This is a genomic window from Aliidiomarina sanyensis, from assembly GCF_003987175.1.
Taxonomy (GTDB): Bacteria; Pseudomonadota; Gammaproteobacteria; order Enterobacterales; family Alteromonadaceae; genus Aliidiomarina; species Aliidiomarina sanyensis.
Map to the genome: position 1 here is coordinate 1 of NZ_PIPM01000002.1, position 115343 is coordinate 115343.

The following is a 115343-nucleotide window of genomic DNA, read 5'->3' on the forward strand; positions in this document are numbered from 1 at the left end:
CAACGTGCGCATAGTGACGCGTCGGCGTGTCATATTCTACGTGTGACGTAGAAATGGTGATACCACGCGCTTTCTCTTCTGGCGCATTGTCAATTTGTGCGAAGTCGCGAGCAGAACCACCGTAGTGTTTCGCAAGGACAGTGGTGATCGCGGCCGTAAGCGTAGTTTTACCGTGGTCAACGTGACCGATAGTACCTACGTTTACGTGCGGCTTAGAACGTTCAAACTTTGCTTTAGCCATGACAGCCTCTCTCTCGAAACGCGCGGTGGGCGATGCCAACCAGTGCTTCATGAATGATTAAATTATTAAGTCTAGGTGAGGTGCTTCGAGAGGGTATATCACTGGTGCTGATAGGCGGATTTGAACCGCCGACCTCACCCTTACCAAGGGTGCGCTCTACCAACTGAGCTATATCAGCACAAATGCGATTTTGAATTGGAGCGGGTGGCGGGAATCGAACCCGCGTCATCAGCTTGGAAGGCTGAGGTAATAGCCATTATACGACACCCGCATTCAGATTCTCGGCTACCTCGGACCTAAATAGAAAAATGGTGGAGGGGGCAGGATTCGAACCTGCGAAGGCTGAGCCGTCAGATTTACAGTCTGATCCCTTTGACCGCTCGGGAACCCCTCCACGAATTTTTCTAAAAAATGGTGCCGGCAGAGAGAGTCGAACTCCCGACCTACTGATTACAAGTCAGTTGCTCTACCAGCTGAGCTATGCCGGCGCCACCGTTTAGGTGGAGCGCATTCTAGGAGATTGACCGGGGTCTTGCAACCACCTAGATGCATTTTTTTTGATTTTTTTGTCTGACTGGTTACTTTTTGTATCTATCGTTCGTTTCTCAAACACCTTCGAGCGCCCCGCTCGCTCGAGTCGTCCTCTTACGCACCAAATGGGTGACGTAATACAATCGTCTCCGCACGGTCTGGACCCGTTGAGATAATGTCGACTGGCACGCCCAAGAGCGCTTCGATTCGAGCAATATAGGCAAGCGCCGCTTGTGGTAGGTCTGCATGGTCCGTCACGCCCACCGTATTCTCAGACCAACCGGCCATGGTTTCATAGATAGGCTCTACTTGCGCATAATCTTCTGCGGCCATAGGCGGAAGATCAACCACCTCGCCCGATGGGAGTTTATATGCCGTGCAGATTTTAAGTTCGTCGAGCCCATCGAGTACGTCGAGCTTGGTCAAACACAGACCGCTAATTGAGTTGATTTGCACCGCACGGCGCATAGCAACTGCATCAAACCATCCAGTCCGACGTTTGCGACCGGTCGTTGCACCAAATTCGTGGCCTTTCACCCCGAGGTGCTCACCCACTTCACAATCGAGCTCCGTCGGGAATGGACCTGAGCCGACCCGCGTGGTGTAAGCTTTTACAATACCCAAAACATAGTCGAGATAGCGTGGGCCAAAGCCGGTGCCTGTTGCGACCCCGCCAGCGGTCGTATTCGACGACGTTACATACGGATAGGTGCCATGATCGATATCCAGCAACGTGCCTTGCGCGCCTTCAAACATGATGGCATCACCGTGTACACGTGCTTTCTCAAGTAAGCCTGGGACATCCGCAACCAACGGCTTGAGAATCTCCGCAACTTCCAAGCAGAATGCCAACACCGACTCAACAGAAACAGCTTCCTGTTTGAAGTACTCAGTCAGCACGAAGTTGTGCAAGGCCATTGTTTCTTCGAGCTTTTCGCGCAAACGCTCTGGGTAAAACAAATCACCGAGACGTATCGCTCGGCGAGCAACCTTATCTTCATAGGCAGGACCAATACCTCGCCCGGTCGTCCCAATTTTCTTCTCACCACGTGCTGCTTCGCGCGCTTGGTCGAGGGCAATATGATAAGGCAAAATAAGTGGACAGGCTTCACTGAGCAGCAAACGCTCACGCACTGGAATTCCACGGGCTTCCAACATGCTGACTTCTTTTAGCAAGGCCTCGGGCGAGAGCACGACACCATTACCAATCACACAGGTCACGTTGTCCCGCAGAATACCGGATGGGATTAAATGCAGCACAGTCTTCTGACCGTCAATCACCAGCGTATGCCCTGCGTTGTGTCCACCTTGATAGCGGACCACGTAGGTAGCTTTATCTGTAAGAAGATCGACGATCTTTCCTTTGCCTTCGTCACCCCACTGGGTGCCGAGAATAACGACGTTTTTGCTCATGATAATATTGGCTTGAATCGTAGGTTGTGGCCCATCAAGAAGACAGCAAACGAAACGAATGCTGCAAATTTTTGGTCCGGCAGTGGATTAAGCGGGGATTCTACCAGAAACCCCGCCGGGAGCAGAATGATTTTTATGCAAATCGGATCTGCATGTAGTCTTTTGGATCATGGTAGAGCGCAAAACCAAAGCGAAGCCGATCATGTCGATAGTCTGTGGCCACCCCTCGCTCCCGTAATTCTGCAGCCAATTCACTGACTCGTTCAGGAGACGACAAACGAAACGTAAAGAAGTGTCCGTGGCCGAGCGTATCGCAGGTGAGTAAGTTTGTCCGATTGACGTCCGGATGACTTAGGCTATCAATATGCTGCAAAAACGCGCTCTGCAGTGCACGAATATAAGCATCACGAGTCTCCGTGGTCAGCCCTTCTTTCTCCCACATCTCGAAGACCGCGAGTTGACGATAGATCGCGCTAAAGTCCATGGTCGCGCCAGCAAAACGCATACCATCCGTTGCATACTGAACGGGGCCATGCTGCGCTTTCGCGAGCCCAGCAAAGTCCGCAAACCAACCGGTATATTCTGGGCGTAACGGCGTGCTCTTGGGGACCGCCATAAAGCATACCCCCTCTCCCGCCTGCGCATATTTGTAGCCACCACCCAGATAGAAGATCCGGTCTGCCACGGCAGACAGATCGGTCGGGAGTGCACCATACCCATGATACCCGTCGATCATCACGACCGTTTCATCCGGTACCGAACCAAGCCAGCGTTGAACCGGTGGCGCGCATACACCGCTGTTGTAAAAAACTTGGCTGACAAAGATGACATCATAAGTCCGTTGTTTAATTGCATGTTCCCAGCGGGCATTGAGGGTCGCAAAGGGCTCGCACGGGATGCGCGTGATGGTGACATTACCGCGCTCTTCAAGACGTCGACTTTGCCGATTAAAACTATGAAATTCCCCATCGGTGGTTAAAATCCGCAGCGGTTTGTGCGCGGGGAATGCGGTCAAAACCCGATACAGCAGCTCATGTGTATTTTGCGCAAACACCAGCTGTTGCGGATAGGGTAAATGAAGTTCTTGTGCAATGTATTGCTGCAAGCGAGGGAGTTTCTCACCTAATATAACGCCCCACTTCTCATCCGCATGGGCAGCGGCGTCGTCCCAATACGCGAGGTGTGCGTCTCGGGTTACATCTGGCCAGTAATGATGGCTATGTGGAGCACAATGAAGAAGACCGGGGCGCGCATTTAAAAAGTGAGCATAGAGATGTTTGTACATACCGTTCAACCGAGTGGACCCAAAAAATAAACGGGAGCCGAAGCTCCCGTTTGTTCATCTTACACTTAGTTTGCAGGGCGGTTCATCTGACCAAAATACTGGAAGAATTCGCTGTCTGGGCTTAATACCAGAACGCTATCGCCATCTCCAAACGCCTTGCGATACGCTTCCATGCTGCGAATAAATGCATAGAACTCGCTATCTTGTCCGTACGAGGTCGCATAGATCCGAGCTGCTTCTGCATCTCCTTCACCGCGAATTTGACGGGCTTCACGTTCTGCATCGGCCAGCATAACCGTCACACGTGCATCAACGTCCGCACGGATGATTTCTGCTTGCTCGCGACCTTCAGAGCGGTGCTCACGAGCAACTGCGTCACGCTCTGCACGCATCCGATCGAAGATGGCGCTACTCACTTCTGATGGCAGGTTAATTTGCTTCACCCGCACGTCCAGAACCTGAATACCAAGGTCAGCAGAACCTTCAGATGCTTGAATCAACGCTTGCTCCATCAAGTCATCCCGCTCGCCAGAAACGATGTCACGAATGGTCCGGGCACCAAACTCTGCACGCAATCCGTTGTTGATCCGACGCGTCAAAAGCTCTTCTGCTTCACTTTGTTGACCACCACCCGTTGACAGGTAGTACTTCGCAAAGTCTTCGATACGCCATTTCACGAACGCATCCACGATCAAGTCTTTTTTCTCGCTCGTGATAAAGCGATCGGCCTGACCATCCAAAGTCTTGATCCGAGAGTCGAGCTTTTCGATCCGTTCAATCAACGGGATTTTAAAATGCAGACCCGGTTGATACACAATCGGCATCCCATTTTCATCTTGTGCCACTTTACCAAAGCGAATCACAATTCCGCGCTCGTGTTCAGCAACCGTGAAAATAGAGGAGTACCCAAGAATCGCCACGATGAGTGCAATCACTATATAAAATGGTTTCATCGCTTATCCTCCCCGAGAACTAGTACGAACTGGCTGACGTGTTGTGTCTTGCTGTGAAGAACGTGGTCCAGCCGTCGACGGCTGACCGATCTGCTCGCTGCTCGGAAGCAATGGCAGATTCGTACTCACAGGACGGTTACGCCCGTGCTGTTCAAGGATTTTATCGAGTGGCAAATACATCATGTTGTTGCCGCCTTCGACATCGACAAAAATCTTCGCGTTACGCTGATAGATTTCTTCAAGGGTCTCAAGGAAGATCCGTTGACGGGTGACTTCTGGGGCCGCTTGATACTGAGGAAGTAATTCATTGAAGCGTGCAATTTCACCCTGTGCGCGCAAAATCACTTGCTCTTTATATGCTTGTGCTTCTTGTTGCAGACGACGGACGCGACCACGCGCTTGCGGTTCAATTTCCCGCGCATACGCCTCGGCTTCACGCACGAAACGCTCTTGGTCTTCCTGTGCACGAATTGCATCGTCAAACGCATCACGGACTTCTTCCGGCGGACGTGCACTCAAGAAGTTAACATCAATGACGCGTAGACCCACATCGTAACGCTCGACAAGGCGGTCAATAATTTCCCACGTCTGCTGACGAATCTCTTCCCGACCCACGGTCAGGATGTTGTCCATCGTATTGTGACCGATGACATAACGCAGCGCACTATCCGTGATCTGCGAGAGACTCGCATCTGGATTTTCAACATTAAACAGGTACGCCCGTGGGTTTGCAATCCGATACTGGACCGCAAGTTCCACGCGCACAACGTTTTCATCCTCGGTCAGCATAAAGCCACCGGTTTCTTGACGGAATACGTTGTTTACGTCCACATTGGTGACGTTGTCGATAAAGTACGGCCGCCAATGCAGGCCTGACGTCACTTCCGCATGATAGGCTCCGAAGCGCTGAATCACACCGCGCTCTGCTTCTCGTACGGTATAAAAACCTGCGATAAACCAGACCACAATTGCAAGAACTACCACAAGGCCTACGACCTTGCTAGGAATTCCGCCTGCAGCTGAGCCACCACTGCCACCTTGACCGCCTTTGCCGCCGCCAAGCCCTAGCTTACCCATGAGATTGCGCAAAGCCTCGTCGAGATCAGGAGGCCCCTGATCGCGACCACCCCGGTTATTGTTGCCCCAGGGATCTTTGTCTTTGCCGCTGTTTCCCGGTTGATTCCAGGCCATCGATTACTCCAGCAAATACTCAAACAATGAAACACTTGAAAGCGGTCAACAAATGGAATTCGTTAACCGTTCGCCAAACTGTTTTAACAACCGCTGCCATTCAATAGCAGGCACACGGACCGATAGTACCACATCTCCATCGTCCTGTGGTCGTTCTTCTAACACACACTGAAGTGCGTAGAGTTGACTACGTAATTTCCCCTCTTTTGGAGGTAAACGCAATTCATGTTCAATCAGCTGAGGGGCCAACAAGTCGTGCAGTGCTTCCCGTAGAAGCTCAATACCCTCGCCAGTCCGAGCCGAGAGCCAAACTTCTTGTGGCTTGCCATCTTCATCACGAACAATTCTTGGTGAAACGTCCGTCACTAGATCGACCTTATTCATGACCAAAAGTTGCGGGACATCGCTCGCTGCAATTTCGGTTAAAACCTTGTCGACTTCTTTGCGGTTATCATTCATCCGTTCGTCATGGCAATCCATGACGTGCAAGAGCAGGTCCGCATCGCGGGTCTCTTGTAATGTTGCCTTGAAAGCAGCGACCAAATCGTGCGGTAAATGCCGGATAAAACCAACCGTATCGGCAAAAATAATATCACCGACGTCTGGTAACTCGTATTTCCGTAAGGTCGGATCCAACGTCGCAAACAACTGATCAGCAGCATACACGTTGGCATCGGTTAACCGATTAAATAAGGTCGATTTCCCCGCGTTGGTATAGCCCACAAATGCTATGGTGGGGACCTCCGCCCGATTTCGCGCACGTCGCCCCTGCTCACGCTGTTTTTCGACCTTTTCAAGACGCCCAAGAATATTCTTGATCCGTCCTCGGATTAAGCGTCGATCAGTTTCCAGCTGGGTTTCCCCAGGCCCCCGCAAGCCGATCCCACCCTTCTGGCGCTCCAAGTGAGTCCAACCGCGGATCAATCGCGTCGAAATATGGCGCAATTGAGCAAGCTCAACTTGTAACTTACCCTCATGGGTACGCGCACGTTGCGCAAAAATATCCAAGATCAGACCGGTTCGGTCAAGCACCCGACACTTTACTTGTCGCTCGATATTTCGTTCTTGAGATGGCGATAACGTGTGATTGAATATCACGACATCGGCGCCGGTTGACTGGACTAACGCAGCCACTTCCTCCGTCTTTCCTGAACCGATGAACAATCGCGCATCGGGGGACTTTCGGGAGGTCATGACAACCGCTTGTGCCTCAACACCCGCTGAAGCCACAAGTAATTTTAATTCTTCGAGATCTTCGCGTGCTGACTCATGTGGAAAATCGACATGAACCAACACGGCCTGCTCGCCACCTTCATACCGCTCAAACAAGCAAGCCGCTCCTTCACTGCCTCAATTTAGGCAGGTTATTCGTCTCCATCATGACCGTTTTGCGGAGGATACTGACTTGGGCTCCGCGACGGCACCACAGTGGAAATAGCATGTTTATAGACCATTTGGCTGACCGTGTTTTTCAACAAGACGACAAATTGATCAAATGATTCGATCTGTCCCTGCAACTTAATGCCGTTCACCAGATAAATTGAAACAGGGATCCTCTCACGACGCAGTGCGTTCAAAAAAGGGTCTTGTAACGTTTGCCCTTTTGCCATAATTCGGCTCCTTTATGATTATTAGTATTGTTGCGGTCGCCTGGTGGCTCCGATCCCACTTCCTTGGCAACGTGAAACCGTTCAAACTCAATTCTTCCACCGAACCAAGTTACCTTCGGTCAATGTAAGATCGAATTCGATCCTAGTGTAGCAACAAATAATTAAACTCGTACAATTTGATATATAGGCAATTTACGAAAAAACAAATATTTTCCGGAAATTAGCTCGAAAGATTCGGGTTTTTCTCAAGAGCTTCCCACCAACCAAGCGTCTGGCGGCGTTGGTTCTTGATCCAAAATATGCACCACCTGATCAAAGGCATGATCATCCATGGGGTCCACCCATTGAGCACCCACCCACGAGCGTAACCACGTGATTTGTCGTTTTGCTAATTGCCGCGTCGCGATCACACCACGCTCAATCATTTGCTCGTAAGACAACGCCCCAGAAAAATACTGCCACATTTGTCGATACCCGACGGCACGGATGGACGGTAAATCAGGGTGCAAATCTCCGCGGTCATATAGGCGCCGGACTTCCGCCTCAAACCCTTGGGCTAACATGAGGTGAAAGCGTTGTTCAATACGCGCATGGAGCACTTTACGATCAGGGGGGGAAACTACGACTTGCCATGTTGGTAATGACAATCCCGGTTGCTGGGTTTCTGTCAACTGAGTCAAGCTTTTACCTGTCAGTTCAAAGACTTCTAAGGCACGCATCAAGCGCTGTGGATCATTCGGATGAATGCGTTCTGCCGAAACCGGATCAACAGAGGCCAAATGCTCATGCAGCGCCTGCCAACCTTCTTGGTCGGCTCGTTGCTGGATGGATGAACGGATCGTTGCATCTGCTTGGGGTAATGCAGAGAGCCCAGCCAACAATGCGCGGTAATACAACATGGTCCCCCCAACCAAAACCGGAATCCGCCCACGACTTCGAATCTCATCAATTAACTGCAAACAATCCTGACGAAAATCCGCTGCGGAATACACCTCCGCTGGGTCACGAATATCAATTAAATGGTGGGGGTAGGCTTTGAGCTCGGCTGCGCTTGGTTTGGCGGTTCCGATATCCATACCTCTGTAGATCAGCGCAGAGTCGACACTCACCAACTCGACAGGCAAGCGATCGTATAGTTGCATCGCGAGCGCAGTCTTGCCTGCAGCGGTTGGGCCACTGATGCAAATCACACCTTGTTGAAGATGCTCAACGCGATTCATTGGCATCTCCAAGGCCGTTTCCTTGTCGGTTACCGCCGTTGTTTGGCGCCGCAGTTAGATATTGCTCCCAAGGCAAGGGCACCAGTTGCCTGCGCCAATCAATATGAAGCTGTTCAGCATCTTGAAGAAGTCGCGGTAGATCCTTATCAGCGAGACCCGTAAATTTCCGATGACTCTGCAACCATGCAAGGAGTTCTCGCTCTTGCTCCGCTTGCAATGAACCGTCACTCGGCACACCCCAGGCCTCCAACATTTCACACAACTCGGCGATAGCGCGGCTGACATCCGCTTGACGCAGAAGGTGGGGCACCTGCTCGATAACCTGCTTATTCCGTCCTTCGATACGGGTCACAATCCCCAACCGGTTGAGGACTATGGCCTGCCTTTGCATGGTATCGACCCATGTTTTCCCTTGAATCAACACGGGAACCAACAGCGGCTGTCCAGACAAACCTTGTTGAAATTGTTGCTGCAAGCGGTTGGTGGTAATGATTTCACTTAATTGAGCACAGTCCAGCAACGCGAGCGTATCGGCGGTCCGCATGATTGCGTAGCGCTGGGCTAACATCCCCATCGGCTGCCAAGTTTTTGAAATCACCGGTGCCGTCTGCTGGTACATCTGTTGATAGACTGCTTGTCCTTCCTGTGCATTGGCACGCACAGGTTGAGATATGTGTTTCCGAGTTGGGAAAAATGGTGACCCACTGATGGCTCCGCTGGGCGACACGTGTTGAGCGGACGAATCCGCGGGGGAATGCCATTCAACGTTCCCTTCTTCCGATGAGGGCGTGAAATTTGTTCGGTAGCGCTCGGGATCAGGGGCTTGATAGCCATGTTGGAATGCTTCAGGCTCAGCTGGCATCGATGCCAATAATACCCGCTTGAGGGCCGCCAGCACAAAGTCATGAATTTGCCGTGCGAAATGGAAGCGGACTTCATGCTTGGCAGGATGAACATTCACATCCACATCTTTGGCAGGCAAATTGAGATATAGAATAAATGTGGGCTGTCTATCCGCTGGTAAAGCATCCCCATAAGCCTGCCGGATGGCATGATTTAGGAGCTTGTCCCGCATCATTCGTCCATTCACGTACATGTACTGTATATCACTCTGATGTCGGCATGCGTCTGGCGGTGCAACCCAGCCTCTGAGCGATAGCGGTGCTTCCTCGTGTTCGAGAAAAATAGCATCGTCCGCAAAGCGACGGCCTGCGACCTGGTGCAAACGCTTATCTTGGTGTGATGCGGCTTCCGCTGGATAATGACGAACCACTTGTTGATTGTGTGTCAGAATCACTGCTACATCGGGACGCGCCAACGCAATGCGCCGCACGACTTCATCAATGTGGCCAAATTCTGTTTTCTCAGTACGCAGAAACTTGCGGCGTGCCGGTGTATTGAAGAATAGATCTTCGACATCAACTGTTGTGCCTTGTGGATGTGCTGCAGGCTCAAGCATCACCTGCATATCTCGGCCCTCACAAAACGCCTGCCAGGCTTCTTCCTGCTCGGCAGTTCGCGATGTTAACCGCAACCGGGATACTGAACTAATACTGGCAAGTGCTTCACCCCGAAAGCCCAGACTTAAAATAGCCTCAAGATCGTCCAGTGAGCTAATTTTGCTCGTTGCATGCCGACTCAGTGCCAGTGTTAACTCTTCCTTCGGGATCCCACTGCCGTTGTCGCGAATACGAATACGGCGTGCGCCGCCTTTTTCGATATCCACACGGATTTCGGTCGCTCCAGCGTCCAAACTATTCTCAACCAACTCTTTTACAACGGATGCAGGGCGCTCCACCACTTCGCCAGCAGCAATTTGGTTGGCTAGTTGTGGGGGGAGAAGTCGGATCGGCATAGGCGTCAGCGCGCCACCGGAATTTCGAGACGCTGACCCACTCGAATCGTATTGCTACGCAGGTTATTTTGCGTGCGAATCGCTTCAACACTGGAGCCATACCGCCGTGCAATCACCGACAAGGATTCCCCAGAAGCAACCACATGGGTGCGAATATCCGTTTGGGCTAGGATGGTATTTTCCACAGGATTGCGCAGGAAGTATTCACGAATTCCCTCATACAGGGCATCCGCAAGCCGATCTTGATGGCGCGCGTTAATCAGAAGACGTTCTTTTTGTGGATTTGAAATGAACCCGAGCTCGACCAGTACTGAAGGCGTTCTAAGTGAATTCAAGACCGCGAAGCTGGCTGCCTCGGGACGACGACGATGCAAATTCGTTACCCGCCCCAAGTGATCAAGTAAAATTTCTGCAGCCTCGTAGCCGCCTGCCATCGAGCTATCCCGGAACATGTCAAGTAAGGTTCGGTTTAAAAATGGATCCGCATCGTTATCTTGCAGGACGTGCTCCACATCAATGAGTTCCTCACTCAACCGCTCTTTGTTCTCTAACGCTCGCCCGAGCTCGGTTTCAGACCGACGCGCAGAAAGCACCCAGACAGAGGCGCCGCGTGGTTGTGCGTTGGTAAATGCATCTGCGTGTAACGATACAAAGAAGTCCGCGCGTTCTCTGCGCGCTAAGCTTGTTCGTTGTGCCAAAGGTACTGTTTGATCCCCAGAGCGGGTGAGTACGGCCCGCATTCCGGGATCTGCATTAATACGTTGCGCCAATTTCTGAGCGACCGCCAGTGTCACGCTTTTCTCTTGGGTCCCAGCTGGACCAATGGAACCAGGATCACGTCCACCATGTCCGGCATCAATTGCGATGACCAGCTGGCGGGGCGGAAGAATTTCAGCCGTTCTGGGCGTACGAGGCTCTTCTGCTGTAGAGGTAGGAGAGCTCGCCGCCGGACGAGCTGTTGCCCCAGGAATATCTACCACGAGACGATGCCCTGAGCCGTTCGCAGGCGGCAGTGGAAACACTTCTGGCGCTGTCGCGCTCGCGATTTCCAGCACAACGCGATGGGTGCCTGAGCGGGGGGGACTGCTCGTTCGAACCACACGCAAAACATCTGAGCGGAACTCAAGCGCACGCAGGTCTTTCTGACTCTGGGTTTGATGAAAATCCACCACAACACGATATGGCGTGTTGTCAAAGATCGTGAAATAGGTGTAATTCGGTTCGTGAGCAAGGTCAAAGACAATCCGCGTCCGCTCAGCCGAAGGCCAAACACGCACGTTCTCGAGTGTATTCGAAGCGAATACTTGTGTCGATGTGACCAGGCTCCCCACCATCAGTGTCACACCGAGGACGAACCGCATCCATTTCATTGCAGCTGTTTTACGACCTCTTCCCCAATTTCGCTGTGTCCAGCGAGTGTTACGAGCCGCCCGTTTTCTTCGGGCTGTAATGTAATGACGATATCCGCTTGCGGTAAAATACCAAAACCTCGTTCGGGCCATTCGATTAAGCGGATACTGTCGTTATTAAAATAGTCGCGAATTCCCATATATTCGAGTTCTTCTGGGTCCGCCAAACGATATAAGTCAAAATGATATACCCTCCATTGCGCCAGCTCATAGGGCTCTATCAATGTATACGTTGGGCTTTTCACTGCACCAGTATGCCCTAAAGCATGCATAAATCCACGACTGAAGGTCGTCTTTCCCATGCCGAGATCACCACGCAGGTAAATGGTCATTCCCGTCTTTACAGCACTCGCCAGTGCCGCTCCGAGTTTTATGGTATCTTCTTCAGTCGCGAGTGATTTTGTGACTTCAACGGTCATTTGGGTTCATCCAATACGGAATCCAATCAAATATATCCGAGGCCATCAGGCCCCGCGTTCCTTCTGGGCATTTTTCCTGCATCGCCGACTCACCCGCGAGTGCATGTGCCAATACAGCAAGCCGAACACCAGCTTCGGTCGCCAATGCCATCCCGTGGCGCTGTGCGAGCAAGCCGCCTATCATACCTGCTAATACGTCTCCCATACCAGCTGTTGCCATCGCTGGCGTACCGCGATCGCAAACTGCAATGCCCTCTTGCCCACAAATCAAACTGCCTCGCCCTTTAAGAACCACAATTCCGCCGAATTGTTCCTGTAAAGTTTGTGCTGCAAGCCAACGATTTTTTTCTACATCTTGGGTTTCACATTCCAGCAGACGCGCAGCTTCGCCCGGATGGGGTGTCAGTATCCAGCGTGCACGCCCTGAGATATCAGGGCGCGCTTGCGCCAAAGCGTTCAGGGCATCCGCATCAAGCACTGTGGTTAACTCGGGATCAATATCGGACGATTGCAGTCGCGCACAATACCAATCCCACCAATCACGCCCCCACGCACGCTGCCCAAGACCCGGACCAAAAATCAAAACGGATGCGTGTTCTAGATAGCTAAGGGCCTCATCACGCCCTGCTTCCAAGCCTCGGACCATAAGCTCCGGTTGCTGGCCAACAATGACTTCTTGGCCGGGCTCACACAAGATGGTCACTTTCCCAGCACCCGCCCGCAACGCAGCAGTTCCCGCCAATCGCACCGCGCCAGCCATGCCCGCAGCCCCTCCAAGAATCACAACATGGCCCGCATCCCCCTTGTGGGCAGTCGCCGCCCGCGGGACAAGACTGTGCTGTAATAATGTCGGTTGCAAATACCACGCTGAGGGCTCCGTCAGTAATCGAAATTCCCGTTGGATGCCCAAGTCGGCAAAGTGAACGTGCCCACAATACGCGGCCGCTTGGCCCGTCGTGAGGCCGCGCTTGACGCCCACGAAGGTGACGGTAGCGCGGGCCCGAACGGCATCCCCGAGGGGTTGCCCGGTGTCTGCGTGTAAGCCAGTGGGAATATCCAGCGCAAGAACCGGTACCTTTGCCTCATTGAGGCTTTCCACGCAGTCGCAAATTTCGCCACGCAACGTTTGCTGGAGTCCCGTCCCAAGCAACGCATCGACCACCCAATCGGGCTCTGCATCTGCCCAATCAGCAAGCGGTTCGACATCTCCCCCTCGTTCAAGCCACTCGGACCATGCACGGCGCGCATCGGTGGTTTTCGGCTCGGCAAGGGCAAAGACTCGGACGATATGACCGGCCTCTCGCGCAAGCGCTGCCACAATATAGCCATCACCGCCGTTGTTTCCAGTCCCACATAACACGGCAATACGTGCTCCGGGCGCAAGTTTATCGGAAAGAACAGACCATGCCGCAGCGCCCGCTCTTTGCATCAAGGTCCACATATCAATGCCTGCACGAGCCGCAGCCTCGGCCTCATGCTCGCGGACCTGTTCAGGTCGATACAACTGCTGTGGTATGCTCATTGTTTGTGCGTGCTGACCATCATGCGTCATGAATATATCCTCATCGCGCCCAGTTTGCTCACCGCGAGAAACATTCGTCGACCGTGCAAAAACGGTTGCCCCAGTGATTAAGGTGAACCCTAGATTATGCAGAATAGCGAAAGCAAGAGCGCAACAACAGTCAAGCTAAGCGAACTTGTCGAAAAAATTAAGCAATGGGGCAGCGAACTTGGCTTTCAGAAAGTCGGGATTGCCGATCTTGACCTATCTAAGCACGAATCCGCTCTGCAAGAGTGGCTCGATAATCAATACCACGGGACCATGGACTACATGGAGCGGCACGGAATGTTGCGCGCTCGCCCCGCTGACTTGCATCCCGGAAGTGTCCGTGCCATCTCGGTTCGAATGAATTACTTACCACCCAATGCTCGTTTTGCTGAAGTGCTTGGGGATGACAAGAAAGCGTTTGTCAGCCGTTATGCGTTAGGCCGCGATTATCACAAAGTCATGCGCAAACGACTGCAAAAACTCGGAGCGAAGATCACGGACTACTGTCTAACCCATTTACACGACGTGATGCCTAACTTTCGCCCTTTTGTCGATTCCGCACCGATCCTTGAACGTCCATTGGCAGAAAAAGCTGGGCTGGGGTGGACAGGAAAGCACACGCTCTTGTTGGATACTGACGATGGTTCTTGGTTTTTTCTCGGTGAACTTCTCATTAATCTGCCGCTACCGATCGATCAGCCTCAACCGGAACAATGTGGCAAATGCACAGCCTGCATCACCATTTGCCCAACGCAAGCGATCGTCGCACCCTACAAGCTCGATGCGCGGCGCTGTATTTCATATCTCACGATAGAGCACGCAGGACCCATTCCGGAAGCGTTTCGACGTCCGATGGGTAATCGAATTTATGGATGCGACGACTGCCAGTTAGTTTGCCCGTGGAATCGCTACGCTACGCCCACGCCTGAAGAGGATTTTCTCCCGCGCCACCCATTGCATGCGCCAGAGCTTCTTGAACTTTGGGCTTGGGATGAGGCGACTTTCTTAGAACGAACCGAAGGGTCGCCAATTCGGCGAATTGGGTTTGAGCGGTGGCAACGAAATCTTGCAGTCGCGTTTGGTAATGCGCGTCCGAGTGCAGACCTTATCGAAGCCCTCGAGCAACGCCTACCCGACGCGAGTCCGCTAGTCGGCGAGCATATTGAATGGGCGCTTGCTGAGTTACGAAAAAAAGCCTTGGAAGGAACACCCAAGAATTTACAGCTTGATCGGCTTATCCGAATTGTCGAAAAGGGCTTGCCGCGCGATGCCTGAAAAAAACATCAACCTTAAGCAAGACGATTAGTGTGGCTTGAAAATTCCAATGACTTGGTCTGCACTCACTTGCGCTTTCGATTTCTCTTGCGCCTGATCTTTTTCACTCATTTGGTAATCGCATTCCACGCACGTGACATGTTCTTGGTCATCTTCCATGTAGACCATTAAGGTGTCCTGCGCTTTACATGATGGGCACGTTGCCCCGGCGATAAAACGTTTGCGGCTGCGCGCCATAAATTTTCATCCTTTTGACCGTGGGGATAAGTGCTGACCCTTCGCGTGGGATCGAGTATGATCAGCGCCGATTTTGTAATTCACCCGAGCAATGAGTCCGAACTATGATCCAAGCCGATGGCCTCAGCCTTATCCGAGGCGGACATCATTTACTACGTGATGCCCAGTTTACCATTTTTCCCGGTCATCGTGTGGGATTAGTGGGCGCAAATGGTGCCGGGAAATCTTCGTTGTTTGCGCTCCTGCGCGGCGAACTAAAAGAGGACGCAGGAAACCTCAAGATTCCCCCACGCTGGCGAATGGCCAGTGTGGCCCAAGAAACTCCTGCCCTGGATACCCCAGCACTCGCCTATGTCATGCAAGGGGATGTGGAATATACGCAAGTGCAACGGGACTTGGATGCAGCGGAACGGGCAAATGATGGAGAAGCCATTGCCCGTTGCCACGGTCAGCTTGATGCAATTGGGGGGTATCACATCCACGCACGCGCTGCTCAACTTCTGATCGGTTTGGGGTTCACGCAAGCCCAGTTAGAACAACCGGTACGGAGCTTCTCGGGCGGGTGGCGCATGCGTCTCAACCTCGCTCAAGCGCTGATCTCCCGTGCCGATTTATTGCTGCTTGATGAGCCTACCAACCATTTGGATCTCGACGCCATTGTGTGGCTCGAGCAGTGGCTCAAACGTTTCGAAGGCACTTCGATCGTCATCTCCCATGACCGAGAATTCTTAGATGGGGTGGTCAATCAGATCATTCACATTGAGCATTTCCAAACCCAGCAATATTCCGGTGACTACACCTCATTTCAGCGCCAACGCAGTGAACGGCGCTCACAGCAGCAGCAACAGTTTGATAAAGAGCAGGCACAACGCGCGCACCTGCAAAAATTTGTCGATCGCTTTCGTGCCAAAGCCTCGAAAGCCAAGCAAGCACAATCGCGATTGAAAGCGCTCGAAAAATTAACCAGTACGGCGCCACTCGGCGATGATGAGCCGTACGATCTCGCATTTCCTGAACCTGGTAAACTACCGAACCCATTGCTGCAACTTGATAAAATTCAGGCAGGATATGGCGACACAACCATCCTCGAGCGAGTTCAGCTCAATCTGGTTCCGGGCAGTCGAATAGGATTGCTCGGCCGCAACGGGGCGGGTAAATCGACGCTAATGAAGCTCCTCGCCGGCGAGCTCTCGCCACAAACTGGTGAGCGGGCTGCCAATGCGGGCTTAGTGATTGGCTATTTTGCACAACATCAATTGGAGACGCTGGTACTGTCCGACCATGCGATTGCTCATCTGCAACGAATCGACCCTCGCGCGTCCGAGCAATCATTACGCAATTTCTTGGGACGGTTTGGCTTCAGTGGCGACCGAGCCTATGAAGCAGTAGCGCCTTTCTCCGGGGGTGAAAAAGCACGCCTGGTTTTGGCACTCTTAATCTATCAACGTCCAAATCTGTTACTGCTCGATGAGCCAACGAACCATTTAGATCTCGATATGCGGGAAGCGCTCGTGATGGCACTTCAGGAGTTCTCCGGTGCAATGGTCATCGTCTCCCACGACCGCCACTTCTTGCGGGCCACAGTTGATGACTATTATTTGGTAGCCAACAGAGCGGTAGAGCCCTTCCCGGGTGATCTTGATGCCTACTCAATCTGGTTAAATGACCAGCTCAAGCAATTGACTGAGAATTCAGAAGCAAGTGCCAACAGCACCGAGACTCCAAACCATGAAGGGTCAGCACACAACCGCAAGGCACAGCGGCAAGCGGCTGCGCAACAACGTCAGGCGCTCAAGCCCTTGCGCGATAAGTTCAAGAAGACCGAGCAAGCGCTCGAACAGCTCACCACTGCCCTGCAAAGCGTTGAAGCGGCGTTAGCCGACCCTGCGATCTATCAGAAAGAGCAGAAAGACGCGCTAACGGATTTGTTAAAGCAACAAGGCGAGCTAAAAGCTCGCCTTGAGGATATTGAGGCCACATGGCTTGAGCTGTCTGAACAGCTCGAAGATATGCAGTAGCGGCGTTATTCGCCGCCCAATTGCTCACGACTCCAGACATCGAGACTTTCGATCACCTCGAGCCCTTCAATCGTTGCAAAGTCAATCTCACGGAAATTGCGACCCCGCAATTGAACCAAGATTCGAGCGCTATTTTCGGTCGCGAAAACTCGGTCAAAATACGCTTGTACACTACTAAGCGTAGTATTTTCCAGTTCCTGTTGATAGCGCGTGCGCGTATCGAAACGATAGCGTTGATTTTGCCAATCGCCAATGAACCGACCCGCTTCTTCCGCCAATGTTTGCGGTGGCTGAGTCAAGTTCGTCAATACACCTTGTTGGAATTGACGGAATTCCTGCTCGCTCATATTTGCTAAGCGCTCACGATACCCAGCACGGAACGCATCAAAACGCTCAAGCAACGGCGCAGGCCCACGCACTGGACTCTGAATCAAGAAACCAATTCCAGTGAAATCTTCAAGACCCACTTGAGTCACACCGACCGAATATCCAAGCTGGTCTTCAGTTCGCAACTCGGTGAAAAAACGCGTCCGCATCATCTCACTGAGCAACGCAGCGTGCGCGCGATTGTTCAAATCTTCTGCGGGTAGGATCCAGACATCCAAAAATCCAGTGTCGTCCAAATCAACGTCTTCTTGCCAGCTGATGTGTAAATCCGATCGTGGGGTGACAATGGGCGCGTGTTCAACAGCGCGCGTGCGATCAACCCCACCGAGCGCAGCAACCTTGCTCGCCAGTTCAGAAACCCCCGTGGCGCTGTAATTTCCGTGCACATACATGCGCAACGTATTTTCACGAAGCAGTCGATCACGGACAGCCTTTACGTCAGCGGTCGTTATATTTTGCAGCGCAGCCAGTTGCGCATCCGTATCAGCGGAAGGCAAGCGCATCAAGCGATTAAAGCTCGGCATGAGTTGTTGTACTGGGAAACGCAAACGAGCATTTTGAATATTCCGACGCATCCGATCGACTGACTGCTCGACCCCAGCTGTGGTCGGTTCAAACTGCGCAAAATCTGTGAGCACCCGCTCGGCGAGAAGGGCTTGTTTGTCATTGAATCCAGACAGGTTCAAACTGAGACCATCACCGGCCGAAAGATTGAATGAAACCCCAGCAATGGATGCTTCACGTGCTAACGCCTGTTGCGACAACGCGAACATATCCATCAGAACGGAACGAGCCATCCGTTCTTCCAGAGAGCGATGATGGAACGGTTGGTACAATTGAATACGAACTTCAGCACGGGGTTCTTGGAAACGCTCACTGCGCATCAACCAAGCAGATACAGAGCCCTGATCAACCACATGCTGAGGACGCTGATGAAAATCTCCAGCAACCAAGCTCAGATCGTCCGGTAATAATGAGTTTACCGCAGGCATTTGCACTACAAATTGCTGGGCCTCGCTCCGCCAAGCTGTGATAGTTTCCATGTCTAACGCGGCACGTGAATAGAATCCGTCGGTAAATGGAATGGGCGTATCCACTTCTTGTTCCGGAGAAACGAAGGTTACGCGCACGCGCTCAGGCGTCAGTTGGTCCAAGACCCGTTGGATCCGCTCAGGGGCATACTCTACGAGGGTGTAGCTGTGACTGATCACATGATTAAAGGGATAGTACAATAAGTTGGCTGCCAAACTCGTGGTGTATTGAAAACCACCACTGCGGCGCAAGAAGGCAAAGTCATTCTGCAGCACCGTATTGAGCTCATCATAGTAATGCTCACCGATTCCCTCATATCGCACTTGCTCGACGTAATTTAGTAGGACGCCAACAATGGTTTCCCGGTTTTGGTAACCCGTTTCGGTCAAATCCACGCCAATCCGAAACAGCCCTGCATTCCCAAAAATATCTGGCTGTGCGTAGGCTCCAAGACTATCAATCCAGCCCAACTCGCGGAATAACGCAGCCGGAGTTCCCGGCATTTCAGAATTGATGACATAAGCAATCAGTTCGTTGGGTTTATATGCGTACTCATCACGATTGTTCTCGATAATAAAATCGATAAATAGGCTCCGCATTTCCATTTGTGGACGGTAGCTCAATAGGATACCAACATCCTCGTCGCGCACCGGTGGCACATCCACTTGAGGGGCGGCAATTTCTCGGTTCGGGATGTCGGCAAAAACGTCGCGAGCCAACATCTCGAGCTCATCCAGCGAGCGGTTGCTCAGAACCGATGCAGTCATTTGGTTGGCAGAATAATAACGCTCGTAAAACGCAATCAATTCCTCATGCAGATTACTGCCCGGCTTATCTGACAAGGTCTCGAGGTTTCCGATATTGAATTGTGAAAAGGGGTGTTCAGGATTAATGGTTTCGCTCAACAATGAGAACAGAATAAAGCCATCTGACGCGCTGCGCATCGACCATTCGGAATGAACCGCATTCACTTCTTTATCCGCATACTCGGGATAAAGCATGGGCGCTTTAAAAAAGTCCGCGAAGCGATCCAGTGACTCAGGAAGTGCGTCGTTGTTCACTTCAAACATATAGTTGGTATGATCGTTTGCTGCATACGCATTCAGCATGCCGCCATTCTGCGACATAAACTCGTCAAATTCGCTCGGCTCAGGATACTTTTCAGTACCCAGAAACAGCATATGCTCAAGGTAATGCGCCATGCCTTGTTGCTCAGCAGGATCTTGCAGACTTCCAACCCGCACCGCGAGTGCCGCTGCCGATTTCTCGGCTTCGGGGTCACTTACTAAAACGAGGCGAAGACCATTCTCTAGAACCAACGCCCGATACGCTCGGGTATCATTCGGGCTAATTTCAATCGCCATCGGGTCGGCCGCCTGCTCCGTCCCTGCACGTTGAGCTGGGGTACAAGCAGACAAGGTAAATAGCAGCGCAAAAATTAGGGTCAACGCGCGCGTCGTGACTGAAATGAACATATTGCATCCTCTTCTGTTCAGACGATATACAACAAAGCGTTGCATGATCGGGCTTTCATTATTCAGAGGGAGAGTCTGTTATGCAACGAGTTATTCGAGTCAGAGCGAAAATCCAGTTTCTAATTTGTAACTGAATGTTACACTCTCAGCGTGTGCTCATTCTGATCATGCCCTGACTGAAATTAGTTTTTTAAGCGAGACCTATGCAGATTCCGTGGCAAACGCTTGACCCTGACACCCTTGAAAACCTCATCGAATACTATGTACTGCGCGAGGGGACGGACTATGGTGAGGAAGAAAAATCGTTGGAGGAGAAGGTCGAAGATGTCCGCAAGCAGCTTAAAGCGGGACAAGCCATTATTGTGTATTCGGAATTACACGAAACCGTAAATATCGTCCCCGCAGACGAGTAGTCGATTACTCCGAGCGATCCGGCTTCGGAAAAATATCGCGCCATGCGACCGCCGGATCCCCAAGCACAATAAAATTTGGGTTGCCGACATGTTCTGTCAGATTATACGTGAGCGGTTCAAAATGCTCATCGAGTAGCACTCCGCCTGCTTCTTGCACGAGCACCTGAGCTGCACCCGTATCCCATTCACCCGTTGGACCAATCCGCAAAAACACATCTGCTTTTCCTTCCGCCACGAGCGCCGCTTTTAACGCACAGCTCCCAGTGTAAACGAGCGTCACCGGACGATTCGTACCCAGTCGTGAGAGTACTCGGGATTCCGGCTGACGACGGGATAACGCCACCGTGATGGGATCATGTTTTGGGTCGTCAAAAGAGCGAACATGGATGGGGGTTTTCTCATCTCTATCGGCACTAACCTTGAAGGCCCCTTCCCCTTGTACGGCAAAATAGACGCTGTCCATGGTGGGCCACCCAATCATGCCCAACACTGGGATGCCATTCTCGATCAGCGCAATGCTCACCGCAAAGTCACCACTACCTGAGATAAACTCCTGGGTTCCGTCTAGCGGATCAATCAGCCAGTAACGACGCCAGTGACGCCGCTTGCGCCAAGGTTGAATGGCTTCCTCTGACAACACGGGAGTGCCTGGGATAAGGTGCGTTAGCCGATGAATCAACAAATCACTTGCCGCCAGATCGACACTGGTCACGGGAGTATTGTCATCCTTACCGTACTCGGTGTAATCACCGGTCCGATAATGCTCCATAATCAACGCACCCGTCTCACGGGTAATGGTGAGTAGTGGTTCTATCAAGCTCGCATAATGCATAGGCCCCCCATATTCACGACCAACCCCGAAGCCGCTGTAGCAATAACAAGGCCGCGACGCTCCTCGCTTCGGTGAAATCGGGCTGCGCCAACAACCCGTCAATATCAGTTATCGGCCACGGTACGATTTCTAAAGGCTCAGGTTCGTCTCCTTCCAATTGTTCGGGATAAAGGCCCTCCCCGACAAACAAGGTCATGGTCGCAGAGAAAAAGGCCGGAGCCATCGTCACCGATTTCATGGGAGTTAAGGTCTTGGCTCCGTAGCCGATTTCTTCCTTCAGTTCACGGTTTGCCGCTTGCTCAGGCGTTTCTCCCGGATCAACGAGGCCTTTTGGAAAACCAAGCTGATAATTATGAAGCCCCGCAGCGTATTCTCGGACCAAAAGCATGGTAGATTTGTCCAGCAGAGGGACGACCATGACGGCGCCGCGACCTGAGCCTTGCATGCGTTCATATTGACGTAATTCGCCGTTGCTAAATTTTAAATCGATTGCTTCGATGCGAAGCAGGCGACTTTTCGCTACAATCTGGCGCGAGAGAATGGTGGGAACTTGTTTTTCAGGCGTTTTCGAAGACATACAGACACCAACGCTGATCACGGTAACTCGCTAACCATACTACGAACCGAATGACGGGAAAACCCCATGCTAGATTGGTCAAACATCGATACTGTGCTGTTGGATATGGATGGCACCCTCTTGGACTTACGCTACGATAACCATTTTTGGAATGAGCGGCTCCACGCACACTACTCTGAAATCCATGGGGTGACCCTCGAGGCAGCGCAGCAACATCTCCAAACTGAGTTTATGAATGTGGCCGGCACACTTGATTGGTACTGTCTCGATTATTGGCAACATCGGTTAGGCCTACCCATTCGCGATTTGAAACGTCAAACGGTCGAACTGATTCAGTTACGGCCCGATACCCAAGCATTTCTTGAGCAATTGAAATCAGCAAAAAAGCAGGTTGCATTGATTACGAATGCGCATCCTGATGCCCTTGCCCTGAAGAACGAGTTTACGCCGTTGAAATCTCTGTGCCCTACTCAGTTTTCAACCCACGAATTTGGCTACTGCAAAGAGTTCCAGCAACTGTGGACTGCGCTGCGCCAGCGTTATGACTTTGATCCCGCACGAACCCTGTTTATCGATGACGGCGAGCATATTCTTGATAGCGCGCGTACCTTCGGAATTCGCTACACCGTGGGGATCACAAACCCAGACAGTGGACTCGCACCCAAAACGTTTACGCGACATCCCGCAATTTCAAGTTTCTCGGAATTGCCCACACTATGAAGTGAACAAAGCGCCTCTCGGACATTCACCTCTGGACGCACAGAAGAACACCGCCTAACCTACACACAAGAATGCAAGCAAGGAAATCGGTATGGTCACCGTAGAAAATAAATCCCATCAATTCGATAGCATCGTCATTGGCTCCGGACCAGGTGGTGAAGGCGCGGCGATGATGCTCGCAAAACGGGGACAACGCGTTGCAATTATCGAAGCGGAAAAACAACTTGGGGGCGGCTGTACCCATTGGGGAACCATTCCCTCAAAGGCGCTACGACACTCAGTAAGCCGATTGATTGAATTCAACTCAAGTCCGTTGTACTCACAAAATCGTTTACCCCAGCGGCTAACCTTTAAAGAGATTTTAAAACACACGAGCTCGGTCATTCGAAAGCAGGTCCGTTTGCGGAGCTCGTTTTATGAGCGGAATGATGTGACAGTTATTCATGGTGTTGCTCGCTTTGTCGATGAACATCATCTGGAGGTCACCCATCCTGACGGTTCCGTCGACACACTCCGTGCCGAAAACTTTGTTATCGCAACAGGCTCCCGCCCCTATCATCCGCCGGACGTGGATTTTACTCACCCGCGCATCTACGACTCAGACTCAGTCTTAGGCCTTGCGCACGATCCGAAGACCATCATTATTTTTGGTGCGGGTGTGATCGGCTGTGAATACGCGAGTATCTTTCGGGGCCTTGGCTGTAAAGTTGATTTAATTAACGTGCGCCAGCGGCTTTTGTCATTCCTAGATACCGAGTTCTCCGATGCGCTCAGTTATCATTTGCGCAACAGTGGGGTCGTGATTCGGCACAACGAAGAGTACGCCAGAATTGAAGGACGTGACGATGGCGTATTGCTTGAAACCAAATCTGGGAAACGTATTTTTGCCGACTGTTTGCTGTATGCCAACGGACGCTCTGGCAACATTGAAAAGTTGAATGTTGAGGCCGTTGGCTTGACGCCAAATCATCGCGGCCAACTTGAAGTCGATGACAATTATCGCACCACGGTGCCACATGTTTACGCGGTGGGTGACATCATTGGTTACCCGAGCCTTGCGAGTGCGGCCTACGATCAAGGTCGGTTTGCGGCCACAGCGGTGCTTGAGGGAGAATGCGAAACCAAGCTCGTTTCTGATATCCCAACGGGGATTTACACAATCCCGGAAATCAGCTCAGTCGGTGCAACGGAAGAGGAATTAACCGCGGCGAATGTCCCTTATGAAGTGGGGCGGGCGCAATTCAAACACCTTGCACGAGCTCAGATTGCGGACAGTTTGGTGGGAAGCTTAAAAATACTCTTCCATCGGGAAAGTAAAGAAATTCTCGGAATCCACTGTTTTGGCGAGCGTGCCTCTGAGATTATCCATATCGGTCAGGCGATTATGGAACAAGAGAACGGCGGCAATACCATTGAGTATTTTGTGAACACGACGTTCAACTACCCAACCATGGCTGAAGCGTACCGAGTCGCCGCGTTAAACGGGCTCAATCGTTTAGCGCCATAGCATTCATATATCGTGGCAGGCGGACGGTAATCTCTAATCCGCCGCCCACTGCATTCGAAGCAATCAACTCACCACGATGCATTTCAGTAAACCGTTTCACAATGGCTAAGCCAAGTCCGGAGCCCTCATCGCTTCGGACTTTATTTCCTCGGGTGAATGGTTGGAACATCTCTTCTAATTGCTCATCCGGGATTCCGTTTCCATGGTCTCGCACGGTGAACCAAACAAATTCAAAGTCCTCGGATACCCCATTGCTGATCACGATCGGCTCGCTACCGTAACGCCTTGCATTGGTAATCAAGTTGGAGATAATCCGTTTGATTGCAACAGGCTGAAGTTCAGCGTCAGGAACCTCCGTGAGTTCAAGTTGAATCCAATCCGGATTTAAATACTGACTGGATGACACAACCTCTTCAATCAAATCAGCGAGGTTCACAAAACTGAAGCCCGCCCGCTCCCGCGCACGGGCGAAATCGGCAAACTGCGCCAAAATGCCGTTCATGTCCTCAATATCACTGATGATGCCATCCACCAAAGGATCCGACGGGTCCATCATCTCCACGGCCAACCGGATCCGAGTTAATGGCGTTCGCAGGTCATGAGAAATACCGGCCAGCAGAAGTGAGCGGTCACTCTCCATCTGGCCCATACTACGTGCCATCCGATTAAATGCTCGCGTCACGGCAACTAACTCAGAGGCACCTCGCTCAGGAAGCGAGCCGGGAAAAATCCCGTGGCCCATGCGATCAGCCGCTTCTTTCAATTCATGAAGGGGTTGGTTTAATGAGCGGGCAAACCACGCCGCACTGATGACGCTGAACAGTCCAATCAAAAATAGAAATAACAGCAATGGCGAAAACCGGCCGTCATCGAGTTGCGCCAGAGGAATACGAAACCAGTTTGGATGCGAAGCGGTCCTTACCCAAACGTAAAGCCGGTCCTGACTTCCGAGGCGCAACTCTACCGGCTCTCCAAGTACCTCAAAAAGCATATTGGATAAAAACTGATAATGCGTTGCTTCATTCACACCAAGTGCTTCTGCTTCCAGGACAGGAAGGCTCTCCACGCCACTGATCTCACGATACAGCACTTTGCCGCCCTCGGTGCCTTCGACATCAATAAACTGGGCGACTGTGACGTGGCGTGCGACCAAGGTACTTAGCTGATCAACACCCGGTTTCACAACATACAACACCAGCAATAAGTAGGTCAGCGCCAAGTTTAAAACCAACACCGCAGCAATCAGTGCCATGGTGCGGGCAAATGCGGTTTGCGGAAACAGCCATTTCATTCGTTGATCGTCGCGGCGGGTTCGTCTGGGACGAAGACATACCCAAGGCCCCAAACGGTTTGCAAGTAGCGAGGGCTCGAGGGCTCCGCTTCAATCAGTCGTCTTAACCGGGAAACTTGAACATCAATGCTCCGTTCCAAAGCACTGTAATCGCGGCCGCGCGCAAGGTGCATTAACTTGTCTCGTGAAAGGGGTTCGCGCGGATGGGTGACTAGCGCTTTCAGAACAGCGAACTCACCGCTGGTCAATGGAATCACACGGTCGCCCTGTGCGAGCTCCCGGGTACCCAAGTTAAACCGAAAACCGCCAAATTCGATCTGCTCTGCATCTTGGCTGGGCGCCCCTGGGGTGACGCGTTGCTGACGTTTCAAAACTGCGCGAATGCGGGCAAGGAGCTCTCGGGGATTGAAGGGTTTGGCTAGATAGTCATCGGCGCCATTCTCAAGGCCATTAATCCGATCCATCTCGCTGCCTTTCGCGGTCAGCATGATAATCGGCAGGTTATTCCCTGATGCGCGAAGACGTCGGCAAATCGAGATACCGTCTTCACCGGGCAACATGAGGTCAAGCACCATCAAATGGAACGTTTCCCGAAGCAATAAGCGATCCATCTGCGCACCGTCGGCGACCGCGCGAACCACAAAGTTTTGCTCTTGTAGATATCGTTCGAGAAGCGCACGTAAACGCACATCATCATCGACAACAATGACACGGAATTCTGAATCAGACATGAGACTCGCTTGTTACTTGTTATTATCAACCACAAAAGTAGTGTATGGGCACGCCGCGAGGTTGGCAAACCCTTCTGGATGGTTTTACCCATAAATTTGACTCAGTGCGCAGGGAATCTAGTTTTCTGGCTGCGCACTTGCGTCTGTATCATCGAGTGGGTCAAGTCCACTGGTGGTGGATACGCGTTTCATTGGGTACTGCACCCAAACCACATCCACACCCGAGGCGCGTGCCGCGCGCTCAATGCGGGCGACCTCTTCCCAATCCACGACAAGCCGAGAGTTGCTTGAATAGCCTCCTGCCGACGTACATCCTGCGAGCAACATCGCGGCCAATGCTATCATCAGCATTCGCATAGCGACCTCCACGTACGTATAAACAGCGATATCACAGTGATCATCACGTAAAAATCACTGCATTTATAAGTATAGCGCTTGTAAATCAGGTCGGAATGAAGAAATATCGCGACAAATCAATCTGATGTCCCAGCGACCCACAGAACGAGCACGAGGCTAACTTTGAGAACAAACCTAATCACCCCCGAAGGCCTAGAGAAATTGAAAAAGGAACTCGACTACTTATGGCGAGAATACCGACCGGATATCACAAAAAAAGTGGCGTGGGCGGCAAGCCTTGGGGACCGCAGCGAGAATGCGGACTACAAAGAGAATAAGCGTTTGCTGCGTCAAATCGACAGTCGCGTCCGTTTCCTGCGTAAACGGATCGATGCGGTAAAGGTGGTTCATTATGCGCCCGCTCAAGATGGCCGCGTATTTTTTGGTGCATGGGTGGTGATCGAGGATGAACAGGGAGCCACTCGGCAGTTCCGGATTGTTGGACCCGATGAAATTTATGGTCGCACGGACTACATTTCAATTGATGCACCAATGGCACGCGCCCTCCTCAAAAAAGAGGAAGGCGACGAATTCAGTGTAAGTACACCGGCCGGTACAAAGACCTGGTTTGTGGTATCCATCCATTACGGTGAAACACCGCCGGAAAACCGTTAAAAAACCGCTGGACTACCGGAGCTAATCACGCAAGAAGGTTTGTAAAAACCAACGGTTAATCATACGCGCTTCCGGCGCAATCATGTCGCGATCGGTTCGGTTCAAACGTGGAAAACGTCCCTGACCTTCAGGTCGCGTAAGCGAACCCTCGATGCGCACATCCTCGCCATATTTGAAAGTATTTCCTTCCCCATCCTCTAGGCGAAAACTTAACGTCATTTTTGGCACGTCATTCGGCATGACGACGCGCTCGTACTCACTCTCAGGACCAGTGGCTGGCTCGACTCGTCCAGCTCGGTCGATATCACTGACTTCAATATAGAGTGTATGGTCGTCATCCAAGTGCATCGATGCAAGACGCTGAAAATGACGTTCTAAACGATCCAAATAAACCTGGCGAAACTGACCGTTATATCCCACGTACGTTGATTCGATGTCGGTGAACTCTTCTGGCTTATCCCACTTCACTTCCACGGTTGCAGCCTGCACCGTGCTCGCAAACGCGAGCAATAAAAGTGACATACAAGCCAATCCCATTTGTTTGATCGTGTGTTTGAATTGTTTCATCACGCAATCCTCCTCACTCATGTAAAAACATCTGTACAAGTATAGACCTTGAATACCCGCAGAAGTGCAATTCAAACGTTCTCTTGAAGAATCAATATTTTGCCTATTCTGTAAGACCATGTTATAACAACAGTTATACTAACAAGAGATGATAATTAGTCATCCTGATAGTGCTAAAAAATAAAAACAACAATGACGATTGCTTTGAGGCCCCCATACCATGCTTATTCTGACCCGAAGAATTAGTGAAACGATGATGATCAACGACGATATCCGGATTACCGTTTTGGCAGTCAATGGCAGCCAAGTGAAACTCGGAATCGATGCGCCCAAAGATGTGAGCGTGCACCGCGAGGAAATCTACCTGCGCATCCAATCACAACAAGAAAATGAGTCATCCACTCCATCTTAACTTACCGATTCTTTCCTTTCTCCCTGCCCACGATTGAAAACTTCGTGCTAACATCGGCGTCTTTGAAGAACAGTGTAACGAGAGAGTAGAGAGCGGTATGTCTGCAATGAACAATCTAGGGCAACAAATAGCCGAGGAGCTTGGGGTTCGAGTTGCCCAAGTGGAAGCGACTGTAAAACTTCTCGATGAAGGTGCTACAGTGCCCTTTATCGCTCGCTACCGCAAAGAGGTAACGGGCGGTCTGGATGACACACAACTGCGTAATCTTGCTCAACGCCTGACCTACTTGCGGGAACTGAGTGATCGAAAGAACGTCATCTTGAAGAGTATTCAAGATCAGGAAAAATTAACGCCTGAACTCACCCAAAAAATCAGCGCCTGTCTCTCAAAAACAGAGCTCGAAGACATCTACCTCCCCTTTAAACCAAAGCGTCGGACCAAAGGACAAATTGCGATTGAGGCAGGGATAGCGCCGCTCGCTGAAACCCTCCTGATGACCTCAGACAACCCAGAGTCACTCGCAGAGCACTATATCAACGCTGATGCAGGCTTTGGCGATGTCAAAGCAGTCCTCGATGGGGCTCGTTTCATTCTGATGGAGCAATTTGCAGAGGATGCGGATTTACTAAAACAAGTGCGCGCGTCTCTGTGGAAAACAGCCCACCTCACCGCGTCCGTTGCACCCGGTAAAGAGCATGAAGGTGCGAAATTCCGCGATTATTTTGATTACCGTGAAGCGATACAAAAGATCCCATCGCATCGTGCCCTCGCACTCTTGCGGGGTAGAAATGAAAATATTCTTCATCTGAAGCTTGATGCAGACCCTCACGCCGAAGACAGTAGTGCAGCGCGTGAAAGCCAGTACGAAACCCTGTTAGCACGTCACTTTCAACTGGACACAGGGCCTTCCGCCGCCGGTCTGTGGCGTAAACAAACCATTCAATGGACCTGGCGTATCAAATTCTTACCGCGCATGGAGACCGATTTAATCGGTCAGCTGCGCGAGCTTGCAGAAACAGCCGCAATTGATGTATTCGCCACGAATCTAAAAGACTTATTGATGGCCGCACCTGCTGGACAACACACCACCATGGGACTCGACCCAGGAATGCGCACCGGTGTGAAAGTCACCGTGGTCGACGCGACCGGGAAGCTTTTAGGCTTTACCACCATTTTCCCCCACGCACCGCAGAATCAGTGGGATAAGTCCCTGCGTTCATTGGCCGCCTTGGCCAAGCAGCACAACGTAGAACTGGTCGCTATTGGGAATGGGACGGGATCGCGGGAAACCGATAAGCTCGTGGGTGAGTTGATGAAACTTCATCCAGAGCTGAATCTCACCAAAATCATGGTCAATGAGGCCGGAGCATCCGTGTACTCAGCTTCTGAGCTCGCAGCTCTCGAGTTTCCTGACCTCGATGTTTCATACCGAGGCGCAGTCTCGATTGCACGGCGACTCCAAGATCCCCTCGCAGAACTCGTAAAAATCGAACCGAAATCTATTGGTGTTGGCCAATATCAACATGATGTGAGCCAATCTCAGCTCGCTGCAAGTCTGGATGGCGTGGTTGAGGACTGTGTGAATGCTGTTGGGGTGGATGTTAATACCGCATCCGTTCCTTTGTTGGCTCGTATCGCCGGCCTGAATCGAAATTTGGCGCAAAACATTGTCAGCTTCCGAGAGCAAAACGGGGCATTTACTGAGAGAAAGTCCCTACTCGACGTCCCTCGCATGGGGCCCAAAAGCTACGAACAGGCCGCTGGATTTTTACGTATTATGGGCGGCAAGAATCCACTCGATGGCTCCGCTGTTCATCCGGAAGCTTACCCCTTGGTTGAGGCAATCGCGCAGAAAAGCGGCAAGCCGCTACCGAGCTTGATTGGCGACACGGAGTTTTTGCGGAATGTGAAAGCAACCGATTTCACCGAAACAGGTTTTGGTCTCCCAACCATTAGCGACGTTTTGAAAGAACTTGAGAAACCCGGTCGTGATCCGCGCCCTGAGTTCAAGACCGCTCGTTTCAAAGAAGGCGTCGAAACGATCGCGGACCTCACCATCGGCATGACCCTTGAAGGCGTGATTACCAATGTGACCAACTTCGGTGCCTTTGTTGATATTGGTGTGCATCAGGACGGTTTAGTTCACATCTCTGCACTAGCGGACAAATTTGTCGATAATCCCCATGATGTCGTCAAAACTGGTGACGTCGTGAAAGTCAAAGTGCTCGAAGTCGATGCCGAGCGGAAGCGGATTGGTCTCAGTATGCGACTCACTGATCCAGTAAGCTCAGAACCAACGAAGGGGCAGACTTCACCGCGGTCTGCGCAAAGCAAACCGGACCGCAAGCGGCCAGAGCGCAGTGCACAACCCGCACCGATCAACAATGCCTTCGCAGAAGCTTTTGCGAACGCGAAGAAGCGCTAGTCTCTGCTGATGAGTGCGATGATCCTGATCTTGGCCTATCTCGTGATAGGCCTCTTTTTGAAGCGCGCCAATCTGCTCCCCGTGAATACAGGGCAGGTCCTTAATCAGTACGTAATTAACGTCGCTGTGCCCGCCATGATCTTACTCCATCTGCCCTTCCTTGAAGTCGGCATGGATGTCCTCACACCCGCCATTATGCCTTGGGTTCTTTATCCCATAGCGATTGGTTTGGTTCTGCTGTGTGCGCGCATCTTTGGATGGAATCGTGAACTGACCGGCGCCATGTTGATCATCGTTCCGCTTGGGAACACATCGTTCCTAGGATTCCCCATGGTCGAAGCGTTTTTCGGGAGCCAAGGACTTCCTTACGCTGTGATATATGACCAAGTCGGATCCTTTATCGCACTCGCTTTTTTCGCAACCTTCTTTGCCGCAATCTACGGTCGCAGTGGCATTTCAGGCTCTGACGGAGAAGCCCCACATGGCCGCCCGCCCATACGTGAGCTGGTGAAGAAACTGCTTTTGTTTCCTCCCGTGATCGCACTCGTGATCGCACTCACCGTGGGTCAACAAGAGTATCCGGGTATGCTGCAGGAGCTCATTGAGACCCTCGCTGCAACCCTCGTGCCCGTTGTAATGATTGCGGTTGGGTTTCAATTGCAGTTCCGAATTCCGCGCAACGACCTACTTCCCTTCACACTCGCGATGATCATCAAGCTCATCATGCTTCCTTTGATTGCCCTTGGAATCCTGATGAGCATCGGTCAGGCTGGACTCGCCGCCCAAATTACCGTTTTTGAGGCCGCCATGCCATTTATGATTACCGCTGGAGCCGTCGCAATTGGTGCAGGCCTCAAGCCACGACTGGTGGCTTCATTGATTGGATATGGCGTCATTGTCGGTCTCGCCACCCTTCCCATCTGGGCCCTCATCATCCAAAGCGTTCTGACATAACCAACTCTAATCCCCCGCCGGGTGATGACCGTAGCCAACGCATTGCGTTGGGCGCGCGGGTTGAAAACGCTGCCGGCGCCGGGTGATGACCGTAGCCAACGCATTGCGTTGGGCGCGAGGGTTGAAAGCGCTGCCGGCGCCGGGTGATAACCGTAGCCAACGCATTGCGTTGGGCGCGCGGGTTGAAAGCGCTGCCGGCGCCGGGTGATAACCGTAGCCAACGCATTGCGTTGGGCGCGAGGGTTGAAAGCGCTGCCGGCGCCGGGTGTTGACCGTAGCCAACGCATTGCGTTGGGCGCGCGGGTTGAAAGTGCTGCCGGCGCCGAGTGATGACCGTAGCCAACGCATTGCGTTGGGCGCGCGGGTTGAAAACGCTGCCGGCGCCGGGGTTGTCGGTTTATTTCAGGGAGCGCACCATGCGACGACGCTCGTACCAACGCTTGCGACTTTGGTAATAGGCACGCATGTCGGCAAGGATGTCATCATATTCCTGTTGCAGACGCTCAGCGACCGATTGCTTGCGTGCCGAGAGCCGCTGCATCAGCATTTCCAAACGCGCCTTTTCGATCTGGTACGGATTCGTTCGTTTCAAGTTCCACGCCAATTTACACCACGACAAAACACCAATAAGCCACTTTGTCGGATCAAAGTGATACCAACGGACACCATTACGGTAATCCCCACTGAAGATATGGTGAAAATTATGATAGCCCTCACCAAACGTCAGAAATGCTAGGAACCCGTTATCACGTGCCGAATTACGATCGGTATACGGTTGCTTACCCCAAATGTGTGCTAACGAGTTAATAAAGAAGGTACTGTGATGCCCCAAAACCAAGCGCAGGAAACCCGCAAATAACAATGCGCCCCAAACTTGACCAATCAACAACCCTATCAACAGCGGGACACCAATGTTCATAAACAGCGTGAGGGCCAAATAATGCTTGTGTTGCCACATCACGATCGGATCCTTCTGCAAGTCCCGAGCGTTCTCATAGTTTGAGTAACGTTGTTCTTGATATTCGCGCAGCATCCAACCAATGTGAGCGAACCAAAATCCACGACTAATCGAATAAGGATCTTTCTCCGGATGGTCGACATGCTTATGGTGCTCCCGATGATCAGAAGACCAATGCAATGCACTGTTTTGCAGCGCCAGCGCGCCACCAAGCGCAAAAAAGATTCGCACCGTCCAATGGGCATCATAGGCCCGATGCGACCATAAACGATGATAGCCGGCCGTAATCGATAAACCAGACCACAAGGCAAGTACCACCCATGCCACGAAAAGTGACAAAGATAATCCTTGCGCCCAGAGGTACCAAGGGACACCAATCAAAGCGACCAGAAAAGTGATGGAGAAGACACTGACATTAAGCCAGATTAGAGGTGGTTTTTTCATACAAACTACTTTTTAGCGAACAACTGTACGCTGAATTTAAAGGTTATCACAAGATTGATCAAGTTAATTCGTGTAAATTGCACCTACAGATGTACACTGTGTTGGTGTAAAACGAATTATCTTACGGATGGACAAACGGAATGGTGGGAATACGAGCCAAACAAAAAGAGAAGACACGGCGCGCCCTAATTGATGCTGCATTGAATCAGTTGAGCCCACAGGTTCCCTTCTCGAGCCTGAGCTTGCGAGAAGTTGCTCGAGAAGCGAATATTGCGCCCACCTCTTTCTATCGCCACTTCCAGAACATGGATGAGCTCGGCTTAACCCTTGTAGATGAGGCAGGCCTCACATTACGTCAATTGCTTCGCCAAGCCCGACAACGACTGGCCAAAGGCGGATCCGTTATCCGTATCTCGGTCGAAATCTTTATGGATTTTATTAGCCAGAACAGCAGCGTATTTCGCCTGTTGCTGCAAGAACGCTCCGGCACATCCAAAGAGTTTCGGATGGCAATTGCGCGTGAAATTGAGCATTTTAAAGCCGAATTAGCGGATTACCTCCGTACCGATCGCCAGTTACCGGAATGGGTTGCCGAAATCCAAGCCGATGCGATGGTGCGTGTGGTTTTCAGTGCTGGAGCCGACGCACTGGACCTGTCGGCCGCTGAGCGACAAATCATGGCAGAACAAACGATTGTTCAGCTGCGTATGATTGCTCGAGGCTCAGATTCCATTAAGAATGAAGCACCACAACCGTTCGTGAAAACCCGATAACAATAAAGACAGGTAAACACCGATGATATGGAATACGATTCCACATCCTCGCTTTTCGTACCCTGACAACTCGTAACAAAATGCGTTCGATAAAAGGAGAACCCGATGACACGATGGTTTTTAGTAACGCTTATTGCATTCCTCGCTTGGCTTCCAAGCCAGGCTGCTGAACGCGATATCACACTCGAAGAAACAATTACCGTTCAACGCGTATCGCAAGCGGTCACAAGTTCTGATGGCGAACTGACCGCTTTCACCCGGATCCGCCCCCGTACACCGTATCAAGATGATGACGGTCCAGCATATGTTGAGCTCTTTGTCGTCAATGCAGCAGGTGAGAAAACTCCATTTATTACGGGCGATCTGCGCATTGGACAAATCGCATTCTCCCACGATGACAAACATCTCTATTACCTTGCGCAACGTGGTTCCGATCGCCATACCTCACTGTATCGAATTCCGGTAACCGGCGGCGAGTCGACTCGCGTCTATCAACATGACGTTGCTATGGGGAGCTTTAGCCTTAGTTCGGACGGTAACTACGTCGCATTTCTTGCCCGCGAGAAAGGCCCAGAAAAAGCCGAGGAATTGGCGCGCAAAGGGTTCCGGGCACAGATCTATGAGGAAACCATTCGTAAGACTCAAGTGTGGCTTTTGTCATTGACAGATACGGACGCAAAAGCACAAGTGATTGAGCGTGACGACCATGTTCATTCCGTTCAGTTTCGTCCAGAACACGCGCAGCTTCTGCTGCGGGTTGCCCCTACACCACTGGTCGACGATGACCTCATGCTCAGTCAATACGTCATCATCGATACTGAGGGCTCGAACGTCGTCTCCATCCAAAGTGAGGGCAAACTTGGGCGCGCTGCATTTGCTCCGAATGGACAACAACTTGCATTCATTGGTGCTGAAGATAAGCACGATCCGAAGGAAGGACGTCTCTATCTGGCTGATCTGAGCAATGGCGCCATCCGTGATATCGCACCGGGCTTTCCAGGTCATGTGAATGATGTAATCTGGATGTCGAACGAGGACGTACTTTGGCTTGCTGACATCAATGTTGAAACCGATCTGCGGAAAACCAACATTCGCACACAGCAAACCTCAACGGTCGTTCCTGCGGAGCAAAAGATTTTCACACGCGTCGTGTTTGCCCATGAGTCAGGTCTACTCACCACCATTGCGCACCATGCATCGCACCCGACCGAAGTCGTGCAGTGGCGTGGCGAGGAGCTGGTTCGACTGACCGACTCAAACCCATGGTTAAATGACGTCCGCCAGCCGCGTCAGACTGTTGTTCAACATGAAGCTCGCGATGGACTTCTTTTGGAAGGTATTCTGGTCTACCCCCATGACTACACGCCAGGTGAGCGGGTTCCTGTCATTATGTCGATTCATGGCGGACCTGAAGCGCACGTGCGAAATGGCTGGAACAACAGTTATTCGAACCCAATCTGGTACGCGGCGCAACAAGGCTTCGCCACATTCTTTCCGAACTATCGAGGAAGCACTGGACGCGGAGTCACCTTCAGTAAACTCGGTCAGAATGATTACGCCGGGAAAGAGTTTGACGATATTGTCGATGCGAAAGAGCATCTTGTTGCGATCGGACTCGCAGATCCTGACCGCGTCGGTATTACCGGCGGCTCCTATGGCGGATACGCCTCCGCGTGGGGAGCCACCAAACAAACCGAACACTTTGCGGCGAGCGTGATGTTTGTTGGCATTAGCAACAATCTGTCTAAGTTCGGTACCACCGATATTCCCAACGAAATGTACCTTGTGCACGCGCGAAGCTACCCGTGGGACAAATGGCAATGGTACCTGGAACGGAGCCCTATTTATTGGGCTGAGCAAGCGCGTACACCCATTCTGATTATGCACGGTGCCGAAGATACTCGGGTCCACCCAAGCCAGTCCATGGAGCTGTATCGCTATCTCAAAGTGCACGGTAATGTCCCGGTTCGTCTTGTTCTTTATCCGGGCGAAGGGCACGGAAATCAGCGGGCCGCTTCGCAGCTTGATTACGCCATGCGCTTAATGCAATGGATGAACTATTACCTCATTGAGGAGGGAGATGACATCCCGCCTTACGAACTTCCCCATGCGGAACGGTTAGGTAGTCAATAAAATCGACGAAGGAATCACGAAGTATAAGGCCTGCAGATGCAGGCCTTTCTTATGCTTGATTGGTTTTCGAATAACGCTCCAGGAAAAGGACAAGTTCTGAGTAAGGCATCGGTTTTGCAAAATAGAAGCCTTGCATCAAGTGGCAGCCAGCTGCCTCCACAAATGCGGCCTGTTCCTCGGTCTCAACCCCTTCGGCCACGACCTGCAACTTTAACCGCTTCGCCATGGAGATGATCCCACTCGCAATGGCTGCGTCATGCTCTCCCCCAATCACATCTGCAATAAAGCTGCGGTCAATCTTAAGTGAGTCGACAGGCAGCTGCTTTAGATAAGATAAGCTCGAAAAGCCCGTACCAAAATCATCAATGGCAATCGAGAAATTCTGACGACGTAATGCTTCGAGTGTCCGAATCGCTTGGCGTGAATCTTCGAGCAAAATACTCTCGGTTAACTCCAGGTGAAGCTTACTTGCATCAAACCCCGTCAAATTGAGCGTATGCTTCATCGACTCAATGAAGTTCGCCCGGTGGAATTGAATTGCTGACAAATTAACGGATACTGCCAAATCACCATACGCCTGAAGCGCCACTCCATCATGGCAGGCCTGCTGTAACACCCACGAACTAATCGGAATAATTTGCCCCGACGCCTCCGCAAGCGGAATAAACTCTGCAGGAGAAACGTAACTTCCATCCTCTCGCTGCCAACGCAGAAGCGCTTCGACACCGACCACCTTCCGGTCATGTGCCGAGAAGATAGGTTGATAGAACAGCTGCAACGCATTTTGCTCCAAGACATGTTGAAGCTCATTTCTCAGTGTCACCGAGGAATGGAAACGCTCGGAAATATCCGCCGTGTAGAATTGATAATGATTCCGCCCTTGCCGTTTAGCTTGATACATCGCCATATCCGCATCTTGTATCAGCTGCTTGGGGTCCGTTGAGCTTTCTTTGGTTGTTGTGATGCCCACACTGGCCGTTACATACAAACGATAACGTTCAATCAGAAATGGCTGAGCAATGGATGAAAGAATATCGCCGATCAAATCCGTGAGAGGGCTACCCTGTCCTAAGCGCGGCACCATGACCACGAACTCATCGCCGCCAAAGCGGGCAACCACGGAACCATCCCGCATACACTTTTCGATGCGATGAGCTGTTTCAATTAGGAGTTTGTCACCAATCGCTAATCCAAGACTGTCATTGATCGGTTTAAACCCGTCGAGGTCAATAAATAAAACCGCGAGCGACTCTCCCTGCTCATCATTCCGACGCGCATGATGTCCAATCATCTCCTCCATCACGGTCCGGTTAATTAATCCGGTCAAGCCGTCATGGGTGGCTTGTAATTGCAATTGGGAGCGCTGAGCACGTAGTGTTTGCCCATTTTCAAGACTCACTGCAAGCAACATCGCAAGGAGCCAACCACCGCCGACCACCAAGGTGTTTAAATTTGCGGCGCGCCGAACCTCTTGGGTGTCCACCAAAAAACCTTGGAGCGGAAGTTGCATGCCTAATGGAAGGCGCATCATACGTTGGAAAGCAAATAACTCGGAATCAGAAAAATCAGAGTGCCGCCTGATCTCAGTAAAGCTGCCCTGACTATTCAACAGATAACCCCGCTGAACTCGTGCATAGGTTCTAAAAGGAGACGCGATTTCATGCTGCGACGGATCCACGGATCGGGCGAAATCAAATACGGCAACCACATATCCGAAATGATGACCATTTACATTCGTTTGGAGACCGGTATAGCGAAAGATGGGAACTTTTAAGACAATCTTCGGCTCGGACATTTCGACAATCGATTCAGTCGGAATATAGAAAGCCGCTTGGCGTTGGGTGGTTACTAGCCACGATCGGATTTCCTGACTGTCTTTCAGGTGCTGCATTGACGGACTTTCTGGACGTGTCTCCTCCCACACTAATTCACGTTCGGGCGAAAGAAAAAAGATACTATCAATCTGCTGTAAGTCGTTTAGATAGGATAATGTATCCATCTCCATGAGACGCTCAAGGTCTTCAGCCGACGCATTTTGCCAGCGATTCACCAAGCGTTGAATGAGTCGGTAGTTTTCGAATGAGCCCTCTTCTCGCGCTTTAGCCGCCTCCTCAACAGCTCGAACCCCCTGAGCTTCAATACGGCTGACCATATCACTACTCAGCAGGAACCAAATAAAGGCAATGATCGTTACGCCGACACTGGCCATCGCCAGAGCCCGAAAACTCGGTAAGGTTTGACGCCCTTCGGTAAATCGTGACCCAAGCCACAGGGCAACGCCCAGCAGAATCACAAAGAGACTGGCCAGCCCCGCCAGTACCGGGTGCGGTGCCGACCACTGATAACCCTCGTCGACCCAACACAGCAAAGAAAGCAGGGTTCCAACCACAACCAGAATCGCCCCGCTGACCCGCCACAAAACACGACGCTTATTCGCTGAAATACCAAAGCTCACGCACACACCAACAAATGCATATAAAAATGCGATTGGCCAATTTACCGCGGGTTTTGCAAATGGGGTCTCAAAACTGGGAAAGAATGAATACTGGGAGAGTCCGACAGCGATCGAATAGCCGGCTGCTAAGGTGAGTGCCACCCCGATAAGAATCCGCAACCATGCGGCACCGCGAACCGTAACCCATAGGCCAAGCCCGCACAAAAGAGCCGTAAGCGCTGCGCGTGGCGATATAACCTGAGCGATCGGTTGCTGATTTAATTGCGCGTACGCCACAAAAAATCCGATCACGCCGGTCACAATTGCGGCAATAACAATCGTAAAGTAACTCGCTAACGCTCCATTCGACGGAGCAGCATGTGGGCCATTCAACGGACGCGAACCTGTTTGTTATTATTGTGTTGCCAGTGTATGAGAATTGGTAAATCAGGTCAAAACTTCTCCCATAAAAAAAGCCAGCGGATGCTGGCTTTTTTGAAGTAAGGGCGCTGTTAAAGCTGCGGACCCGCAGCGACGAGCGCTTTCCCTTCCGCATTGTCAGTAAACTTCTCAAAGTTCTCGATAAAACGTCCGGCCAAGTCCTGAGCTTTTGCATCCCACTCAGCGACATCACCGTAGGTATTTCGCGGATCAAGGATGCTGCTGTCTTCCACTCCTGCTAATGCTTTGGGCATTGCGAGGTTGAAGTACGGCAATTGAACGAATTCTGCATTCTCAATACTGCCATCGAGGATTGCGTCAATGATGGCGCGAGTTGCTTTGATTGAGATACGCTTGCCCGTGCCATTCCAGCCCGTATTGACCAGATACGCTTCGGCCCCTGATGCAGCCATCCGCTTCGCCAATACTTCCGCGTATTGTGTCGGGTGAAGGCTTAAGAACGCTGCACCGAAACATGCTGAGAAAGTGGGTGTTGGCTCGGTGATACCACGCTCGGTTCCAGCCAACTTTGCTGTGAAACCTGACAAAAAGTGGTATTTCGCTTGCTCCGTTGTCAATTTAGAAACCGGCGGAAGAACACCAAAGGCGTCCGCTGTTAAGAAAATGACTTTCTTTGCATGACCTGCCTTTGAAACCGGCTTCACAATGTTATCGATGTGATAAATCGGATAGGAAACCCGTGTGTTCTCGGTTTTTGAGCCGTCGTTATAATCAACGGCGCCGTCGTCAAGAACCGTTACGTTCTCCAGCAATGCATCGCGGCGAATGGCTCGGTAGATATCAGGCTCTGCCTCTTCAGACAAGTTGATGGTCTTCGCGTAGCAACCGCCTTCAAAGTTGAACACACCATCATCATCCCATCCATGCTCGTCATCACCGATCAATTGACGCTTTGGATCCGTTGACAATGTGGTTTTCCCGGTACCTGACAAACCGAAGAATACAGCCACATCACCGGCCTCGCCCACGTTTGCAGAGCAATGCATCGAGGCGATGCCTTGCAGCGGCAGAAAGTAGTTCATCATGGAGAACATCCCTTTCTTCATCTCGCCGCCGTACCAGGTTCCGCCAATCAGCTGCATCCGCTCAGTCAGGTTAAACGCGACAAAGTTCTCGGAGTTTAAGCCTTGGGCTTCCCAATTTGGATTCGTGCATTTCGCGCCATTCATCACAATGAAGTCGGGGCTAAAACGCTTCAGCTCTTCTTCGCTCGGACGGATAAACATGTTTTTCACGAAGTGCGCCTGCCATGCCACTTCCGTGATAAAACGCACGGCTAAACGCGTGTCCTCATTTGCACCGCAGAAGGTGTCGACCACAAATAAACGCTTGCCCGATAGCTGCTGAGTGACAAGTCCTTTCAGGCTGTCCCAGACTTCCGGGGTAATTGGCTTATTGTCGTTCTTGCCTTGATCAGACCACCACACCGTATCGCGGGTTGTGTCATCCCGCACGATATACTTATCTTTAGGGGAACGTCCTGTAAAAATACCGGTATCGACTGCAACTGCACCTGATTGGGTGACCCGACCTTTTTCATAGCCGGACAGTTCGGAACGGGTCTCTTCGATGAAGAGCTGCTCATATGAAGGGTTGTATACGATTTCGGTGACGTCTGTTATGCCGTACTGGCTCAAGTCCAGATCAGTCATGCGAAGAACTCCTGCGGGTACAAAGTTTATTTTGGGTTCGAAAGAGATTAATGCGAAAACGCTGGCGATTTTTCGCGCGAATCATACCCTTTTCGGGGCAGAAAAGATAGAACAAATGAGACAGGGTGCGCGTTTTAAGCGTGCTTTGTTTTGAACTTCTGCTGTAAAGCATACGCTACCTTGGCATGAGTAAACTGCCCAACATCGCCTCCATGCAATGCAACTTCCTTCACGAGGGTAGAGGAAATGAAGGAGTTTTCTTCCGAAGGCGTTAAAAAAACGCTCTCAAGATCCGGATTCAGACGACGATTCATATTCGCCAGTTGAAACTCGAACTCAAAATCAGATACCGCCCGTAGTCCTCGGATAAGAACATGCGCTTGACGGTCTTTTGCGAGGTCAGCAAGCAGTCCAGTAAATCCAATGACCGTGACGTTATCAAGGGGGGACGTGACTTCTTCCACCAACCGAACCCGTTCCTCAAGCGTAAACAGGGGCTGCTTGCTGGTATTGGCGGCCACCCCAACAATCACTTCAGAAAATAATTTTGAGGCCCGTTGAATGAGGTCAAAGTGGCCATTCGTAATGGGATCAAAAGTCCCAGGATAAATTGCACGTCTGTACATAGAAACTGCTCTTTTCTCGCGATCCGAGGCTGAGTACAAGGAATAGCGTAAGAATAACGGAATCAATGAATATCGTCCAACGCATCGCAGACTCGAGTTTGCGCACCGGAACCTTTATTTTACGCTGGACCCACCACTTTTCCCCTGTTTTCTACTGCAAAGCAAGACGACTCCAAGTAAAATATGTTCCAAACTGCGACCGTTAAACTTTTGGAGATGGTAATGAAAGATGCATTTTACGAGCAACTTCAGACTCAAATTGAGGAAGTAAAGGCCGATGGCTTATTTAAGAAAGAGCGCGTCATTGCCTCCTCTCAATACTCTGAAATTAACGTAAATGGTCGGCAGGTCCTAAACTTCTGCGCCAATAATTATCTTGGCTTAGCCAATCATCCAGAGCTGGTGAAAGCTGCACAAGACGGGCTCGCGTCTCATGGTTTTGGGGTCGCTTCTGTCCGCTTTATTTGTGGTACGCAAGATATTCATAAAACGCTCGAATCCAAGATTTCTGAGTTCTTGGGTACAGAAGACACCATTTTGTATTCCTCATGTTTCGACGCCAACGCAGGACTTTTTGAAACCATTCTTGGCCCAGAAGACGCCATTGTGAGCGATGCACTGAACCACGCGAGCATCATTGACGGGGTGCGCCTGTGTAAAGCAAAACGCTACCGTTATTCGAACAATGATATGGTCGCGCTTGAGGAGCAGCTAAAGCAAGCCAAAGCCGATGGTGCAAGACACATTCTGATCGCGACAGATGGCGTGTTCTCAATGGACGGTATTATTGCAAATCTTCCGGGTATCTGTGATTTAGCCGATCAATACGGCGCGCTGGTCATGGTGGATGATTCGCACGCAGTCGGTTTTGTTGGGAAAAAAGGCCGCGGCACACACGAGTATCACAATGTGATGGATCGTGTTGATATCATTACCGGCACACTCGGAAAAGCCCTTGGCGGTGCAAGCGGCGGCTTTACGTCGGGTAAGAAAGAAGTGGTGGAATGGCTGCGCCAGCGTTCGCGCCCTTACCTCTTCTCCAATTCGTTGGCCCCCTCTATCGTGACTGCATCCATTCGTGTGCTCGAGATGCTGAGCGAAGGCGATGAGTTGCGCGAACGTCTCGAGGCAAATAGCCGTTACTTCCGCGAGCGCATGACTTCGGCGGGCTTTACCCTTGCCGGCGCCGACCACGCTATTATTCCAGTGATGCTTGGTGATGCGAAACTCGCGTCGGAAATGGCTGATCGGATGCTGCAAGAAGGAATCTATGTGGTTGGATTCTCGTTCCCTGTCGTCCCGAAAGGTCAGGCTCGAATTCGGACTCAGATGTCGGCCGCGCACACCCGCGAGCAACTAGATAAGACCATCGATGCGTTTATACGCGTCGGCAAAGACCTGAAGATCATTGACTAACGTATAAGCGATGACTGACTCACATGTGTAAAATGGACGATCAAGTCATCTCGTATTTCGATTCACCTCTTGGAGTGGATAACGCATTATGAAAGCACTGGCGAAATTGAAAGCAGAACCGGGTTTATGGCTCACCGATGCGGAAAAGCCAGAGTATGGTTACAACGATCTGTTGATTAAGATCCGTAAAACCGCAATTTGCGGTACCGATGTGCACATCTACAAATGGGATGAATGGTCACAGAAAACCATTCCGGTAGGTATGACGGTCGGTCACGAATATGTGGGCGAGGTCGCCGCGATGGGTGATGGTGTCCGAGGCTTCCAAGTGGGCGATCGCGTCTCGGGTGAAGGCCATATTACCTGTGGCCATTGCCGGAACTGTCGTGCCGGGCGGCGGCACCTGTGCCGGAATACCGTCGGAGTGGGCGTCAATCGTCCCGGTGCTTTTGCAGAGTATCTTGTTATCCCCGCTGACAATGCATTCAAGATTCCAGATGAAATTTCCGATGAGCTCGCCTCTATCTTTGACCCCTTTGGTAATGCTGTGCATACGGCCTTGTCCTTTGACCTCGTGGGCGAAGATGTTCTGATCACTGGTGCCGGGCCAATTGGAATTATGGCGGCGGCAGTAGCCCGCCACGCGGGGGCCCGCCATGTTGTGATCACCGATATTAATGACTATCGGCTCGGCCTTGCCAAACAGATGGGAGCAACCCGTGCCGTTAACACCAGCACAACCAAACTGAAAGATGTCATGAATGAACTTGGCATGACCGAAGGCTTCGATGTGGGCCTTGAGATGTCTGGCGTGCCTGTCGCATTTAATCAAATGCTCGGTGCCATGAACCATGGCGGCAAAGTCGCAATGCTCGGGATTCCTCCCGAAGATATGACCATCGATTGGAATCAGGTTATTTTCAAAGGTCTGATCATTAAGGGTATCTATGGCCGCGAGATGTTTGAAACTTGGTATAAGATGGTTGCGCTTTTGCAGTCGGGGCTCGACTTATCGCCGATGATTACCCATACCCTTCCGGTCGACTCGTTCCAAGAGGGTTTTGAAAAAATGATTTCCGGTAAGTCTGGGAAAATTATCCTCGACTGGACTGCATAAGGAGTTCTTGTGGGCAATTTTTCGACGATATCACCGCCTGATGCGGCGGCGTTGGTACAAGACAAGTCACCGGTCATCGCTGATATTCGGGATCCCAGCGCGTTCGCCGCAGGGCATATCCCTGGTGCAGAACGGTTGACCAACGAAAATCTTGCCGATTTCATCGCCCGCCATGATCCACAGACGCCCGTGATTGTGGTCTGTTATCACGGAATTAGCAGTCAAAATGCGGGGCAATACTTGGCGCAGCAAGGATTCGCACAAGTCTACAGCTTGGACGGTGGCATGGTAGGATGGGCAAATGCCTATCCGGAACAGGTTGAACAGGACGCGTGAAAAAAATCTACCAAAGCCGGAATATCGAAGAAATGGATCTGCTTCGTATCACGATGCAGCGCAGCGGTATTCCGGTAACGGTCAGCGAAAAAAGTGGCGTGCTCGAACTCTGGCTCATTCAGCCAGATTACGAAGCCCACGCCATGCAAGTGCTGAATGACTTCAAAACCAATCCCCCACCGCCCGAAACCATGCAGGTGCGTCGTCAAACGGGGACACTCTCGAGTCTCTGGCGAATGCTTGCACAACAAGCAGGCCTCTTTACTTTCATCGTGGCACTGACCGTACTTTCGGTCTACGTTATGCAATGGTTTATCGCGCCGGAACCAACGCTTCGCGCACTGCTTTTCACTCCTGGGGGTGCCGGACCGATCGATTGGGGTCAGCCCTGGCGACTTTTTAGTCCCATGCTTCTGCATTTTTCCGCCATGCACCTGATCTTTAATCTGTTCTGGTGGTGGTACTTGGGTGGACGTATTGAGCTTCAATTCGGAACTTACATCCTCGTTGCGGTCACTTTCTTTACTGCCGTCGTCTCAAACTATGCGCAATGGGCTTTTAGCGGCCCGTTATTTGGTGGCTTGAGCGGCGTGGTATACGGACTCTTCGGATTTGCCATCGTTGTGGCATGGCGCAAACCGTGGAGCCCACTTGCACTTCCACCGGCGTTAATTGTCTTTATGGTCGGCTGGCTGCTCCTCGGATTTGCAGATGTTTTGTTTGTTAATATGGCCAATGAGGCCCATCTCGCAGGCTTACTGAGCGGTCTGCTGTTTGGCGCCATTGTTCGCACCTTGAGGCTGGGCCGCAAGGCTTCCTGGTGACCGCAATGCCCTTATCCAATCAATTCTCATTTCCCATTGGGACCGTTGCCGATTGGCATACCCCCAACCCCACGCAATTGGCGCCGAATCGACGGGATTGGTTGCTTGACGCCGGCTCACTCACCGCCAAACTGAAAGCACATCACGACAGCTTTTCGGTCACGGTGATCGGCCAAAACGAGGGATATGCCGAGCCATGTGAGTATGCAGCACTTGGCTTCACCGGTGAACGCGTGACAATTCGAGAAGTATTACTTTCGCTCGACGGGAAGCCTTGGGTATTTGCTCGGAGTATCCTGCCGCATTTACGATTACGAGCCAATCCCGAACTCACGCATTTAGGTGACCAGCCACTCGGAGAACATCTTTTTACCCGAACCGATACCACGGCAGGCCCCATCCAAATAGCGGAGTTTTCGGCCACATCGGGTGCAGGCATGCTGAATAGCCAGCTGCATCATTGCAGCCATTCACTGTGGGGACGTCGGCGTGTTTTTTCTGTCGCCGGGACGCAAATTCTTGTCAGTGAAGTATTTCTTTCGCCAACGCCCTGCTATCCTTAAACGAATTGGTAAACACAAACTCAATTTCGGGGTGACAGCATGACACGCTTTGATCACTATCGCGCACTGATGCGCATGGACAAACCGATTGGGACTTGGCTCCTCGCCTGGCCAACCTTTTGGGCTCTTTTAATTGCCGGAAACGGGGATCCATCGGTTCGTCTGGTGGCTATTTTCGCAGCGGGAGTATTTTTGATGCGTTCCGCAGGTTGTGTCATCAATGACTTTGCGGACCGGAAGCTCGACGGCCACGTTGCGCGAACCAAGGATCGACCCCTCGCTTCGGGAAAGGTCACGTCTTCCGAAGCACTTATTCTCTTTGCAGTTCTGATTATTTTGGCGTTTATGTTGGTGCTCACGCTCAACACCTTAACCATTCTCCTGAGCTTCGTAGCAGCTGCGCTCGCCATTGCATACCCATTCAGCAAGCGCGTCACGCATCTGCCCCAATTTGTTTTGGGAGCCGCGTTCAGCATGGCCATTCCGATGGCCTTTGCTGCGCAAACCAATAGCTTACCTCTCATTTGCTGGATACTTTTTGTGGCGAATGTGCTGTGGACGGTTGCTTACGATACTGAATATGCAATGGTCGACCGCGCGGATGATCTGAAAGCAGGAATTAAATCCACCGCAATTTTGTTTGGGCAGTACGACATTTTGGTGGTTGGTGGACTTCAAGCAGCCACAATTTTCTTGCTTGGCGTCGTTGGATGGATGATCGATGCCACCTGGCTATTCTGGCTAGCGTTAATTACGATGGCGGCATTTTTTGTTTGGCAACTTTGGCTCATTCGCGATCGCGAGCCCAGTGCGTGTTTTCTGGCATTTCGACAAAACCATTATGCCGGAATGATCGTGTGTATAGGGCTGGCGCTCCATTACTGGTTACCCATTCCATTTGGCTCCGCACCCATGTAAACCAAACTGGCTACGACCATAAAGAAATCCCGCATTACATGCGGGATTTTTTGTCTCGAGCCGTGTTCCTAATCTTTCCGTTCAGGCGACGTCTCCGAGTGTCCAGAGTCCGCCTTATTTCCCTCACGTTCCTGTAGCAAGCGTTTGACCGATTCACGTATCGTCCGCTGAACCTGGCTTCCTAGCAGAACATCCACCTCATCGCTCATGATGGCGGCACCCCGATCACCGACATAACTACCATCCTCGGCAACGGTGATATAGCGTTCTTCCTTCAGAACCGAAACCAAGGTGCTAAAGATCCGCTTATCATAAAACTCCGGTGCATCGATACCATGTCGCGCACCCAGGCGCTCGGCAATTTGCTCACTGAATTTTTCCAGATCAGAGCGCGACAAACTATCTGACTGCTGCAGGAGTTCAAGCACAATGGCATAGCGAGCGAGAAGCTCTTCCGATGCATTGGCTAAGAGCGTCAGCTGGGTGTAGCCCGCATGCTCACGACCTACAATTTGATACTCACCGTCGGTGACTTGGGTAATCCAATGTTGCCGGACAAACTCCTCACACAGAGCCTCCACCCAGAGCCCAACATCTTGGCGGTCTCTATTGATGAACAGTTCAGCTTGTAACATCGGGAAGAGCTTATCGATAAACGCCGTTGCATCTGTTAATGCAAACTTACGCCCGCGACGCGCAAAACGCGCTAGCAATGCAGGGACAATAAACAGATGCAAAATATTATTGCGATAATAGGTCAACGTGATCGCTTGAGTTTGTGTCAAGCTCACGACTTCACCGGCCTGATTTTCGTTAATCTCAAACTTTTCCATGCTGACAAGATGCTGCCACATTTCCTCGCCAGACCAACTTGGAATCTGAATGTCCTTGCTGTAGGGCACTTCCCGTTGTAATGCTTTGTACGCCAATATTTGCTCAACCAATTCCTCGCGCGTCAAACTCCGGCGTTCGGCGCTCAATAGCGAAATGGCCGCAAGATTAATAGGGTTTAACGCCGCACCATCATTGACACGTTTCATCATCACATCGGCTAAGTGATTCACCACCGGTGTCATCCAACGTGGCTTCGCGGGTTCCTCCGCACCGTGCGTAACGGCATCACGCCATTGTGGTTGTGAACGGTCCAGATAATCAGAGAGTCGCAACGGCTCGCCAAAGGTTACGTAACCATGACCAAAATTGCGTAACTTGCGCAGCATACTGAAAATTTGGAAAACCGATTCTTTCTGCTTCGCTTGGCCCTTGAGTTCACCATGATATGTATTTACTTCCATGACGTGCTCGTATCCAAGGTACACCGGAACAAAAGTGATCGGGCGAGTTACACCACGCAATTGGCTCTGTAAGGTCATTCCCAACATTCCCGTTTTCGGTGGCAGGAGTCGGCCCGTTCGACTGCGGCCACCTTCCATAAAGTATTCAACCGCATAGCCTTTTTGGAACAAACGCGTGAGATATTCACGGAATACGGTCGAGTACAGTTTATTCCCTCGGAAACTACGCCGCAGGAAAAACGCGCCCCCGCGACGGAATAAAGTACCTACTGGAAAGAAGTTCAGGTTCACCCCTGCGGCAATGTGTGGGGGGACTAATCCTTCTTTATAGATAACAAAGCTCAATAAGAGATAATCCATATGGCTGCGGTGACACGGCATATAGACAATCTCGTGACCGTCTTGCGCTAATTTGCGAATGGTCTCTCCATTTTTCACCGAAATACCACTGTACAGCTTGGTCCAAAGCCATGTGAAAAGGTGATCACCGAATCGCACCAAACCTTCCCGATAATCCGCTGCAATCTCATTCAAGTAGCTGCGCGCTCGCTTTTCTGCTGCTTGCACAGAAATGCGCTTGCCTCGCGACTCTTCCAAAATAGCTTCACGAATTGCTGAGCTCTTCAGAAGCTCATTGATCATTTCTTCCCGTGAGAGCAACTTTGGTCCCGCCACAGCGTAGCGTAATCGTGCAAAATGGGTGCGCGCAACGCGTGTTAGCTTATGTGCTAAATCTTGATCACCCGAGTGACTATCTGCCATTGTACGCAGACTCACGGGCCGGGATACCCGTCCTAAGATGTTTCTCCCTGAAAACATCACCAGCCAAAATCGCTTCCACTTCCCCGGAACCTCAATATCTGCGGTGATGGTATTCCCTTCGTTGTGCTCACGTCCGGGTTCACGCCCCCAAAACAGGCCAATTGGATGCATCAACACGTTATAGCCTTTGTGCTGTTGGTGAATGGCCATCAGCTCACGAAATGCATCCTGAGGCGCCTTATCGAGGCGCTTCTTCGGATCCTCTATGTACAACACGCGATCAAACGCCTTGCCATTCAGAATAAGAGGTGTTGTCGGGTCTGGGAGTCCTAGTTCGAGACACGTATTTCGTGCGACTACAAGGTCCGTCGCCGATGGTGATCGCATCACATAGACGATATGGTCTGGGGCCGAGGTTTCTTCCTCGTGATGGTCAGCAATGGCTTTCACGCGTGTTAGCCAAGACACGGGAAAGCGCAATAGTTTGTACAGCAACGATGTTCGTTTCATGTTTGCTCCAAACACGCCAGCCGCTGTTGAGAGCCAGCTGGTTTTATAAGTCACAAGTTTCTAAGAATACCATTTTTCATCACAAGGTGCTGTGGAGAAAACTTTTTGCACAAAAAAGTTGCAAAGGTTAAATCACTGTATATACTCACAGCATACTGTATGAATAAACAGTGCCAAAAACTGAAGCTGTCGAGACTAAAAATCAAGACCGCAGAGAGTGAGGCAACAAAAAGGAAATCCCATGCGTCCACTAACGAAACGCCAACAAGAAATTCTTGATTTGATTCGCACCAATATCGAAGCGACCGGAATGCCTCCGACGCGCGCAGAGATTGCTCAGCGTTTAGGGTTTCGTTCAGCGAATGCTGCAGAAGAACATTTGAAGGCGCTCGCGAAGAAAGGTGTGATTGAGATGCTTCCCGGCATGTCTCGCGGCATCCGATTGCTGCAAGAAGAGGATGATATCCCAGAACAGCTCGGTCTCCCCTTGATTGGGCGTGTTGCTGCCGGCGAACCCATTTTGGCACAACAACACGTCGAATCGCACTATCAAGTGGATCAATCCATGTTCCATCCGCACGCAGATTACCTCCTGCGAGTGCATGGCATGAGTATGAAAGATATAGGTATTTTGGACGGCGATATGCTCGCCGTGCATCGTACAAATGAAGCCCGCAACGGACAGATCGTAGTCGCCCGTGTGGAAGATGATGTTACCGTAAAACGCTTTGAACGCCGCGGAAATATGGTCCTACTGCACCCCGAGAATGAGGAGTTTTCCATTATTCAAGTGGACCTAACACAGCAATTTATGACCATTGAAGGGCTGGCGGTCGGCGTCATTCGTAATGGAGGTTGGGCATGAACTATGCAGCTTTAACACGTCGCTTTGCACATCCTGGAGTGTGGGGAAATGAACAAGGTTTGACCACGCAGCAAGATTCAGGAATCTGCGAAAATACCAAAACCCATCAGCAACTCTGGGCGACCCTTAGCGCCACATTGCATGGAATGCATCGCCGGGATGACCAATGGGTCACACTGATTGGAAAACCCGCGAAGGCGCTAATCGAGCAATTGATCGCTGCAGGTATTCGTCCTGACCGGATTCGTCGTGTTTCTGCACCTGATCAAGAAACGGTCGTGTGGGCAACAGAACAAGCACTTTTAATTAACAATAGTCAGTTAGTGATTGCTTGGATTGGCGACTGCCAAGGGCGCGACAAAAAGCGTCTTGAACTTGCAGCCCGCGCCAGCCAAGCTCGTAGTTTCTTATTCAGCTCAACAAGTTACGAAAATCCTGTCCATTAATCCACGCTCCACAACTCCCTCTTTTGGGAGATTCCCCGGGGTTGTTAACAACAACCCCTTTTTTATTAACATCTTTGGTGGTATTTTGATCCCCATCAAAGTACTAGCTGAACATCGATGTTGTTCGTCATGTTGTCATGCCTTGTCATCGTTTGACGATTCGTCTCAGCGCCTTGATATACCTTGAATAATAAATGGTCACTTCGGTGGCGATAATAAATAACAAAGGGTTAGGCAAGAACTGAGATTTTTTGGGGAAATGTAGTTCCTTTCTTGCTGACCTCTTTGTGCTTTCAAAGGCCCGAAAAAGCTCCCCGGCTTTAGGGCGTGCGAGAGACTAAGAGGAGAAGTCGAGTGAAAGTCAGACTAACGAGCCTGCTGCTCGGACTGCTGGCGTTGTTTGCAACACCGCTAGCATATGCCGATAGCTTGCAGTTAAATATGACCCGCGGTGTCACTGACATCAGCCAACGGGTTTATAACCTTCATATGTTGGTATTCTGGATATGTGTCGTTATAGGCGTCATTGTCTTTAGCGTCATGTTCTGGTCCATCTTGCGTCATCGCAAGAGTCGCGGCGTTACACCAGCCAAATTCCACGACAACGTAAAAGTGGAGATTGCATGGACCGTTATTCCGTTTTTGATTCTTGTTGCCATGGCGGTCCCTGCGACCACAACCCTATTAAAAATGGATGACACCTCAGATTCCGATATGAGTGTTCTCATTACCGGTTCCCAGTGGCGCTGGCATTATAGTTACCTCGATTATGACATCGAATACATGAGTAACTTGGCCACTCCTCGTGAACAAATTTACGGGCGCCTTCCGCGGACCGAAAATTATCTTCTTGAAGTAGACCGTCCACTGGTCATTCCTACCGGGAAAAAAGTCCGCTTCTTAATTACCTCTGACGATGTTATCCACTCTTGGTGGGTCCCTGAATTCGCAGTGAAAAAAGACGCAAACCCAGGCTACATCAATGAAGCATGGACACGAGTCGATCAACCTGGAATTTACCGGGGACAATGTGCTGAGCTGTGTGGACGTGACCACGCGTTTATGCCTGTCGTCGTCATTGCCAAAGATCCCGAGGATTTTGAAGCTTGGGCACGGTCGGAAGAGCAACGTCTTGCGGACCGTCGTGCGGAGGAAGAGCGTTTGTTGGCGATGGAAATGAGCAAAGAAGAACTCATGGAAATGGGTCAACAAGTGCACATGTCCTATTGCGCAGCCTGTCACCAACCGAATGGTCAAGGGGTTCCGGGCGTATTCCCTGGGCTCGTTGGACAAGGTATTGCCGTCAATGACAAAACCGCTCACATCGATGTTGTATGGAATGGCGTCTCGGGATCTGCCATGCAGTCGTTCCGCAACACCCTTACCATGCGCGAAATTGCCGCTGTCGTGACCTATCAACGGAATGCGTGGGGCAATAATACCGGGGATGTCGTGCAAGCGGCCGATGTTCATAATTTCTCACAAGGCAATCAATAGGGGGCGATGGCGATGAGCACTGTTGTAACAGATACCCATAGCGCCCACGACGCGCACGATCACCACGATCACAAACCAACCGGCATTAAACGTTGGTTATTCACCACGAACCACAAAGATATCGGCACCATGTATCTTTGGTTCAGTTTCCTTATGTTCCTCGTTGGCGGTTCAATGGCGTTAATGATTCGCGCCGAATTATTCCAACCTGGAATGCAATTGGTTGATCCGCATTTCTTCAACCAAATGACCACCATGCATGGGGTCATCATGGTCTTCGGGGCCGTCATGCCAGCGTTTGTTGGTTTGGCTAACTGGATGATTCCATTGATGATTGGTGCGCCAGATATGGCGCTACCTCGAATGAACAACTGGTCTTTCTGGATCTTGCCATTCGCGTTCCTCATTCTGTTGAGTTCCTTCTTGATGCCAGGCGGAGCGCCAGCATTTGGTTGGACCTTCTATGCTCCACTGTCCACGACCTACAGTACCGATTCCACGGCGCTGTTCGTGTTCAGTATGCATATCATGGGGATGTCATCCATTATGGGTGCGATTAACGTGATCGTGACCATCATGAATATGCGCGCACCGGGCATGACGTACATGAAGATGCCATTGTTCGTTTGGACTTGGTTCATCACCGCATTCCTGCTGATTGCGGTCATGCCAGTTTTGGCAGGTGTGGTGACCATGGTCTTGACGGATAAATACTTCGGCACGTTCTTCTTCGACGCCGCCGGCGGTGGTGATCCCGTGTTGTTCCAGCATTTATTCTGGTTCTTCGGACATCCAGAAGTGTACATCATGATTCTGCCAAGCTTTGGTATCGTCTCAGCGATCATCCCGGCGTTCGCGCGTAAACCGCTGTTTGGTTACGCCTCGATGGTTTATGCCACCGCATCGATCGCAGGTTTGTCTTTCCTCGTTTGGGCTCATCACATGTTCACCACTGGAATGCCAACCTTCGCGTCATTGTTCTTTATGTACATGACCATGTTGATTGCCGTTCCTACTGGGGTGAAGGTGTTTAACTGGGTCACGACCATGTGGCGCGGTGCGATGACATTCGAAACACCGATGCTGTTTGCAATTGCATTCGTCGTGCTGTTCACGATTGGAGGCCTTTCAGGAATCATGCTGGCGATTACCCCGGTCGATTACCAGTACCATGATACCTATTTCGTGGTGGCGCACTTCCACTACGTGCTGGTTAGTGGTGCGGTCTTCTCGATCATGGCAGCGGCCTATTATTGGCTTCCAAAGTGGTCCGGGGTCATGTACGACGACTTCCTCAGTAAGCTGCATTTCTGGGCCTCGCTGATTTCCGTCAACATTCTATTCTTCCCAATGCACTTTGTGGGATTAGCTGGAATGCCACGTCGGATTCCAGACTATGCACTGCAATTTGCAGACATCAACGCAATCGTTAGTGTCGGCGGATTCCTGTTTGGATTCTCACAGCTCATCTTCCTCGCTGTTGTGGTGAAAGCCGCACTGAAGAAGGGCGAGCCTGCCCCTGCGAAGCCATGGGAAGGTGCTGAAGGTCTGGAATGGACGGTTCCATCACCGGCCCCGTACCACACCTTTGATGTTCCACCACAGGTGAAGTAACGATGAATCAACAGCAACCGAAACGTCAGGACAACAGTCGGGTCATTACCCGGCTGTTAGCCTCCGTCATGATCATGTTCGCTTTTGGCTTTGCGCTTGTGCCTTTGTACGAAAAATTCTGTGAGATCACCGGATTTAACGGCAGAACAAGCAGTAAGGCAGCAACCGCCGATAGTGGGATGCAAGTCGATCAATCACGGGTGATTACGGTCGAGTTCCATACACGCGTGAGTCGTGGTGTTCCATGGGAATTTCGTCCCGAAGTCCGATCGCTTCGGTTGCATCCTGGTGAAGTGAAAACCGTGAACTTTTATGTAGAGAACAAGACGAACCGCGACGTTGTCGCACAAGCCTTGCCTTCTGTTGCACCAGGTGAAGCCTCGTTATTTCTCAATAAAACCGAGTGCTTCTGTTTCGAGAATCAACCGCTAGCGGCAGGTGAAACTGCGGTCATGCCAATGCAGTTCTATCTCGATCCTGATTTACCCGACCATGTTCACCGGTTAACCCTTTCGTACATGATGTATGACCTGACTGAACAAGCTCGTCCGCGGACCGCGCGGGTCGAGCGTTCAGAATGAGGGAATGAAAAATGAGCACAGAACAAAATAATCCACAAAAATATTATGTGCCGGACCAAAGCATTTGGCCTTTGGTTGGCTCGGTTGCACTCGGCTTGATTGCCTTCGGTGCAGCGCACTACACAATCGAATTCTCACGCCAAGAAGCCGGTTTCGGTCATTGGGTCCTGCTCGCTGGCTTGGTTGTGCTACTCATCATGCTGGTTGGTTGGTTTGGTGACCAAATTCGTGAGTCCCGCGCCGGTTTATATAACGCCCAACTCGGACGGTCTTATCGTCAAGGCATGCTCTGGTTCATCTTCTCTGAAGTTATGTTCTTTATGGCATTCTTTGGTGCGCTCTTCTACGCACGTATGATTGCCGTTCCATGGCTTGGCGGAGCGAGCAACAACGAAATGACCAATCAAATTCTGTGGCCAAATTTCGAAGCTGCATGGCCTCTGCTCAGCACGCCTTCCGGAATTGAAACACAGGCGATGGGATGGTTTGGACTTCCGTTGATCAACACCATTATCCTCGTGATCTCATCCGTCACCTTGCATTTTGCGCATGTGGGACTTGAAGAGGGTAAGCGGAAAAAGCTGATTAATTGGCTGATTGCGACCATTGTCTTAGGTCTCATATTCTTGGGTTTACAGATGTATGAGTACGTCTACGCGTATCGCGATCTCGGGCTAACGCTTCAGTCAGGAATTTATGGGAATACGTTCTTCTTGCTCACTGGCTTCCACGGCTTACATGTGACGCTCGGAGCGATCCTCCTGATCGTGATGTTGTTCCGTTGTTGGGCAGGACATTTCTCTAAGAACGACCAATTCGCATTCCAAGCCTCTGCTTGGTACTGGCATTTCGTCGATGTGGTTTGGATCTGCTTGTTTGTATTCGTCTATATCTTGTAAGAAAACGAGCGCCCCTGCTCAGTAGGGGCGCTGATTCATTGTGGTGATATCCAAGGCCAAGGCCAGAATCACCAAAATTAGCACAACCGCCGAGAACAAAACGCGGCGACCAATAAAATGAGACATGGGAGGCGCGTCTGGATCATTTTTCAGCGCACTAAATAGCCCCCGGAACAGGTTGACAATGATGTATAGCAGTAACGCAACCAGTACGATTTTTAGAATGACGTTTAACACCTTAGGTCCTCTGTAGTTGTTATGGCAGTCCTTCGCGTCGGTTCATTATTATTTCGACTCCATCCTGGAGCACTTCTTGTTACTTTGCTTGCGATTGCAATCATGGTCAAGCTAGGTTTGTGGCAAATTGATCGTGGTCTGGAAAAACAGGCCATTATGGATCGCCATGCTGACGCCCCGCATATTTATCAACCCAATGCGCAGACCATTGCGCACTTGGAAGCGGATACTCGTATTAGCGTCCGTGCCACGCTCGATACCGAGCGCTATTTTCTAATCGATAACCAAATCCTGCATGGCCGCGCTGGATACCACGTCGTTGCCCTGGCGACAGCCCCTGAGTTTGACGGTGAATATCTTCCGGTAAACCTCGGTTGGGTTGCTGCCGGAATTGACCGCTCAACTTTTCCAGAAATCACGCTCCCGGAGGGTGAGCTCGCACTCGACGGCCGAATCCGGATTCCTTCGAGCCGACCTTTTTTGCTACAAGAACAAACGTTCACGCCACCGGAAAGCTGGCCTGTCCGCATCCAATTTCCAGAGCTTGATAAGCTTCGCGAGGGAATGCGCATCCCTCTCATGCCCGTTATTTTGCTACTCGCGGAGGATAATCCCCTTGGATTTCCACGGGAGTGGCCTGTCGTCGTCATGACGCCGCAACGTCACTATGCCTACGCCGTTCAATGGTTTGGCCTTGCGATCGCGGCGTTTGTGGTGTTTTTCGTCGCCAGTCGTCTGCGAGCAAAAGACGACGACGCGAAGTCGTACGAGGAGTAACCATGAACTCACCCGATGTAGAACAACAAAAAAAACGAAATCGCCGGGTTTTATTAACGATTGCGTTGGTGTTTATTTTGCCGTTGACCCTTGCCAAGCTTGTCTTAGCACTTGGTTGGTATGAGCCCGGTGTTTCCCAAAAAGGAAATCTAGTTGAACCGGAACTGCAGATTCACACGGACGATAATGCCATGCTTCCTGCGACATGGCGGATTGCCTATCGTATGCCCGAGACCTGTGATAGCGCATGTGAGAATGCCCTGTATGTCAGTGGTCAATTGTTCCATGCCCTTGGACGCCAACAGAGTCGGGTGACGCCGGTAGCGATCCGTGGTGGCGAAGCAGCAGATACACTTCCGTCGCTGCCAGAAGATAATACCGTGCAACTGCTCACCGTCGAGGGTGCATATCAGCAACTCGGTGCCATTCCAGAGCATAGCTTGATGATTATTGACCCGGTTGGCACCGTTATTTTGTGGTATCCCGGTAGCGCGGATCGGCGTGAAGCGATCTTGCATGGACGCGATTTACTCTCAGATCTTCAAAAATTATTAAAACTATCGCGGGTCGGTTGAGGTATTGGCGATGAAAAAATTAACAGCATTTTCTCTTGGTTTCGTCTTAGTCGTTATTATTCTTGGTGCGTACACGCGTTTGACCGATGCGGGACTTGGGTGCCCGGACTGGCCTGGTTGTTATGGATTTTTGACAGTCCCTCACGCTGAATATCGGGTCGAAAAGGCTGAAATGCGTTTCCCTGAGGCTCCGCTTGATCATTTCAAAGCCTGGAACGAAATGATTCATCGCTATGCGGCAGGGATTCTCGGACTCCTCGTTTTGGCGATGGCCATTATTGCGATACGTCGCAGACGTGCTGGTGTGACGAACAAACCCTACAAGCTTCCGATCGGTCTACTTGCACTGATCACATTCCAGGCAGCACTTGGGGCATGGACTGTGACCATGGCGTTGCAGCCGGTCATTGTGATGCTCCATCTGATGGGTGGCTTTACCACGTTTACATTGCTTGCGCTTTTGTACATGCGAGAAGCAGAAGTTCCTATTCCCCTTGAGCACTCCATGGTTCCACTACAAAAAATAGCGATGGTCGCTTTGGTGGTCGTCATTATTCAAATCATGTTGGGGGGTTGGGTCGCGGCGAACTATGCAGCGCTCGCGTGTACAGCGTTGCCTATCTGTGAGGGCAACTGGTGGTCACGACTCGATCTCCTAGGAGCGTTAACCGTGCCTCCAGCGGACAACTATGAGTTTGGCGTACACAATTACGAACAACGTATGACCATGCATGTTTTCCACCGTATCGGTGCATTCGTTGTGCTCGCTGTCATGGCGAAGCTGTTGTGGTCTATGTGGCAACGGGCGACCACCGAATGGTTTAAACGCATGACATTGGTTCTTACCGTTCTGCTGGTGGTACAAATTGCTCTGGGCGTTACCAATGTCGTCGCCAGTCTGCCATTACTGATTGCAGTTGCACACAACGCGGTCGGTGCGCTATTAATGGTGGCTCTCGTAATCTTGAATTACAGCCTGGTCAAAATAAAACAACAACAAAAGGAGGTGAGTCATGGCTAACCCAGTTGCATTAACTCACCGCGCAAGCTGGCGTGATTATTTGGAATTAACCAAGCCTCGTGTTGTCGCACTCTTGCTACTCACTGCGGTGGTTGGCATGGCGCTTGCGACACCCACATGGGTCGCTTGGGATATCCTGATTCCGGCTTTGATTGGCATCGGCTTAATGGCCGGCTCTGCGGCGGCATTAAATCACTTGGTTGATCGTCATATTGATGCGCGGATGGCGCGCACACTGCGTCGTCCACTTCCAACAGGTTCGTTATCGCCCCGTCGTGTTCTGATGTTTGCGGCCATCATTGGCACCTTGGGCTATGTGATTCTTGATCTGTTTGTGAACCGCATCACGGCACTCTTAACCCTAGCAAGTTTGGTCGGTTACGCGGTGATTTACACCATGTACCTGAAGCGAGCGACGCCACAGAACATCGTGATTGGCGGACTCGCGGGTGCCGCACCACCCTTACTTGGGTGGACCGCCGTCACCGGTGAGATTCACGCATTCCCATTACTCTTAGTGATGATTGTATTCGCTTGGACGCCTCCGCATTTCTGGGCGCTCGCAGTCCACCGTGCAAAAGATTATGCCCGCGCCGAAATTCCGATGTTGCCAGTAACACACGGTATCGACTTCACGAAGACCTGCATTTTTCTATACACCGTTTTGTTGACCGTGATTTGCATCTTGCCTTATCTGGTCGGAATGAGTGGGCTCATCTATCTGGTCGGTGTCACAGTGCTAAATATCATCTTCCTGGCCTACGCATGGAAGCTGAAATTTAATCCGGGCAAGTTTACCGCGTGGAACATGTTTAAGTTCTCAATCTGGCACCTGATGCTTCTGTTTGTATTGTTGTTAGTAGACCACTACGTGCGTTAACACCACAACAGATCGGTCCCTAAAGAAATGGTTTTGGTTGGATTATGTTGAAAAAGATTCTGTTGCTGATCGCAATGCTCGCTGTCGCAGTCCTTGGAAGTGTGAGTTACCTCAAAATAACCGAAGTCTCGGAACCGACGCTTGCTTCAGCGCGTATTTACGATGCGCCACGCGCCATTGAACCTTTTATTCTCGAAGGAACTCGCGGCGCTGAAGTGACTGAGAGCGCACTCCAAGGCCAATGGACATTACTCTTCACGGGCTATACATTCTGCCCAGATATTTGCCCGACCACCATGGCCTTTCTCAAAAGTCGCTGGTCGCAACTGGCCGATGCCACCGACTTCCCGGTAGAAGTCTGGATGATTAGCGTCGATCCCCAGCGTGATGATATTGAGCGGCTTGGCATGTACGTAAACTTCTTCGGGGACGGTTTTTTTGGGGTACGAGCGGAGCACAAACACTTGTTTCCATTCGTTCGCAACATTGGGTTGATGTATTCAATACCCGATGAAGACGAGACAAACTACCTCGTCAACCACAGCTCGGCTATTATCTTGGTCAATCCCGCCGGTCAACAGCAAGCTATCTTTCGGCCTAGCCATGAGCTTGGGCAAATGCCTACGGTCAACCCCAATGAGTTAGTAAGTGACTTTGGGAAAATTGTCCGCTACCTAGAGCGTGTTTACGCATTTTAAGACACGCTCTCGGCAAGCTCGTGCTCGACTTTACTGCGGCCATGTCCCCTGCTCGTCCGGGCGAATCCACTGAATCGAGTACCAATAGAACCGACCCGGCTTACTGATGCTGGGCGCTGTGCAGTTATAACGCTGGCGACCAATCCCAATCGGCTCGGACGCTTGTACGCGGAACGTTTGATCATCGATCCACTCAGGGGGGTGGGGGTGGCTTCGGATAAAGCAGTTCACTTGGTGACGATGAATGTCTTCCATATCCAATTTCAATTCGAGTACCGGCTTGGTGTCAGTGTGGTCCAAGAGGGTATCCGTGTAACGAGCTTCTAGCACCGGGAGATTTAACGCGGCCATCTTCGTGCCGAGCGTCCGCAAGTTGGCATAAATACCGGCTGCAGCAAACCGCGGGGCGGCTCGAAAATCGCTATGCGCGCCAAACCCACCAGAATGCTGGCCAAATCCAAAGAAGCCCAGCTCCTTCACCAAGTCCGCTAGTTTGTTGTCATATTCACCGTAGGGGTAGGCAAAAATCTTGTAACTAACGCCCACTTCATCTTTAATCTTCTGCTCCGCGCTCAGAATGTTCTCACGCATCCGCGCCAGCCACTGACGCTCGGACTCGCCGTCAATGCGCCGCGGCATATGCGAGTGGTCTGTCGAGTGGTTTGCGATGACGACGCCTTCTTCATGCAAGGTGCGAATTTGATCCCAACTCATATATTGGCCTGGGCGCTCGCCAATGGGGTCCGTTGCCACAAAGAGCGTCCATGGCACATCAAACTCATTCAAAATAGGACGGCCATTGGTGAAAATATTCTGATATGCGTCATCAAATGTAATCACGACGGACTTTTCAGGGATTGCTTTTTCGCCCCGTGCAGCCGCAATCGCATCGCGAATATCAATCACCGTAAAGTCGTTGTCCTTGAGATATTGCAAGTGCTCTCGCAACTCATCCTCTGTTACACTCGTTACGCGGGGTGTCCGGTCACTGACATGATGGTAAAGGAGAATCGATGCATGGGCATCGCCCGAAGCGTGGCTCTCCTTGGGAACAAGCATAAAAGCGCCATACAGCGCGACACCGCATAAAAAAAGAAGAATACTTTTGCGCATGAAACCTCCGGAGCTCTGTGTATGACCCTAAGCGCATGGCAACGTTTTTGGCTGGCAGACCATCGCCGAATCTTCGCGATCGCCCTGCCGATGATTATCTCGAATATCGCAGCGCCCATGCTGGGGTTAATCGACACCGCTATCATAGGCCATTTGCCCGAGGCTATCTACCTAAGCGCGGTCGCGGTAGGTGCAATGGCCATCAACTTTGTTTATCTCCTCGCCATTTTTTTGCGCATGTCGACCACCGGCGTGATTGCACAAGCTTACGGTGAGCAATCGCAAACTCAGCAACATCGCCACTGGAATCATGGCCTCATTTTCGCAGTCGTTCTTGGTGTTGTAATCATTGCCGCTCTCCCCCTGATTCTCTGGATCTTGTGGCATTTGGTCGATCTCGAGGGCCGTGTTCAGGAACTGACCGCTCAATACATTCAAATCCGGATTTGGGGTGCTCCCGCAGCACTCATCAATTTGGTCGTTTTGGGCGTCCTCTTGGGTCGCCAACAAGCAAAAGCGGCCATGCTGCTGGTGATTTTTACGAACGCGGTCAACGTGGTTGGGGATGTGATTCTCATCATCGGACTTGATCTTCACGTGGTTGGGGCAGCCTATGCGTCGCTTATTGCCGAATGGAGTACCGCCCTCCTAGGCTTTTTCTTGGTGAATCGAAGCTTGCAGCTGCGGTGGCGAAATTGGCCCTCAATCCGCTGGGGAGAAACGTTCGCGCTTGCACGAATGAATCGCGATATTTTTATTCGCTCGCTCTTGTTGCAATTTTGCATTGCCATGATGACCGCCTACGCAACCTATTATGGGTCTACCACAGTTGCGGCCAACGCCGTCTTGATGCAATTTCTGGTACTGATTTCACTTGGACTCGATGGAATTGCTTATTCGGTCGAGGCGCTGATTGGTCAGGCCAAAGGCCAACGCAATCAGCCACGCATGCGCATGTGGTTTCAAGCTTGTATGGTTTGGTCTCTCTTCTTTGCAATTTTGTATTCGCTGCTTTTCTGGCTGGCGGGGGATCATGTGATTCAGCTGATTACCAATATTCCCGAGGTCATTGAAACGGCGAATCTTTACTTACCGTGGCTCGTCCTATTGCCCTTGGTGGCGCACTGGAGTTACTTCTTTGATGGCGTTTTCATTGGCCTTTCGGCCAGTAAAGCAATGCGCAACACCATGGCGTGGGCCACCTTGGGTGTGTTTATTCCCGTTTGGTGGCTGACCCAGCCCCTTGAAAACCACGGTTTATGGTTCGCTTTAGTTTGTTTTATGGGCGCCCGGGGCATTGCTCAAGCTATATGGATCCAACGCAGTGGTGTGTTGCGTGATCAGACATAAAAAGACCGCTCCCGAGGGAGCGGTCGAAAGGCCAATACTGCTTACAAAGACCCAGGGGGAAGATTAATCTTCGTTGGCGAAGTCATCCATCAGGATAACGCCTGGAGGCAAGCCGCCACCTTCACCGTCCGTTGCGACGATGGTGTAGATACCGCCACCATTGAACTCAAGAAGGACCGGACCGATCGCCGCGTCTTGTGTACCTGCAAGCGTTACGGTAATCCAATACTCACCCGGTGCAAGTGCGACATTGCCCGTGGTTTGTAGTTCTTCGAGATTGAAGTCAACGCCCGCAAAAGCTGGCTCTGCGTCGCTGATATCGTTGGTCTCAGTTACATAGATATCAACTTCGCCCGCAGAAGGTGACGCGTGGATGACACGAACGGTAGCTTCGGTCGTCACGCGGCGATTGAAGTCACGTAAGACCGCTGGACCAAACGCCTCATCACCCAAGCTACCAACCGCAAGGACTGTGTACGCCCACGCATTTTGCAGTTCAAGGTCTGCTTCGATCACCGTTGTGTCGGTGTCCGCAACGTTTACTTTCACGTTATATTCGTCGGCTGCTAGGTTCAGGTAGCCAGTGAACTCAGGGAACTCGAGCCCTGGAACCGCCACTGCGTCGTTCACCAAGATATCAACCGCTGGCGCGTCAGCAATCGCATGGACTACACGCACGTCGGCACCTGTGTCAACGGAGTAAAGAACGAAAGAGCTCTCCCCGTCCGCGACTAAGAGTGCAATCGGACGCTCTGCAGTGTTCGCTGCAACATTTGGTGTTGCGGTTAAGAACAAGTCAGCACCCGCCGGAATTGCGATTTCGCCCGAGTCGAAAACAACAGCGTCTGCGTCACCTGAAACGGTAATGCGGACTTGATAGTCACCGCCAGGGATTTCGACTTGCGGCGTGAAGTCTTGATACGCCAACGTTGCAGCTGGTTGCTCAGCAGACAAGTCTGCGTCAAACTCGGTCAAATACACGTCAACCGTTAGGTCGACTGGAACACCGTGCAAGACCTGGATGCGTGCGTTTCCACTTGCGATCTCATTGATCTCGTTGGCAACGATGAATGGCTCTAGCGAGTCGTCATCAACACGACCTAGCGCAAACACGTCGTAGCGCATATTCTCTTCAAGGTCGAGCGAAAGTGGACCGATGACCGTTAAGGTGTCGCCACCCGGTAGGATCGCGTCCACACCAATTTCATAAGTTCCTTCGTCAAGCGTAGCGAGTCCCGAAGCAACCTGATAATCTACGCCTTCAAGGAAATTATCACCATTCGCCGTGATGTTTACAGCTGGAGCATCCGCAGAAGCATGGTGTACGCGAAGCTCAAACTGCCCCGGAGGTGGTGGCGGTGGTGGTGGGGTTGGTGGATTTGGGTCAAGTATGATCGGACCCGACGAACTACTACCGCACGCGGCAAGCGCGAGGGCTACTGCAGAAGCACTTAGTACTTTTGTGATCCTGTTCATGAGTATTTCCTCTTAATGGGTTGTCAGCAACGATCAATTACGGAGGAAATTTCAGAACAGGATCACAAATTCCTAACATGGAGTGAGTTAAAGCAGTGTAAAGATAATGTAAAGGCATGAAATTATGGCAAAAGCGGTCATTGCATTCTTAGTCGGTGTCTTACTTATATTCCTTGTCCTGCATTTAATTGCAGTCGATTCCCCGTTTGTTCGGCTCCCCCCCAGTACTGATGGCGTTCACGTCACTCCTGCATCGAATGATCGTAATTTAACAATCATTCCATCCGAAGAAAGACCGGACACGGCCCCTGAACCAAGCACAGACGAGGTACGTGCATCCCATGAGCGAGCATCTGCAGAAGCCTTGATTGATGCAGCGACCTCTGAAGACCTTGCAATCCGCCGCATCATTGAATTAAACGTGTTGCTGTTAGCACATATTGAAACGAGCGCTGCTTTCGCCCACCACCGTACATTGACGGTCGCTCTGCATGAATTTAATGGAACGACGATCCATTCATTGGTTTGCACGGGCACGCGTTGTAGCGGGCTTATTCGGACATCAACCCAAGCGCAAGCTGAATCACTCGGACTGTGGCTTACTGAGAGCAAACAGCTTGGGGATTTTATCGTGGATGGTACGTACCGCGTATTTGAAGAAGACGCAATGCAGTTTGTGCATGTGGTCTTGACGACAGACCCCGAACGGGGTCTGCCGATGCAAGACTAAGATGTCAGAAGATTAATAGTACGAGTGCTCGCCCCGTTGATGTTCTGTGATATCACGAACACCTTTTAGCTCATTTGGGAACAAGTCGAGTAACTGCTTCTCAATCCCATCTTTCAAAGTGACGTCAACCATGGAGCACCCATTACAACCGCCTCCGAACTGAAGAATGGCCACGCCGTCGTTGGTGATTTCAGAGACCATCACTTGACCACCGTGGCTCGCGAGTTGGGGGTTAATCTGGCTTTGAATAATATAATCCACCCGTTCGATCAGCGGCGCATCATCTGCAACTTTCGGCGCTTTTGCGTTAGGCGCTTTTAGGGTAAGTTGCGATCCAAGCTCTTGCTGAACGAAATCAATTTCGGCCTCCTCCAAAAAGGGAGCACTTTCTTCGTCGACAACCGCGTCAAACCCGGAGAATGGAAGCCGGATATCCGTCTCCTCAACAGAATCTGCAGGACAATATGAAACGCCACATTCAGCATTGGGGCGTCCCGGGTTCACAACAAAAACCCGAATACTGGTGCCTTCGTCCTGTCTACTCAAAAGTTCACGAAAATGAGCTTGTGCTGAATCTGAAATCGTAATCATGATGTAACAACCTTACCCTCGCAGCTGTTTGCTGCTATACCCGACTAAATTACTAGGGTTTATTCTATCGCATCTGGAATGCATTGCATAGTAACCCGCTTGGTCAATTTTTCTGGAACTGGTAGGGTTCGAGTTGTTGTAAAACAGGGGAAACGACGATGATTAGATATTTAAAAAAGAAAGTGGCCGGCTTCACGAGCGCTGTTGCCCTCGTCTTGGCAAGCCTCTCTGCCTCGGCGACTTACGTAGAGGACTTGGATCTCAGTTATTATCTACCGAGCCATGTCAGTTTTGATGAATCCATCCCGACGCCCAGAGAGATTCTTGGGTTTGAGGTGGGTGAATGGCATGTCCGCCCAGAACAAGTTCAGCGGTATTTTGAAGTCTTGGCCGATGCATCGGACCGGATGACGCTAAAGGTCACCGGCTACTCTCATGAGCGTCGCCCAATGCTCGTAATGAAGGTGAGTGCAGCTGAAAATCAGGGGCGCTTAGAAGAGATGCGTCAGCAGCACATGGCGGTTTCTGATCCAAGCCAGAACGTCAATGCAACAGAAGCGCCCTTGGTCGTTTACCTTGGATATAGCGTCCATGGCGATGAGCCTTCCGGCGTCAATGCGTCTTTAATCACTGCTTATTATCTTGCTGCAGCGCAAGGTGATGAAATTGATGCGTGGTTGGACAATACGGTGATCTTAATTGACCCTATGTATAACCCGGATGGTATCGCGCGCTTCGCGAACTGGGTCAATCAATACAAATCCATGACTCCCCACAATGATCGGCAGCATCGCGAGCACCAACAAGATTGGTTGCGCGGTCGTCAAAATCACTACTGGTTCGATCTCAATCGAGATTGGTTACTGCTCCAACACCCAGAGTCTGAGGCGCGTATTGCAACCTATCAGCGCTGGTTACCAAATGTTCTAACAGACCACCATGAGATGGGAACCGATACCACCTATTTCTTTCAGCCGGGGATCCCAAGCCGTAAAAACCCGCTGACACCAGACGAAAATGTGCGTTTGACTGAAAAACTCGCCGAGTTCCATGCGGACGCACTCGATGAAATCCACAGCCTGTATTACACCGAAGAGTCATTTGACGATTTTTATTATGGCAAAGGCTCAAGCTATCCGGACGCACAAGGCACCATCGCGATTCTGTTTGAGCAAGCCTCCTCACGAGGGCATCTACAAGAATCGATTAATGGCGATGTCTCGTTTCCTTTTACGATTAAAAACCAATTCGTTACGTCGCTATCGACAATCCGTGGCTCCATTGCACATCGGGATCAATTACTCGATTTCCAGCAACGCTTCTTCAAAGAGAATATGCAGCTGGCGGCTCGGGAAAGCTTCGATGGATACATGCTGAAGGAGGCGGATGAAGGACGGATGCATGAACTGCTGCGTATTCTCACAGCACACAGCATCAATGCCTATCCGGTGACAGAAGAGTTCACGGTCGACAATGTGACCTACCGTCCGGGCGAAGCCTACTGGGTACCGATTCGTCAACGCAACTACCGGTTGCTGAAAGGCGCTTTCACCACCCGTCAGGACTTCCCAGACAACACCTTCTATGATGTGTCGGCCTGGACCTTGCCGATGGCCTTTAATGTCGAGTTTAAAGAGCTTCGTCAGAATCGCCGCTTCCGCGTCAGCAACACGGCTTGGAATGCACCATCTGACTTCAGTCCTTCTGAGCTCGGTGAAACCCGCGTGGGTTATGCCTTTAGCTGGGAACCGCATTTTGCACCGCGCGTCCTGACCCACTTGTTGCGCAACAATGTCCATGCGCGCCTCGCAGCGGATGATGTCACCATTCGCACACCGGAGGGAGAGCAGCGCTTTCCACGGGGCTCCGTACTCGTGACTCGAGCCTATCAGGAGCGTCCTTGGAGTGAAGTGCAAGAACTGCTCGCACGCCTCGCGGGGGAAAACCGTGTGCCAGTGCATACCATTACAAGCGGCCTGACACCCACAACGGGAATGGATATTGGCAGTCGCAGTGTTGATCCCGCCACCTTGCCCCATGTGTTGCTCGTCATTGGTGATGGAACCAATCTGCAAGAGGCAGGTGAAGCATGGTATTACCTGGATCGTGATTTGAACCTGCCCGTGACCATGATTGAGACGCAGCGGCTCGATAACTCAGATATCAACCGTTACACCCACATTATCTTGGTTGATGGTCACTACCGCACACTCAGCGATCGCTTCAGGAGTCGACTACAAACTTGGGTTCGCGAAGGTGGCACCTTGATTGGTCAGAAAGGCGGTGCACGGTGGATGACCGAGAACAACCTCCTTTCAGCCAATATGGTCAGCCAAGACACCTTCCGGGCGAAATTTCCGAGCGAAGGCTTAAGCTATGGTGATCGGAGCGACTTTTTCGCGCAACAACGAATCGCGGGCGCCATCTTCAACACTCGCTTGGATCTCAGTCACCCGCTGACTGTGGGTTTCCCGCGCGCAAACCTGCCGGTGTTTAAAAACAGCACTATGGCGTTTGAGGCCAATCAGGCACCGTTCGTTGATGTTGCCCGCTATGTGGAGAATCCGGTGCTAGCCGGCTTTACGTCACAAGGAAACCGCGAAGTCTTAAGCGGAAAGAGTAACATCGTCGCGCATCGCTTAGGCAGCGGTCGCGTCATCGGATTCTCAGACAACGTCAACTTCCGCGGCTACTTCTGGGGCACGACCAAGCTCATGGCAAATGCTTTGTATTGGTCACAGTACGCACTCGGAACCGGTGCCGATGATGAAGAGGAAGCGGTCGATGAGGATGCGCACGCTCATTAACCTTCGAACTTCGTAAATCAAAGCCCTGCCATCTGGTGGGGCTTTTTTATGGCGTATAGGCAAAGGCCCACGCATCAATAATGCAGCGCTGCGATTGATGTAAGGTCCTTCCTGCCGCACCCAGAGTAGCTCCCGAAGTAATAATATCGTCCACCAAGGCTATTCTCTCGAGTTTCAGTGGCACTGCCACCCGAAATGCGTTCTCTAGGTTCTGCGCTCGCTCCCGTGCTCCCATGGCTGTACTCGCGCGCGTGTAACGTCGCCGGAGGGGATACAAAACCGGAATATCAAGCAATCGCCCGACCTCCTCAGCCAATAATCCGGCTTGATTATAACCACGCTGCCACCAACGCATCGTACTAAGTGGGATAGGAATAAGTGCTTGCGGCAAAAAAATTCGATTAATTCGGTAACAGCGGACGACATGAGCCGCAATTAAAGGGGCAAAATGCTTCGCCATTCCCGGCTGATGTGCGTATTTAAATGGCGCAAACCATCGGTCGACCGGCGTTTGGTAGCTCAGCGGCGCAAACCAAGCACGACACGGATGGCCGTTGATCGACGAGGGTTTGCAGCTGTGCGACGGCAAATAGGGTAAATCCATTGCACAGTCAGTACACAAACCATCCACCAATGGAACCGTTTGCTCACAGAGCCAGCACACACCGTGCGCGCAGACTTGTCGCCACGACTTCAATAGAACACTGAATTGCTTTACCATAAGACGCTCCTGAATAGTCATTGAAGAGCTTAGCGAAAGCACTCACCTATGCCGCTGTCCAACAAGAAAATCAGTCTTCACGTACACAATCCTGAAAGCGATGCACCTGCATTGGTCCTCCTGCATGGTTGGGGACTGAATCAAGCCATTTGGATCCCGCTCGTTTCCAATCTCACCCCTCACTTCCGAGTGATTACGCTGGACCTTCCTGGATTTGGGGAGTCTGGATGGCGGGCTGACCACGCGCACTTTGATCACACCACCACAGACATCATGGCCGCAGTAAGTCAGGTTACGTCTCAGCCGTTCTTTTTAGCGGGATGGTCAATGGGTGGACTTTTTGCGACGCATCTTGCCCGACAATATCCGACGTACATCCGCGGCTTAGTCACCATTGCAAGTTCACCCTGCTTCGTGGAGCAAGCACCGGACTGGCCGGGAATAAAGGAAGAAACGTTGGCGAGCTTTCGCTACCAGTTGAGTACGGACTTTAGAAAGACTTTGGAACGTTTTTTAGCAGTACAAGCGCTCGGTAGCCCCCGAGCGCGTGAAGAAATTAAAACCATGCGCGCCCTATTGGCTGAAAAGCCAGAGCCTCATCCGCAGGCCCTTGCGGCAGGATTACGTTGGCTTGCAGAAGTTGATTTACGGGCAGAAATGCCTCTGTTGGAACCGCCGCTTCTCCGGCTCTATGGACGACTCGATAGCTTAGTGCCCCAACGCGCTCAAGCGGCCGTCGAACGTACGCTCACCAACCAGGATGATACCGCAGTGACCTTCACACAGAGCGCTCATGCGCCATTTCTTACCGAAACTGAGCTCTTGATAGAAACGCTCGTTGCCTGGTGTGAAAGCCGCTGAAGCTTCTAAACTTCAGCGCTGACACCGAGTACAAAAAAAGCTGTTGCGTTGACCAATTCGTTGCTCAGCAATCTCACGTCCACAGGTAGGGCATGGTAATCCCCCACGACCATAAACCGCCAACTCAAGACGAAAATAACCCGGCTGACCATCTGCACGAGTGAAATCACGTAAGGTTGTCCCGCCCTGTTCAATAGCCCGCGCTAGCACGTCTTTGATAGCATCTGTAAGCCGCGCATAACGCGCTTGGCTAATATTGCCGGCGGCCCGACGCGGATCAATACCAGTCGCAAACAACGCTTCATTCGCATAAATATTGCCCACCCCAACGACCACGGCATTGTCCATAATAAAATTCTTCACTGGGCCTGTTTTCCCGCGGCTTAAGTGATACAAGTGATCGGCAGTCAATGCGTCGGTTAGTGGTTCGGGCCCCAACTGCTGAAGTTGTGGATGTAATTCTCCGGTCGGTTGCCAGAGCACTGCGCCAAATCGTCGCGCATCATTTAAGCGCAGACTCAGGCCATTCTCTAATTCGAGTTCAAAATGATCGTGCTTGACGCGGGGCGTTTCTGTGGGGACCACGCGGAGTTTTCCGGACATCCCGAGGTGCAAGATCAACGCACCAAACGTACTTTCGAGCAGTAAATACTTCGCACGTCGGTGGATTGCAGTAATCGGCTGTTGCTCCAGCAAGTAGACATCATCAGGAATCGGCCATCGGAGTGTCGGGTACCAGACTCGCACTGCTTGCACCCGCTGTTTTTCCACGTGGGGAGTAATCCCGAGACGACTCACCTCTACTTCAGGTAATTCAGGCATAATGTATCCAATTGAAAGAGTTTGCGTTTTTTCGCTATGCTGAAATAGCATGGGTGATTATAGTAAGGCACCCGAATGGGTCCCATTATGCATGGCCATGTGCCTTGGAGCTAGTTTCATTGACGCAGAGTTTGACGCCTACATCGAACCTTGATAACCCGGCACTCACCGACGCTTTTTACGATGCAACCGGCGGGGCGCTTACCTTTGACCCTGAGCAGTTTGACTTCTCGCCGCTGGCCGAGCGCGGCTATGTTATCTTCCCTGAGTTTCTCCCAAAAGATGAAGCACAAGCATTGTTTAATTATGCCCAGAATCTTGGTGAACCTGATTGGAACATTGCCGGCATTGGGCGAGAGCAGCAGCATACGGTTAATACTCGAGTCCGCAGTGATCAGATCCGCTGGTTGCACCCTGAACATGCCATTGAGCAGAGTTACCTGAGCACCATGGATACGCTGCGGCAGTATCTCAATCGACGCTTTTTTATGGGACTATTCGATTATGAGTGCCATCTTGCTCGCTATCAGCCAGGTGCGTTTTACAAAAAGCACCTCGATGCATTCAAAGGGCGTTCCAATCGTGTTTTGACCACAGTTTTTTACTTAAACCCGGAATGGACACCAAACGATGGTGGAGAGCTCATCATCTACGGCGAAAGCGATACGGTCTTAGAAACAGTTCTACCCCAGCAAAACACCTTGGTGATGTTCCTCAGTGATACCTTTGTGCATGAGGTACAAGTCGCCCATAAGGAGCGTTTTAGTATTACGGGGTGGTTCCGTCATAACACGTCTCTAGGCCCTCGTATCGACCCACCGCGATAGACACATCACGGTGGGCCACTCTGCCGTTACATTGCTTTTTTGAACGGTTGGCGCTGGCCGTAGGTCAGTGACCGCCACAACCACTCCGCAGGACCATACCGGTAGCGCTCCAACCACCATTGGCTTGCGAACAACTGACCCACATAGAAAATAATTGCCATGAACGTGGCGCCAGCGCGACCCACCTCCCCATACAGACCTAAACCATATCCGTAAAAAATAAGGGTAAAGACAATGCTCTGAAGCAAGTAATTCGTCAGGGCCATTTGACCTGCCGGCGCAAACACGCGCACCCATCGTTTACCGTAATGCATGAGCAGCACCAAGGTACTCAAGTACGCAAAGCAGAGCGCGATATTGGCAAGCTGTTGGAACACATAGAACACCGCTGCATCATAATTTGGGTAGAAAAGAACCAAGTCCGTTCCCCAGATCCCAAAAATCAGTGCAGCAGGAATACCAATCCCGTAGCCCAAAAATACTAACCGCTTGAACAAACTAATGTTGCCCGCAACATCTTGGAAGATTCCCGCTCGCGCACAGGAAGCACCCAGCGCGAACAGGGCCAAGACCGACATCCCAAAAAACAAGAGTCCACCGCCTCCGTACAGAGCAATCATCTCATGCATCCGCCATTGAACAGCTTCCCAATAGCTCCCTTGCATATAAATCAGCTCACCACGCGCAATATCCCCGAGCAGCGCTTCTTGTTGCTCGGTGAACATCGCCATCACATTCTTCGGGTTGCTCTGCATCGCCATTTCGATCGACCACGCCCCGAGCCAGAACATAATCAGTGGAATGACGAGAAAAACGATGGCCCATTTCCATAGGCGAGATGCTGAGGTTTTGTGGAAGAAAAGGAGTAATAGAAAACCGGTTAATGCATAGAGTAATAAGATGTCACCGGACCAAATAAAAAACCCATGCAAAGCACCTATCAGCACTAAGATCAAAAGCCGCCGAGAAAACAGCCAACGGGGGCGGCTCACACGCGCACGGGCTCGGTCTAGGAAAACGACAAAACCGATACCGAACAGCAATGAAAACAGGGTGTAAAACTTGCCTTGAATAAACACGAAAACAAACCACCCCACGGCGTAATTGATTCCGGTTTGGGTTTGATCAAGTCCCAACATGACCGCTTGCATGGGCCGTTGGAAATATTCGATGTTCATCATTAAGATGCCGAAAAGCGCAAATCCCCGCAGAATATCAAGAATATGCATGCGCTCGTTGCCCTGAACCGGTGCGCTTGCACCCGCAGGAGGAAGGTTTATTTGAGTCATTATTGTTATCTCACGCTATCGCAACGAGAAGAGTATAGCGGGACGCTGACAAAGCGCTAGAGCGTGCTCAAGAATCTATGGCGCGCGGGCCGTAATGAGTATATTTCGGGGTGAAGTTGTTCGATCACAAAATTGCTGTAATGAAACATCATAGCCTTGCTCACAAAGGTACAAGGCGCGATCTAGGACAAGCCATAGTTCGAGTGGACGTCGCAGGATACTGCGCACGGCCTCAATGCGACGAATATGCACATAGTGCTGTTTTGCGCGTTCGAGGTACGGTTCCCAGCTAGGAGGAAGTGCCACATTTAATTCGTGTTGCTTCACAGCCCAGCGCGCAAAATCGTCATAGTCCCCCATAAATAGCTGCTTGGGTGCTGACGAAAGCGGTCGATAAGTGCTCGAGCCCATCACTTCTTGGCGCCAGGATTCATATGCAAGCCGCCACTGCACCTCTTGGTGACGGAGTTTTTCAATCCGTGCCCCACCCGTCACTTGGCCTTGGACCGAAAATTTGAGCTGCTCGCGAGTGAGCGAGAGATTTATCGCTCGCCCCGCTTGAGAAAGTGGGCGATAGATCGCATCCGTGTGCAGATGATAGCAACAGGGCGCAATCGCGATCATGGGGAGCTGAGCCGCGATCGATGCCTGTAATAAGCTGACATGCAGTCCACCGCACGCATGGAGAGCAAATGCAGCATCGACCTCGTGGAATGGAAGGGCCGCATGTTGCTTGAGGACGTCTGCTTGCACAAACGTTTGGGGTAATGACCATTGGGATGCTGTCGACTCCCCCGCATCACATAAAGCTTGCTGCAGCTCCACACTGATGACTTTCATACCGTGATGTGCAGCGATGCGACCTAAGTACCCCTTTCCTGCACACCATTCCATCAGGAACTTTGGCTTACCCTTTGTTCCAACGGCAGCCAAGAATGCCTCAATTTGAGCTAGCTTTCTGCCCCCAATACCATTTCGTATCCAAAATGGGGTGGACGACGCTGAGGGAACCGCTTGCGCTGGTGCGAACAGCGCAGCCTCACATGACAATAAATTCTGGAGCCCTGGGAAAACATGCTCAAAATACGCAGATGCCCGCTCAGGATTCGATTCGATTTGTGTCAGCGCTTCCTGACCGAGCCCCAACGCTGCCTCACTTAGCGCTGCGTTTGTCCAAGGAAAAATTGGGCTTTGGGTGGCCCAATGCATGGGCTGAATCGCGAGCAGCTCACGATGCTCCTTCAACGCAGACGACAGGGTGTGAAATACGGTTTGGAAGACGGATGGGCTAGATGACATCGGACAGCTCGTAAGAAGCGTACTTACAAAAAACCCGCAGCGCGACGCTACGGGTTTTTGATATTCCGTTCAATGTTCAAAAACAGCTTATTTGATTTTCGCTTCTTTGAACATCACGTGCTTGCGAACGACCGGATCGAATTTTTTGATTTCGAATTTTTCCGGCATGTTGCGCTTGTTCTTGTCTGTGGTGTAGAAGAATCCAGTACCAGCAGAAGAAACCAGACGAATTTTATCACGCATCGTATTATTCCTTTCGTTCTAGCCGGTATTAAACCCGGACGCCTTTTGCACGCAGATCAGAAAGTACCGAGTCGATACCTTTCTTATCGATGATCCGCATACCCTTTGTAGAGACGCGCAATTTAACAAAACGCTTCTCGCTTTCCACCCAGAAACGGTGGGTTTGCAGGTTTGGCAGGAAACGACGGCGGGTCGCATTGTTCGCGTGTGAGCGGTTATTACCAACCACTGGCCGCTTTCCTGTTACTTGACATACTCGTGACATGTTCGTTACTCCGAAATTGCTTTGCAAGCTCGCCTAATCGCCCTGATGGCCTTGCCCTATAAATCGAGGGCGCAATTTATACTAAAAAACGCCGCCAAAAACAAGCTTTGACGGGCATTTTTTGTGCGAACCCTCATGAATTTTCAATTACAACCAACCGCGTTCTTTAAAGGAAACGGTCTCACCTGCACCAATCACGAAGTGATCGAGGAGGTTAACATCAATAGTTCTAAGGGCTTCCGCGATTCGATCTGTCACCCGTTGGTCTGCGTCGCTTGGCTCGGCTACACCCGAAGGATGATTATGGGCGAGAATGACTGCCGCCGCATTATGCCGCATCACAAGCTTGATGATTTCGCGAGGATAGACCGGCGCCGCATTGATGGTGCCGTAAAACAGCTCGCAATAATGCAGCAAACGGTGTTGACTGTCTAGCAGCAAGACCACAAAAACCTCACGGCCTTGGTGTCGCAATTGCATCGATAGATAATCTCGGACCATTTCCGGTCGAGTGAAGCCCTCGCCTTTTCGCAGAGTCGCCGCTAGGTATCGACGGGTTAGTTCAAGAACCGCCAAAATCTGCATGCTCCGTGCGAGTCCGATACCCGGTATTTCGAGCATCTGCTTACCATCCATTGTCAGCAATCCGGCCAGACCACCCGCAGCTTGCAACACCTCGCGGCTCCACGTCAACACATCTTTGCCACCGGTCCCTGTCCCGAACATGACCGCCAATAACTCGGCTTCACTCAACGCTGACGCGCCCTGTGCAGCGAGTTTCTCCCGGGGGCGTTCTTCAGGTGCCCAATCCTTTATCGCCTGCTTTTGTTGCATCTCGCCTCCTTGCGAACACGTCATTCGTGATTGAGACGTGCCAATTCGATATTCCTCGTGGTATCTTTAAAGGTAAGGACTCACTCGCAGGGAAACAACCATGGCAAGCCTTGCAAACCGTAAGTTATTGCTGATTGTGACTGGTGGTATTGCCGCCTATAAAACGCCTGAACTGGTTCGTCGCTTGAAAGACGAAGGCACCGATGTGCGCGTCGTCATGACCCAAGGGGCGAAAGCATTTATTACGCCACTGACACTTCAAGCGGTTTCTGGCCACCCAGTGCACGATGATTTACTGGACCCAGCAGCAGAAGCGGCAATGGGGCATATCGAACTCGCCCGCTGGGCCGATCTCATTGTGGTCGCCCCGGCCAGTGCAAGCGCACTGGCGCGTCTTGCGCATGGCTTCGCAGACGATCTATTCAGTACCCTTTGCCTGGCAACCGATGCGCCTATCGCGGTGGTGCCTGCCATGAATCGACTGATGTGGTCTGCTCCTGCAACCCAACGAAATGTCGAGCTGCTGCGCGATGACGGTAAGCTTATTTGGGGGCCCGCAGAGGGTTCGCAAGCCTGCGGTGAAGTTGGTGCAGGTCGCATGCTCGAGCCTCACGAAATCATTCAGCATATTCAAGGCTTCTTGACCGGTACCAGCACACTCCATGCCAAATCTGCACAAGGCGCTTTGCTCGGCCGTCGTGTGGTAATTACCGCAGGACCAACGCGCGAGGCACTCGATCCAGTCCGCTATTTGAGCAATCACTCCTCGGGAAAAATGGGGTTTGCCCTTGCAGCCGCCGCCCAAGAAGCAGGGGCAGAAGTAACCTTAGTTGCGGGACCCGTGCAATTAGCGACGCCACCCGGCGTACGCCGCGTTGATGTCATTACAGCAGAAGAGATGCTAGCTGCCAGTCAAGCGCAGCCTGCGGATATCTTTATCGGTTGCGCAGCCGTTGCCGATTTTCGCGCAGCCACCCCAGCCGAACAAAAATTAAAGAAAAAATCCTCTGAGTCTGAAATGACGCTCACCTTAGTAAAAAATCCAGATATTCTGGCGCATATTGCACAGCAAGACCACAAGCCTTACTGCGTTGGCTTTGCGGCCGAGACGCAACAGGTCGAGCAATACGCCCAAGAGAAGATGAAGCGGAAGCACCTCGATATGATCGTTGCCAACGATGTCAGCCAACCCGGCATCGGCTTCAATAGCGATCATAATGCGGTCACGATTTACTGGCAGAATCAATCAAAGCACTTAACGGCACGAAGTAAAGCAGCGATCGCCGCGGAAATCATTGGTTTGATAGCGCAAAACAGCACACCGCAGGCAGACGAGCCATAAATACACCCTTAAATTCGACACCACAGCGATACAAAAATGATGAAAAAATCGATTGATGTGAAAATCCTCGACCCGCGCGTCGGCAAAGAATTCCCACTGCCCGCTTATGCAACGCCCGGCTCAGCAGGTCTGGATTTGCGAGCCTGTTTAAACCATGCAATTACCCTAGGGCCGGGAGAAACCGCGCTTGTTGGAACCGGCTTGGCCATCCATATTGCTGATCCAGGGCTTGCGGCCACCATCCTGCCCCGTTCAGGCTTAGGGCACAAGCATGGCATCGTCCTCGGCAATCTGGTGGGGCTGATTGACTCTGATTATCAAGGTGAGCTCAAAGTCTCAGTTTGGAACCGGGGCAAAACAACCTTCACCATTGAGCCTGGTGAGCGGATCGCGCAGTTGGTGATAGTGCCCATCGTACAGGTCGATTTTAATCTGGTCGCAGAATTCAGCGACTCTGACCGAGGCGACGGCGGCTTCGGCTCGTCCGGACGCCACTAAACTAGACTCGCATTGCTTTGTTGCGACGCAGTCAAAAATAAGAAAACGCCAGCCCACAACTGGCAATAAAAATCAGGGAAAAAACGATGACCACAACTCGGAAATCGAATCGTCGCGAGGAAATCCTCGGGACACTCGCACACATGCTCGAAACCCACATAGGGCAGCCCATTACCACGGCAAAATTAGCGGCGGAAGTGGGCGTATCAGAAGCAGCCTTGTATCGCCACTTCCCCTCAAAGGCACGCATGTTTGATGACCTCATCACCCATATCGAAGATATTTTGCTTGGTGGCGTGAATAAAGTTCTCGAAAACGAAAAGCAAACTATGGAACGCGTTCGTCAAATTGTTGGCCTCGTCTTGCGTTTCACGGAACAGAGCCCGGGCATCACACGCGTTCTGACAGGGGATGCATTGATGGGGGAAAACGAGCGACTACGAGGACGTGTGATCAACCTTTTTGAGCGCCTTGAAAGTCAGATGAAGCAAATCCTGCGCGAGCGGCGGATGCGCGAGGGTGTCCAGTTTAATAGTGATGAAGGCATGTTAGCGAATATTGTGATGGCTTATGTCGAAGGTAAATTAAGCCAATACGTCCGCTCAGGATTCAAAAAGAAACCCTCCGAGAATTTTGCTGAACAATGGATCCTACTGGAGAAACAGCTCCTCGCCTCTTAACGACGCCATGCCCTCGCGATGATCGTAGCCAACGCACCGCGTTGGGTGCGAGGGTGGGAAACAATGCCATAGCCGGCCGATGATCGTAGCCAACGCACCGCGTTGGGTGTGAGGGTGGAAAACAATGCCATAGCCGGGCGATGATCGTAGCCAACGCACCGCGTTGGGTGCGAGGGTGGAAAACAATGCCATAGCCGGGCGATGATCGTAGCCAACGCACCGCGTTGGGTGCGAGGGTGGGAAACAATGCCATAGCCGGGCGATGATCGTAGCCAACGCACCGCGTTGGGTGCGAGGGTGGGAAGCCCAACGCACCATTACGCAACACGCACTGGTTACGAGCTTTCGGAAGTTTGAGCCCGGGACAGCAAGTCTTGGGCAACTTGCATGGGCTCTTTCCCTTCGTACAGAACTTTGTAGAGTTGTTCTGAAATAGGCATTTCTACATGATATCGCTTGGCCAATGCGACAACCTCGCGCGTGTTGCGATATCCTTCGACCGCTTGACCAATCTCACGCATCGCTTCTTCGACGCCTTTGCCTTGGCCAATCGCGAGGCCAAACCGACGGTTCCGTGATTGATTGTCAGTGCACGTGAGAATTAAATCCCCCAGCCCCGCCATACCGGTAAAGGTTTCCGGTTTGCCACCGAGGGCAATTCCAAGCCGCGTCATCTCCGCTAAGCCACGCGTAATAAGCGCAGTCCGCGTATTGGCACCAAAGCCAAGTCCGTCCGCCATACCAGCCCCAATAGCGATGACGTTTTTTACCGCGCCACCGAGCTGCATACCGATAAAATCATCGTTCAGGTACACACGGAAAGAGCGGTCGCAATGCAATGCTTGGGAGAGCTCATTGACAAATTCAGGATGGTTTGCCGCAACCGCAATCGCAGTAGGCACACCTTTCGCCATTTCACCGGCGAAGGTTGGGCCAGAAAGCACCGCCATGGCACGTTCTTCGCCCAAAATTTCAGTCGCGACTTCCGATAATAACCGCCCGGTTTCAGGCTCAAGACCTTTGGTCGCCCATGCAACACCAGCCTCAGGGCGTAAATGCGGGGCAATTTGGCTCAAAACCTCGGCAAAACCATAACTTGGCACTACCACTAAGATCGTGTCAGATGCTTTTACAGCCGCTTCAAGGGAGCCTTCAACTTCAAGTAAATCAGGGAATGGGCAGTCGGGAAGGTAGCGAGGATTCGCCCGAGCTTCTTGCATCTGTGCCACTTGCTCTTGGTCACGCGCCCACAGAATTGTGCGCTGCCCTTTCCGAGCAATACAGATAGCAAGGGCGGTGCCATACGACCCCGCCCCTAACACGGTTACTGAGCTAAAATCAGCCACAGAGGTGACCTTAGGCGTCAGCTTTTGGCTGCTCTTGTTGCTGCTGAGCTGCCGCTTGTTGTTGCATGTGTTGTGCGAACACAGCGTCAAAGTTGATTGGCGCCAAGTTCAGCTGTGGGAAGGTTCCTTTGCTCACCAAGCTCGCCACTGCTTCACGCGCATATGGGAACAAAATCGTTGGGCAGAATGCGCCAATTGTATGCGCTTTTGCCTGCTCTGGAATCTCATCAGAAATCGTAAAGATACCTGCTTGCGCCACTTCACAAAGGAATGCAACGTCGTCGCCCACTTTGTTTTTTACAGTCAGGGTCAACACAACCTCGTGAACACCGTCACCAAGTTTGTTGTTTGCAACATTCATATCGACGCTCAACTCAGGCTTCCACTCTTTGCGGAAAATCTCTGGGCTGTTCGGCGCCTCAAAAGAAACGTCTTTAAGGTAAATGCGCTGGATTTGGAATTGCGCTTTCTGTTGCTCGTTTTGGGCGGCACCGTTTGCCTGGGCGTTTTGCTGTTCGTCAGCCATATTACTTTCCTGCTCTTATTTAACTTAGATGATGTATTAAAACGAAACGTTGTTGTTACGCTTTTTTCTTATTTGATTTCTGCGGTTGCGCCTTGCTGACCGGCATGCTGGCATTCTGCCAACCTTGGAGGCCGCCTTGCAACACATACACCTGAGAAAAACCTGCCTTTACAAGGGCCGTACCCGCGCTGCGTGCAGTATTTCCATAGTTGCATACGGTTACTATGGGGGCGTCTTTAAATTTCTCAAGGATTTTTGTGTCCCCAGCGCGAATTTTCTCGAGTGGGAGATGTTTTGACCCTGCGATATGCCCTTTGGCGAAATCCTCGGCTCCACGCACGTCAACAAACACCCCGCCTCGGTTCGTCTTGATAACCGCTTCTTGGGGTTTGAGTGGAAGGATTGAAGAAAACCGCTTTTTGGCGATATCCATGACAAGCATAATGAACACAATCAGCCACAGGGTGCTCAGAATGTAGTGCTCTGTGACAAATTGAAAAAACTGTTCCATGACCTCTCCTGACTTCGTTTGTCACCGCATCGGCTTCTTCGCGAACGTGCGAGAAACATCAAGGTCGGTGACGGTCACTTGTTCTCAACAGCACCGAAAAGGTGCAAAAAACGATAGCGCAAGAGTATACCGTGTCAGTCTATAGATGCCAGTAAAAGTTAACCAGAACGGATGCTTCGGGCCGCTAAATACAGTAAACTGTGAAGAAATTCTGAGCACTTCGATGATTCCTCGGGCGCGACTCTCCAACATTTTTCGCGCATCGCATCGAATTGACGAACTGAACGAGCAGAGGACCAGACATGACAGCGGTGACCGAACCGAAAAAAACACTCGCGCTTCTTATTTTGGATGGCTGGGGCAGCCGCGGCGAAGCACCGGATAACGCCATTTTTCATGCCAATACACCGGTTCTTGATCGTCTCTATGAAACAGCGCCGAATACGGAAATAGATGGCTCTGGAATGGCCGTTGGCCTTCCTGAGGGGCAAATGGGTAATTCGGAAGTTGGCCATGTGAACTTGGGAGCGGGTCGTATCGTCTACCAAGACTTCACTCGGGTAACGAAGGCCATCGAAGACGGAGAGTTTTTCAAAAACCCGGTACTGACAGAGGCAGTCGATGGCGCAGTGAACGCTGCGAAAGCAGTTCATGTCATGGGATTGCTCTCCCCAGGTGGTGTGCACAGCCATGAAGATCACTTGTTGGCCATGGTCAAGTTGGCCGTTGAACGCGGAGCCAAAACTGTTTACGTCCATGCATTTTTGGATGGACGAGACACGCCACCCCGTTCTGCGCTCGCCTCGATCGAACGCTTTGAGAAAGCCTTTAAATCGCTTCCTGGCGCACGTTTTGGGAGTCTTTGCGGTCGCTACTACGCAATGGACCGAGATAATCGCTGGGATCGTGTGGAAAAGGCATGGCGCCTCCTAACCGAAGGGAACGGTGAGTTCACAGCGGCCTCTGCCACTGTGGGCCTCGAGCAAGCCTACGCCCGCGATGAAAGCGACGAGTTTGTCAAAGCTACATGGATAGATGGCGCGCAACCGATTCAAGATGGTGATGCAGTCTTTTTCATGAACTTCCGGGCGGATCGTGCACGGGAGCTTACTCGCGCGTTTACCGAAGAAAACTTCACGCATTTCACGCGCACATCGTTACCCAAGCTCAGCGCCTTTGTGCAACTCACCGAATATGCTGCGGACATCAAGGCTCCGGTCGCATTTCCGACCGTCTCACTGGATAACGTACTGGGTGAATGGCTCGCAAAACACAACAAAACGCAGCTCCGTATTTCGGAAACAGAGAAATATGCCCATGTCACATTTTTCTTCAGTGGCGGCCGTGAGGAAGAATTTGATGGCGAGAAGCGGGTCCTGATCCCATCTCCGCAAGTGGCGACTTATGATTTGCAACCCGAGATGAGCTCTGAGGCACTCACCGACGCCCTCGTCGAAGCGATTGAGTCTGGCACCTATGATGTCATCATCTGCAATTATCCCAATGGAGACATGGTAGGCCATACCGGGAACTTCGAAGCAGCAGTAAAAGCCTGTGAGGCAGTCGATTCTTCCATCGGTCGCGTGGTTGAAGCACTCCAAAAACATGGTGGTGAATGCTTAATCACGGCAGACCATGGTAACGCTGAACAAATGAGTGACCATGAAAGTGGGCAATCGCACACCGCCCACACCAGCAACCTAGTTCCGCTCATTTACGTGGGACGTGACGCAACGCCAGTCGCTGGTGGTCGGTTATCGGATATTGCTCCCACCATGCTGCATCTACTCGGGATGGAAACACCCCCAGAAATGACCGGCAAAGTCCTTATGCAGTTGAAAGATTAATATGGGCGTCACTCGGACCATTCATTTACGCGGAGCGCGCTGGTTTTTGAGCCCGCTCCTTTACCTATGCTTGATGAGCATGATGGTCCTTGCTCCTCCCTCTATCGCGCAAAGTAATAATCCAGCCGAGGAAGCCGCGCGTGCAGAGCGTCAACTGCAGCAGTTGCAGCGCGATATCCAACAGCGACGTCAGAGTTTAGAGCGCAGGCAACAACGCTTGTCGCGGGGCGAGCGCGAATTGCGACAATTGGAAACACAAGTGCAACAGGCCACTCAAGCGTTGCAAGAAACGCAACAACGGATTCGTTCCGTCGAAGCGCATATCCAAGAGCTGGAAAAGGAACAAACACGGCTGCAATCTGAAGTCGAGCAGCAAGCGGCGCACCTGTCCGACCAAATCGAGAGTGCCTATCGCAGTGGTGATCACGGGTTCTTGAAAATGCTCTTGAATCAGCAAAGTCCTGCTCGCTTCGAGCGCATGATGGCCTATTACAGTTTCTTAAACGAAGCCCGACTCGAACAACTCGAGAAATTGCATGCGTTGGAACGCCAACTTGCGGCTGTCCAAGCCGAAGTGGGAGAGCAGCGCCAAGCGCTAGCAAGAACGCAACAGCAGCAAGAACGGCAGCGAACTGATCTTGCTAATAAGCGACAAGAACAGCAGCAACTCGTTGCCCGTTTAGAGCGAGAACAGCGGTCCGAGCAAGCGGAGCTCGATACCATGCTGCGCAATGAACAAGAGCTTAATGAAATGCTCACAGCGCTCCAAGAGGTCATGGCGCGCCAACCGTTTAATTTAACGGGGCTTGCCAATTTACGGGGCCAGTTGAGCTGGCCCGTGCAAGGGCGTATTCGGTACAACTTTGGCGATCAACGAAGCGGCCAAGTACGTTGGCGTGGTGTCGTGCTCGACGCCCAAGCCGAAGCCGAAGTAAAAGCCATTGCCGATGGCCGTGTGCTGTATTCCGATTGGCTGCGGGGCTATGGCATGGTGATTGTGGTGGATCATGGCGAGGGCGATATGAGCTTGTATGGCTACAACCAAGCGCTCCTCAAAAACGTTGGAGAGCCAGTGCGCCGTGGCGAGACCATAGCCTTGGTCGGACAAAGCGGTGGACGCAGCGAGCCTGCGTTGTACTTTGAGATTCGTCGTCAAGGGAATCCTGTCAATCCGGCTCCATTTATCCGACGTTAACTCGTGTATTCATTGGCGCGTCGGTTGCACCCGAAGCCAACGGTGTAACACAGACTCTATTCTCGGATAAACCCGCGTTGCACCAAAGGCTTCGCTATTTCCTAAAACCATCACCAAGACTCCAAGCTCCGGGAATACGCGAACATCCGCTTCAAGCACATGCGTCAGACTCCCCGTATGAGCCACTTCCAAGAAGCCGTGTCCTTGATAAAGACTCCAGCCATACCCGTAATAAGCGCCTGATTCGCCTGACCGGTTTTCGGACACGTGTGGAGAGAGCATCCGCGTAAGCGAATCATCCGCCAGAACCTCTCCTGCAAAGAGCGCAGAAAGCCATTGCTGGAGGTCATCGAGGTCGGTCAATAAAGCGCCAGAGCCGCGATTGCACCAAAGCGGTCCCTGCGTTCCCCAAAACAGCGAGTGGAGTGTGCCCCACTCCGTTCCATCGGCTCGATAACCCATAGCTATCCGTTCGGTGTTGTCCCAGCGCGACGGGTCAATCCCAGTATTGCGTAAATTCAACGAAGAAAAGAACCACTCCGAGAGAATTGCCTCGTACTCCTGTTCATAAAGTACTTCCAGGACTGCGGCGAGCACCTCGTAACCCGCGTTGGAATAATGAAAAGAGACTCCCGGTGAAGCCACAACAGGTGACGCCCAGACCGCATTTAAGAAGTCAGTTCGAGTCAAATCGCCTGCCTCTACCCGAGAGCATGGAACAGGAAAGTCAGCCAGTCCGGACTGATGTGTCAAAAGTTGATGAATCGTGATGACTCCGTGTGAGTCGGGTATATCAGGGAATATTTTATCGAGCGATTGATGAAGCTCCAGATCACCTCGTTCGACTGCTCGCAAAACCGCGGCGGCCGTCCAGTGTTTCGACACTGAGCCAAGATGAAACACCGTATCTCTACCTATTGCGCGCTGTGTCTGACGATGACTCACACCGTGAAAAGAGTCAAAACGAGCACCATCTGGGTAGACGATACGAACCGCACCAGTGAACCCAGCGGATTCTGCGTCATCAAGAATGGGAGCTAGTCGGGATTCGAGCCATGACCGCTGCGCCTCAACAGAGAGACCAGCCGGTGATGTCGTGCAGCCTGGCAGGCAAAACAGAATGAGTAAAACGAGCAAAAGATGACGGGGAGCGCGCATAAGACACCCTATTCCCTCAGCCAACTCCGACCGAGGTCGCCTGTTCGAGAGATGTCAGGAGGATCAACGCTTCATCTCGGGATGTACCGCAGACATCGGCTTGCGCACGGAATTGATCACATACAAGCGGGCGCTCGGGCTTGCCAAAGATTTGGCAGCGGTACTGGTCATCAAGATGGATACAAGGGGTATTGGCAGGCTTACCGTGTGGCATCCCCGGGATGGGGCTAGAAATTGAGGGTGCGATGCAACAGGCACCGCACCCAACACGGCATTTCATGGAGCGTTAAAGCATGGCAGAACGCAGTTTCTTCATCGCGTTCTGTTCAAGCTGTCGAATACGCTCTGCTGACACTTGATAGTGATCCGCAAGATCTTGCAATGTTACTTTGCCGTCATCTAACCACCGAGCGCGGACAATGTGTTGGCTGCGCTCATCCAAACTTGCCATGGCGTGGGCTAAACGGCGTTGCGTGTGTGAATCCCAGTTTTCGGCTTCGACAGTGGCAGCTACATCTGCCGACTTGTCTTCCAAGTATTGAGAAGGAGCAAACGCGACATCACCGTCATCGTCATCTGCGTACCCATCGAAGGCCGCATCATGAGCACTCATCCGCGATTCCATTTCAAGCACTTCAGCTTGCGTTACCCCAAGCTCTTGCGCAACGGTGCTGACTTCATCATGGGTAAACCAACCAAGACGCTTTTTCGCTTTGCGTAAATTGAAGAATAATTTCCGCTGAGCTTTGGTTGTTGCGACTTTGACAATACGCCAGTTACGTAAGACGTATTCATGAATTTCTGCTTTGATCCAATGTACGGCAAACGACACCAAGCGCACACCCACCGTCGGGTCGAATCGCTTCACGGCTTTCATTAGCCCGATATTACCTTCTTGAATCAAATCCGCTTGGGGTAACCCATAGCCTTGGTAGCTACGAGCGACATGCACCACAAAGCGGAGATGCGACATGATGAGCTGCTTTGCAGCCTGCAAGTCGCCATCTTGTTGTAAACGCTCGGCCAGTGACTTTTCTTCTTCTGCACTGAGCATCGGAATACTATTCACCGACGCGATGTACGACTCGAGGCTTCCCGTTTTCGGGACCGTTAAAGCCATGTTTTGAGTATGTGCAGTCATTGCGTTCCTCACTACTTCAAGCGAACTTCGAAATCCAGATTCAGACCCTTTTTTATACGAAAAGTTCCTAATTTGGATCGGACATTTCTCTGTCGAAAAACCGCGCGGAGTCCTTTTCGCGGTCATTCATTCTAGCAATTCCGAAAGGGGTTGCAAGCCCTTTGTCGCGCACGAATCATAGCGTGTATTGACATGCACGCCCGGCGAGATTACTCAGATTCTACAGCGTCAATATAACCATTTGATGACAGGCCAAATTACCGCGGTTCGATCGCCGCCACATGCCGGCGCACAGCAATCCAAGAGCCTAGCAAACCCAATCCAATCGCGATCGCCCACACAACCATCATATCTTGAAAGTTTAACCCCGTCAGACGGAATGAACTGTCGTACAGGGCGGCTAATCGAACAACTGAGGCGCTAATCCACCAAACCAGCAGGCTTGTTGCAATCCAGGCAATGATGCCACCAACCACCCCATACCAGAACCCAGTGTATAGAAATGGTCGTTGAATATAGCCATCCGTTGCACCGACTAATTTCATGATCATGATCTCATCACGTCGATTCAAAATGGCTAAGCGAATGGTATTTCCCACAATCAAGACGACCGCAATGCACAACAGTAAACCTAATCCAGCAAAACTGTTTTCGACCACCCGGACCAGTGCTTGCAATCGCTCCAGCCATTGCAAATCCAACGTTGCGCTGGTGACTTCTCGCTCCTGTTCGAGCTGTTGCAACAAGGCACGGGCCCGTTCGACCCCGCGGTACTCGGGGGTCGGCACCACAATCAATACGTCAGGAAGTGGATTGGTTTGCAAATAATCGATCGCTGAACCAAATCCGCTCGTCTCTCTGAATTCACGCAAGGCACTATCGCGATCAACAAAGGTCACGGACTCCACTTGCTCTAACAGGCGAACCCGCTCCCGAAAACCTTGCAACTCCTGAGTTTGCAGGTCTTTTCGCAAAAACAAACTAATCTCTGCCGCCGTATCCCATTCTGCCGAAACCGCTTGGCTATTTTTCACAACAACATAGAGCGTTGAAGGTAAGGTAAGACTCAAACCCAGCACCGCAATCGTCATCAATGAGGACCATGGAGTACGCGACAAATCGCCCAAACTTCCAATCGCTTGCTGCAGGTTATTTACCCAAAACATTTTAAAACGGCGCCAGCGGGTAATGTGAACGGCCCGGGCTCCTTGACGCTGGTCATGATTCCGATTCAATAAGCCCATCAGAGATACTCCTCCGCGAGCGGATCGAAACCACCGGCCTCTAACCCGTCATCAATCATCTCGCCATTTTTAAGTACGAGATTTCGATGATGCATCCGCGCAACCAAGGCTAGATCATGGGTCGCAATAAGAACGGACACGCCGACCTGATGAAAGGACTCAAACAAACGCATGATCTCGAGCGAGAGCTTCGGGTCCAGGTTTCCAGTCGGCTCATCCGCCAACAGTAAGGGTGGTTTATTGACAATTGCACGGGCAATTCCAACCCGCTGCTGCTCTCCGCCCGAGAGCATAATCGGAAACTTGCGCTCGTGCCCTGTTAAACCCACTTTATCCAATGCCGCTTGTACACGCTTCTTCGCTTCGGATTGAGTAAACCCTTCGATGTAGAGTGGTAGCGCAACGTTATCAAACACCGTCTTGTCCATGAGCAAGCGGTGGTCTTGAAAGATCATACCAATGTCGCGGCGTAGATAGGGGATTTGACGACGAGTGATCTTATTTAGGTCATGACCATTAATGAGCACGCGTCCAGCTGAGGGCCGCTCCATCAAGGCCACTAAGCGGAGCAGCGTACTCTTTCCCGCACCGGAATGGCCGGTAAGAAATGCAAGCTCTCCGGGAGGCAGCTCAAAACTTACTTTACGCAGGGCTTGGAACCCGCCGGGATAAGCTTTACTGACTTGCTCAAAACGAATCATGGCACATGCCTTTTATTGTTATCGTTGGCCTGCGTGCAGATTGCGACGATGACCGACTCGGTTACTCGTGTGCAAATAGTGCGTCAACAAACTCTTCAGCAACAAATGGCCGGAGGTCATCAAGACTTTCTCCGACTCCAATGTAGCGAATTGGAATCTTAAACTGGTCCGCGAGCGCAAAGATAATTCCGCCTTTCGCCGTTCCATCAAGCTTCGTCATCACAAGCCCATTTACAGCCACAGCCTCGTTAAATAGTTTAGTCTGGCTGATGGCATTCTGACCGGTCCCTGCATCGAGGGTCAAGAGCACTTCATGGGGCATGTTGGGGTCTTGTTTTTTCATCACCCGGACAATCTTTTTCAATTCTTCCATTAAGTTTGCTTTGTTTTGTAAACGGCCCGCTGTATCGGCAATCAGAACATCAACACCGCGCGCTTTGGCTGCTTGGACCGCATCAAAAATGACCGATGCGCTATCTGCACCCGTATGCTGGGCGATCACCGGAATGTCATTACGTTCGCCCCATACTTGCAACTGTTCAACCGCTGCAGCTCGGAATGTATCACCCGCCGCTAACATGACCGATTTTCCTTCCCGCTGGAATTGACGCGCGAGCTTACCGATCGTGGTAGTTTTTCCAACACCGTTTACGCCGACCATCAAAATCACATAAGGGCCTGTCTGATTTGGAATTTCGAGGGGTTGGCTAACGGGCGTAAGCATCGCCGCCATATCCTCTTTTAATTTGGTGTAGAGTAAATCTGCGTCTTTTAATTCTTGACGGGATGCATGTTCTGTCAGCTGATCAATAATCTTAGTGGTCGTCGTGACGCCCACATCCGCCATCAGCAATTGTGTCTCAAGCTCCTCAAACAACTCGTCGTCAATTTTTTTGCCGACGAATAGGCTTGCCAAACCAGAACCGACCGAGCTTGAGGTTTTTTTAAGTCCCTCTCGTAAGCGCTGCCACCAGCTTGTTCCAGTTGGCTTCTCTTGCGTTTCGGTGCGTGCTGTCGGCTGCGCGACTTTTGCTGCACGGGCCGCACTTTCGGCCATGGCAATCGCAGCATCCTCCGCCGCATCGGCAGGACGAGCCGGGACCTCCTCCGATTGCGAGGACTCCGTTGTCGTGGAAGACGTCTCTTCTTCAGTTTTTACCGCATCACCTTGGGTTTCTTCAGCAGCTGTATCCGCGGACTTTCCGCGACCAAACCAATTTGAAAATAAGGAGCGTTTTTCTGCCATGGAGTCGAATTCCGTTACTTCAGAAGAGAAAGCGATGGGCATTCATTCGATGCCCGTATCATGAGGTGGAATACTAGCATGGACCGGGTGAATTGTGTACGCCATCGGGGTTTTCGCACACAACTTCAGCAGGTAGAATGAAGGGGAATCAGGAGACCACATCATGCGTCCGACCGGCAAGCGTTCATCTCACAAATCCACCCAATCGACACGGGGCTCGCAGGCGAGTGCGACTAAACCAGCACGCGGGGCCGGTCACATTCGTATTATCGGTGGACGGTGGCGCGGTCGCAAACTACCGGTCCCCGATCTACCTGGCCTTCGACCTACCACGGATCGCGTCAAAGAAACGGTCTTTAACTGGCTACAATTCGAGGTACACGACAAGCGGGTACTTGACGCATTTGCAGGGACAGGGAGTTTGGGATTTGAAGCACTCTCGCGTGGAGCACGGAGCGTTACTTTTGTCGAAAAGGCTCGGAGTGCGGCCGCTCAGCTGACCGCCAATGTGCATACCCTGAACGCACAGGCGAATACCCACGTTTGTCATCAAGATGCGTTGGAGTATCTCGCCCATACGTCTGAGACATTTGATTTGGTGCTACTTGATCCGCCGTTCGAACACGGATTCTTGAGCACGGCCATCGAACACCTGAAACTGCGTAATTTAGTGGTACCCGACGGCTGGATCTATTTGGAAAGTGAGTCTTCACTCACGGTCGTCGCTCCAGAAAACTGGCGACTGCACCGAGAGAAAAAGATGGGGCAGGTGATTTGTCGCTTATATCAAGTGATGCACTAACTCACAGCAAACCCTAGATTCGAGATCCCCTCTTCGCGGGCAATACTGCGCACTTCTCGGACGAGCTCTTTATTTAATCCCGCTGCATCCGTTAAGAAGTCGACCATGGCCTGTTGAATGTCGTGTTCGTACTGCATCAGTGGATGTGCATCAATTGCTTGGGCGCGCTCATCGTGCTGCGAAATTTCGCTTAATTCACCAAGCTCCAGAAAATGTGCAACAGCACCCTGAGAAATCTTACTGACATCTAAGTAAGCAGATGCGTCTTTTTCCTCCAGACCTTGCATTAGGCTGCTTAAACCCGTACAGGCTGCAATCGCAGGAAATACGCCAAGGACATCGAAGGTCTGTTCGTTCGGGGTGACGACTTCGAGCTTCTCTTGCCAGCGCTGCCAATCGGTTCCTTTGTTTACCGCGAGTTTATCCCAGGCTGCATCAAGCCCGCCTCGCAGTACTTTCGGATCGCCAAAGCCAGTGCTCTCAGAAAAGAGCCGGTAGTTCGGAAGCATGCGCTCACAGAGATACGCTGCAAGGAGCGCTTGCAGCGAAGGCTCAAGTGTCCGAATACGTTGGAATAGTTCCTTCTTCGCCATCACACGCCCCCCGCCTGCTCCATATAAGCCATGATGCCGTCTAAGAACATTTGGACCGCGATCATCACGAGGATCATCCCCATCAGTCGCTCAATCGCATTGAGGCCGCGTTGACCCAGAGCACGCAAAAAGACACTGCTAAACATCAAGATTGTGGCCGAAATACCCCAAGCAATAATACTCGCTAGCGTCCAATCAAACATGCGATCGGGCGAGTTATTCGCGAGTAGCAGTAAGGCGGCGAGCAATGAAGGCCCAGAGATTAAGGGGATGGCCAATGGAACGATAAAGGGTTCATCACCCGCTGGAAGACCTAAAACACCGCCGGGTTGAGGGAAAATAAGCCGCAGCGCGATGATAAAGAGAATGATACCTCCTGCGATGCTCACTGCCTCTTGGCGTAACCCCAACCATTGCAAAAGACTCGTGCCGAGATACAAAAACAGCAACATAAAGAACAACGCAAAAAGCAGCTCACGGATGAGCACTTTTTTGCGTCGTTTGGGATCCACGTGGCGGAGCACCGAGATGAAGATCGGCAGGTTCCCCAACGGGTTCATAATCAGTAAAAGGGTGATGGCGGCGGTGAGGGTATCCATGCGTGCTCCGATTGTCTGTTCAGCCTTGGGATGAAACAAAACTGGTCTGTGAACAGGTGCTTAGTGTACTCTTAAACCGTGAAGTCCACCAGTCAGAGGGGCATGTTCGTGACATCATGGCAGCACATCGCGGGTGCAGATGACCTTCATCTCAACCTGATCTTACGTGCAGAGAAGTTGATCGAACCTTATATCGCGCAGACACCGGTTTTGAATTGTCCGGTGCTGGATCGTGAGGCAGGTGCTCGGCTGTGGTTCAAATGTGAAAGCCTACAAAAAACCGGCGCGTTTAAGTTCCGAGGTGCCTGCCACGCCCTCCTCCAACTTACCCCCGAACAACGTGCGGCAGGGGTATTTACAGTTTCATCAGGAAATCATGGCGCGGCACTTGCTCATGCGGGTCAGTTACTTGGAGTTCGCGTCCGGGTGGCCGTGCCTCACAATGCGCCCGAGGTAAAAAAAGAAAATATTGCCCACTTTGGCGCAGAGATGACAGAAATAGAGCCAGGCATGGCAGCCCGCGAGGCACAAATTGCCCGGTGGGAGGCAGAGGGATCCCAGCTCTATATTCCGCCCTATGACCATCCGTTGATTATCGCGGGCCAAGGCACCGCAGCGCTCGAGCTTATCAAAGCGCACCCGGCGTTAGATGGGCTTATCAGTCCGCTCGGCGGCGGTGGTTTGTTGAGTGGAACCGCCATGGTAGGTCACAGCCAAGGCATTCCCGTGTGGGGTGTGGAACCGGAGCTAGCGGCCGATGGAAAGGCGTCCATCACAGCCAATGCGATTCAACCGGCAATGCCCCCCATTAGTATGTGCGATGGGTTACTAACCAACTTAGGACAGCATACCTTCCCGATTATTCGGGACTATGTCCGCGATATCTTGTTAGTCAGTGAGGATGAAGTGAAGTATGCGATGCACCGGATATGGCAACGATTGAAGATTACCGCAGAGCCTTCCGCAGCGGTGGTGCTGGCTGCTGTATTAAAACACCGAGCCTATTTTGAAGGACAGTCATTGGGGCTGATTCTAAGTGGTGGAAATGTCAATTTATCACGCCTACCTTGGCAAGAGGACTAACGCGTTATGGCCATTAATTGGAACACGGTAACCGGCCCAGAAGTCATGGTGGATAGCCGCAAGGCAAAGCGCAATATCACACGCATGATCGACAAAGCGCAATCGGCTGGCGTCGATTTACGCCCCCATTTTAAAACCCACCAGTCACCCTTACTCGGAAAATGGTTCGGCCCCATCGAGCAAACGCCTATTGCAGTCTCTTCCGTGCCCATGGCACGTACCTTTGCTGATGCGGGGTGGCGCGATATTCTGATCGCAATTCCATTAAATCCACGTCAACTACCCGCATACAACCGCCTTGCGCAAGAATTGACGCTCGGCCTCACGATTGAGCATGCTGATGCACTTGAGACCATTGCCCGAATTCAGCATCCAGTCGATGTGTACGTGGAGGTGGATGCAGGATATGGTCGCACCGGCATGAACTGGCGTGATCCGCAAAACATTTATGCCGTGCTAGAGCAAGCATTCAACATGCCGCAAGTCCGTCATCTCGGACTGCTACTCCATGCGGGGAATAGTTACTCGATGCGCGGAACCCATGGGATTGCGAAGATACATGAAGAAAGTCTCGGTCGCCTCGCGGAATTGCTGGCAGATTGCCCAATCCCTCGCGACGCATTGCGGGTGTCGGTAGGTGATACTCCCACCTGCAGTCGCATGGACGCTTTCCCCGGTGCGGATGAGATTCGGCCCGGCAACTATGTGTTTTATGATTGGCAGCAGCAACGCATTGGCGCCTGCGAATGGTCGGATATCGCTCTAGCCCTCGCCTGCCCCGTCATAGCGCGTTACCCCGAGCGGGATGAAGTGATCATTCATGGGGGAGCTGTGCATTTTAGTAAAGACTTTGTCACCGTTGACGGTAAACCGCAGTATGGCCAGGTCATGCGAATTACATCGGATGGATGGGGAGGCCCGATTGAAGGTGCTTTTGTCCATGGGCTCTCGCAAGAACATGGCAAGGTGAAAGTCCCTCCGGCTCTGCTCAAGGAACTAAAACTAGGCGATTTATTGGTGATTGTACCGGCACATAGCTGCTTGGTCATGGATGCCAGTAAAGGGGAATGCACGCTGATACGGTAAGAACGTGAACGCCCATGTTAACTGACATGGGCGCTCAAAAGGACTCAATAACCCGTTACCGTTGAGCGATGCGATTACTTCGCAAAAAGGTTACCGAGGTCTTTAAAGGCTTTGAATTCAAGTGCATTTCCTGCCGGATCGTAGAAGAACATCGTTGCTTGTTCACCCGGCTGCCCTTGAAATCGAATGTAAGGTTCAATCACAAACTCAATACCTGCCGCCTTAACCCGCTCGGCCAACGCCTGCCAGCGATCCATATCAAGCACCACACCGAAGTGAGGAACCGGCACGGCATGTCCATCGACCGAATTGGTCGCCGGTGGCAGCAGGCGATCGGGCGCCACATGGGTGACCAGTTGGTGTCCATAAAAGTCCCAATCAATCCACTGCTCTGCACTGCGCCCTTCCGCACAACCGAGCAGTTCGCCGTAAAACGCCCGAGCCTTCGCAAGGTCGTCCACCGGAATCGCTAAATGAAACGGAGGAAGACTCATTTACATCGCCTCCAACGCTTGTGCGAGGTCGTCAATGAGGTCCTGAGTATCTTCAATTCCCACGGAAATCCGGACAAAGTTGTCGTGAATTCCAAGTTTCTGACGATTTTCTGCAGGAATCGACGCGTGTGTCATAATCGCCGGATGCTCGATCAAGCTCTCCACACCACCGAGTGACTCAGCCAATGCAAAAATTTCAACCGCCTCAAGGAAGCGACGCGCATGTCCCAAATCTCCGTCGAGGAAGATTGAAATCATTCCCCCAAAGCCTTCCATTTGCGATTTCGCAAGTTCATGCTGCGGATGACTTGGCAATCCTGGGTGAATCACTTTCTTCACGCGCGGGTGCTGTTCAAGCCACTGAGCGATAGCCAAGGCGGCCTCGTTGTGATGCTTCATACGCAGTGCCAGTGTTTTAACACCTCGTAATGCAAGATAGCTATCAAACGGTCCGGCAACCGCGCCGATCGAATTTTGCAAGAAAGCCATTTGTTCTTGGAGTTCTTCACGATCACCGACAACCGCAATGCCACCTACCATGTCCGAGTGACCATTCAAATATTTGGTTGCTGAATGCATTACGATGTCCGCACCGAGCTCCAATGGGCGTTGGTTATACGGCGTTGCAAAGGTATTATCGACGACGACAATCATGTCTGGGTTATGGGCGCGTGCCTTTTCTACAACCGCACGGATATCCACCAACTTCAGCATTGGGTTGCTCGGGGTTTCAATCCAAATCATTCGTGTTTTCGCGGTCAGGGCGGCCGCCACCGCATCTACGTCTGCCATATCCACGTAGCTAAAGGCCAAGCCAGCAGAACGCTCGCGCACCTTATCAAAAAGACGGAAGCTACCACCGTACAGATCATCCATAGCGACAACGTGATCGCCACTGTCCAACAATTCAAGAATCGTTGACGTAGCAGCCATTCCTGATGCAAATGCATAGCCACGGCTTCCACCTTCGAGATTGGCAACCGAGCGCTCCCACGCAAACCGGGTTGGGTTTTGCGAGCGTGAATACTCGTACCCCGCATGCTCGCCAGGGCTCGATTGGATGTAGGTCGAACTGGTGACAATCGGCGGCATCACAGCACCAGTCGTCGGTTCAGGAGCCTGACCACCATGAATGGTCCGCGTTGCAAATTTTAAGTGCTTCGTATCACGCATAACTCGATAACCTCTTAACCTAAATCCTGAGCAGCGAGCCACTCATCGTTGAATAATTTCGATAAATATCGGCAGCCCGTATCACATGCGAGCGTTACAACCCGTTTCGGCTCGGTTTGCTCACGGCAGTACTGCAGAGCGGCGGCAATCAATGTGCCAGACGAAGAACCTACCATGATCCCTTCTTTCAATAGCACTTCACGCGCCACTTCGAATGATTCTTTATCGCTGATGGCGTAGGCCTTGCCGGCGAGGGCAATCTCACAGATGACTGGGATAAAATCTTCCCCAATTCCTTCCACGCGCCAGCTTCCTGCCTCAACTTCCTTGCCTTCATTAATCAAGGGCGCAAGAATCGAACCATCCGGATCGGCCAGCACAAGGTCAACCCCCTCGTTTTGCTCACGCAAGTAGCGCCCCACGCCCGTTAGCGTTCCACCTGAGCCGACACCACAAACAAAGGCATCCAACTTCCCTTCCATTTGCTGCCAAATTTCAGGTCCCGTTGTTTCATAGTGTGCTTGCACATTGGCCGGGTTTTCAAATTGATTGATATAAAACGCGCCACGCTCCTCTGACAAACGCAGTGCGAGATCTTGATAATATTCTGGATGACCTTTTTGCACGTCGGAGCGCGTCTCAATGACTTCAGCACCCAAAGCGCGCAAGTTATAGAGTTTTTCGCGGCTCATTTTATCTGGCAGCACAATAATTAGTTTGTACCCTTTCTGTGCCGCCACCAAAGCAAGACCGAGGCCTGTGTTGCCCGCAGTCGCTTCAATCAAGGTATCGCCTGGCTTAATTTTGCCTTGCGCTTCAGCGGCCGCAATCATGGTCACCGCAATACGGTCTTTGATCGACATTCCCGGATTTTGCGTCTCCAGCTTCAAATATAACTCGCAAGGACCGGTATCAATATGATTCACCCGGACCATCGGTGTGTTACCGATCATTTCTAGTGCGTTAGCAAAAACCTTCATCGGAATGCGGTTCCTTTCTTAATTTCAGTGAATTTGTACATAAACGCGCCTATTCTACTCATTCATGGGCAGAGTATCTATGCCAGTGCAATCTATGCTATGCCTTTTTAATCGGGGAAAATCTCGCTACAATCAAAAAATCGATAGAAAACAACGGGACACCATCTATGCAATCCAAGTTCGCGCATGTGACCACCGCAAGCGGGTTGAAGTTAACTGCAGCGGCCGCTACGGTCGGTCTGTTAGCCGCCTGTACTCCAGCTGAGCCGCACCCTCAAGATACTTTTTTCGAAACGCTACTGGCACATTGCGGTAATGCGTATGAAGGGCATGTCAGCCTCGGTGACCCAGAGCTGGATGACGAGTGGATCAATAGTCGCATCGTTATTGAAGTGCGTGAATGTTCTGAGAATCGCATTCGGATTCCATTGCACGTCGGTGACGACCACTCGCGTACCTGGGTCATCACACGCACCACCGCAGAGCGTGAGCTTGAACTGAAGCATGACCATCGACTTGAAGATGGAAGCCATGACCCACTGACGCTTTATGGTGGACACACCATTTCAGTGGGCACTGCGACCCAACAATCTTTCCCGGCGGATGATTACAGTAAACGTCTTTTCGCAGAACTAGGCTATACGGCTTCGATCGACAATACGTGGATTATTTCGTTCCCAGACCAGAATACCTTCCGCTACCGCCTCGCGCGTGAAGGCCGTGAGTTCCAAGTCGATGTTGATTTGACTGAAACCGTGGAGGCACCACAAGCGCCGTGGGGATGGGAGGATAACTACCAGTACCCACGTGCTCGGAATTAAATAGAAATGAAGAAAGGCCAGCGCATTTGCTGGCCTTTTTCTTGGCAAGGGCAACCGTTATTCGGGCCGCGGTGACTCACCCGAGAGACACTGTTCATACAATGCATTCACATCCAGCTCGGTATATCGTTGTTCACGCCCTTCAATTCGGTAACTCGCTCTCAGCATATCGTTCTCAAAAACAAAGGCGACGTCCTCCACACCGGTGACCCGATCAATGTGAATCACGCGCTTGTAGATGCCTCGATAATCGCAACTCATGACAATAAAGAAGTCCCCCACCCCTTCGGATTCAATGACACTTCCAAGTGCTGTGACGGTATAACCATCCCCTTCGTATTTATCTGAGATCTCTTGGTTCCCAAAGGTATACACAAATAAGCTAAACAGGGTCAGTAATCCGATCATGCCAATCCAAATGAAAATACCCAATCGCAGAGTCTTCCACTGTGACCAATCGCCGGCGCCTTTGCGCAAGATGAAGTAACCAAAGATTGCGGCCACCAGGAAGCCGACAGTAATCAGGCTTTCAAAAATAATCTGAGACTCGGTCCAACGCCAAAAGAATAGGTAATCACCGGGCAGCATCACCGCGTCAAACCAAACCACCATAGTGAGCAAAATGACCGCTAAACATATCCAAATGATACGTTGTTGCGGCTGCATAGGCTTTTCAGTCGACATAACTACTCCAATTACGACGAATCAAAACACCGCTACACCTTACCTCGCTGACCCGCGAATTGCCAATTTCTGCTCGGCTATAGCGTCCGTAATTGGTTTAAAAGCACATCGAGTGCGCGAAAGCTCATTGCCTCGAGTAAGTGAGCACGCTGAATATCATCATTCGCCCCGAGATCCGCGATCGTTCGCGCAACACGAAGGGTACGATGGTAGGCGCGATGTGAGAGCTTTAGTGTCTCCATAGCCGCCACCAAGAAGGTATGATCGTCATCGCTCAATGCAGCCACCGTCTGAAGTTGTTTCGGGCTTAAGTGATGGTTCAAACAATCCTGCCGCCGGTACTGCCGCGCTTGGGCCTGTTCAACAACGCTTCGTAATGTCGCACTGCTCTCCTCTGATTGGTCCGGTGGGCGTTGCGCGTGTTTCAAAGCATCTGGCTGTCGGGGAACATCGACCTGCAAATCAATCCGGTCCAAAAAGGGGCCCGAGATTTTATTCAGGTAACTGAGAATCTGATCGGGCGTCGCTCGGGAGGAGCGTAAGTCACCGTCGAAGGAACCACACGGGGACGGGTTCAGTGCACACACCAACTGAAACCGTGCCGGAAATACAGACTGTTGTCGAGCACGACTAATACAGACCTGCCCACTCTCAAGTGGCTCTCGTAAACTATCGAGCACATGCCGCGGCGTCTCAGTGAGTTCATCTAAAAACAAAATACCATGATGCGCCCGGGTAATTTCGCCTGGTTGCGGGATCGAGCCACTGTAAGATTGCAAAATAAATGATAATCTAACTACAGTAGTTCGCACTCTCTGTAGAGATTTTTGCAAAATAGATGATAACAAATCTAGCAAAATAAATGATTATGGGTTTCTGAGTACACAAAATAAGTGATAATGCATGCCAAAGTATGTTCAGCAACGAAAAATCAAACCGACTAGACTGAGCTTGTCCGGTTTTTACAGCTTTAGAGGCCAAGATTCGATTCCCTATGAATCCACTCTAGAGCGGGATTTCCTTACCATTATGGAAGCTAACTCGAGTGTTTCCAATATAATCCCACAGCCTGTTGAACTCAGCTATCAGCACAGTAACGGCAATAGGTACCGCTACACGCCGGACTTTCTCGTTCAGTTTGATTCGACGGAGAGTATTCGTTCATTCTCAGAGGTTAAGCCACTCCTCGTTGAGGTTAAACCGAGGGCAGAACTACGGCGAAACTTCAAAAAATGGAAGCCCAAATTCAAAGCTGCTATGCATTTCGCTAAGTCCGAGGGAATGATATTTCATATATTTGATGAACGACTCATCCGAACGCAAGTACTCGACAATATGAAGTTCCTGAGCCGGTACCGATTAAAACCCTATATGAAAGCGCATCGTCCAAAAGAGCTTAAGCTTATCACCGAGCAAGTAGAGCTATTCGAGTTCGCAACCGTCCGAGATGTTGTTGAGAGTCTCTACACCTCGTTTGATAGAAGAGCTTTGGCCTTAACTCAAGTCTGGCATTTGCTTGCCATAGGTATACTTGAATGTGATTTAAACGACCCCCTTAATCTTGATACAACGGTGTGGGTAAACGCCAATGAGGATGTTTATGGAGAATAAGAAGCTTGAAGGAAATGCTCCGAAACGTGGCAAACTTTTTCTAAGGCCCGGACTACCCGTTAGTCTTGATGGTGAACTTCATATCATCAAGGATTTTCTCTCCAGCGAGCGCGTAGTCTGTAAAAGCATTGAGTCCGGTAAGAGTATCGCTGTAAATCTAACCGAATTAGAAGCGTATGAGGGGGACTCTCCCGAAACGCAACTATACAGTGACTTACACGCCATCGATTCTGAGGCGTACAACAATGCCATTAAACGCTATGAGATTATTAAGCCTCTATTGGCACTCGGCAGAGTCACATTAGCCGATGCCGAAGCGCGAGCAGAAGAAACTAAAGTCGGTGTTGCTTCCATTTATCGTTGGTTAAAGAAATTCAAAGGGCAAGGCGTCATTTCAGCGTTAGTCGAAAAAAAGCGCGGCTGGAGAAGTGATAAAACACGACTCGACCCACGCATCATTGAAGTCGTTGACGATGCGATTAACCGAGTCTATCTGAGCAAGCGTAGATACAGCATCAATAAAACTATTTTGGAAGTTGAGATTCAGTGTGAAAAGTTAAATCTCCCCAAGCCACATGCCGCTACTGTCCGCCGCAGAATAAATAAACTTTCTGCCAAACAGGTCCTTACACGCCGCGGTATGAACGACAAATATAAGAATGAGCTTAAGCCAGCTGCAGGTAAGTTCCCCGATGCAGATTATCCTCTAGCGGTCATTCAAATAGACCACACGCCCGTCGATTTAATCATTGTCGATGATGAGTCCAGACAGCCCATTGGCCGCCCATGGATTACGGTCGCTATCGATATCTTTTCGCGCTGCATCACCGGCTATTACATTGGGCTTGAAGCACCGAATGCAAACTCAGTAGCTATGTGCATTTCCCACTCGATACTTCCAAAGACCGCGTGGTTACATAAACACGGCATCACCGATACTGCTTGGGACGTATTTGGGTTCCCAGGAAAGATTCACGTTGATAACGGTGCGGACTTCAGAACAGAGACATTACGTCGCGCATGTCTTGAATATGATATTAATCTCGAATTTAGACCTGTTAGAGAGGCTCAGTACGGCGGACACATCGAACGTTTACTGGGCAGCTTTATGAAGCATGTACATGACTTACCCGGAACCACGTTTAGCGATGTAAAAACGAAAGGTGATTACAAGTCAGAAAAATATGCGGCGATGACATTCTCAGAGCTTGAGGTTTGGCTTGCGAACCTCATTGTGCGCTACTACCACAACAAGGTTCATTCTTCTATCGGTATGGCTCCCATTAAGATGTGGGAAAACGCAATTTGGCAAGACGGCGGTAGTGGCATGCCGGCAATCCCGGAAGATCCTCTCACTGTCGAATTGGACTTTATGCCGCTTTACGAACGAACCATTCAAAAGAACGGCGTTTCGATTGATGGAGTCCGGTACTACGCGCCCATCATTGATCGGTGGATTGGATTTCGAGAGGATAATTCGAAAAACCCGAAAAAGTTTATCTTCCGACGCGATCCGAGAAACATTTCTAAAATTTGGTTTTTCGAGCCTGAGTTAAAAGCCTATTTTGAAGTACCTTTTGCAGACCAAAGTCTCCCCGAAATGAGTAAATGGGAACTTGAAGAAGCCCGCAAGCATGTTAAACAACAAGGCTCCGATCCGAGAAATATTCATGAAGTTCGAAGAGGCATTGAAGAAATGCGCACTATCGTGGAGTCTTCGATGAAAGAAACGAAAAAGGCGCGACGAAAACAGCAACAGCGAAAGAATCATGCAATAGGAGAAACACCCGCTGCATTACTTTCTAAAGAAAAAGATGACTCCTCGAAACCACCAGATTATGAGTACGATGGAGACGTGGTATCCGATGACAATTTAGATGAACTTGAACCATTTGACGAGGATTAAAGCTTGAGCACCTTTGCCCATTTAAGTGAAAAATACAGACCGATTGCAGCGTTGCCCGATGAGCAGCGAATACACTTTATAAAGGCGCCACGGTGGATAGCGTATCCTACAGCCAAAAATGTCCTACGGGAGATGGAGGATTTATATAACTATCCTCAACAGACCCGTATGCGCTCACTGCTCGTCACCGGCAACCCGAATAATGGAAAATCATCTATCTTAGAGCGTTTTTTAGAGCAGCACCCACCCTCGAATCTCAATGAGGATGAATACCAAATTCCCGTTGTGAAAATAGAAACATCACAAGCCAATCCAAAGCAGCTATACACCGAAATACTTCAACAGTTTCATTCGCCATTTAGGCCAAGCCAACCCCTTATTGAGCTTCAGCAACAAGCGGTGGATGTGCTACGCGAATGTAACGTAAGAATTCTCATGATCGATGAGTTTCACTCGCTTCTGACCGGTACCCCAAAGTTACAAAGACAAGTGATGAACGAGATAAAGTACCTAACTAACAAGATAAAAATCTCTGTCATTGCCGCTGGTACCAAAGAAGCCGTTCAAGTGATTCAAACTGACTCCCAGCATTCCAGTAGATTCTCTGTCATTTCGCTGCCAAACTGGAAAATGGGTAAAGAATTTCAGCAATTACTACTGAGCTTTGAGCGCGGGCTTCCACTTCGCAAAGAATCAAAGCTTAGTGAGCTAGAAAAAGCGAAGTTGATACTGAGCATCTCTCAGGGAATCATCGGCAACATACATGAGCTACTGAAATTGTGTGCAACCGATGCTATTAGAACGGGTCGTGAGCAAATCGACATGAGCGTTCTGAGCAAATACCGATGGCATACGCCGACACAAGGCATGCGAAATATCAATGTATAACAAGCATTGAACTCAGCAACCTTTCAATAAATTCGTGGCACATTCATACAGAGTTACTGCCCGATGAGGCTCTATCATCTTGGCTTATTCGGGCAGGGCTTCGACACGCGATAGAGCCACTCGCGATTGGACGAATTATCTGGGGCCACTGGCGAGTATGGACAAGAGATATTGATCGCTGGCTCCCAAACCAGCGATTAGAAGAGCTCAGTCAAGAGATTCAAATTCACCGCGATTTACTTTATCACGTCACGCTTACCCCTTGGGCTCGGCAAATGAATCTCTCACCCCTTAATCCGCAGCAGCGCTGGTACTGGGTGACGTCACTCAGTCATCGAAATCGCTCTCGCCAATCAAGCTTTGCTTTTTGTCCACAATGCCTAGCCGAAGATGATATTCCATATATGCGAAAGTCTTGGCGTTTCTCATGGGTGACCACCTGTCCAACCCATAAAACGATTCTGAGTGAGGCTTGTTCACATTGTCATTATGCTGTCAACCTATCTCGGCACACCCTTTCGAGTAAAAGCCTACGCTACTGCACATCTTGCCACGGCGACTTAACCGCTGTAAGCAACCAAGCTGTTGCATCAAAACAAAGCCATGAGATCCAAGGACAACTGATTGAAGCGCTCTATGCTAAAGAGCCGGTTGCGCAAGATTTTACGACGTTAAAATTCCTGATTAAGTTGATTCGCCAATCCCTCGCTTCTAAACGAAATATGCATAACTCTCCACTTCACACGTTCATTAACATTGCAAACGATACTCGCAGCCCACTTTGCTCTATTTGTTTTACAGAGTTATCCATAAAGGACCGACACGCATTGCTTACTGCCGCCTTTAAGCTCATGTCGTTGAAGGACTCTTCACTTGTTGATCTGCTCATCGAGACTGGCGTGACGCAATCCGCCTTCCTCAAGGACAAAACCGAGCTATCAAACAAAATCCTTCGCATCTCAAAGCAGCTTCCAACACATCAGCGCGTGCGACTAAGGCAAAGAGATGCGTCTATAAGATGGCCAGAGCCACGCTCATTAGAAGCGACGCAGCGCCTTATTAAAATCTTACATAAGAGTATTCGCGCAGATGACAAGTGAGCTCAACAACGGCTTTAAACCACAGCCTGCTCAGAAACGTTGTGGAGAATGCGGGCGTTTGACGGCGACATTTCATAGCATCTATAAAGGCGATGGATTTTGCTGCGCGTGTTATGCCCGAGTATTCATAAGGAAAGAATGCCAGGCGTGTGGGCAGGGATATCGTATTCATCCAAAGCAAGACTTTGCATACTGCCGAGCCTGCCGCCCAAAGATGATTCCATGTTTTCGTTGCCATCGTACAAATTACCCGATTGGCTGCTACTTCAAAGACAAGCCTGTCTGTAATACATGCGCGCCTCATTTCAAAACAGAGAAGGCATGCCCTCGGTGTGGCAAGCTCAGCGCGCATTTAGCTAAAGCACTTGAGTTTGGTGTCACCGAAGCTATCTGTAAAAGCTGCATTAGTGCTTATTACAACCCATGTGAATTATGCGGTAGAGCAAGACACCCGTTAAAAGAAAAGGATGGACATCATTTATGTAGCAAGTGTTACCGGCTTGGTTTGATACCCTGCCCTGATTGCGCCGATGATTACCCTGCAGGCTTAGGCTTGCGTTGTCGGGATTGCTACCTTAAGAAGCTAACCCGAAGTAAAGCGCAAATAGCGATACACCTTTATGAACAAAAGAGTACTCAGCACGATATCATCGCGTTTGCAGAGTGGCTTCTTTGTCATACCACACCACTAAAAGCAGTCGTGAGCGTAAATAGATTTCATCCGCTTTTCAAAATCGTTGATGAAAGCCCTGATGAATGGTTTCTGAGCGCGCATATACTTGCACCGCTTGACAAAGAGCTACTTCGAAAAGATGGGTATGCTCGCTTATTCTATGAGTCCCTCGGTAAAATCATTCCCGCTGAAGTGCTTGCGGACGTATCAACATGGCGCTCTATTTACAAGCATTTAGAATATATTTACCAGCCAAACTCCTATCCACTCTCAACGGAAGCTCAGCACTATGCAAAACATTGTCGGACTCGAATCGAGCGCAACGAGATAAAATTACGAACACTCAAGCAGCAGTTAAGCGCTGTTGTCTCATTTACTACGTACCTAAAGCGCTGCAACAGGCAGCTCAGTGAAGCTTCCGTTTCAGAGTTTTTAAGGCATTATCCCGGACTTGAAGCCTCCCTTACCGGATTCCTTGTTTTCTTTAACGGACCTAGAGCGCCAATAACTGCAAAACGGAAACGATGCAAAACATCCAGCAAGTCCATCTTAAAAGCGTATCTACGACAACCAAAACAGGAAGAAAAACGCCCACCCATTAAAGTTATTTATGCGGCTCTCAACTACTTGCACGGCGTTCCAAAATCGTTACTGCCTCAGGTCACTATGAAGCATGTCTATCACGATAACGAAACTGGATTGGAGGTCAGAATTAAGGGGCTTAGGTACATGTTAACGCTCACGCACGATGACTCTGATTGAAATGATAAACTTACGTTTCTGCTTTGCTCGCGCCTTTTTTACGCTTTTGTTTGCCTGTTTTGAGTTCCGGTTGCATACCCGGTAATTTCTCTATAGCGGCTGTTATAGACCGAGCCATCATGGCTTCTGTGGGGCTGCCAACGTGTCGATATGGATATCGCGGACCAGTGTTGCTTAGCGGCACTTTGCTCCACACTCCCTTGCTGAGAACTAAAGATGCGATAAGTGTATCAAGCTCTTCTGAACCAAAGCCGGTAGGTAGCCCAAGGAAAACGCAGCCTTTTAGATTGCCATCTGAGTTTCCTTTTCGGTTGATTCGAGGTTGAATTTCACAGACAAAGACCTCTTCTCCGCCGTTCAAGGTTAGTTTAGCAACCACCAATAATCGTCGGTCATTCGGATCTTTGCCATGATACGACCAAACATCGGATACCTCGCCGGAAAATTCGAGCGCCTGAAAGCTTTTAGTTAAGTAGTAGTCGCCTTCGGTTCCTCCGATAAACTGAAAATCGCAGAGAGCACCAATGCCGTGCAAGCTTTCTAATGCCTTCTCAAGAAGGCCTATAACGTCTTTGGTAAGCCTTTTGCCGTTTGCAGATGCCTTCTTCGAATCATCGTCTTTTTGCGGCTCTTGCTGCTCTCTAGCTTTTGCAATGTCATCATTGTCTGAGAATGCTTCGGAGGTACTTGTCGATTCATACCCCACCCCGTAGTGCTCTTTGTCTGGTCGCCCACCAGTCACTTTAGACTTTCGAATCGCTTTAGTGATTTCCGGCTTAGCTCCTAAAATTGAAATCGGTGGAGCCGAATATGAGACCATACCTGCGTTATGGCCAGGTGGATATTGCGAGTCACGCTCGTCTTCTTTCCCGTCATGTGGATACCCATAAGGACCATTCCACCCAGGTGGCTTATCGTCGCCCTCATCGTTAATGTCATCATCATTGGTATAGGTGGTATTGCTCCTATCAAGGAAGAACGTTGGAAAGCTGGGGTAAGATAGACCTAGTATGTCGTAAACAAGAAAGCGCGCTTTTCCACATTCAGTAGTATATGGCACACCTCTAACCTGCAATCGCATCGTTCCTTTAAACCACATTGGGACCTTCAGGTAAACACCGTGCTTAAGCTGGGTATTGAGTTGATGTCGAATAAAACGATGCACACCTTTGAAGTAATCAGCCTCGAGCAACTGGTGAATAAATGGTGAATCATCGTCATACATTTCTTTGCTCAACCCGATTACATAATCACTCGGATCAGGACGGTTTTCCAACTTGTTTAGGTCGACAGGGAAAATCATTTTTCCAAGAGCAAACTGTAACTTGTAGTTTAAAAAGTACTCCTTAAAACGTTTTGAAGCTCCATACATGCGAAGAAATATGGTCAATGAAGGAATAAGCACCTGAGTCCCATTCACTGCTGTCACATCAAGATAGTTTGTTCCAGCTAGCCTTTTATTCACTTTTAATATTTGGGGCGGGATTACATATCGATTTGGCCTGGATGATGGTGCCGCGACTTTCTGCTTTTGGGCGCGTTCAAGCGCTCTATTCCAAGCTAGCTCTTCAGCCTCCTCGTCCTTGCTGTAAGCCTTTATAAAGCTGCTCTCGTTAAGTTCTGTAATTTCTAGTTTGAATGTTTTAATGACTACCTGATTTTGGTCTGGATAACGGACTCTCTTTTGCCCTCTCCAATAGCTCCCGATGGGAATTTCGAGCGCATCAAACAGACCGATTTGTACAATCCGTTGCTCTCCAGTTTCTTGAGCTACGAGCTGAATATCAAGCGAGGGCGCGTCAGGAGTTTTAATAGAGGAGCGGAGCTGCCCATAGGCAGTGACACTCCACGTAAATTTATCATTAGGTAATACGGTGAATTTTAAAGGCATTCTTAATTCCTTAAGGTCAACACCAACTTTGCACAATCATCCTTGACTGCAGCATCCGAAAATTGGCGGATAAGATAGGCCAAGCTCGAGAGTCAATCTCAAATTTATCGGCCTTCGTGCGACTAGATCGATTAGGCCCCTGCGATTGACGTACGTTGATTTAATGCGCCTCCCGCTTACACAGGAGGCGCATTCATAGCGCTAGCTATTTCTCTTTTCTGACACCCTTAAACGGTGTTCCATCGGACTTTACATCCATGAAGCGACCGGCCCCGGTTGTGGAATCCCACCCAGCTTTTATTTATAATTTGGTATCTGTTAGTGACCTGTATTATCGTCAGTTAAGACATTCATTGCGAATCTGCCCAGTGAATGACCATACGCATTGCAAGTCAGCTCGCTCGGATTTGAGTTCTCAAGGAAATTAGTATTCGGGCACAAAGGTTTATTCGCTCTCTTTAGTACCGACTATACTTTCTAGGCACTCACTAAACTCATTAATCCAAGGCGCAGCGTTATTAAAGAAAGGAAGACCAAGTATTCTGTAATCTCTGCCTTGAAAGATGACGTGCATCTTCGCCTCATAGTTAACTTGTTTTAGAAATTCCTGCTTCCATTTTTCCTGTTCCGCGAGGTGAAGACCTTTGGGTTCAATGAATAGCTGCATAACGCTTTCACTTTCCCACTCAGTGCGTCTTAGAAAGAGAATAAAGTCAGGCTCAAAAGCCTGCCCGCTCTCGAATGAGAATAGTTTTACCGCCTTGTCGTTTCGAAGTAGATGAAAATCATCATACAATCCTAGTAATCGATCAGCATGGTCATTAAGATGCCTGATGAAGTGCTTCTCTTGGTCGGTTCCGTAACAATCATCATAAGCATACCAGTCCTTGGTTGTCAGGTCGATCTGATCTAAATCTGGTACATTACTCTCGCCTTTGACCCAGCTTAATCCAGTCTCGCCTTCCATACGGAGTTTTAGTGTTTTGTCTATAAAGCATTCGCTAATTTTCTTAGGTTTAAATTCCTTTGTGCCTACATACTCAACACTCTCGCGTTTAATGCCGGTTTCGATTTGATTCAGAGTGTATTGCACAATAGATAGCTTTTGACGTGCTGTTAAATTATCTAAGTCTTCGGGCAGCCCACGCACGCTAACTGTTGCGCCACCAAGATATAAGTCGGAACTTATAAATTCCGAAACACTTGCGAGCTTCGGAAAGTAGTTCCGCAGATTTGTATAGTGAAAAAACTCGTTCGCATCCATGGCAGTACCCAGAATGGACTTGCTGAAATTTGCCACTACGAAATCGCGGGACACGGGTTCTGTGCTCGATCGTTTACGCTTTAACTCCCCACCACTAAAGGCTGAGGCTTCCGTTATCCGCCCTGTCATAAGGTTAGGATAGATAAAGTGGTTTTCGATTTTGTATGAATCGAGCCCCATCACGTCGTCGCGTGGGTTTCTCACCCGATCATTTACCCATACATGTTCAGACAAGTAAAACGCAGATTGTTTAAAACTTTGCTTGAGTCGCAGCTTCACGGTTCGGGCCGAGTCATCCAGCATCCCGGTTTCGCGAAGCGCGTTGCGTATATCCTGAATGTACTTCGGATTGTGAGAGCAGTGGTAATGTAACTCCTCCAAGATCCGCAGAGAAGTATCCAACGCGCTGTCGTACTTACGTTTTTCACGCGCTGCGTCTGGCTGATCTGGAGCTACAAAAGGGAAGTATCTCGCCCCGCGTCCGATCAACTGCGCTTCGGCCATAGTAGTCTTGCCCACCTTATTCGCCTTGCCATCGCGGGTATCGTACAACCGCACAATATCGAACAAGTTCAACACGTCCCAGCCTTCGTTTAGCTTATCAACTGCAAAGATGACCCGTATTTCGTTGTCGTGCTCCTCCAATGCGTTCAACTCAATCTGCCTACTTTCCAAATCCTTGGGGTTGTTGACATTTACCACCTTTTCAGGCGAAAAATCGCCTTGTAGCTCAAGGGCAAAATCCGCGCCGCTCATGGCCCGCGTGTCCATAATAAAGGTGAACGCCCTCGAAAGAGTTTCATCTCCCTCTGAAGCTTTTTTGAGCGTGTCCAGTGCCTCACCTGTCAGTTCAGCTACCATCGAAGTGAACGCAGCTTCGTTCTCTGCACTGTCTTTAATTGTCTTGGATTTCATCAAGATAACGGGCTTGCAATGGAGCCCATGTGCTTCGGCGACTTTACGGCGGTATTGGCTCAACACCACCGCCTGCATCATTCTATCTTTAGGCGGCAAGTCAGCTTGTCGAAGTTCAATGTCCTTAGAATAGCCTTCCTCACGAAATTGTTTAAGCGAGTAGTCGTAAAGTATCTTATCGTGGTACTTTTTCCGGATCGCCTCGTGGCTCAAATCCACGGTCGCAGTAAACTCCAACAACATGTTCTCAGGATGCTGACGGAAAATCTCGGACACTGTGCTTTCCCAGCTGGCCTTATCCTGGGCTTCTCCCTTGGTAAGGGTATTCTTGGTCTCGGCGTTCAAATGGTGCGCTTCATCCGAAATCATCACTACCTTGTAGTTACGGAAATCCTCGATGCTGACGGAGTTCTCTTTCGGGGCTTGGATCCGTGTGTGTAGCCCTTGAATTGTGGTAAAATGAATATTAATCGCATCGTTTGATACCGCGTCGAAAGTTTCAACTGCGCGTATCTCAACGGGTTTCTCATCGATCCGAACCGTAGGCGAGAAGAGGTGCTTTGACGATGCCGGATTCATAAAGTTTTCTTTGGTCTTCTCGATGATCTGGGCGGAATTCACAAAGAATAAGAAATTGCGATAACCGCGCCGATAGAGATCGAGGATCAGTGTCGCCATCAACACCGTTTTGCCGCTGCCTGTAGCCATGTGGAACAGCAGATGCGGTGCCTTAGGACGTCCATCATACTTGTCGATGTAGAAGAGCCAGCGCTCTATCGCTGCACGTTGATATGGACGTAACTTGATGTTAGACGCAAGGTTGGTCGTGATGTCGTCGGGGATGTCCGCCTTGAGCATCCCAAACTTAGCAACCGCATCTATCTGTTCATTGAGAGTCTGACTCATTTGTCCACCCCATAGAAAGAACGAGTCATACGAACGTTTTCATCGGAGATGTCGTAGTCTGCATCACCAAGCGATCCGAAGTTGACATAGAGATGGTTGGTGTCAAGGATATCCATCAACGCCTGCTTGCCATCCTCTAGAGAAAGCGCAGCGAAATCATCGGTGTTAAAACAGCTCAGGTCTGCGTCATAACGAATATATCCGGTGGCTTGGATGTCGGCATATATGATTTTGAGCTCCGCCATATCTGTGGCTTCCCGGATCCGGTCTGCAAAGGTAGAATTCGATGCCGCGAGTTCTGCATAGACAAACGAACCACCACCTTGCCAACCAACCGCTTTTGAAATGCCTCCCTGTTCACCCTCAATGACATTTTTAAGACGTTTGTCCGTCAGACCATTGACGTAGCTCATCTGCTCAATAGCTATCCACTGTCGAGACATTTTATGTGCCACTGCGCTTGTTGTATTTGAGCCCGCAAAGAAGTCCAAAACAATATCGCCAGGTACGGTCGAAAGCTCAATTATTCGCTTTAACAATGCTTCCGGTTTTTTACCTCTATTCAGGGTTACACCACCTTCATTTGCGAGGTCTGCTTTTGGTATCGAACGATGACTCCAAAATTGAGATACTTGATTTGTCTTGTTAACAGTGCCCTTTTCTTTGACGGCCGTATCCTTCAACCATGCTGTCACCGATTTGTTTAAATAATAGGAGGTGACAACCTTTCCCTTGTCGCGACCGCGACTAACGAGGTATTCAGCTGAATATAGCCCACTACTACATTTATCCAGAATCTGGTTTTGAAAGGTGTTCTCTTTTTGAACGCTTGTTGTTCTGAAGACTAAGTCGAACTTGTCAAATACTTCTTTGATTATCTCCGGCTTGCGATCATCAAAAGACCTCAGAGAGATCGTATCAATCTTAGCATTAGGGTGTTTCCTGATAATGACGTCCTCACCTGTGGCTGGGGATTTGAATTTTGTAACCAGCTCACTATCGCCCGCGTCAACGAAAACTTTGTTGTAGCGCTTCAATACTTCGAAATCTATTTCTTCCGATACGAAGCTATCATTAGTTTTTGATTTTCCCTTATCCTTTGCATAGAGCAGAATGAATTCATGAGTGTTGGTCAGGTGGGCACCGCCTTGCCCAAGTCCGCTAACGCCAGAACGCTCGTAAGCAATGCAAGCTATAAAGTTTTCCCGTCCCATCACTTCATCGAGAAGAACTTTCAAGTATGCGTGTTCAGAGTCATCTACCTGTATGTAAATATGCCCATCATATCTTAGTAACTCTCTAGCAACAGATAATCTGTTTTTCATGAAAGAGAGCCATGTTGAATGACGAAATCGATCGTTATATCTGAAGCTATCATCTCCAGTATTATATGGCGGATCTATATATATCAGCTTCACTTTGCCCGAATAACGGGCTTTTAGGGAATGTAACGCTAGCAGGTTGTTTCCTTTGATCAGCAGATTGTCGTCCTCCAAAATCTGGCCTACGGACTTAGCCTTGCCAGCTTCCACGGCTTCGGCATCCCAGCGCTTCCAGCCAGCCAACACCTTGGGCTCGAACAGACGCGTGATGTCGTCTGGAGCCAGCGTCGTGTTCCAAAACACCTCGTCGCGTTTAATGTCTTCTTTGGTCATACCGCCTTCCAGAACACAGTCTTTGTAGGGCCAGTCCAGAACTACTTCATGTGATTGACTCAAGTAGTTGCCTCGTCCGCCCGTGAGGCCAATACGGTTCTTGAAAGTGGTGTAGCTATCGGGCAGGAAAGCTTTATTAGACACAAAGTCTTGAAACTTAGTCTTATCAAAGACCATTGCTCCCCCAACTTCAGTAAAAAAATGAGCCTTGATAGTCTCGGATTCTAAAAGAAGTGCTAACAACCGAACATCCATTTTAAGCGCAGCTTCGATCACCGAATTCTTGAGAATCGCCCCATCCGAAATGAAAGACTGGTCTCTGTGCAAGAGATCTTCGAGTTCTTTAAGTAAATTTTGCAAGATTAAATTTCCATTTTGTTTAAAAAGGCTTTGTAAATGCCATATTTATATCACAGAGTTGTAGTAAAGCGACTGATTCGCACGAGGGCGCGAATGATCCTATTCACAAATTAGTTCTGATTGAAAGACTTAATCACCCCTATAATAAATCAACAGAGTTCTTGCTTCAGAAAACCTGCTTATTGCGCTTTCGTCAACTTGCCAGGACTTGAATGCCTCGCCCCCAATCTTACGCAAACATGCATCATCGGGCGAAAAGTTGTGTTGATTTCGGACGCTTTTAATTTCCTCAAGCAAAGAGCCTTCATCGGCAAATTCTCGCTTCTCTTCATATGGATCCCAATCGGCTACAAATAGCGCTCGAATGCCCGTGGGAAGATGGTTTGCAAATATGATTGCATCCTCTAATTTGAGCCGTCGCCTAAAAGCTTCTAGAACCCCTACAACCATATTCCAAGCCATATTTGTGGTTTGGAGGTCTGCTACATCTCTTGCATCGAGCATGAAATTTTCGAATTGCTCAGTCGCATGATAGTAATTTCTCGGTACCGGCATTTACGTCACCACTTCATTAAAGCTGATACTGTTAAAACCAATCTCTGAACTGCAAAGGCCTGTTAATTATAATGGATTATTCAAACATGAGTAACTGGGGTGAGGCTGCTCGAAAAAGCCTTAATGATAGCGATGTTATCGCACTATTGTTGCCGTTCCAGCATAATAGTTCTAAGGTATCAATGTGTTTTCTTGGGGACTAGGCGAATGAGTTACGCTCTAAGTGTAAATCCGATAGTGTTCAAGGAGCGCAACAACGCTTACACATTGAACGATGACCAAGTGGCCGTTTCCCGGTTTAAACGCATTCTTGAGGAATGGGGCGTTCAACCTGCGCTTTGGGCAAACATCCTAGTAGGCATTTCAATTCAAACGATAGAGGCTCCAGAGCAAAAGCTCGACCAACGGTTAACGCCGGACCAAAGAGAGCGCCTATTTCTAGTTGCAAGTTACGATGACGCATTAAAAGCTCTTTTTCTCCAAGAGCAACACCGCAGAGAATGGATACAAAACAAGCACCAATCACTGGATGGGTATTCGCCTTTAGACATTTTAACGTGCGGCTCGCTACTTGCGATGGATGAACTCAATGACTATCTACAAAGAATTATTCGCTCTTGAATTTCAGCATTCAATCTGAGGCGTTTGTATGAAGAAAGAAACAAATCAAGCAACTACCGTTATCGAAGATATTATCTGCGACATCTGCGGCGAGAGCGTCATACCCAATGTACTAAAGAAACATCTTAAAAACGCCAATGACTTTTCTGACTATGCCAAGCTCACAGCATCCTTTGGCTACGGCTCAAAACGTGATGGTGAGCGCTTTGACTTCGATTTCTGCGAGTCGTGTTTCGAAAAGATTAGAGCAAAAGTGAGAGAGTTACAGGGCAAGTAACTGAGGATATAAAAGCGAAGCTGGTCGAGAGAGAAGTACCATAAATCAGCGATTGCTTACAAGTTACCCTATTGAGCGAGCTCTAAATTTACACTAGGCTTAAACGCACACTGATGCCGCGTATATTAAGCCGCTGACATCGGAACACAAACCTAAGCAATGGAGGCTTTATGTTAATTCTAACAAGACGAATCGGCGAAACCTTAATCGTGGGTGATGATATCACCGTCACTATTCTGGGTGTAAAAGGCAACCAAGTGCGCATAGGTATTAATGCACCAAAAGATGTGCCTGTGCATCGTGAAGAGATATACACCCGAATTCGTAACGAAGAACCTGAAAAAACCGGTTAGATTTTATCGACTTCCAACTGAAGCCCGCTGAGAAATCTTTGATGGAAAAGCCCTTTCTAATCGTAGACCTTGAAGCAACATGCTGGGACGGCAACGTCCCCGAGCATGAGCGCACTCAAATAATAGAGGATATGGAAATTATCGAGTTTGGTTGCGTTATTACCGATAGAAACGGAACTATCTACGATTCTTGCTCTTTCCTTGTGCGCCCAGTCCTTCATCCGCAGTTAAGTGGCTTTTGCACGTCATTAACCAGCATTGAGCAAACTCAGGTAGATAAGTCACCTACCTATGTAAACGTCGTGCCGAAAATCGATTCATGGCTTGAAGATTTTAATGTCGAATTCTGGGGCTCATGGGGTAACTACGACAAGAATCAAATTCAAGTCGAGTTTGAGCGACAGAAGGTCGCACCTAAGTTCTTTTCATTAAAGCATGTAAATCTGAAAAAACTATGGCGAAAGGGAAAGCCGGGCGGTCGTTCCTCAGGATTGAGAAGCGCACTTAAATACCATGACTTAGAGTTTGAAGGCACTTACCATCGAGGCATTGATGATGATCTTAACATTTCATGATCGATGTCGAAAATCGACTGGAATAAAGTCAATGAAGGCGTTAAAAGTCCGAAACATCAAAACCCTTGATTACTCTTGCAAGTAAAACTCGCTAGAACCTGCAGGTTGGTAGTTCATCTTTGTGGATACGATATGATTAGAAACCTTTACTGTCCTTATTGTCGCGGGTTACTCAATGAAGAGCCCAACTCACCAAAGAAGAGCTCTGTGGAACACATGATTCCTAATGCCGCTCTTTCACGGAAGCGCGGTAAAGGTGATGGTGACTTTTTCGCCTGCCGAAAGTGCAATGGCCACAAAAGTAATATGGATTACGTAATAGGAGTTATCTCGAAATCTCAATCTGCTAACAGCAATCTAGTCGTTGATAGCTTGACTCGTGCAAGTACTCAAACAGATGGTCGTGAAAAGCGTTTTTTGGATATGATGAGAACAGCTGTTCGTAAGCCAGATGGTAATATTCATTTAAAAATCCCAATCCATGCGGATGACCTTATATCCTATATGCGATACCTCGGAATGGGGCAGTATTTCAAGATTCACAAAAGACCTTTCAATCCTGAACGTTACGTGATGCATTTAGAGTTTATCAATAAGCAGGTGACACAGACATTCCAAGCGTCTTATCAGGATACTCATCATTCCAATCCGTTTTTGGACATTCAAGAAAACCCTCATGCTGAGGTTATAGGCGATGGAGAAGTGATTATCTGGTACAAAAAAGATGCCTACCTTTTTCTATTTCACCATTATGTTGGTTTCTTAATTGATATCAAAAAGCGCTGTCGCAGGCACGTTGCGCGAGCAGAGCAAAAGGAAGCTTATATTCGAAAACACTTCAGGTACGGCAAGTTGAACTAGGTAGGTTTTGCGAAATGAGCTTTCACTCAATAAATTATAAGATCTTACCAACCGGTCGCCGCCAAGAATTAATTTTAACTCAGTTTGGAGAAGCTTTTGAGAGAGTCAACAGAGCGACAAGTTTTAGAGAACATGCAGAATGATACCCGCTTGGCCAAAAGTCGTAGAAACTTGCTGGCCGTTTCAGCGGTGCTTATCGTTATGACATTCGCTGGAGCAAGTCTCACGCAGGTTAATGGTTTGATTTTTGAGTTAACTTTTGACAGTCCTGAGCGTTTACTCACGGTACTATGTATTGCCTCTATTCTGCTTACAATTCGTTATTACAATCATGCATCAAAATATCATTCGGCTATTAGAGAGCGATGGACAAAAAGGCTAACTCATGACAATCGTGTAATATCGAAGCATGAGCACACTGATGAATGGGACGGCATTGCCTACTTAATCGCCCCAAGCGAAGCTGATTATGACCACCCTTCGGGCGAGTACCCCACCCTAGATTTCCATCCGCAATACTTTTTCAACGCCGAGTTTGAATACGCAATTGATGTTTCACATGACGTAATTATCCGACGAGTCAATATCCGAGAATTATGGAAAGAATCTAAACGTAAGTACTTGTTAGTGCTTGGGTTGATTCTAAAGTATTGGTTCGACGAACAACTTAACGAACCTGATTCCCTCTTCCTCTTCTCGCCGTACTTACTCAGTATAGTTGGCGTAATGCTCTATCTTTGTATTTAGAGTATGCTTGGCTTAGTAGGTAACGAATAAATTTGGAGCTGCAAAGACTTATGCGCATAGATAATGAGCTAACAATTATTTCCGAACTTAAAGAATCAAATGAACTTGAATTTAAGCGTGCGCAAAGTGAGCTCCCTACTGACTTTTGGCCAACCTATAGTGCTTTTGCTAACACAAATGGCGGAATCATTTTACTTGGTATTACAGAAATTGGAGCAGGTAAACATAAGTCTATCGAAGTCACTGGCGTGAAAAATCCTGAGACGATTTTAAAGCAGCTTTTTGACCAACTAAATAACTCACAAAAAGTCAGCTGCAATCTCCTGACAGATGAGAGTGTCGAAAAAATCATCATTGATGAGAAAGTGATATTAAAAATATCTATCCCGAAAGCTGACCGAAAACTGAGACCTGTTTTCATTAAGCAGAATCCCAAGCTTGGCACATACGTACGTCACCATGAAGGCGATTATCAGATCACTGGCGAAGCATTGCAAAGAATGTATGCAGAACAAGGCAGTGAGTCGAGGGACGCGCAACTACTTCGCAAATTCGATTTAAGTGATCTCGATAAAGATACATTACAGCGATACCGCCAGCAATTCTCCAGCAGAAATCCAGAGCATCCATTCAATGGCTTAGAGAATAAAGAGTTCCTTCGACAGTTAGGTGGGTGGAAAATTGACCGAGAAACTGGGGAGGAAGGGCTTACACTAGCTGGGCTCCTAATGTTTGGACGCGCAGCGAGTATTAAAGACCATCTAAGCCATTTTCATTTAGACTACCTTGAACGAGAGGAAGCTGACCGTACTTCCAGGTACATCGATAGGGTTACAATAGACGGCACTTGGTCAGGAAATCTTTTTGATTTTTACCTTAAAGTTTACCGTAAGCTAACTGAGAATCTGAAAATAACATTTCGCATTAAAGAAGGCACTCGGAGCGACTCTAGTCCTGTCCACGTAGCAATTCGCGAGGCATTGGTAAACACCCTAGCGCATGCAGACTTCGCATGCACAAAACCCGTAACTGTAGTTAAGAGGCCTGATATGTTTGGCTTTCGGAATCCCGGGTTGATGCGAATTCCTATTGAAAGAGCAATTGAAGGCGGCTTGTCAGATTGCCGCAACTCTAATATACACGATATGTTCCGAATGATCGGGCTAAGTGAGCGGTTGGGGAGTGGTGTTAGTTCAATATACCGAAGTTGGTCAACACAACACTGGCAACCTCCAAAGCTATACGAGATGTTAGATTCCGAGCAAACTTTGTTGGAGCTCCGAATGATAGAGCTCGTGCCTGCAGAGATTCTAGACGAGCTCTATCAGCGTTTCGGAGAGAGCTTCCATACTCTTAGCTCTCTTGATAGAACAATCATCGTCACAGCAGCATGCGAGAAATGGGTCAATCATGAACGAGTAATGCAACTGACTTCTGAGCATTCTAGAGAAGTTACGTTAGCTCTGCCTCGCTTAGAGAGGAACGGCTTTCTCACTTCAACAGGGTCTCAAAAAGCTAAGTTCTATACATTACCAGGCGAGAGCGTCGCAACTGTTGACGAGATCTTCCAAGGCTCCCAAGCCTCGCGCCAA

The 115343-nt window shown here is 50.4% G+C and carries 110 protein-coding genes and 4 tRNA genes (1 of these 114 running past the window's edge); 54 read left to right on the plus strand and 60 right to left on the minus strand.

The features are described 5' to 3' along the window. The 16 genes from CWE11_RS02260 to CWE11_RS02335 form a co-directional block, all read right to left on the minus strand. Positions 1–241 (minus strand): GTP-binding protein (locus tag CWE11_RS02260; protein ID WP_241971699.1); only part of this gene is annotated, 241 nt, incomplete at its 3' end. Between the two features lie 102 nt (positions 242–343). Continuing rightward, a tRNA-Thr gene (locus CWE11_RS02265) sits at positions 344–419 on the minus strand. An 18-nt stretch (positions 420–437) separates the two neighbouring features. Then, positions 438–512 (minus strand) — tRNA-Gly (locus tag CWE11_RS02270). A 38-nt stretch (positions 513–550) separates the two neighbouring features. Next, positions 551–635, minus strand: a tRNA-Tyr gene (locus CWE11_RS02275). Positions 636–653: 18 nt separating this feature from the next. Then, positions 654–729, minus strand: a tRNA-Thr gene (locus CWE11_RS02280). Between the two features lie 157 nt (positions 730–886). Beyond that, positions 887–2185, minus strand: coding sequence for an adenylosuccinate synthase (locus CWE11_RS02285; RefSeq protein WP_126775992.1), 1299 nt, complete (start codon positions 2183–2185; stop codon positions 887–889). Positions 2186–2318: 133 nt separating this feature from the next. Beyond that, positions 2319–3470: an aminotransferase class V-fold PLP-dependent enzyme gene (locus CWE11_RS02290; RefSeq protein ID WP_126775993.1), complete on the minus strand. Its 1152-nt coding sequence runs from the start codon at positions 3468–3470 to the stop codon at positions 2319–2321. A 65-nt stretch (positions 3471–3535) separates the two neighbouring features. After that, complete coding sequence (gene hflC, locus CWE11_RS02295; protein WP_126775994.1) at positions 3536–4423, minus strand: protease modulator HflC; 888 nt, start codon at positions 4421–4423, stop codon at positions 3536–3538. Between the two features lie 3 nt (positions 4424–4426). Further along, on the minus strand, positions 4427–5614 hold the full coding sequence (gene hflK, locus CWE11_RS02300) for an FtsH protease activity modulator HflK (RefSeq protein ID WP_126775995.1): 1188 nt from the start codon (positions 5612–5614) through the stop codon (positions 4427–4429). A 45-nt stretch (positions 5615–5659) separates the two neighbouring features. Then, positions 5660–6943 (minus strand): ribosome rescue GTPase HflX, encoded by a 1284-nt coding sequence (gene hflX / locus CWE11_RS02305; RefSeq protein WP_126775996.1) that lies wholly within the window; start codon positions 6941–6943, stop codon positions 5660–5662. Positions 6944–6978: 35 nt separating this feature from the next. After that, positions 6979–7224, minus strand: a complete 246-nt coding sequence (gene hfq, locus CWE11_RS02310; RefSeq protein WP_126775997.1) for an RNA chaperone Hfq — start codon at positions 7222–7224, stop codon at positions 6979–6981. Positions 7225–7469: 245 nt separating this feature from the next. Beyond that, entirely contained in the window at positions 7470–8444 is a 975-nt protein-coding gene (gene miaA / locus CWE11_RS02315; protein ID WP_126776265.1) for a tRNA (adenosine(37)-N6)-dimethylallyltransferase MiaA, read from the minus strand. After that, a complete protein-coding gene (gene mutL, locus CWE11_RS02320; protein ID WP_126775998.1) occupies positions 8431–10299 on the minus strand; it encodes a DNA mismatch repair endonuclease MutL in 1869 nt (622 codons plus the stop codon). The genes miaA and mutL overlap by 14 nt, the downstream gene beginning before the upstream one ends. A 5-nt stretch (positions 10300–10304) precedes the next feature. Continuing rightward, positions 10305–11669, minus strand: coding sequence for an N-acetylmuramoyl-L-alanine amidase (locus CWE11_RS02325; RefSeq protein ID WP_241971700.1), 1365 nt, complete (start codon positions 11667–11669; stop codon positions 10305–10307). Continuing rightward, entirely contained in the window at positions 11666–12127 is a 462-nt protein-coding gene (tsaE, locus tag CWE11_RS02330; RefSeq protein ID WP_126775999.1) for a tRNA (adenosine(37)-N6)-threonylcarbamoyltransferase complex ATPase subunit type 1 TsaE, read from the minus strand. Before tsaE ends, CWE11_RS02325 begins: the two co-directional genes overlap by 4 nt. After that, positions 12117–13679: an NAD(P)H-hydrate dehydratase gene (locus CWE11_RS02335; protein ID WP_126776000.1), complete on the minus strand. Its 1563-nt coding sequence runs from the start codon at positions 13677–13679 to the stop codon at positions 12117–12119. The genes tsaE and CWE11_RS02335 overlap by 11 nt, the downstream gene beginning before the upstream one ends. A 96-nt stretch (positions 13680–13775) precedes the next feature. On the opposite strand from CWE11_RS02335, the gene queG reads away from it, so the two are divergent. Continuing rightward, complete coding sequence (gene queG / locus CWE11_RS02340) at positions 13776–14951, plus strand: tRNA epoxyqueuosine(34) reductase QueG (RefSeq protein WP_126776001.1); 1176 nt, start codon at positions 13776–13778, stop codon at positions 14949–14951. A gap of 27 nt (positions 14952–14978) precedes the next feature. Here the strand turns inward: queG and CWE11_RS02345 are convergent, their stop codons facing one another. Continuing rightward, positions 14979–15188 (minus strand): YheV family putative zinc ribbon protein, encoded by a 210-nt coding sequence (locus tag CWE11_RS02345; RefSeq protein WP_126776002.1) that lies wholly within the window; start codon positions 15186–15188, stop codon positions 14979–14981. A gap of 104 nt (positions 15189–15292) precedes the next feature. Between CWE11_RS02345 and CWE11_RS02350 the strand changes: the two genes are divergently transcribed. Beyond that, the gene (locus CWE11_RS02350) at positions 15293–17206 is read left to right on the plus strand and encodes an ATP-binding cassette domain-containing protein (RefSeq protein ID WP_126776003.1); all 1914 of its coding nucleotides are present in this window, start codon (positions 15293–15295) and stop codon (positions 17204–17206) included. Between the two features lie 5 nt (positions 17207–17211). On the opposite strand, the gene ptrA is transcribed toward CWE11_RS02350, so the two are convergent. Then, the gene (ptrA, locus tag CWE11_RS02355) at positions 17212–20100 is read right to left on the minus strand and encodes a pitrilysin (protein ID WP_157981275.1); all 2889 of its coding nucleotides are present in this window, start codon (positions 20098–20100) and stop codon (positions 17212–17214) included. 203 nt (positions 20101–20303) lie between these two features. Here ptrA and CWE11_RS02360 point away from each other — a divergent pair, with 203 nt between their 5' ends. Further along, complete coding sequence (locus CWE11_RS02360; protein WP_126776005.1) at positions 20304–20513, plus strand: YheU family protein; 210 nt, start codon at positions 20304–20306, stop codon at positions 20511–20513. A 4-nt stretch (positions 20514–20517) separates the two neighbouring features. Here the strand turns inward: CWE11_RS02360 and cysQ are convergent, their stop codons facing one another. Together cysQ and nudE are read right to left on the minus strand one after the other, a co-directional pair. Further along, on the minus strand, positions 20518–21345 hold the full coding sequence (gene cysQ, locus CWE11_RS02365; RefSeq protein WP_126776006.1) for a 3'(2'),5'-bisphosphate nucleotidase CysQ: 828 nt from the start codon (positions 21343–21345) through the stop codon (positions 20518–20520). Positions 21346–21358: 13 nt separating this feature from the next. Further along, positions 21359–21922, minus strand: a complete 564-nt coding sequence (gene nudE / locus CWE11_RS02370) for an ADP compounds hydrolase NudE (protein ID WP_126776007.1) — start codon at positions 21920–21922, stop codon at positions 21359–21361. A 66-nt stretch (positions 21923–21988) separates the two neighbouring features. On the opposite strand from nudE, the gene yrfG reads away from it, so the two are divergent. Together yrfG and sthA are read left to right on the plus strand one after the other, a co-directional pair. Beyond that, positions 21989–22642, plus strand: a complete 654-nt coding sequence (yrfG, locus tag CWE11_RS02375) for a GMP/IMP nucleotidase (RefSeq protein WP_126776008.1) — start codon at positions 21989–21991, stop codon at positions 22640–22642. A 91-nt stretch (positions 22643–22733) separates the two neighbouring features. Next, positions 22734–24149: a Si-specific NAD(P)(+) transhydrogenase gene (gene sthA / locus CWE11_RS02380; protein ID WP_126776009.1), complete on the plus strand. Its 1416-nt coding sequence runs from the start codon at positions 22734–22736 to the stop codon at positions 24147–24149. Here the strand turns inward: sthA and envZ are convergent. The 3 genes from envZ to CWE11_RS02395 all read right to left on the minus strand — a co-directional run bounded on the left by envZ (position 24130) and on the right by CWE11_RS02395 (position 26528). Next, positions 24130–25440 (minus strand): two-component system sensor histidine kinase EnvZ, encoded by a 1311-nt coding sequence (envZ, locus tag CWE11_RS02385; RefSeq protein ID WP_126776010.1) that lies wholly within the window; start codon positions 25438–25440, stop codon positions 24130–24132. The two genes, sthA and envZ, sit on opposite strands and share 20 nt — an antisense overlap. Then, positions 25437–26171, minus strand: coding sequence for an osmolarity response regulator transcription factor OmpR (ompR, locus tag CWE11_RS02390; protein ID WP_126776011.1), 735 nt, complete (start codon positions 26169–26171; stop codon positions 25437–25439). Before ompR ends, envZ begins: the two co-directional genes overlap by 4 nt. A gap of 117 nt (positions 26172–26288) precedes the next feature. After that, positions 26289–26528, minus strand: coding sequence for a hypothetical protein (locus tag CWE11_RS02395; RefSeq protein WP_126776012.1), 240 nt, complete (start codon positions 26526–26528; stop codon positions 26289–26291). A 162-nt stretch (positions 26529–26690) separates the two neighbouring features. On the opposite strand from CWE11_RS02395, the gene greB reads away from it, so the two are divergent. Then, positions 26691–27182 carry a transcription elongation factor GreB gene (gene greB / locus CWE11_RS02400; RefSeq protein WP_126776013.1) on the plus strand — a complete coding sequence of 164 codons (492 nt, stop codon included), beginning with the start codon at positions 26691–26693 and terminating at the stop codon, positions 27180–27182. 21 nt (positions 27183–27203) lie between these two features. On the opposite strand, the gene CWE11_RS02405 is transcribed toward greB, so the two are convergent. Continuing rightward, entirely contained in the window at positions 27204–27749 is a 546-nt protein-coding gene (locus tag CWE11_RS02405; RefSeq protein ID WP_241971715.1) for a DUF3016 domain-containing protein, read from the minus strand. Between the two features lie 220 nt (positions 27750–27969). Here CWE11_RS02405 and csrA (CWE11_RS02410) point away from each other — a divergent pair, with 220 nt between their 5' ends. The 3 genes from csrA (CWE11_RS02410) to CWE11_RS02420 all read left to right on the plus strand — a co-directional run bounded on the left by csrA (CWE11_RS02410) (position 27970) and on the right by CWE11_RS02420 (position 31540). After that, positions 27970–28161, plus strand: coding sequence for a carbon storage regulator CsrA (gene csrA / locus CWE11_RS02410; RefSeq protein WP_126776015.1), 192 nt, complete (start codon positions 27970–27972; stop codon positions 28159–28161). Positions 28162–28267: 106 nt separating this feature from the next. Next, the gene (locus tag CWE11_RS02415; protein WP_126776267.1) at positions 28268–30586 is read left to right on the plus strand and encodes a Tex family protein; all 2319 of its coding nucleotides are present in this window, start codon (positions 28268–28270) and stop codon (positions 30584–30586) included. 18 nt (positions 30587–30604) lie between these two features. After that, positions 30605–31540, plus strand: a complete 936-nt coding sequence (locus CWE11_RS02420; protein ID WP_241971701.1) for an AEC family transporter — start codon at positions 30605–30607, stop codon at positions 31538–31540. A gap of 397 nt (positions 31541–31937) precedes the next feature. Here CWE11_RS02420 and CWE11_RS02425 read toward each other — a convergent pair whose 3' ends face one another. Continuing rightward, a complete protein-coding gene (locus CWE11_RS02425) occupies positions 31938–32942 on the minus strand; it encodes an acyl-CoA desaturase (protein WP_126776017.1) in 1005 nt (334 codons plus the stop codon). A 140-nt stretch (positions 32943–33082) separates the two neighbouring features. On the opposite strand from CWE11_RS02425, the gene fabR reads away from it, so the two are divergent. Both fabR and CWE11_RS02435 read left to right on the plus strand, forming a co-directional pair. Next, positions 33083–33715, plus strand: coding sequence for an HTH-type transcriptional repressor FabR (gene fabR / locus CWE11_RS02430; protein ID WP_126776018.1), 633 nt, complete (start codon positions 33083–33085; stop codon positions 33713–33715). Between the two features lie 105 nt (positions 33716–33820). Then, entirely contained in the window at positions 33821–35848 is a 2028-nt protein-coding gene (locus CWE11_RS02435; protein ID WP_126776019.1) for a S9 family peptidase, read from the plus strand. Between the two features lie 49 nt (positions 35849–35897). On the opposite strand, the gene CWE11_RS02440 is transcribed toward CWE11_RS02435, so the two are convergent. From CWE11_RS02440 to coaD, 3 genes are all read right to left on the minus strand, one after another. After that, positions 35898–38675, minus strand: coding sequence for a putative bifunctional diguanylate cyclase/phosphodiesterase (locus CWE11_RS02440; protein ID WP_126776020.1), 2778 nt, complete (start codon positions 38673–38675; stop codon positions 35898–35900). Positions 38676–38794: 119 nt separating this feature from the next. Continuing rightward, a complete protein-coding gene (pckA, locus tag CWE11_RS02445) occupies positions 38795–40396 on the minus strand; it encodes a phosphoenolpyruvate carboxykinase (ATP) (protein WP_126776021.1) in 1602 nt (533 codons plus the stop codon). A gap of 134 nt (positions 40397–40530) precedes the next feature. Beyond that, complete coding sequence (coaD, locus tag CWE11_RS02450) at positions 40531–41022, minus strand: pantetheine-phosphate adenylyltransferase (protein WP_126776022.1); 492 nt, start codon at positions 41020–41022, stop codon at positions 40531–40533. A gap of 222 nt (positions 41023–41244) precedes the next feature. Here coaD and CWE11_RS02455 point away from each other — a divergent pair, with 222 nt between their 5' ends. The 6 genes from CWE11_RS02455 (at position 41245) to ubiA (ending at position 46196) form a co-directional block, all read left to right on the plus strand. Continuing rightward, positions 41245–42438, plus strand: coding sequence for a glycine C-acetyltransferase (locus CWE11_RS02455; protein ID WP_126776023.1), 1194 nt, complete (start codon positions 41245–41247; stop codon positions 42436–42438). Between the two features lie 88 nt (positions 42439–42526). After that, positions 42527–43555 carry an L-threonine 3-dehydrogenase gene (gene tdh, locus CWE11_RS02460; protein WP_126776024.1) on the plus strand — a complete coding sequence of 343 codons (1029 nt, stop codon included), beginning with the start codon at positions 42527–42529 and terminating at the stop codon, positions 43553–43555. Positions 43556–43564: 9 nt separating this feature from the next. Next, positions 43565–43891 (plus strand): thiosulfate sulfurtransferase GlpE, encoded by a 327-nt coding sequence (gene glpE / locus CWE11_RS02465; RefSeq protein ID WP_420808381.1) that lies wholly within the window; start codon positions 43565–43567, stop codon positions 43889–43891. After that, positions 43888–44715 carry a rhomboid family intramembrane serine protease gene (locus CWE11_RS02470; protein WP_241971702.1) on the plus strand — a complete coding sequence of 276 codons (828 nt, stop codon included), beginning with the start codon at positions 43888–43890 and terminating at the stop codon, positions 44713–44715. Before glpE ends, CWE11_RS02470 begins: the two co-directional genes overlap by 4 nt. A gap of 5 nt (positions 44716–44720) precedes the next feature. Beyond that, positions 44721–45278 (plus strand): chorismate--pyruvate lyase family protein, encoded by a 558-nt coding sequence (locus CWE11_RS02475; protein WP_126776025.1) that lies wholly within the window; start codon positions 44721–44723, stop codon positions 45276–45278. Positions 45279–45317: 39 nt separating this feature from the next. Beyond that, on the plus strand, positions 45318–46196 hold the full coding sequence (gene ubiA, locus CWE11_RS02480; RefSeq protein WP_126776026.1) for a 4-hydroxybenzoate octaprenyltransferase: 879 nt from the start codon (positions 45318–45320) through the stop codon (positions 46194–46196). 68 nt (positions 46197–46264) lie between these two features. Here the strand turns inward: ubiA and plsB are convergent, their stop codons facing one another. Beyond that, positions 46265–48763, minus strand: a complete 2499-nt coding sequence (plsB, locus tag CWE11_RS02485) for a glycerol-3-phosphate 1-O-acyltransferase PlsB (RefSeq protein ID WP_126776027.1) — start codon at positions 48761–48763, stop codon at positions 46265–46267. 241 nt (positions 48764–49004) lie between these two features. Between plsB and lexA the strand changes: the two genes are divergently transcribed. The 6 genes from lexA to CWE11_RS02515 all read left to right on the plus strand — a co-directional run bounded on the left by lexA (position 49005) and on the right by CWE11_RS02515 (position 54665). Beyond that, on the plus strand, positions 49005–49628 hold the full coding sequence (gene lexA, locus CWE11_RS02490) for a transcriptional repressor LexA (protein ID WP_126776028.1): 624 nt from the start codon (positions 49005–49007) through the stop codon (positions 49626–49628). Then, a complete protein-coding gene (locus CWE11_RS02495) occupies positions 49625–50074 on the plus strand; it encodes a hypothetical protein (RefSeq protein ID WP_126776029.1) in 450 nt (149 codons plus the stop codon). The genes lexA and CWE11_RS02495 overlap by 4 nt, the downstream gene beginning before the upstream one ends. Positions 50075–50428: 354 nt before the next feature. Continuing rightward, a complete protein-coding gene (gene coxB, locus CWE11_RS02500; RefSeq protein ID WP_420808382.1) occupies positions 50429–51571 on the plus strand; it encodes a cytochrome c oxidase subunit II in 1143 nt (380 codons plus the stop codon). A gap of 12 nt (positions 51572–51583) precedes the next feature. Then, a complete protein-coding gene (ctaD, locus tag CWE11_RS02505; protein WP_126776030.1) occupies positions 51584–53185 on the plus strand; it encodes a cytochrome c oxidase subunit I in 1602 nt (533 codons plus the stop codon). 2 nt (positions 53186–53187) lie between these two features. Next, on the plus strand, positions 53188–53766 hold the full coding sequence (locus tag CWE11_RS02510; protein ID WP_126776031.1) for a cytochrome c oxidase assembly protein: 579 nt from the start codon (positions 53188–53190) through the stop codon (positions 53764–53766). Positions 53767–53777: 11 nt separating this feature from the next. Then, positions 53778–54665 (plus strand): cytochrome c oxidase subunit 3, encoded by an 888-nt coding sequence (locus CWE11_RS02515; protein ID WP_126776032.1) that lies wholly within the window; start codon positions 53778–53780, stop codon positions 54663–54665. 18 nt (positions 54666–54683) lie between these two features. On the opposite strand, the gene CWE11_RS02520 is transcribed toward CWE11_RS02515, so the two are convergent. Next, on the minus strand, positions 54684–54902 hold the full coding sequence (locus CWE11_RS02520) for a DUF2909 domain-containing protein (RefSeq protein WP_126776033.1): 219 nt from the start codon (positions 54900–54902) through the stop codon (positions 54684–54686). A gap of 21 nt (positions 54903–54923) precedes the next feature. Between CWE11_RS02520 and CWE11_RS02525 the strand changes: the two genes are divergently transcribed. The 5 genes from CWE11_RS02525 to CWE11_RS02545 are packed head-to-tail and all read left to right on the plus strand — an operon-like array spanning position 54924 to position 58853. Next, positions 54924–55679, plus strand: a complete 756-nt coding sequence (locus CWE11_RS02525; RefSeq protein WP_126776034.1) for an SURF1 family protein — start codon at positions 54924–54926, stop codon at positions 55677–55679. A 2-nt stretch (positions 55680–55681) separates the two neighbouring features. Beyond that, a complete protein-coding gene (locus CWE11_RS02530; protein ID WP_126776035.1) occupies positions 55682–56254 on the plus strand; it encodes a hypothetical protein in 573 nt (190 codons plus the stop codon). Between the two features lie 10 nt (positions 56255–56264). Next, positions 56265–57275, plus strand: coding sequence for a COX15/CtaA family protein (locus CWE11_RS02535; protein WP_126776036.1), 1011 nt, complete (start codon positions 56265–56267; stop codon positions 57273–57275). Further along, on the plus strand, positions 57268–58155 hold the full coding sequence (gene cyoE / locus CWE11_RS02540; RefSeq protein WP_126776037.1) for a heme o synthase: 888 nt from the start codon (positions 57268–57270) through the stop codon (positions 58153–58155). Before CWE11_RS02535 ends, cyoE begins: the two co-directional genes overlap by 8 nt. 44 nt (positions 58156–58199) lie before the next feature. Then, the gene (locus CWE11_RS02545; protein ID WP_126776038.1) at positions 58200–58853 is read left to right on the plus strand and encodes an SCO family protein; all 654 of its coding nucleotides are present in this window, start codon (positions 58200–58202) and stop codon (positions 58851–58853) included. A gap of 30 nt (positions 58854–58883) precedes the next feature. Here CWE11_RS02545 and CWE11_RS02550 read toward each other — a convergent pair whose 3' ends face one another. Then, entirely contained in the window at positions 58884–59966 is a 1083-nt protein-coding gene (locus tag CWE11_RS02550) for a polysaccharide deacetylase family protein (protein ID WP_126776039.1), read from the minus strand. Positions 59967–59987: 21 nt separating this feature from the next. Between CWE11_RS02550 and CWE11_RS02555 the strand changes: the two genes are divergently transcribed. Beyond that, a complete protein-coding gene (locus CWE11_RS02555; RefSeq protein WP_126776040.1) occupies positions 59988–61316 on the plus strand; it encodes an MATE family efflux transporter in 1329 nt (442 codons plus the stop codon). A gap of 63 nt (positions 61317–61379) precedes the next feature. Here CWE11_RS02555 and CWE11_RS02560 read toward each other — a convergent pair whose 3' ends face one another. Continuing rightward, positions 61380–62792, minus strand: coding sequence for a DUF4397 domain-containing protein (locus CWE11_RS02560; protein WP_126776041.1), 1413 nt, complete (start codon positions 62790–62792; stop codon positions 61380–61382). 124 nt (positions 62793–62916) lie between these two features. Between CWE11_RS02560 and CWE11_RS02565 the strand changes: the two genes are divergently transcribed. Next, positions 62917–63522 carry a hypothetical protein gene (locus CWE11_RS02565; protein WP_126776042.1) on the plus strand — a complete coding sequence of 202 codons (606 nt, stop codon included), beginning with the start codon at positions 62917–62919 and terminating at the stop codon, positions 63520–63522. Positions 63523–63534: 12 nt separating this feature from the next. Here CWE11_RS02565 and nfuA read toward each other — a convergent pair whose 3' ends face one another. Beyond that, on the minus strand, positions 63535–64113 hold the full coding sequence (nfuA, locus tag CWE11_RS02570) for a Fe-S biogenesis protein NfuA (RefSeq protein WP_126776043.1): 579 nt from the start codon (positions 64111–64113) through the stop codon (positions 63535–63537). Positions 64114–64271: 158 nt separating this feature from the next. Here nfuA and CWE11_RS02575 point away from each other — a divergent pair, with 158 nt between their 5' ends. Continuing rightward, positions 64272–66920, plus strand: a complete 2649-nt coding sequence (locus tag CWE11_RS02575; RefSeq protein ID WP_126776044.1) for a M14 family metallopeptidase — start codon at positions 64272–64274, stop codon at positions 66918–66920. Positions 66921–66966: 46 nt separating this feature from the next. On the opposite strand, the gene CWE11_RS02580 is transcribed toward CWE11_RS02575, so the two are convergent. Further along, a complete protein-coding gene (locus CWE11_RS02580; protein WP_126776045.1) occupies positions 66967–67641 on the minus strand; it encodes a ComF family protein in 675 nt (224 codons plus the stop codon). Positions 67642–67689: 48 nt separating this feature from the next. Between CWE11_RS02580 and bioH the strand changes: the two genes are divergently transcribed. Then, positions 67690–68502: a pimeloyl-ACP methyl ester esterase BioH gene (gene bioH, locus CWE11_RS02585; RefSeq protein WP_126776046.1), complete on the plus strand. Its 813-nt coding sequence runs from the start codon at positions 67690–67692 to the stop codon at positions 68500–68502. 12 nt (positions 68503–68514) lie between these two features. Here bioH and mutM read toward each other — a convergent pair whose 3' ends face one another. Continuing rightward, positions 68515–69324 (minus strand): bifunctional DNA-formamidopyrimidine glycosylase/DNA-(apurinic or apyrimidinic site) lyase, encoded by an 810-nt coding sequence (gene mutM / locus CWE11_RS02590; RefSeq protein ID WP_126776047.1) that lies wholly within the window; start codon positions 69322–69324, stop codon positions 68515–68517. Positions 69325–69443: 119 nt separating this feature from the next. Here mutM and CWE11_RS02595 point away from each other — a divergent pair, with 119 nt between their 5' ends. Then, entirely contained in the window at positions 69444–70151 is a 708-nt protein-coding gene (locus CWE11_RS02595; RefSeq protein WP_241971703.1) for a 2OG-Fe(II) oxygenase, read from the plus strand. A gap of 26 nt (positions 70152–70177) precedes the next feature. Here the strand turns inward: CWE11_RS02595 and CWE11_RS02600 are convergent, their stop codons facing one another. The 5 genes from CWE11_RS02600 to radC all read right to left on the minus strand — a co-directional run bounded on the left by CWE11_RS02600 (position 70178) and on the right by radC (position 74081). Next, positions 70178–71440, minus strand: coding sequence for a DUF418 domain-containing protein (locus CWE11_RS02600; RefSeq protein ID WP_126776048.1), 1263 nt, complete (start codon positions 71438–71440; stop codon positions 70178–70180). Between the two features lie 75 nt (positions 71441–71515). Next, positions 71516–72739, minus strand: a complete 1224-nt coding sequence (locus CWE11_RS02605; protein ID WP_126776049.1) for a methyltransferase — start codon at positions 72737–72739, stop codon at positions 71516–71518. 87 nt (positions 72740–72826) lie between these two features. Then, positions 72827–72982 (minus strand): 50S ribosomal protein L33, encoded by a 156-nt coding sequence (gene rpmG / locus CWE11_RS02610; RefSeq protein ID WP_007420939.1) that lies wholly within the window; start codon positions 72980–72982, stop codon positions 72827–72829. Between the two features lie 28 nt (positions 72983–73010). Next, positions 73011–73247, minus strand: a complete 237-nt coding sequence (gene rpmB / locus CWE11_RS02615) for a 50S ribosomal protein L28 (RefSeq protein ID WP_126776050.1) — start codon at positions 73245–73247, stop codon at positions 73011–73013. Positions 73248–73394: 147 nt separating this feature from the next. Continuing rightward, positions 73395–74081, minus strand: a complete 687-nt coding sequence (gene radC / locus CWE11_RS02620) for a RadC family protein (RefSeq protein ID WP_126776051.1) — start codon at positions 74079–74081, stop codon at positions 73395–73397. 100 nt (positions 74082–74181) lie between these two features. On the opposite strand from radC, the gene coaBC reads away from it, so the two are divergent. The 3 genes from coaBC to slmA all read left to right on the plus strand — a co-directional run bounded on the left by coaBC (position 74182) and on the right by slmA (position 76601). Continuing rightward, a complete protein-coding gene (gene coaBC / locus CWE11_RS02625) occupies positions 74182–75423 on the plus strand; it encodes a bifunctional phosphopantothenoylcysteine decarboxylase/phosphopantothenate--cysteine ligase CoaBC (RefSeq protein ID WP_126776052.1) in 1242 nt (413 codons plus the stop codon). 39 nt (positions 75424–75462) lie between these two features. Continuing rightward, positions 75463–75921, plus strand: a complete 459-nt coding sequence (gene dut, locus CWE11_RS02630; RefSeq protein ID WP_126776272.1) for a dUTP diphosphatase — start codon at positions 75463–75465, stop codon at positions 75919–75921. 86 nt (positions 75922–76007) lie between these two features. Then, a complete protein-coding gene (gene slmA, locus CWE11_RS02635; RefSeq protein WP_126776053.1) occupies positions 76008–76601 on the plus strand; it encodes a nucleoid occlusion factor SlmA in 594 nt (197 codons plus the stop codon). A gap of 335 nt (positions 76602–76936) precedes the next feature. On the opposite strand, the gene gpsA is transcribed toward slmA, so the two are convergent. From gpsA to CWE11_RS02650, 3 genes are read right to left on the minus strand one after another with little or no spacing between them, the layout of a single operon-like run. Then, a complete protein-coding gene (gene gpsA, locus CWE11_RS02640; RefSeq protein WP_126776054.1) occupies positions 76937–77947 on the minus strand; it encodes an NAD(P)H-dependent glycerol-3-phosphate dehydrogenase in 1011 nt (336 codons plus the stop codon). A 10-nt stretch (positions 77948–77957) separates the two neighbouring features. Continuing rightward, the gene (gene secB / locus CWE11_RS02645) at positions 77958–78473 is read right to left on the minus strand and encodes a protein-export chaperone SecB (RefSeq protein ID WP_126776055.1); all 516 of its coding nucleotides are present in this window, start codon (positions 78471–78473) and stop codon (positions 77958–77960) included. A 55-nt stretch (positions 78474–78528) separates the two neighbouring features. Then, positions 78529–78984: a rhodanese-like domain-containing protein gene (locus tag CWE11_RS02650; protein WP_126776056.1), complete on the minus strand. Its 456-nt coding sequence runs from the start codon at positions 78982–78984 to the stop codon at positions 78529–78531. 311 nt (positions 78985–79295) lie between these two features. Here CWE11_RS02650 and gpmI point away from each other — a divergent pair, with 311 nt between their 5' ends. Continuing rightward, the gene (gene gpmI / locus CWE11_RS02655) at positions 79296–80831 is read left to right on the plus strand and encodes a 2,3-bisphosphoglycerate-independent phosphoglycerate mutase (protein WP_126776273.1); all 1536 of its coding nucleotides are present in this window, start codon (positions 79296–79298) and stop codon (positions 80829–80831) included. Between the two features lies 1 nt (position 80832). Next, positions 80833–82026 carry a murein hydrolase activator EnvC family protein gene (locus tag CWE11_RS02660; protein ID WP_126776057.1) on the plus strand — a complete coding sequence of 398 codons (1194 nt, stop codon included), beginning with the start codon at positions 80833–80835 and terminating at the stop codon, positions 82024–82026. Positions 82027–82035: 9 nt separating this feature from the next. On the opposite strand, the gene CWE11_RS02665 is transcribed toward CWE11_RS02660, so the two are convergent. The 6 genes from CWE11_RS02665 to ftsY form a co-directional block, all read right to left on the minus strand. After that, positions 82036–83184, minus strand: a complete 1149-nt coding sequence (locus CWE11_RS02665) for a serine hydrolase domain-containing protein (RefSeq protein WP_126776058.1) — start codon at positions 83182–83184, stop codon at positions 82036–82038. A gap of 16 nt (positions 83185–83200) precedes the next feature. Then, positions 83201–83464, minus strand: a complete 264-nt coding sequence (locus CWE11_RS02670; RefSeq protein ID WP_126776059.1) for a YkgJ family cysteine cluster protein — start codon at positions 83462–83464, stop codon at positions 83201–83203. A gap of 6 nt (positions 83465–83470) precedes the next feature. Continuing rightward, entirely contained in the window at positions 83471–84325 is an 855-nt protein-coding gene (gene rpoH, locus CWE11_RS02675) for an RNA polymerase sigma factor RpoH (RefSeq protein ID WP_126776060.1), read from the minus strand. 257 nt (positions 84326–84582) lie between these two features. Continuing rightward, on the minus strand, positions 84583–85569 hold the full coding sequence (ftsX, locus tag CWE11_RS02680; protein WP_126776061.1) for a permease-like cell division protein FtsX: 987 nt from the start codon (positions 85567–85569) through the stop codon (positions 84583–84585). Continuing rightward, positions 85569–86270, minus strand: coding sequence for a cell division ATP-binding protein FtsE (ftsE, locus tag CWE11_RS02685; RefSeq protein ID WP_126776062.1), 702 nt, complete (start codon positions 86268–86270; stop codon positions 85569–85571). The genes ftsX and ftsE overlap by 1 nt, the downstream gene beginning before the upstream one ends. A 61-nt stretch (positions 86271–86331) precedes the next feature. Continuing rightward, positions 86332–87558, minus strand: coding sequence for a signal recognition particle-docking protein FtsY (gene ftsY, locus CWE11_RS02690; protein ID WP_420808383.1), 1227 nt, complete (start codon positions 87556–87558; stop codon positions 86332–86334). A gap of 121 nt (positions 87559–87679) precedes the next feature. Here ftsY and rsmD point away from each other — a divergent pair, with 121 nt between their 5' ends. Next, entirely contained in the window at positions 87680–88318 is a 639-nt protein-coding gene (gene rsmD, locus CWE11_RS02695) for a 16S rRNA (guanine(966)-N(2))-methyltransferase RsmD (protein WP_126776064.1), read from the plus strand. Here rsmD and CWE11_RS02700 read toward each other — a convergent pair. Both CWE11_RS02700 and CWE11_RS02705 read right to left on the minus strand, forming a co-directional pair. Continuing rightward, positions 88315–88911 (minus strand): YjaG family protein, encoded by a 597-nt coding sequence (locus CWE11_RS02700; protein WP_126776065.1) that lies wholly within the window; start codon positions 88909–88911, stop codon positions 88315–88317. The genes rsmD and CWE11_RS02700 overlap by 4 nt on opposite strands. Continuing rightward, entirely contained in the window at positions 88911–89510 is a 600-nt protein-coding gene (locus tag CWE11_RS02705; RefSeq protein ID WP_126776066.1) for a YhgN family NAAT transporter, read from the minus strand. Before CWE11_RS02705 ends, CWE11_RS02700 begins: the two co-directional genes overlap by 1 nt. A 108-nt stretch (positions 89511–89618) precedes the next feature. Between CWE11_RS02705 and CWE11_RS02710 the strand changes: the two genes are divergently transcribed. Further along, positions 89619–90593: a threonine ammonia-lyase gene (locus CWE11_RS02710; protein ID WP_241971704.1), complete on the plus strand. Its 975-nt coding sequence runs from the start codon at positions 89619–89621 to the stop codon at positions 90591–90593. A gap of 6 nt (positions 90594–90599) precedes the next feature. Next, a complete protein-coding gene (locus tag CWE11_RS02715; protein WP_126776068.1) occupies positions 90600–91679 on the plus strand; it encodes an alanine racemase in 1080 nt (359 codons plus the stop codon). A gap of 74 nt (positions 91680–91753) precedes the next feature. Here the strand turns inward: CWE11_RS02715 and CWE11_RS02720 are convergent, their stop codons facing one another. The 3 genes from CWE11_RS02720 to CWE11_RS02730 are packed head-to-tail and all read right to left on the minus strand — an operon-like array spanning position 91754 to position 94326. Further along, positions 91754–92173, minus strand: coding sequence for a VOC family protein (locus CWE11_RS02720; protein ID WP_126776069.1), 420 nt, complete (start codon positions 92171–92173; stop codon positions 91754–91756). Beyond that, complete coding sequence (locus CWE11_RS02725; RefSeq protein ID WP_126776070.1) at positions 92174–93346, minus strand: trans-sulfuration enzyme family protein; 1173 nt, start codon at positions 93344–93346, stop codon at positions 92174–92176. Positions 93347–93360: 14 nt separating this feature from the next. After that, positions 93361–94326 carry a PLP-dependent cysteine synthase family protein gene (locus CWE11_RS02730; RefSeq protein WP_126776071.1) on the minus strand — a complete coding sequence of 322 codons (966 nt, stop codon included), beginning with the start codon at positions 94324–94326 and terminating at the stop codon, positions 93361–93363. Between the two features lie 167 nt (positions 94327–94493). Here CWE11_RS02730 and CWE11_RS02735 point away from each other — a divergent pair, with 167 nt between their 5' ends. Then, positions 94494–95147, plus strand: coding sequence for a hypothetical protein (locus CWE11_RS02735; protein ID WP_198675567.1), 654 nt, complete (start codon positions 94494–94496; stop codon positions 95145–95147). A 57-nt stretch (positions 95148–95204) separates the two neighbouring features. Here the strand turns inward: CWE11_RS02735 and CWE11_RS02740 are convergent, their stop codons facing one another. Beyond that, the gene (locus tag CWE11_RS02740; protein ID WP_126776072.1) at positions 95205–95831 is read right to left on the minus strand and encodes a hypothetical protein; all 627 of its coding nucleotides are present in this window, start codon (positions 95829–95831) and stop codon (positions 95205–95207) included. 77 nt (positions 95832–95908) lie between these two features. Further along, positions 95909–96610 (minus strand): ATP-binding protein, encoded by a 702-nt coding sequence (locus CWE11_RS02745; RefSeq protein WP_126776073.1) that lies wholly within the window; start codon positions 96608–96610, stop codon positions 95909–95911. 124 nt (positions 96611–96734) lie between these two features. Between CWE11_RS02745 and CWE11_RS02750 the strand changes: the two genes are divergently transcribed. From CWE11_RS02750 to CWE11_RS02770, 5 genes are read left to right on the plus strand one after another with little or no spacing between them, the layout of a single operon-like run. Continuing rightward, positions 96735–97442, plus strand: coding sequence for a TnsA endonuclease N-terminal domain-containing protein (locus tag CWE11_RS02750; protein ID WP_126776074.1), 708 nt, complete (start codon positions 96735–96737; stop codon positions 97440–97442). After that, a complete protein-coding gene (locus tag CWE11_RS02755; protein WP_198675568.1) occupies positions 97432–99348 on the plus strand; it encodes a Mu transposase C-terminal domain-containing protein in 1917 nt (638 codons plus the stop codon). The genes CWE11_RS02750 and CWE11_RS02755 overlap by 11 nt, the downstream gene beginning before the upstream one ends. 3 nt (positions 99349–99351) lie before the next feature. Further along, positions 99352–100236, plus strand: a complete 885-nt coding sequence (locus CWE11_RS02760; protein WP_126776076.1) for a TniB family NTP-binding protein — start codon at positions 99352–99354, stop codon at positions 100234–100236. Then, complete coding sequence (locus tag CWE11_RS02765) at positions 100194–101336, plus strand: TniQ family protein (protein ID WP_126776077.1); 1143 nt, start codon at positions 100194–100196, stop codon at positions 101334–101336. Before CWE11_RS02760 ends, CWE11_RS02765 begins: the two co-directional genes overlap by 43 nt. After that, positions 101326–102771, plus strand: coding sequence for a hypothetical protein (locus tag CWE11_RS02770; protein WP_126776078.1), 1446 nt, complete (start codon positions 101326–101328; stop codon positions 102769–102771). The genes CWE11_RS02765 and CWE11_RS02770 overlap by 11 nt, the downstream gene beginning before the upstream one ends. Positions 102772–102781: 10 nt before the next feature. Here the strand turns inward: CWE11_RS02770 and CWE11_RS02775 are convergent, their stop codons facing one another. The 4 genes from CWE11_RS02775 to CWE11_RS02790 all read right to left on the minus strand — a co-directional run bounded on the left by CWE11_RS02775 (position 102782) and on the right by CWE11_RS02790 (position 110317). Next, complete coding sequence (locus CWE11_RS02775) at positions 102782–104662, minus strand: hypothetical protein (protein WP_126776079.1); 1881 nt, start codon at positions 104660–104662, stop codon at positions 102782–102784. 445 nt (positions 104663–105107) lie between these two features. Beyond that, the gene (locus tag CWE11_RS02780; protein ID WP_126776080.1) at positions 105108–107747 is read right to left on the minus strand and encodes a DEAD/DEAH box helicase family protein; all 2640 of its coding nucleotides are present in this window, start codon (positions 107745–107747) and stop codon (positions 105108–105110) included. After that, positions 107744–109762 (minus strand): DNA methyltransferase, encoded by a 2019-nt coding sequence (locus CWE11_RS02785; protein WP_126776081.1) that lies wholly within the window; start codon positions 109760–109762, stop codon positions 107744–107746. Before CWE11_RS02785 ends, CWE11_RS02780 begins: the two co-directional genes overlap by 4 nt. A gap of 129 nt (positions 109763–109891) precedes the next feature. Further along, positions 109892–110317, minus strand: coding sequence for a DUF2267 domain-containing protein (locus CWE11_RS02790; RefSeq protein ID WP_126776082.1), 426 nt, complete (start codon positions 110315–110317; stop codon positions 109892–109894). A 207-nt stretch (positions 110318–110524) separates the two neighbouring features. Between CWE11_RS02790 and CWE11_RS02795 the strand changes: the two genes are divergently transcribed. The 7 genes from CWE11_RS02795 to CWE11_RS02825 all read left to right on the plus strand — a co-directional run. After that, the gene (locus tag CWE11_RS02795; protein ID WP_126776083.1) at positions 110525–110938 is read left to right on the plus strand and encodes an antitoxin Xre-like helix-turn-helix domain-containing protein; all 414 of its coding nucleotides are present in this window, start codon (positions 110525–110527) and stop codon (positions 110936–110938) included. 28 nt (positions 110939–110966) lie between these two features. Beyond that, positions 110967–111215: a hypothetical protein gene (locus CWE11_RS02800; RefSeq protein ID WP_126756872.1), complete on the plus strand. Its 249-nt coding sequence runs from the start codon at positions 110967–110969 to the stop codon at positions 111213–111215. A 170-nt stretch (positions 111216–111385) separates the two neighbouring features. Further along, the gene (gene csrA / locus CWE11_RS02805; RefSeq protein WP_126756871.1) at positions 111386–111568 is read left to right on the plus strand and encodes a carbon storage regulator CsrA; all 183 of its coding nucleotides are present in this window, start codon (positions 111386–111388) and stop codon (positions 111566–111568) included. A gap of 41 nt (positions 111569–111609) precedes the next feature. Continuing rightward, positions 111610–112143 carry a 3'-5' exonuclease gene (locus tag CWE11_RS02810; protein ID WP_126776084.1) on the plus strand — a complete coding sequence of 178 codons (534 nt, stop codon included), beginning with the start codon at positions 111610–111612 and terminating at the stop codon, positions 112141–112143. Positions 112144–112350: 207 nt separating this feature from the next. After that, positions 112351–113004, plus strand: coding sequence for a hypothetical protein (locus CWE11_RS02815; RefSeq protein ID WP_126776085.1), 654 nt, complete (start codon positions 112351–112353; stop codon positions 113002–113004). A gap of 96 nt (positions 113005–113100) precedes the next feature. Then, the gene (locus CWE11_RS02820) at positions 113101–113751 is read left to right on the plus strand and encodes a hypothetical protein (protein WP_126776086.1); all 651 of its coding nucleotides are present in this window, start codon (positions 113101–113103) and stop codon (positions 113749–113751) included. A 50-nt stretch (positions 113752–113801) separates the two neighbouring features. Further along, positions 113802–115343 carry the 5' portion of an RNA-binding domain-containing protein gene (locus CWE11_RS02825; RefSeq protein WP_126776087.1) on the plus strand. Its footprint extends 444 nt past the window's final position, so the window shows 1542 of its 1986 coding nt (coding positions 1–1542); it begins with the start codon at positions 113802–113804; the stop codon falls past the right edge of the window.

Bases quoted from the DNA above. Each gene is read 5' to 3' on its own strand.
- cysQ (WP_126776006.1), bottom strand. From the start codon at position 21,345: ATGCATTATGCGAGCTTGATAGAACCACTACTCACCATTACCCGTGAG.
- CWE11_RS02495 (WP_126776029.1), top strand. From the start codon at position 49,625: ATGAACTATGCAGCTTTAACACGTCGCTTTGCACATCCTGGAGTGTGG.
- slmA (WP_126776053.1), top strand. From the start codon at position 76,008: ATGACCACAACTCGGAAATCGAATCGTCGCGAGGAAATCCTCGGGACA.
- CWE11_RS02795 (WP_126776083.1), top strand. From the start codon at position 110,525: ATGAGTTACGCTCTAAGTGTAAATCCGATAGTGTTCAAGGAGCGCAAC.
- sthA (WP_126776009.1), top strand. From the start codon at position 22,734: ATGGTCACCGTAGAAAATAAATCCCATCAATTCGATAGCATCGTCATT.
- CWE11_RS02600 (WP_126776048.1), bottom strand. From the start codon at position 71,440: ATGACTCAAATAAACCTTCCTCCTGCGGGTGCAAGCGCACCGGTTCAG.
- CWE11_RS02665 (WP_126776058.1), bottom strand. From the start codon at position 83,184: ATGCGCGCTCCCCGTCATCTTTTGCTCGTTTTACTCATTCTGTTTTGC.
- dut (WP_126776272.1), top strand. From the start codon at position 75,463: ATGAAAAAATCGATTGATGTGAAAATCCTCGACCCGCGCGTCGGCAAA.
- CWE11_RS02720 (WP_126776069.1), bottom strand. From the start codon at position 92,173: ATGAGTCTTCCTCCGTTTCATTTAGCGATTCCGGTGGACGACCTTGCG.
- rsmD (WP_126776064.1), top strand. From the start codon at position 87,680: ATGCGTCCGACCGGCAAGCGTTCATCTCACAAATCCACCCAATCGACA.
- CWE11_RS02545 (WP_126776038.1), top strand. From the start codon at position 58,200: ATGTTGAAAAAGATTCTGTTGCTGATCGCAATGCTCGCTGTCGCAGTC.
- CWE11_RS02780 (WP_126776080.1), bottom strand. From the start codon at position 107,747: ATGAGTCAGACTCTCAATGAACAGATAGATGCGGTTGCTAAGTTTGGG.
- CWE11_RS02360 (WP_126776005.1), top strand. From the start codon at position 20,304: ATGCAGATTCCGTGGCAAACGCTTGACCCTGACACCCTTGAAAACCTC.
- mutM (WP_126776047.1), bottom strand. From the start codon at position 69,324: ATGCCTGAATTACCTGAAGTAGAGGTGAGTCGTCTCGGGATTACTCCC.
- CWE11_RS02455 (WP_126776023.1), top strand. From the start codon at position 41,245: ATGAAAGATGCATTTTACGAGCAACTTCAGACTCAAATTGAGGAAGTA.
- plsB (WP_126776027.1), bottom strand. From the start codon at position 48,763: ATGAAACGAACATCGTTGCTGTACAAACTATTGCGCTTTCCCGTGTCT.
- CWE11_RS02530 (WP_126776035.1), top strand. From the start codon at position 55,682: ATGAACTCACCCGATGTAGAACAACAAAAAAAACGAAATCGCCGGGTT.
- cyoE (WP_126776037.1), top strand. From the start codon at position 57,268: ATGGCTAACCCAGTTGCATTAACTCACCGCGCAAGCTGGCGTGATTAT.
- CWE11_RS02700 (WP_126776065.1), bottom strand. From the start codon at position 88,911: ATGGCGAAGAAGGAACTATTCCAACGTATTCGGACACTTGAGCCTTCG.
- queG (WP_126776001.1), top strand. From the start codon at position 13,776: ATGCAGAATAGCGAAAGCAAGAGCGCAACAACAGTCAAGCTAAGCGAA.
- fabR (WP_126776018.1), top strand. From the start codon at position 33,083: ATGGTGGGAATACGAGCCAAACAAAAAGAGAAGACACGGCGCGCCCTA.
- ompR (WP_126776011.1), bottom strand. From the start codon at position 26,171: ATGTCTGATTCAGAATTCCGTGTCATTGTTGTCGATGATGATGTGCGT.
- ctaD (WP_126776030.1), top strand. From the start codon at position 51,584: ATGAGCACTGTTGTAACAGATACCCATAGCGCCCACGACGCGCACGAT.
- rpmG (WP_007420939.1), bottom strand. From the start codon at position 72,982: ATGCGTGATAAAATTCGTCTGGTTTCTTCTGCTGGTACTGGATTCTTC.
- yrfG (WP_126776008.1), top strand. From the start codon at position 21,989: ATGCTAGATTGGTCAAACATCGATACTGTGCTGTTGGATATGGATGGC.
- CWE11_RS02755 (WP_198675568.1), top strand. From the start codon at position 97,432: ATGGAGAATAAGAAGCTTGAAGGAAATGCTCCGAAACGTGGCAAACTT.
- CWE11_RS02730 (WP_126776071.1), bottom strand. From the start codon at position 94,326: ATGAAGGTTTTTGCTAACGCACTAGAAATGATCGGTAACACACCGATG.
- pckA (WP_126776021.1), bottom strand. From the start codon at position 40,396: ATGACTGATCTGGACTTGAGCCAGTACGGCATAACAGACGTCACCGAA.
- coaD (WP_126776022.1), bottom strand. From the start codon at position 41,022: ATGTACAGACGTGCAATTTATCCTGGGACTTTTGATCCCATTACGAAT.
- CWE11_RS02750 (WP_126776074.1), top strand. From the start codon at position 96,735: ATGCCAAAGTATGTTCAGCAACGAAAAATCAAACCGACTAGACTGAGC.
- CWE11_RS02345 (WP_126776002.1), bottom strand. From the start codon at position 15,188: ATGGCGCGCAGCCGCAAACGTTTTATCGCCGGGGCAACGTGCCCATCA.
- CWE11_RS02515 (WP_126776032.1), top strand. From the start codon at position 53,778: ATGAGCACAGAACAAAATAATCCACAAAAATATTATGTGCCGGACCAA.
- CWE11_RS02285 (WP_126775992.1), bottom strand. From the start codon at position 2,185: ATGAGCAAAAACGTCGTTATTCTCGGCACCCAGTGGGGTGACGAAGGC.
- nfuA (WP_126776043.1), bottom strand. From the start codon at position 64,113: ATGATTACGATTTCAGATTCAGCACAAGCTCATTTTCGTGAACTTTTG.
- CWE11_RS02395 (WP_126776012.1), bottom strand. From the start codon at position 26,528: ATGCGAATGCTGATGATAGCATTGGCCGCGATGTTGCTCGCAGGATGT.
- ptrA (WP_157981275.1), bottom strand. From the start codon at position 20,100: ATGTTCATTTCAGTCACGACGCGCGCGTTGACCCTAATTTTTGCGCTG.
- radC (WP_126776051.1), bottom strand. From the start codon at position 74,081: ATGCAACAAAAGCAGGCGATAAAGGATTGGGCACCTGAAGAACGCCCC.
- coaBC (WP_126776052.1), top strand. From the start codon at position 74,182: ATGGCAAGCCTTGCAAACCGTAAGTTATTGCTGATTGTGACTGGTGGT.
- secB (WP_126776055.1), bottom strand. From the start codon at position 78,473: ATGGCTGACGAACAGCAAAACGCCCAGGCAAACGGTGCCGCCCAAAAC.
- CWE11_RS02575 (WP_126776044.1), top strand. From the start codon at position 64,272: ATGATTAGATATTTAAAAAAGAAAGTGGCCGGCTTCACGAGCGCTGTT.
- CWE11_RS02475 (WP_126776025.1), top strand. From the start codon at position 44,721: ATGCCCTTATCCAATCAATTCTCATTTCCCATTGGGACCGTTGCCGAT.
- CWE11_RS02560 (WP_126776041.1), bottom strand. From the start codon at position 62,792: ATGAACAGGATCACAAAAGTACTAAGTGCTTCTGCAGTAGCCCTCGCG.
- CWE11_RS02290 (WP_126775993.1), bottom strand. From the start codon at position 3,470: ATGTACAAACATCTCTATGCTCACTTTTTAAATGCGCGCCCCGGTCTT.
- CWE11_RS02535 (WP_126776036.1), top strand. From the start codon at position 56,265: ATGAAAAAATTAACAGCATTTTCTCTTGGTTTCGTCTTAGTCGTTATT.
- rpoH (WP_126776060.1), bottom strand. From the start codon at position 84,325: ATGACTGCACATACTCAAAACATGGCTTTAACGGTCCCGAAAACGGGA.
- CWE11_RS02775 (WP_126776079.1), bottom strand. From the start codon at position 104,662: ATGCCTTTAAAATTCACCGTATTACCTAATGATAAATTTACGTGGAGT.
- CWE11_RS02770 (WP_126776078.1), top strand. From the start codon at position 101,326: ATGACAAGTGAGCTCAACAACGGCTTTAAACCACAGCCTGCTCAGAAA.
- CWE11_RS02405 (WP_241971715.1), bottom strand. From the start codon at position 27,749: ATGAAACAATTCAAACACACGATCAAACAAATGGGATTGGCTTGTATG.
- CWE11_RS02605 (WP_126776049.1), bottom strand. From the start codon at position 72,739: ATGTCATCTAGCCCATCCGTCTTCCAAACCGTATTTCACACCCTGTCG.
- CWE11_RS02705 (WP_126776066.1), bottom strand. From the start codon at position 89,510: ATGGATACCCTCACCGCCGCCATCACCCTTTTACTGATTATGAACCCG.
- ftsE (WP_126776062.1), bottom strand. From the start codon at position 86,270: ATGATTCGTTTTGAGCAAGTCAGTAAAGCTTATCCCGGCGGGTTCCAA.
- CWE11_RS02335 (WP_126776000.1), bottom strand. From the start codon at position 13,679: ATGACGCATGATGGTCAGCACGCACAAACAATGAGCATACCACAGCAG.
- CWE11_RS02650 (WP_126776056.1), bottom strand. From the start codon at position 78,984: ATGGAACAGTTTTTTCAATTTGTCACAGAGCACTACATTCTGAGCACC.
- CWE11_RS02725 (WP_126776070.1), bottom strand. From the start codon at position 93,346: ATGCGTGATACGAAGCACTTAAAATTTGCAACGCGGACCATTCATGGT.
- CWE11_RS02790 (WP_126776082.1), bottom strand. From the start codon at position 110,317: ATGCCGGTACCGAGAAATTACTATCATGCGACTGAGCAATTCGAAAAT.
- ftsX (WP_126776061.1), bottom strand. From the start codon at position 85,569: ATGGGCTTATTGAATCGGAATCATGACCAGCGTCAAGGAGCCCGGGCC.
- lexA (WP_126776028.1), top strand. From the start codon at position 49,005: ATGCGTCCACTAACGAAACGCCAACAAGAAATTCTTGATTTGATTCGC.
- ftsY (WP_420808383.1), bottom strand. From the start codon at position 87,558: ATGCCCATCGCTTTCTCTTCTGAAGTAACGGAATTCGACTCCATGGCA.
- CWE11_RS02580 (WP_126776045.1), bottom strand. From the start codon at position 67,641: ATGGTAAAGCAATTCAGTGTTCTATTGAAGTCGTGGCGACAAGTCTGC.
- CWE11_RS02325 (WP_241971700.1), bottom strand. From the start codon at position 11,669: ATGAAATGGATGCGGTTCGTCCTCGGTGTGACACTGATGGTGGGGAGC.
- CWE11_RS02435 (WP_126776019.1), top strand. From the start codon at position 33,821: ATGACACGATGGTTTTTAGTAACGCTTATTGCATTCCTCGCTTGGCTT.
- ubiA (WP_126776026.1), top strand. From the start codon at position 45,318: ATGACACGCTTTGATCACTATCGCGCACTGATGCGCATGGACAAACCG.
- CWE11_RS02555 (WP_126776040.1), top strand. From the start codon at position 59,988: ATGACCCTAAGCGCATGGCAACGTTTTTGGCTGGCAGACCATCGCCGA.
- CWE11_RS02550 (WP_126776039.1), bottom strand. From the start codon at position 59,966: ATGCGCAAAAGTATTCTTCTTTTTTTATGCGGTGTCGCGCTGTATGGC.
- mutL (WP_126775998.1), bottom strand. From the start codon at position 10,299: ATGCCGATCCGACTTCTCCCCCCACAACTAGCCAACCAAATTGCTGCT.
- CWE11_RS02525 (WP_126776034.1), top strand. From the start codon at position 54,924: ATGGCAGTCCTTCGCGTCGGTTCATTATTATTTCGACTCCATCCTGGA.
- CWE11_RS02415 (WP_126776267.1), top strand. From the start codon at position 28,268: ATGAACAATCTAGGGCAACAAATAGCCGAGGAGCTTGGGGTTCGAGTT.
- hflK (WP_126775995.1), bottom strand. From the start codon at position 5,614: ATGGCCTGGAATCAACCGGGAAACAGCGGCAAAGACAAAGATCCCTGG.
- tdh (WP_126776024.1), top strand. From the start codon at position 42,527: ATGAAAGCACTGGCGAAATTGAAAGCAGAACCGGGTTTATGGCTCACC.
- miaA (WP_126776265.1), bottom strand. From the start codon at position 8,444: ATGAATCGCGTTGAGCATCTTCAACAAGGTGTGATTTGCATCAGTGGC.
- nudE (WP_126776007.1), bottom strand. From the start codon at position 21,922: ATGTCTTCGAAAACGCCTGAAAAACAAGTTCCCACCATTCTCTCGCGC.
- hfq (WP_126775997.1), bottom strand. From the start codon at position 7,224: ATGGCAAAAGGGCAAACGTTACAAGACCCTTTTTTGAACGCACTGCGT.
- csrA (WP_126776015.1), top strand. From the start codon at position 27,970: ATGCTTATTCTGACCCGAAGAATTAGTGAAACGATGATGATCAACGAC.
- CWE11_RS02800 (WP_126756872.1), top strand. From the start codon at position 110,967: ATGAAGAAAGAAACAAATCAAGCAACTACCGTTATCGAAGATATTATC.
- hflC (WP_126775994.1), bottom strand. From the start codon at position 4,423: ATGAAACCATTTTATATAGTGATTGCACTCATCGTGGCGATTCTTGGG.
- CWE11_RS02735 (WP_198675567.1), top strand. From the start codon at position 94,494: ATGCAATCCAAGTTCGCGCATGTGACCACCGCAAGCGGGTTGAAGTTA.
- CWE11_RS02420 (WP_241971701.1), top strand. From the start codon at position 30,605: ATGATCCTGATCTTGGCCTATCTCGTGATAGGCCTCTTTTTGAAGCGC.
- CWE11_RS02510 (WP_126776031.1), top strand. From the start codon at position 53,188: ATGAATCAACAGCAACCGAAACGTCAGGACAACAGTCGGGTCATTACC.
- bioH (WP_126776046.1), top strand. From the start codon at position 67,690: ATGCCGCTGTCCAACAAGAAAATCAGTCTTCACGTACACAATCCTGAA.
- CWE11_RS02565 (WP_126776042.1), top strand. From the start codon at position 62,917: ATGGCAAAAGCGGTCATTGCATTCTTAGTCGGTGTCTTACTTATATTC.
- CWE11_RS02660 (WP_126776057.1), top strand. From the start codon at position 80,833: ATGGGCGTCACTCGGACCATTCATTTACGCGGAGCGCGCTGGTTTTTG.
- envZ (WP_126776010.1), bottom strand. From the start codon at position 25,440: ATGAAATGGCTGTTTCCGCAAACCGCATTTGCCCGCACCATGGCACTG.
- tsaE (WP_126775999.1), bottom strand. From the start codon at position 12,127: ATGACCGTTGAAGTCACAAAATCACTCGCGACTGAAGAAGATACCATA.
- CWE11_RS02350 (WP_126776003.1), top strand. From the start codon at position 15,293: ATGATCCAAGCCGATGGCCTCAGCCTTATCCGAGGCGGACATCATTTA.
- CWE11_RS02670 (WP_126776059.1), bottom strand. From the start codon at position 83,464: ATGAAATGCCGTGTTGGGTGCGGTGCCTGTTGCATCGCACCCTCAATT.
- CWE11_RS02740 (WP_126776072.1), bottom strand. From the start codon at position 95,831: ATGTCGACTGAAAAGCCTATGCAGCCGCAACAACGTATCATTTGGATA.
- rpmB (WP_126776050.1), bottom strand. From the start codon at position 73,247: ATGTCACGAGTATGTCAAGTAACAGGAAAGCGGCCAGTGGTTGGTAAT.
- csrA (WP_126756871.1), top strand. From the start codon at position 111,386: ATGTTAATTCTAACAAGACGAATCGGCGAAACCTTAATCGTGGGTGAT.
- CWE11_RS02425 (WP_126776017.1), bottom strand. From the start codon at position 32,942: ATGAAAAAACCACCTCTAATCTGGCTTAATGTCAGTGTCTTCTCCATC.
- CWE11_RS02765 (WP_126776077.1), top strand. From the start codon at position 100,194: ATGGCATACGCCGACACAAGGCATGCGAAATATCAATGTATAACAAGC.
- CWE11_RS02810 (WP_126776084.1), top strand. From the start codon at position 111,610: ATGGAAAAGCCCTTTCTAATCGTAGACCTTGAAGCAACATGCTGGGAC.
- CWE11_RS02715 (WP_126776068.1), top strand. From the start codon at position 90,600: ATGGCCATTAATTGGAACACGGTAACCGGCCCAGAAGTCATGGTGGAT.